The sequence below is a fragment of the Actinomycetospora sp. TBRC 11914 genome, assembly GCF_012933465.1.
GTDB lineage: Bacteria > Actinomycetota > Actinomycetes > Mycobacteriales > Pseudonocardiaceae > Actinomycetospora.
In genome coordinates this window covers 1-115,343 of sequence record NZ_JABBND010000010.1, presented here as the reverse complement: position 1 = coordinate 115,343, position 115,343 = coordinate 1, and the positions used below count along the sequence as shown (strand labels likewise).

Annotated in this window: 102 protein-coding genes, 2 tRNA genes and 1 riboswitch (1 of these 105 running past the window's edge); of the genes, 38 read left to right on the top strand and 66 right to left on the bottom strand. The window is 74.5% G+C overall.

The features are described from left to right. Together HH311_RS16810 and HH311_RS16805 are read right to left on the bottom strand one after the other, a co-directional pair. On the bottom strand, positions 1 to 1,701 hold the 5' portion of the coding sequence (locus HH311_RS16810) for a hypothetical protein (protein WP_169184917.1). 105 nt of this gene lie to the left of the window's left edge; 1,701 of the gene's 1,806 nt are visible here — the first part of the coding sequence; the start codon lies at positions 1,699 to 1,701; its stop codon lies off the left edge, out of view. Between the two features lie 50 nt (positions 1,702 to 1,751). Next, complete coding sequence (locus HH311_RS16805) at positions 1,752 to 2,291, bottom strand: hypothetical protein (protein ID WP_169184825.1); 540 nt, start codon at positions 2,289 to 2,291, stop codon at positions 1,752 to 1,754. Between the two features lie 651 nt (positions 2,292 to 2,942). On the opposite strand from HH311_RS16805, the gene HH311_RS16800 reads away from it, so the two are divergent. Then, complete coding sequence (locus tag HH311_RS16800) at positions 2,943 to 3,731, top strand: enoyl-CoA hydratase-related protein (RefSeq protein ID WP_169184824.1); 789 nt, start codon at positions 2,943 to 2,945, stop codon at positions 3,729 to 3,731. Between the two features lie 110 nt (positions 3,732 to 3,841). After that, entirely contained in the window at positions 3,842 to 4,576 is a 735-nt protein-coding gene (locus tag HH311_RS16795) for a LuxR C-terminal-related transcriptional regulator (RefSeq protein ID WP_396027449.1), read from the top strand. A gap of 106 nt (positions 4,577 to 4,682) precedes the next feature. Here the strand turns inward: HH311_RS16795 and HH311_RS16790 are convergent, their stop codons facing one another. Next, complete coding sequence (locus HH311_RS16790; RefSeq protein WP_169184822.1) at positions 4,683 to 4,883, bottom strand: hypothetical protein; 201 nt, start codon at positions 4,881 to 4,883, stop codon at positions 4,683 to 4,685. Between the two features lie 199 nt (positions 4,884 to 5,082). Here HH311_RS16790 and HH311_RS16785 point away from each other — a divergent pair, with 199 nt between their 5' ends. The 4 genes from HH311_RS16785 to HH311_RS16770 all read left to right on the top strand — a co-directional run bounded on the left by HH311_RS16785 (position 5,083) and on the right by HH311_RS16770 (position 9,080). After that, entirely contained in the window at positions 5,083 to 6,210 is a 1,128-nt protein-coding gene (locus tag HH311_RS16785) for an LLM class flavin-dependent oxidoreductase (RefSeq protein WP_169184821.1), read from the top strand. Between the two features lie 61 nt (positions 6,211 to 6,271). Continuing rightward, positions 6,272 to 7,237, top strand: a complete 966-nt coding sequence (locus HH311_RS16780; protein WP_169184820.1) for a zinc-binding dehydrogenase — start codon at positions 6,272 to 6,274, stop codon at positions 7,235 to 7,237. A 49-nt stretch (positions 7,238 to 7,286) separates the two neighbouring features. After that, a complete protein-coding gene (locus HH311_RS16775; protein WP_169184819.1) occupies positions 7,287 to 8,045 on the top strand; it encodes an SDR family NAD(P)-dependent oxidoreductase in 759 nt (252 codons plus the stop codon). 213 nt (positions 8,046 to 8,258) lie between these two features. Beyond that, positions 8,259 to 9,080, top strand: coding sequence for a SigB/SigF/SigG family RNA polymerase sigma factor (locus tag HH311_RS16770; protein WP_169184818.1), 822 nt, complete (start codon positions 8,259 to 8,261; stop codon positions 9,078 to 9,080). On the opposite strand, the gene HH311_RS16765 is transcribed toward HH311_RS16770, so the two are convergent. From HH311_RS16765 to lepA, 3 genes are all read right to left on the bottom strand, one after another. Next, positions 9,047 to 11,032, bottom strand: coding sequence for an FAD/NAD(P)-binding domain-containing protein (locus HH311_RS16765; protein WP_169184817.1), 1,986 nt, complete (start codon positions 11,030 to 11,032; stop codon positions 9,047 to 9,049). The genes HH311_RS16770 and HH311_RS16765 overlap by 34 nt on opposite strands. Positions 11,033 to 11,278: 246 nt before the next feature. Then, positions 11,279 to 13,180, bottom strand: a complete 1,902-nt coding sequence (locus HH311_RS16760; RefSeq protein ID WP_169184816.1) for a DEAD/DEAH box helicase — start codon at positions 13,178 to 13,180, stop codon at positions 11,279 to 11,281. 138 nt (positions 13,181 to 13,318) lie between these two features. After that, entirely contained in the window at positions 13,319 to 15,184 is a 1,866-nt protein-coding gene (lepA, locus tag HH311_RS16755) for a translation elongation factor 4 (RefSeq protein ID WP_169184916.1), read from the bottom strand. 247 nt (positions 15,185 to 15,431) lie between these two features. Here lepA and rpsT point away from each other — a divergent pair, with 247 nt between their 5' ends. Next, entirely contained in the window at positions 15,432 to 15,725 is a 294-nt protein-coding gene (gene rpsT, locus HH311_RS16750) for a 30S ribosomal protein S20 (RefSeq protein ID WP_169184815.1), read from the top strand. 481 nt (positions 15,726 to 16,206) lie between these two features. On the opposite strand, the gene holA is transcribed toward rpsT, so the two are convergent. Beyond that, positions 16,207 to 17,172: a DNA polymerase III subunit delta gene (gene holA, locus HH311_RS16745; protein WP_169184915.1), complete on the bottom strand. Its 966-nt coding sequence runs from the start codon at positions 17,170 to 17,172 to the stop codon at positions 16,207 to 16,209. Between the two features lie 199 nt (positions 17,173 to 17,371). After that, a riboswitch (SAM riboswitch) is annotated at positions 17,372 to 17,491 on the top strand. 10 nt (positions 17,492 to 17,501) lie between these two features. Between holA and thrC the strand changes: the two genes are divergently transcribed. Further along, a complete protein-coding gene (gene thrC, locus HH311_RS16740; protein WP_169184814.1) occupies positions 17,502 to 18,785 on the top strand; it encodes a threonine synthase in 1,284 nt (427 codons plus the stop codon). A gap of 6 nt (positions 18,786 to 18,791) precedes the next feature. Here the strand turns inward: thrC and HH311_RS16735 are convergent, their stop codons facing one another. The 5 genes from HH311_RS16735 to rsfS are packed head-to-tail and all read right to left on the bottom strand — an operon-like array spanning position 18,792 to position 24,069. Further along, on the bottom strand, positions 18,792 to 21,194 hold the full coding sequence (locus HH311_RS16735; RefSeq protein WP_169184813.1) for a ComEC/Rec2 family competence protein: 2,403 nt from the start codon (positions 21,192 to 21,194) through the stop codon (positions 18,792 to 18,794). Next, positions 21,191 to 22,195, bottom strand: a complete 1,005-nt coding sequence (locus HH311_RS16730; protein ID WP_169184812.1) for a ComEA family DNA-binding protein — start codon at positions 22,193 to 22,195, stop codon at positions 21,191 to 21,193. The genes HH311_RS16735 and HH311_RS16730 overlap by 4 nt, the downstream gene beginning before the upstream one ends. Before the next feature lie 10 nt (positions 22,196 to 22,205). Further along, on the bottom strand, positions 22,206 to 23,069 hold the full coding sequence (octT, locus tag HH311_RS16725) for a diglucosylglycerate octanoyltransferase (protein WP_312030202.1): 864 nt from the start codon (positions 23,067 to 23,069) through the stop codon (positions 22,206 to 22,208). After that, positions 23,066 to 23,677, bottom strand: a complete 612-nt coding sequence (locus HH311_RS16720; RefSeq protein WP_312030201.1) for a histidine phosphatase family protein — start codon at positions 23,675 to 23,677, stop codon at positions 23,066 to 23,068. Before HH311_RS16720 ends, octT begins: the two co-directional genes overlap by 4 nt. Before the next feature lie 5 nt (positions 23,678 to 23,682). After that, complete coding sequence (gene rsfS, locus HH311_RS16715) at positions 23,683 to 24,069, bottom strand: ribosome silencing factor (RefSeq protein WP_169184811.1); 387 nt, start codon at positions 24,067 to 24,069, stop codon at positions 23,683 to 23,685. Between the two features lie 61 nt (positions 24,070 to 24,130). On the opposite strand from rsfS, the gene HH311_RS16710 reads away from it, so the two are divergent. Next, entirely contained in the window at positions 24,131 to 25,333 is a 1,203-nt protein-coding gene (locus HH311_RS16710; RefSeq protein WP_169184810.1) for an FIST N-terminal domain-containing protein, read from the top strand. A gap of 51 nt (positions 25,334 to 25,384) precedes the next feature. Here HH311_RS16710 and HH311_RS16705 read toward each other — a convergent pair whose 3' ends face one another. Further along, positions 25,385 to 25,939, bottom strand: a complete 555-nt coding sequence (locus tag HH311_RS16705) for a TetR/AcrR family transcriptional regulator (protein ID WP_169184809.1) — start codon at positions 25,937 to 25,939, stop codon at positions 25,385 to 25,387. A 92-nt stretch (positions 25,940 to 26,031) separates the two neighbouring features. Between HH311_RS16705 and HH311_RS16700 the strand changes: the two genes are divergently transcribed. Next, complete coding sequence (locus HH311_RS16700; RefSeq protein ID WP_169184808.1) at positions 26,032 to 26,433, top strand: nuclear transport factor 2 family protein; 402 nt, start codon at positions 26,032 to 26,034, stop codon at positions 26,431 to 26,433. Between the two features lie 162 nt (positions 26,434 to 26,595). Here the strand turns inward: HH311_RS16700 and HH311_RS16695 are convergent, their stop codons facing one another. From HH311_RS16695 to HH311_RS16680, 4 genes are read right to left on the bottom strand one after another with little or no spacing between them, the layout of a single operon-like run. Beyond that, a complete protein-coding gene (locus HH311_RS16695) occupies positions 26,596 to 27,189 on the bottom strand; it encodes a YdeI family protein (protein WP_169184807.1) in 594 nt (197 codons plus the stop codon). After that, a complete protein-coding gene (gene nadD / locus HH311_RS16690; RefSeq protein WP_169184806.1) occupies positions 27,189 to 27,824 on the bottom strand; it encodes a nicotinate-nucleotide adenylyltransferase in 636 nt (211 codons plus the stop codon). Before nadD ends, HH311_RS16695 begins: the two co-directional genes overlap by 1 nt. A 13-nt stretch (positions 27,825 to 27,837) precedes the next feature. Beyond that, entirely contained in the window at positions 27,838 to 29,286 is a 1,449-nt protein-coding gene (locus tag HH311_RS16685) for a VWA domain-containing protein (RefSeq protein ID WP_169184805.1), read from the bottom strand. A 4-nt stretch (positions 29,287 to 29,290) separates the two neighbouring features. Continuing rightward, positions 29,291 to 30,202 (bottom strand): MoxR family ATPase, encoded by a 912-nt coding sequence (locus HH311_RS16680; protein ID WP_211190373.1) that lies wholly within the window; start codon positions 30,200 to 30,202, stop codon positions 29,291 to 29,293. A 108-nt stretch (positions 30,203 to 30,310) separates the two neighbouring features. Here HH311_RS16680 and HH311_RS16675 point away from each other — a divergent pair, with 108 nt between their 5' ends. Next, positions 30,311 to 30,568 (top strand): hypothetical protein, encoded by a 258-nt coding sequence (locus HH311_RS16675; protein WP_169184803.1) that lies wholly within the window; start codon positions 30,311 to 30,313, stop codon positions 30,566 to 30,568. 9 nt (positions 30,569 to 30,577) lie between these two features. Here the strand turns inward: HH311_RS16675 and HH311_RS16670 are convergent, their stop codons facing one another. After that, entirely contained in the window at positions 30,578 to 31,366 is a 789-nt protein-coding gene (locus HH311_RS16670; protein ID WP_169184802.1) for a GNAT family N-acetyltransferase, read from the bottom strand. A 106-nt stretch (positions 31,367 to 31,472) separates the two neighbouring features. Here HH311_RS16670 and HH311_RS16665 point away from each other — a divergent pair, with 106 nt between their 5' ends. The 4 genes from HH311_RS16665 to HH311_RS16650 all read left to right on the top strand — a co-directional run bounded on the left by HH311_RS16665 (position 31,473) and on the right by HH311_RS16650 (position 37,615). Then, complete coding sequence (locus HH311_RS16665; RefSeq protein WP_169184801.1) at positions 31,473 to 33,626, top strand: RecQ family ATP-dependent DNA helicase; 2,154 nt, start codon at positions 31,473 to 31,475, stop codon at positions 33,624 to 33,626. Positions 33,627 to 33,728: 102 nt separating this feature from the next. Beyond that, positions 33,729 to 35,249, top strand: a complete 1,521-nt coding sequence (locus tag HH311_RS16660; protein ID WP_169184800.1) for an acyl-CoA synthetase — start codon at positions 33,729 to 33,731, stop codon at positions 35,247 to 35,249. 2 nt (positions 35,250 to 35,251) lie between these two features. After that, positions 35,252 to 35,932 (top strand): hypothetical protein, encoded by a 681-nt coding sequence (locus HH311_RS16655; protein ID WP_169184799.1) that lies wholly within the window; start codon positions 35,252 to 35,254, stop codon positions 35,930 to 35,932. Positions 35,933 to 36,043: 111 nt separating this feature from the next. After that, the gene (locus tag HH311_RS16650) at positions 36,044 to 37,615 is read left to right on the top strand and encodes a hypothetical protein (RefSeq protein WP_169184798.1); all 1,572 of its coding nucleotides are present in this window, start codon (positions 36,044 to 36,046) and stop codon (positions 37,613 to 37,615) included. A gap of 52 nt (positions 37,616 to 37,667) precedes the next feature. Here the strand turns inward: HH311_RS16650 and HH311_RS16645 are convergent, their stop codons facing one another. The 12 genes from HH311_RS16645 to HH311_RS16590 form a co-directional block, all read right to left on the bottom strand. Then, entirely contained in the window at positions 37,668 to 38,939 is a 1,272-nt protein-coding gene (locus HH311_RS16645; RefSeq protein ID WP_169184797.1) for an aldehyde dehydrogenase family protein, read from the bottom strand. A 293-nt stretch (positions 38,940 to 39,232) separates the two neighbouring features. Then, a complete protein-coding gene (gene proB / locus HH311_RS16640; protein ID WP_169184796.1) occupies positions 39,233 to 40,399 on the bottom strand; it encodes a glutamate 5-kinase in 1,167 nt (388 codons plus the stop codon). Further along, positions 40,396 to 41,964, bottom strand: a complete 1,569-nt coding sequence (gene obgE, locus HH311_RS16635; protein WP_169184795.1) for a GTPase ObgE — start codon at positions 41,962 to 41,964, stop codon at positions 40,396 to 40,398. Before obgE ends, proB begins: the two co-directional genes overlap by 4 nt. Before the next feature lie 97 nt (positions 41,965 to 42,061). Further along, positions 42,062 to 42,319, bottom strand: coding sequence for a 50S ribosomal protein L27 (gene rpmA, locus HH311_RS16630; RefSeq protein ID WP_169184794.1), 258 nt, complete (start codon positions 42,317 to 42,319; stop codon positions 42,062 to 42,064). Between the two features lie 15 nt (positions 42,320 to 42,334). Continuing rightward, positions 42,335 to 42,634, bottom strand: coding sequence for a 50S ribosomal protein L21 (gene rplU / locus HH311_RS16625; RefSeq protein WP_169184793.1), 300 nt, complete (start codon positions 42,632 to 42,634; stop codon positions 42,335 to 42,337). A gap of 176 nt (positions 42,635 to 42,810) precedes the next feature. Continuing rightward, the gene (locus HH311_RS16620; RefSeq protein WP_169184792.1) at positions 42,811 to 46,083 is read right to left on the bottom strand and encodes an Rne/Rng family ribonuclease; all 3,273 of its coding nucleotides are present in this window, start codon (positions 46,081 to 46,083) and stop codon (positions 42,811 to 42,813) included. Positions 46,084 to 46,248: 165 nt separating this feature from the next. Continuing rightward, positions 46,249 to 47,169 (bottom strand): TIGR03936 family radical SAM-associated protein, encoded by a 921-nt coding sequence (locus tag HH311_RS16615; RefSeq protein WP_312030200.1) that lies wholly within the window; start codon positions 47,167 to 47,169, stop codon positions 46,249 to 46,251. Beyond that, positions 47,166 to 49,193 (bottom strand): TIGR03960 family B12-binding radical SAM protein, encoded by a 2,028-nt coding sequence (locus HH311_RS16610; RefSeq protein ID WP_169184791.1) that lies wholly within the window; start codon positions 49,191 to 49,193, stop codon positions 47,166 to 47,168. The genes HH311_RS16615 and HH311_RS16610 overlap by 4 nt, the downstream gene beginning before the upstream one ends. Before the next feature lie 17 nt (positions 49,194 to 49,210). Beyond that, positions 49,211 to 49,618, bottom strand: a complete 408-nt coding sequence (ndk, locus tag HH311_RS16605; RefSeq protein ID WP_169184790.1) for a nucleoside-diphosphate kinase — start codon at positions 49,616 to 49,618, stop codon at positions 49,211 to 49,213. A gap of 28 nt (positions 49,619 to 49,646) precedes the next feature. Next, positions 49,647 to 50,354, bottom strand: a complete 708-nt coding sequence (locus tag HH311_RS16600; RefSeq protein ID WP_169184741.1) for a hypothetical protein — start codon at positions 50,352 to 50,354, stop codon at positions 49,647 to 49,649. A gap of 597 nt (positions 50,355 to 50,951) precedes the next feature. After that, complete coding sequence (locus tag HH311_RS16595; RefSeq protein ID WP_169184789.1) at positions 50,952 to 51,329, bottom strand: DUF4233 domain-containing protein; 378 nt, start codon at positions 51,327 to 51,329, stop codon at positions 50,952 to 50,954. Next, positions 51,326 to 52,894: a folylpolyglutamate synthase/dihydrofolate synthase family protein gene (locus tag HH311_RS16590; protein WP_248292696.1), complete on the bottom strand. Its 1,569-nt coding sequence runs from the start codon at positions 52,892 to 52,894 to the stop codon at positions 51,326 to 51,328. The genes HH311_RS16595 and HH311_RS16590 overlap by 4 nt, the downstream gene beginning before the upstream one ends. Positions 52,895 to 52,955: 61 nt before the next feature. Here HH311_RS16590 and fdhD point away from each other — a divergent pair, with 61 nt between their 5' ends. Together fdhD and HH311_RS16580 are read left to right on the top strand one after the other, a co-directional pair. After that, a complete protein-coding gene (gene fdhD / locus HH311_RS16585; RefSeq protein ID WP_169184788.1) occupies positions 52,956 to 53,798 on the top strand; it encodes a formate dehydrogenase accessory sulfurtransferase FdhD in 843 nt (280 codons plus the stop codon). 79 nt (positions 53,799 to 53,877) lie between these two features. After that, positions 53,878 to 54,816 carry an alpha/beta hydrolase family protein gene (locus tag HH311_RS16580; protein WP_169184787.1) on the top strand — a complete coding sequence of 313 codons (939 nt, stop codon included), beginning with the start codon at positions 53,878 to 53,880 and terminating at the stop codon, positions 54,814 to 54,816. A 37-nt stretch (positions 54,817 to 54,853) separates the two neighbouring features. On the opposite strand, the gene clpX is transcribed toward HH311_RS16580, so the two are convergent. The 4 genes from clpX to tig form a co-directional block, all read right to left on the bottom strand. Further along, positions 54,854 to 56,140, bottom strand: a complete 1,287-nt coding sequence (gene clpX, locus HH311_RS16575; protein WP_169184786.1) for an ATP-dependent Clp protease ATP-binding subunit ClpX — start codon at positions 56,138 to 56,140, stop codon at positions 54,854 to 54,856. Positions 56,141 to 56,346: 206 nt separating this feature from the next. Further along, positions 56,347 to 57,000, bottom strand: coding sequence for an ATP-dependent Clp protease proteolytic subunit (locus tag HH311_RS16570; protein WP_169184785.1), 654 nt, complete (start codon positions 56,998 to 57,000; stop codon positions 56,347 to 56,349). A 10-nt stretch (positions 57,001 to 57,010) separates the two neighbouring features. Continuing rightward, a complete protein-coding gene (locus tag HH311_RS16565; RefSeq protein ID WP_169184911.1) occupies positions 57,011 to 57,613 on the bottom strand; it encodes an ATP-dependent Clp protease proteolytic subunit in 603 nt (200 codons plus the stop codon). Positions 57,614 to 57,842: 229 nt separating this feature from the next. Further along, positions 57,843 to 59,315, bottom strand: coding sequence for a trigger factor (gene tig, locus HH311_RS16560; RefSeq protein WP_169184784.1), 1,473 nt, complete (start codon positions 59,313 to 59,315; stop codon positions 57,843 to 57,845). Between the two features lie 217 nt (positions 59,316 to 59,532). On the opposite strand from tig, the gene HH311_RS16555 reads away from it, so the two are divergent. The 3 genes from HH311_RS16555 to HH311_RS16550 all read left to right on the top strand — a co-directional run bounded on the left by HH311_RS16555 (position 59,533) and on the right by HH311_RS16550 (position 63,362). After that, complete coding sequence (locus HH311_RS16555) at positions 59,533 to 60,462, top strand: aldo/keto reductase (RefSeq protein WP_169184783.1); 930 nt, start codon at positions 59,533 to 59,535, stop codon at positions 60,460 to 60,462. 128 nt (positions 60,463 to 60,590) lie between these two features. Next, positions 60,591 to 60,713, top strand: a complete 123-nt coding sequence (locus HH311_RS32720; RefSeq protein WP_282439637.1) for a hypothetical protein — start codon at positions 60,591 to 60,593, stop codon at positions 60,711 to 60,713. A gap of 552 nt (positions 60,714 to 61,265) precedes the next feature. Next, the gene (locus HH311_RS16550; protein ID WP_169184782.1) at positions 61,266 to 63,362 is read left to right on the top strand and encodes an NAD(+) synthase; all 2,097 of its coding nucleotides are present in this window, start codon (positions 61,266 to 61,268) and stop codon (positions 63,360 to 63,362) included. Between the two features lie 6 nt (positions 63,363 to 63,368). Here the strand turns inward: HH311_RS16550 and HH311_RS16545 are convergent, their stop codons facing one another. Further along, positions 63,369 to 64,274, bottom strand: a complete 906-nt coding sequence (locus HH311_RS16545) for a hypothetical protein (RefSeq protein WP_169184781.1) — start codon at positions 64,272 to 64,274, stop codon at positions 63,369 to 63,371. Positions 64,275 to 64,436: 162 nt separating this feature from the next. On the opposite strand from HH311_RS16545, the gene HH311_RS16540 reads away from it, so the two are divergent. Continuing rightward, complete coding sequence (locus HH311_RS16540) at positions 64,437 to 65,030, top strand: DinB family protein (RefSeq protein WP_169184780.1); 594 nt, start codon at positions 64,437 to 64,439, stop codon at positions 65,028 to 65,030. Between the two features lies 1 nt (position 65,031). Here the strand turns inward: HH311_RS16540 and HH311_RS16535 are convergent, their stop codons facing one another. From HH311_RS16535 to HH311_RS16525, 3 genes are all read right to left on the bottom strand, one after another. Continuing rightward, positions 65,032 to 65,517 (bottom strand): GNAT family N-acetyltransferase, encoded by a 486-nt coding sequence (locus HH311_RS16535; RefSeq protein WP_169184779.1) that lies wholly within the window; start codon positions 65,515 to 65,517, stop codon positions 65,032 to 65,034. 20 nt (positions 65,518 to 65,537) lie between these two features. Continuing rightward, on the bottom strand, positions 65,538 to 66,344 hold the full coding sequence (locus HH311_RS16530) for a GAF and ANTAR domain-containing protein (RefSeq protein ID WP_169184778.1): 807 nt from the start codon (positions 66,342 to 66,344) through the stop codon (positions 65,538 to 65,540). Between the two features lie 348 nt (positions 66,345 to 66,692). Continuing rightward, positions 66,693 to 66,766: transfer RNA gene (locus tag HH311_RS16525), tRNA-Pro, on the bottom strand. A gap of 470 nt (positions 66,767 to 67,236) precedes the next feature. Here HH311_RS16525 and HH311_RS16520 point away from each other — a divergent pair. Continuing rightward, positions 67,237 to 67,310: transfer RNA gene (locus tag HH311_RS16520), tRNA-Gly, on the top strand. 74 nt (positions 67,311 to 67,384) lie between these two features. Here the strand turns inward: HH311_RS16520 and HH311_RS16515 are convergent. Beyond that, positions 67,385 to 68,068, bottom strand: a complete 684-nt coding sequence (locus HH311_RS16515) for an MBL fold metallo-hydrolase (protein ID WP_169184777.1) — start codon at positions 68,066 to 68,068, stop codon at positions 67,385 to 67,387. A 50-nt stretch (positions 68,069 to 68,118) separates the two neighbouring features. On the opposite strand from HH311_RS16515, the gene HH311_RS16510 reads away from it, so the two are divergent. From HH311_RS16510 to HH311_RS16500, 3 genes are all read left to right on the top strand, one after another. After that, positions 68,119 to 68,631, top strand: a complete 513-nt coding sequence (locus HH311_RS16510) for a DinB family protein (protein WP_169184776.1) — start codon at positions 68,119 to 68,121, stop codon at positions 68,629 to 68,631. A gap of 145 nt (positions 68,632 to 68,776) precedes the next feature. After that, the gene (locus HH311_RS16505; protein WP_169184775.1) at positions 68,777 to 69,130 is read left to right on the top strand and encodes a hypothetical protein; all 354 of its coding nucleotides are present in this window, start codon (positions 68,777 to 68,779) and stop codon (positions 69,128 to 69,130) included. A gap of 158 nt (positions 69,131 to 69,288) precedes the next feature. Further along, positions 69,289 to 70,683, top strand: a complete 1,395-nt coding sequence (locus tag HH311_RS16500) for an FAD-binding oxidoreductase (protein WP_169184774.1) — start codon at positions 69,289 to 69,291, stop codon at positions 70,681 to 70,683. A gap of 81 nt (positions 70,684 to 70,764) precedes the next feature. On the opposite strand, the gene HH311_RS16495 is transcribed toward HH311_RS16500, so the two are convergent. Both HH311_RS16495 and HH311_RS16490 read right to left on the bottom strand, forming a co-directional pair. Next, complete coding sequence (locus HH311_RS16495) at positions 70,765 to 71,244, bottom strand: SRPBCC family protein (protein ID WP_169184773.1); 480 nt, start codon at positions 71,242 to 71,244, stop codon at positions 70,765 to 70,767. Further along, positions 71,241 to 71,630: a helix-turn-helix transcriptional regulator gene (locus HH311_RS16490; protein WP_169184772.1), complete on the bottom strand. Its 390-nt coding sequence runs from the start codon at positions 71,628 to 71,630 to the stop codon at positions 71,241 to 71,243. Before HH311_RS16490 ends, HH311_RS16495 begins: the two co-directional genes overlap by 4 nt. Before the next feature lie 203 nt (positions 71,631 to 71,833). On the opposite strand from HH311_RS16490, the gene HH311_RS16485 reads away from it, so the two are divergent. Continuing rightward, positions 71,834 to 72,469, top strand: coding sequence for a TetR/AcrR family transcriptional regulator (locus tag HH311_RS16485; RefSeq protein WP_169184771.1), 636 nt, complete (start codon positions 71,834 to 71,836; stop codon positions 72,467 to 72,469). On the opposite strand, the gene HH311_RS16480 is transcribed toward HH311_RS16485, so the two are convergent. From HH311_RS16480 to HH311_RS16455, 6 genes are all read right to left on the bottom strand, one after another. Beyond that, positions 72,423 to 73,883, bottom strand: a complete 1,461-nt coding sequence (locus HH311_RS16480) for a solute carrier family 23 protein (RefSeq protein WP_312030199.1) — start codon at positions 73,881 to 73,883, stop codon at positions 72,423 to 72,425. The genes HH311_RS16485 and HH311_RS16480 overlap by 47 nt on opposite strands. Next, the gene (locus HH311_RS16475; protein ID WP_169184770.1) at positions 73,884 to 74,576 is read right to left on the bottom strand and encodes a TetR/AcrR family transcriptional regulator; all 693 of its coding nucleotides are present in this window, start codon (positions 74,574 to 74,576) and stop codon (positions 73,884 to 73,886) included. A 135-nt stretch (positions 74,577 to 74,711) separates the two neighbouring features. After that, on the bottom strand, positions 74,712 to 74,906 hold the full coding sequence (locus HH311_RS16470; RefSeq protein WP_169184769.1) for a ferredoxin: 195 nt from the start codon (positions 74,904 to 74,906) through the stop codon (positions 74,712 to 74,714). A 44-nt stretch (positions 74,907 to 74,950) separates the two neighbouring features. Beyond that, entirely contained in the window at positions 74,951 to 76,141 is a 1,191-nt protein-coding gene (locus tag HH311_RS16465; RefSeq protein ID WP_169184768.1) for a cytochrome P450, read from the bottom strand. Positions 76,142 to 76,215: 74 nt separating this feature from the next. Then, positions 76,216 to 77,109 (bottom strand): LysR family transcriptional regulator, encoded by an 894-nt coding sequence (locus HH311_RS16460; RefSeq protein WP_169184767.1) that lies wholly within the window; start codon positions 77,107 to 77,109, stop codon positions 76,216 to 76,218. Positions 77,110 to 77,201: 92 nt separating this feature from the next. Beyond that, entirely contained in the window at positions 77,202 to 77,561 is a 360-nt protein-coding gene (locus tag HH311_RS16455) for a hypothetical protein (protein WP_169184766.1), read from the bottom strand. 183 nt (positions 77,562 to 77,744) lie between these two features. Here HH311_RS16455 and solA point away from each other — a divergent pair, with 183 nt between their 5' ends. The 4 genes from solA to HH311_RS16435 all read left to right on the top strand — a co-directional run bounded on the left by solA (position 77,745) and on the right by HH311_RS16435 (position 83,030). Then, positions 77,745 to 78,941, top strand: coding sequence for an N-methyl-L-tryptophan oxidase (solA, locus tag HH311_RS16450; protein ID WP_169184765.1), 1,197 nt, complete (start codon positions 77,745 to 77,747; stop codon positions 78,939 to 78,941). Further along, positions 78,934 to 80,127, top strand: a complete 1,194-nt coding sequence (locus HH311_RS16445) for an aromatic ring-hydroxylating dioxygenase subunit alpha (protein WP_169184764.1) — start codon at positions 78,934 to 78,936, stop codon at positions 80,125 to 80,127. Before solA ends, HH311_RS16445 begins: the two co-directional genes overlap by 8 nt. A gap of 133 nt (positions 80,128 to 80,260) precedes the next feature. Further along, positions 80,261 to 81,271 carry a GDSL-type esterase/lipase family protein gene (locus HH311_RS16440; protein ID WP_169184763.1) on the top strand — a complete coding sequence of 337 codons (1,011 nt, stop codon included), beginning with the start codon at positions 80,261 to 80,263 and terminating at the stop codon, positions 81,269 to 81,271. A gap of 115 nt (positions 81,272 to 81,386) precedes the next feature. After that, complete coding sequence (locus tag HH311_RS16435; RefSeq protein WP_169184762.1) at positions 81,387 to 83,030, top strand: APC family permease; 1,644 nt, start codon at positions 81,387 to 81,389, stop codon at positions 83,028 to 83,030. 4 nt (positions 83,031 to 83,034) lie between these two features. Here the strand turns inward: HH311_RS16435 and HH311_RS16430 are convergent, their stop codons facing one another. The 5 genes from HH311_RS16430 to HH311_RS16410 all read right to left on the bottom strand — a co-directional run bounded on the left by HH311_RS16430 (position 83,035) and on the right by HH311_RS16410 (position 86,500). Continuing rightward, positions 83,035 to 83,415, bottom strand: a complete 381-nt coding sequence (locus HH311_RS16430) for an MmcQ/YjbR family DNA-binding protein (RefSeq protein ID WP_169184761.1) — start codon at positions 83,413 to 83,415, stop codon at positions 83,035 to 83,037. 2 nt (positions 83,416 to 83,417) lie between these two features. Beyond that, complete coding sequence (locus tag HH311_RS16425) at positions 83,418 to 83,576, bottom strand: archaellin/type IV pilin N-terminal domain-containing protein (RefSeq protein WP_169184760.1); 159 nt, start codon at positions 83,574 to 83,576, stop codon at positions 83,418 to 83,420. 185 nt (positions 83,577 to 83,761) lie between these two features. After that, complete coding sequence (locus HH311_RS16420) at positions 83,762 to 85,123, bottom strand: hypothetical protein (RefSeq protein ID WP_169184759.1); 1,362 nt, start codon at positions 85,121 to 85,123, stop codon at positions 83,762 to 83,764. Between the two features lie 57 nt (positions 85,124 to 85,180). Beyond that, positions 85,181 to 86,011 carry an Fpg/Nei family DNA glycosylase gene (locus HH311_RS16415; RefSeq protein ID WP_169184758.1) on the bottom strand — a complete coding sequence of 277 codons (831 nt, stop codon included), beginning with the start codon at positions 86,009 to 86,011 and terminating at the stop codon, positions 85,181 to 85,183. 36 nt (positions 86,012 to 86,047) lie between these two features. Continuing rightward, positions 86,048 to 86,500, bottom strand: a complete 453-nt coding sequence (locus tag HH311_RS16410; protein WP_169184757.1) for a ribose-5-phosphate isomerase — start codon at positions 86,498 to 86,500, stop codon at positions 86,048 to 86,050. Positions 86,501 to 86,621: 121 nt separating this feature from the next. Between HH311_RS16410 and HH311_RS16405 the strand changes: the two genes are divergently transcribed. From HH311_RS16405 to HH311_RS33365, 3 genes are all read left to right on the top strand, one after another. After that, positions 86,622 to 89,201, top strand: coding sequence for a carboxylate--amine ligase/circularly permuted type 2 ATP-grasp protein (locus HH311_RS16405; protein ID WP_211190370.1), 2,580 nt, complete (start codon positions 86,622 to 86,624; stop codon positions 89,199 to 89,201). A gap of 68 nt (positions 89,202 to 89,269) precedes the next feature. Beyond that, positions 89,270 to 91,048 carry an N-acetylglutaminylglutamine amidotransferase gene (locus tag HH311_RS16400; protein WP_169184756.1) on the top strand — a complete coding sequence of 593 codons (1,779 nt, stop codon included), beginning with the start codon at positions 89,270 to 89,272 and terminating at the stop codon, positions 91,046 to 91,048. Between the two features lie 46 nt (positions 91,049 to 91,094). Next, complete coding sequence (locus HH311_RS33365; protein WP_169184755.1) at positions 91,095 to 92,963, top strand: prolyl oligopeptidase family serine peptidase; 1,869 nt, start codon at positions 91,095 to 91,097, stop codon at positions 92,961 to 92,963. 97 nt (positions 92,964 to 93,060) lie between these two features. On the opposite strand, the gene HH311_RS16390 is transcribed toward HH311_RS33365, so the two are convergent. The 3 genes from HH311_RS16390 to HH311_RS16380 all read right to left on the bottom strand — a co-directional run bounded on the left by HH311_RS16390 (position 93,061) and on the right by HH311_RS16380 (position 97,136). Beyond that, positions 93,061 to 94,158 carry a hypothetical protein gene (locus HH311_RS16390; RefSeq protein ID WP_169184754.1) on the bottom strand — a complete coding sequence of 366 codons (1,098 nt, stop codon included), beginning with the start codon at positions 94,156 to 94,158 and terminating at the stop codon, positions 93,061 to 93,063. Then, the gene (locus HH311_RS16385) at positions 94,155 to 95,537 is read right to left on the bottom strand and encodes a DUF1996 domain-containing protein (RefSeq protein WP_169184753.1); all 1,383 of its coding nucleotides are present in this window, start codon (positions 95,535 to 95,537) and stop codon (positions 94,155 to 94,157) included. Before HH311_RS16385 ends, HH311_RS16390 begins: the two co-directional genes overlap by 4 nt. A gap of 171 nt (positions 95,538 to 95,708) precedes the next feature. Then, on the bottom strand, positions 95,709 to 97,136 hold the full coding sequence (locus HH311_RS16380; RefSeq protein ID WP_169184752.1) for an aldehyde dehydrogenase family protein: 1,428 nt from the start codon (positions 97,134 to 97,136) through the stop codon (positions 95,709 to 95,711). A 136-nt stretch (positions 97,137 to 97,272) separates the two neighbouring features. On the opposite strand from HH311_RS16380, the gene HH311_RS16375 reads away from it, so the two are divergent. Then, a complete protein-coding gene (locus HH311_RS16375) occupies positions 97,273 to 98,826 on the top strand; it encodes a M20/M25/M40 family metallo-hydrolase (RefSeq protein ID WP_169184751.1) in 1,554 nt (517 codons plus the stop codon). 118 nt (positions 98,827 to 98,944) lie between these two features. Here HH311_RS16375 and HH311_RS16370 read toward each other — a convergent pair whose 3' ends face one another. The 4 genes from HH311_RS16370 to HH311_RS16355 all read right to left on the bottom strand — a co-directional run bounded on the left by HH311_RS16370 (position 98,945) and on the right by HH311_RS16355 (position 100,866). After that, the gene (locus HH311_RS16370) at positions 98,945 to 99,157 is read right to left on the bottom strand and encodes a DUF2273 domain-containing protein (protein ID WP_169184750.1); all 213 of its coding nucleotides are present in this window, start codon (positions 99,155 to 99,157) and stop codon (positions 98,945 to 98,947) included. Between the two features lie 71 nt (positions 99,158 to 99,228). Then, positions 99,229 to 99,549, bottom strand: coding sequence for a hypothetical protein (locus HH311_RS16365; protein ID WP_169184749.1), 321 nt, complete (start codon positions 99,547 to 99,549; stop codon positions 99,229 to 99,231). Then, positions 99,546 to 100,052, bottom strand: coding sequence for an Asp23/Gls24 family envelope stress response protein (locus HH311_RS16360; RefSeq protein ID WP_169184748.1), 507 nt, complete (start codon positions 100,050 to 100,052; stop codon positions 99,546 to 99,548). The genes HH311_RS16365 and HH311_RS16360 overlap by 4 nt, the downstream gene beginning before the upstream one ends. A gap of 196 nt (positions 100,053 to 100,248) precedes the next feature. Continuing rightward, positions 100,249 to 100,866 carry a DsbA family protein gene (locus HH311_RS16355; RefSeq protein ID WP_169184747.1) on the bottom strand — a complete coding sequence of 206 codons (618 nt, stop codon included), beginning with the start codon at positions 100,864 to 100,866 and terminating at the stop codon, positions 100,249 to 100,251. A gap of 111 nt (positions 100,867 to 100,977) precedes the next feature. Here HH311_RS16355 and pepN point away from each other — a divergent pair, with 111 nt between their 5' ends. Further along, positions 100,978 to 103,545 (top strand): aminopeptidase N, encoded by a 2,568-nt coding sequence (pepN, locus tag HH311_RS16350; protein WP_169184746.1) that lies wholly within the window; start codon positions 100,978 to 100,980, stop codon positions 103,543 to 103,545. A 53-nt stretch (positions 103,546 to 103,598) separates the two neighbouring features. Here the strand turns inward: pepN and HH311_RS16345 are convergent, their stop codons facing one another. Genes HH311_RS16345 through HH311_RS16330 form a run of 4 tightly spaced genes read right to left on the bottom strand, consistent with a single transcriptional unit; the run spans position 103,599 to position 106,588 of the window. Then, positions 103,599 to 104,132, bottom strand: coding sequence for a DUF5130 family protein (locus HH311_RS16345; RefSeq protein ID WP_312030198.1), 534 nt, complete (start codon positions 104,130 to 104,132; stop codon positions 103,599 to 103,601). Then, the gene (locus tag HH311_RS16340; protein ID WP_169184745.1) at positions 104,119 to 104,367 is read right to left on the bottom strand and encodes a hypothetical protein; all 249 of its coding nucleotides are present in this window, start codon (positions 104,365 to 104,367) and stop codon (positions 104,119 to 104,121) included. Before HH311_RS16340 ends, HH311_RS16345 begins: the two co-directional genes overlap by 14 nt. 60 nt (positions 104,368 to 104,427) lie before the next feature. Then, positions 104,428 to 105,882 (bottom strand): amidase, encoded by a 1,455-nt coding sequence (locus HH311_RS16335; protein ID WP_169184744.1) that lies wholly within the window; start codon positions 105,880 to 105,882, stop codon positions 104,428 to 104,430. 19 nt (positions 105,883 to 105,901) lie between these two features. Then, positions 105,902 to 106,588, bottom strand: coding sequence for an HNH endonuclease (locus tag HH311_RS16330; RefSeq protein ID WP_396027447.1), 687 nt, complete (start codon positions 106,586 to 106,588; stop codon positions 105,902 to 105,904). Between the two features lie 177 nt (positions 106,589 to 106,765). Between HH311_RS16330 and HH311_RS16325 the strand changes: the two genes are divergently transcribed. From HH311_RS16325 to HH311_RS16315, 3 genes are read left to right on the top strand one after another with little or no spacing between them, the layout of a single operon-like run. Next, positions 106,766 to 107,788 carry a mechanosensitive ion channel family protein gene (locus tag HH311_RS16325; protein WP_169184908.1) on the top strand — a complete coding sequence of 341 codons (1,023 nt, stop codon included), beginning with the start codon at positions 106,766 to 106,768 and terminating at the stop codon, positions 107,786 to 107,788. 36 nt (positions 107,789 to 107,824) lie between these two features. After that, positions 107,825 to 108,208, top strand: coding sequence for a globin (locus HH311_RS16320; protein ID WP_169184743.1), 384 nt, complete (start codon positions 107,825 to 107,827; stop codon positions 108,206 to 108,208). 58 nt (positions 108,209 to 108,266) lie between these two features. Beyond that, a complete protein-coding gene (locus HH311_RS16315) occupies positions 108,267 to 108,962 on the top strand; it encodes a dienelactone hydrolase family protein (RefSeq protein WP_169184742.1) in 696 nt (231 codons plus the stop codon). Positions 108,963 to 109,016: 54 nt separating this feature from the next. Here HH311_RS16315 and HH311_RS16310 read toward each other — a convergent pair whose 3' ends face one another. Genes HH311_RS16310 through HH311_RS16300 form a run of 3 tightly spaced genes read right to left on the bottom strand, consistent with a single transcriptional unit; the run spans position 109,017 to position 115,169 of the window. Then, positions 109,017 to 109,730, bottom strand: coding sequence for a hypothetical protein (locus HH311_RS16310; protein WP_312030196.1), 714 nt, complete (start codon positions 109,728 to 109,730; stop codon positions 109,017 to 109,019). Continuing rightward, complete coding sequence (locus HH311_RS16305) at positions 109,727 to 110,188, bottom strand: acyl-CoA thioesterase (RefSeq protein ID WP_312030195.1); 462 nt, start codon at positions 110,186 to 110,188, stop codon at positions 109,727 to 109,729. The genes HH311_RS16310 and HH311_RS16305 overlap by 4 nt, the downstream gene beginning before the upstream one ends. 7 nt (positions 110,189 to 110,195) lie before the next feature. Continuing rightward, a complete protein-coding gene (locus tag HH311_RS16300; RefSeq protein ID WP_211190369.1) occupies positions 110,196 to 115,169 on the bottom strand; it encodes an NAD-glutamate dehydrogenase in 4,974 nt (1,657 codons plus the stop codon). Positions 115,170 to 115,343 lie beyond the last annotated feature (174 nt).

Genomic DNA, 115,343 nt, shown 5'->3' with positions numbered 1-115,343 from the left:
GCCGGTGAGCTCGTCCTTGAAGTCGGTGTCCAGGGAGAGCTGGCCGTTCTTGGCGATGTCCTCCATGCACACCTTGTGGTCACCGTCGAGACCGGTGCGGGAGACGAAGTAGTTCGCCGTCGAGAGCCGCTGGGGCTGCTCGGTCTCGTGGTAGAAGCCGTCCTGGCCGAGGGCGAGGTTGTCCAGGGCGCCCCAGTGCGGGCCCCCGGCCTTCTCGTCCCCGTTGATCGGCAGCACGCTCTTCGCGGACGGGCAGCCCGGACCCGGGTCCGTCTCCTGCGCGGGGGTGTCGATCGAGCAGGTCGTGCCCGTGCCCGCGCCGACGAGCTTCGAGATGTCGAGCGCGATCACGCCGCCCGCGGTGCCCTTGTCGTTCTTGCCGAGCGCGCCGGGCTGGCGCCCCATCACCGCGTGGTAGAGCGTCGTGTCGTCCGGGCTGGTCTGCAGCCAGCCGCCGTTGAGTCCCGCCCCGGACGTGGCGGCCGGGTCGAGCTTCTTCACGAGGGCGGTCAGGTCGTAGACCTCACGCCAGACCGGGTCCTTCGCGGTGATGTCCGGCGTGTAGTAGATCGCGCCGCCCTGCATGGACATCGTGAAGGCGCCCTTGTGCGCGGGCTGGTTGGTGACCGTGGTCTCCATCATCGCCCGGTTCTCGTTGTGCAGCGGGTCCTCCGCGCCCGACCGCGGTCCGACCGGCATGTACTTCACCGACCTGACCACCGGGTGGTCCGGGTCGGAGATGTCCCAGGTCCGCAGGGTGGTGCGGCGCAGCTGCGGCGACGGGGCCTTGACCGGGTCGAGGATGATGTTGCGCGGCTCGGCGTAGTCGCTGGTCACCATCGTCTTGAGGTCCTCGCGGACCTGGATGCCGTGCGGGTTGGCGCACGTCGGCGACGACAGCGCCGGCATGTCGAGGCACTGCTGCGGGTCCTCGGGCGTGGTGGTCGCGGCCGGGGACTGGTCGATCAGGTCGCCGTTCGGGGCGAACTTCACGACCTCGCCCGGGGAGCCGGCGAACCCGTTGCCGGAGCGCACCTCGCCGTGGGTGTAGCGGCACGGGCCCGGGGCGACGGGGCCGCCCATGTACGTGCCGTAGGCCGTGCCGTCCTTGTTGACCCAGAAGGCGTCGGGCACCGAGCCGCACGCGGTCTGCGTCGGGAGGCTGATGCCCTTGAGGCCCACCGCGGGCAGCTTGCTCACGTCGAACATGTAGGTGGCGGCCGAGAACAGGCCGCCCGCGAAGATCGTGTTGCCCTTGTGCCACGCGTACTGCATGTGGTGCGGCTCGTTCTCCACCAGCGGCCCGACGGTCGCGGTGTTGACGACCTTCCCGTAGGCCGGCGAGCCCTTCGTGGCGTCGATGACGGCCAGGAAGTCCGGGCCGGGCGCGGCGTTGCGGACCGCGTCCAGCGGCTTGGCGAGCGAGCCCGGCAGCTTCTTGACCTGCGGGACGGCGGTGTCGGCGACGTTCTCGTCGCCGGCCCAGACCACCAGATACTCCGGCCGCTTCCCGATGCCCGCGGCGGCGTCCTCCGACGCCTGCTGCGCCCCGGGGACGACGTGGTTCTCGACCCAGTAGTCCTTGCCGTCGGACCCCTTGATCGTCTGCCGCTGGGGGACGATGTCGGCCTGCGCGGAGAACGCCGTCGGGATGACGACGCCCCCGGCGATCACCGCGAGCGCGGCGACGACGGTGGCGATCTTCGCGCGCAGCGAGAGCCGGTCCAGCAGCCGGCGGTGCCGGCCGCCGCTCACGCGTAGTCCTTCGGACCCGAGCCGGGCACGATCGCCTGGGCGCCGGCGACGGAGTTCAGGAGGCCCTCGACGGGCACCCCGCCGACCACGGTCTCGGGCTTCGCGCCGTACTGGGCGCCCTGGGGCGCCGGGGTCGGGTCGTCGGCCGACGGTGCTCCGTCGGTGCCCAGCAGGCTGGACGCCGACAGCGCGCCGCCGACGCCCTCGGCGACCGGGTCGGAACCGCCGAGCAGGGCCGCGGTGGGCAGGCCCGGGACCTTCGGCAGCGTCGGGAGGGTGGGCAGCCCGAGGCCGGGCTGGGCGGCACCGTCGGACGGGGCGGCGCCGGAGGACTGGCCCGCGCCGTAGGACTGGGCGGCGCCGTTCTGTGGGGCCGCGTCCTGCGGGGCTGCGTCGGACCGGGTGGCGCCGGTGGACGGGGTGTCGGCGAACGCGGCCCCGGCGAGGCCGGGGAGGACGGCGAGCGCGGCGAGCGAGCCGGCGAGCCCACCGAGGACGGCGCGCGTACGGCGCGCCGCTGGTGTGGAGGAGGACACTGCGGGAACCTCTCTGGTCGGGGAACGGGTCGAGCACGGGTGCTCCTCGACGCCACGCCTGCCAGGGAGGACGTCGGAGAGCACCCCGGCCCACCTCGACGGCGGTGCCCCGCGACCGCGTCGTCACACGTGGACGCGGGGCACCGCCACCCCGCCCGGGGCGGGGTTGACGAGGAGGGAGAGGTCCGGGCGGTGGGGCCGCCCGGGGAGACGGAGCGCCGGTCGTGCGACCGGGCCGTCAGCGGGCCACGAGGACCCGGCGGGAGTCGGCCGGAGGGAGTGGGGAGCTCAGCCGGCCGACCCGGCACACAGCGCGCTCGCCTGCAGACGCAGGTCGACGTGGCGTCGCATCGCGAATCGCCGGGCGGTGTGCATGGCCGAACTCGACCATGACGAAACATCGGGCGTCAAAACCCGGAGTACCCGCGTCGTCACGGAGCGCGGTCCGGTTCCCGTGACCTGCCCCACGTCACAGGCGCTTTACCTGCGAGGTCCCCTGCTGGGCCGAACGGACGCATGTCGTCCAGATCACAGAGCCGTATCCACCCGTTGGGGTGGGGACGCAGCGGCCGCCCCACCCGCCGAGTGGTCCGTGAGGGCTCCACCGGGAGCCGTGGGAGCCCACTCGACGGGACCCTAGGGTCGTCGACCATGAGCGAACTGGTGCACCTCGACGTCGGGTCCGGCCGCGCGACCATCACCCTCGACTCGCCGTCGAACCGCAACGCGCTCTCGGCCCAGCTGCGTCGCGAGCTGCGGGACCACCTCGACGCCGCGCTCGCCGACGACGCGGTCCGCGTCGTCGTCCTCACGCACACCGGGACCGTCTTCTGCTCCGGCATGGACCTGCGGGAGTCCCGGGGCGCGGGGGCCGGGGACCAGGGCGTCCAGGAGTTCCCCGGCCTCCTGCAGACGCTCTGGCACTCCCCCAAGCCGGTCATCGCCCGGCTCTCCGGCCCGGCGCGCGCCGGCGGGGTCGGCCTCGTCGCCGCCTGCGACATCGCCATCGCGTCCCGTGCCGGCGGCGACGAGAAGGGCGCCACGTTCGCGTTCAGCGAGGTCCGGATCGGGGTGGTGCCGGCCGTCATCTCGGTGACCGTCGTGCCGCGCCTGCTCCCCCGGGCCGCCGAGGAGCTGATGCTCACCGGGGAGACCTTCGACGCCGACCGGGCCGCCGAGATCGGCCTGCTCAACCGCGCCGTCGAACCGGCCGCCCTCGACACCGAGGTGGACCGCTACGCCGACATGCTCGCCCGGGGCGGCCCGCGGGCGCTGGCGGCGACCAAGGCGATGCTGCGGCGCACCCCGGCCCCCGACATGGCCGCCGACCTCGACGCCATGCTCCGCCTCTCCGCGGAGTTCTTCGCCTCCGAGGAGGGCCAGGAGGGGATGACCGCCTTCGCCGAGATGCGACCGCCGCGGTGGGTGCCGGAGAACTGATCACGGAAAAAGTCGGGTCGGGCCCTCAAGCCTGATCGGGGGTCCGCCGATGGAGTGGTGTGTTCCCGCTCATGGACCGTCAGTCGTTCGTCCGGCCGGACGCCCCGACGCTGTCGGGGCGCGGCGTCACCCGAGGGAGCGTCCCCGCCGTCCCGGCCGCGCGCTCCCCGCACCCGGAGCGCCCCGCCGGCGCGCTGTTCACCCCCGCGCACGGGCTGGACACCTCCGGCGAGCCGATCTCGGTACTGCTGGTCGACGCCGACGCGGCGCGCCGCGAGGTCGTCGCGCACTCCCTCGTCGGTGCGGGGGCCGGCCACGTGATGGAGGCCGCGTCCTCGGAGGAGGCCCGGGCCCGCGCGCTGTCCGGCCCGCCGTGCGAGCTCGCGGTCGTCGACCTCGACCTCCCCGACGGCGGCGCCCTCGCCCTGATCGGCGAGCTGCGCGGGCAGGGCTGGCGCACCGTCGTGTCCGGCGGCCCCGACGACCCCGGGGCCGCCCGTGCCGCCTTCGAGGCCGGCGCGCTGGCCTACCTGCTGACGTCGTCCTCGACGGGCATCGGCGGAGCCGCCCGCCGCTTCCTCGAGCCGGGCCCGGCCGCGGGCGGGCGCCCGTCCGGCGGCGCCCGCGTCCCCGGCGTCGACGACACCCCCTGCGAGCTCTCCACCCGCGAGGTCCAGGTGCTGCAGTCGGTGGCCGACGGGCAGTCCAACCACGAGATCGGCGAGGAGCTCGGGCTCTCCGCGCTCACCGTGAAGAGCCACCTCTCGCGCATCGGCCGCAAGCTCGGCACCGGCGACCGCGCCCGGATGGTCGTGCTCGCGATGCGCGCCGGCGTGGTCCGCTGAGCCCAGGGGCCCCGGCGCTCAGCGCAGGTTGAGCACGATCACCAGCACGATGAGCACGACGAGGGTGCCGGTCACCCAGAGCCGGGCGTAGCGGCGGTCCACCGCCTCAGTCCCCGGTGGCGCGGCGCCGCTCGAGGGCCGCGAGACGCCACGCGACGGTCCGCTCCACCACCGAGTCGACGGCCGCGGCGATCCCCCAGCACAACGGGCCGAGGACGCCGACGACGAGGATCACCTGGAGCGTGAAGTCGAGCTGGGTCAGCCACAGCTCGACCCCGTCCCACCAGGTCGCGACCGCGTGCAGCACGCGGGAGAGGGTACGCGCGGGCCCGTGACGTGCCGGTGGGAGGTTGACCGACCCCGCCGCGGGGAGCAGCGTGGGTGGACGTGGGCATCCTGGTGCGTCGGCGACACGTCGACCTCGGGCGGGTGTGGTCCGCGGGCTGTCGTCGCCCCGAGCGCGACTGACACCCCACCACCGACCGCACACCCACCCGGAGACCGCCGTGCCCGTCGAGTTCCTCGGCATCGCCGCCACCAACGACGGGTCGGAGACCCAGCCCCGTTCCGGTGGCCCCTTCGACCCCGACTACACCCTGCGCCTCGCCGCCACCCACGCCGAGAACGGCTGGGACCGCGTCCTGACCGCCTACTCCTCGGGCAGCCCGGACCCGGCGCAGGCCGCCGCCTGGATCGCCGACCACGTCGACGGGCTGCAGCTGCTGGTCGCCCACCGCCCGAACCTGTCGATCCCGACGTTCGCCGCCAAGACCTTCGCCACGCTGGACCACATGTCCGGGGGCCGGGTCACCGTGCACGTCATCACCGGCGGCAACGACCACGAGCAGCGCCGCGAGGGCGACACGCTCACCAAGGACGCCCGCTACGGCCGCACCCGCGAGTACATGCAGATCCTCAAGCAGGCCTGGACCCGCGACGAGCCGTGGGACTTCGCCGGCGAGCACTACGCCTTCGAGGACTTCCGCGCGGACATCAAGCCCCTGCAGCAGCCGCGCATCCGGCTGTCGTTCGGCGGCTCCTCCGACGCCGCCTACGCCACCGGCGGCGCCGAGGCCGACATCTACGCGCTGTGGGGCGAGCCGCTGACGGACACCGCGGGCCAGATCGCGACGGTGCACGCGGCGGCTCGGGCGGCCGGGCGCACCACGCTGCCGCGCATCCAGGTCGCGTTCCGCCCGATCCTCGGCGCGACCGAGGAGGCCGCGTGGGAGAAGGCGTACGCGACCGTCGCGCGCATCGAGGAGCGCACCGAGGGCGGCACGAAGCCGCTGACCAACCGCCACCGGCTCACCGACCCCGAGAACGCCGGGTCGCAGCGCCTGCTCGCCGTCGCCGAGCGCGGCGAGCGTTTCGACCGCGCACTCTGGACGGTGACCGCGAAGGCGACCGGGGGCGGGGGCAACTCGACGGCCCTCGTCGGGACCCCCGAGACGGTGGCGGCGGCGCTGCTGGACTACTGGGACCTCGGCGTCGACATCCTGTCGGCCCGCGGCTACGACCTGCTTTGCGACGCCGCCGAGTTCGGCCGCGAGGTGATCCCGATCGTGCGCGAGGAGGTCGCGAAGCGGGAGGCCGAGGGCCGGCCGCGCGGGCTGGCGGCCGTCGCGGCCTGAGCCCGCCCGACCGGTACCGGCTCGGTCGCCCGGTCACCGCGTCGGCGTTAGGTTCGGGCGCATGTTCGCCGTCTATGCGTCCGAGCCCAACGCCGACGACCCCCTCGCCTCGCTGGTGGTGGGTGAGCGCCCCGACCCGGAGGTCCCCGACGGGTGGGTGCGGGTCAAGGTCGAGGCCGCGAGCCTCAACATGCACGACCTGTGGACCCTGCGCGGCGTCGGGATCTCCGAGGACCAGTTCCCCATGATCCTCGGCTGTGACGGCGCCGGGACCCTCGACGACGGCACCCCGGTGGTCCTGCACTCGCTCATGGGTGACCCCGACTGGAAGGAGGACGAGACCCTCGACCCGAAGCGCAAGATGCTCACCGAGTGGGCCCAGGGCAGCTTCGCCGACTACGTCGTCGTCCCGAAGCGCAACGCCCTGCCCCGTCCGGAGGGCATGAGCGCCGTCGCGGGCGCCGTCATGGGCACCGCGTGGTTGACCGCCTACCGGATGCTCTTCACCAAGTCCGGGCTGCGCGGCGGGCAGACGATGCTGGTGCAGGGCGCGTCGGGCGGGGTGTCGACCGCGCTGATCGCGCTCGGGCGCGCCGCGGGCATGCAGGTCTGGGTCACGGGGCGCACCGACGAGAAGCGCGAGCTGGCCCTGCGCCTGGGCGCCCACCAGGTCTTCGAGTCCAACGCGAAGCTGCCGGGGAAGGTCCAGGCGGTGTTCGAGACCGTCGGCGAGGCCACCTGGAAGCACTCGGTCCGCGCCCTGGTGCCCGGCGGCACGATCGTGTGCTCCGGCGCCACCTCGGGCAACCAGCCCCCCGCCGAGCTCGCCCAGATGTTCTTCCTCCAGAAGAACCTCGTCGGCTCGACGATGGGCACGCTCTCCGAGCTGCGCGACCTGCTCGACTTCGTCGCCACCACCGGCATCAGCCCCGAGATCGGCCAGGAGCTGCCGATGACCGAGGCGACCAAGGGCTTCCAGTCGATGCTCGACGGCGAGACCGCCGGGAAGATCGTCTTTACTCGCTGACGCTCGCGTGTGCGTGCGTTCCCGTGCTCTGGCACGGGAACACACGCACATGCCGAAGGCCAACCGCGTCCTGCTCACCGGCGGCACCAGCGGGCTCGGGCTCGCCATGGCCCGCGCCCTGGTCGACGACGGGGCCCACGTCGTGCTCACCGGGCGCGACGCGGACCGGGCGGCCGCCGTCGCCGCCGGGCTCGACGGCCCGGGGACCGCGCACGGCCTGGGCGTCGACGTCCGCGACGCCGAGGCGGTGGCGGCGGGCAGCGAGCGCGCGGTCGCGCTGCTCGGCGGGCTCGACGTCGTCGTCCTCAACGCCGGCATCGGGATGCGCACGGTGAACCCGCGCTTCCTCACCGCGCCGCAGCCGTTCTGGGAGGTCGACCCGGACGCGTTCCGGGCCGTGGTGGACACCAACCTCACCGGCTACTTCCTCACCGCCCGCGCCGTGCTCCCCGCGCTGCGCGACGGCGGCGGGCGCCTCGTGGTGGTCTCGATGAACCACACGACGATGGTGCGGCGCGGCTTCGTCCCGTACGGCCCGTCCCGCGCCGGGGCGGAGGCGCTGGCCCGCATCATGGCCGCCGACCTCGCCGACAGCGGCGTCACCGTCAACCTGCTGTTGCCGGGCGGGGCGACGCGGACGGGCATGGTGCCCGACGACGCCCCCGTCGAGGGCCTCCTCGACCCGGAGGTCATGGTGCGCCCGCTGCGCTGGCTGTGCTCCCCGGCGGCGGCCGGTGTGCACGACGAGCGCCTCGTGGCCACGGAGTTCGACGACTGGCTCGCATCACGCGGAATCCCGGACGTTTGATCTTGTCCGGGGCTGGGCATGCCGATGGTCCGAGGGTTGAGCGCACAGTCCCGGTCCGGCACCAGAGACGTCCGCATCCCCTCTTCGATCTCTTCTTCCGCGGATCCCTCTCCGTCGTGCCCTGACATTCGCACGCCACCGCGATGTGGTTCATCCGGCAAGCCACCGCGGGCCACCCCTGTGCCGTGGTCTCGGCACGCCTCGGAGGTCTGCATGAGCGAGCGCACGAGCGCGTACGACCAGTACGCGCCCCTCCTCGAAGAACTGGCCGCCTGCACCGACACCGACCCGCGACGGGACCAGCTCGTCTCGGAGCTGGTGGACGCCTACCGGCCGGTGGCCCACAACATCGCCCGACGGTTCTCTCGGCGCGGCGAGGCCGTCGACGACCTGGAGCAGGTCGCCGCCATCGGTCTGCTGCACGCGCTGCGGCGGTACGACCCGACGCAGGGACGCGACTTCCTGTCCTACGCGGTGCCCACGATGATGGGCGAGGTCCGCCGGCACTTCCGCGACGCCGCGTGGACCGTCCGTACCCCGCGCGGGGTCAAGGACCGCTACCTGCAGGTCGGCACCGCGTCGACCACGCTGAGCCAGCAGCTGGGCCGCGCGCCCACGGCCACCGAGATCTCGGAGTACCTCGGGATCGACCGCGAGGAGGTCATCGAGGCCATCGCGGCGCACCACTCCTACCGGCCGGACTCGCTGGACTCGACGCTCACCGAGTCGACCGAGACGACGATGGCCGACGTCATCGGGACGACCGACCCGGACCTCGACCACGTCGAGAGCCGGGCGCTCGTCCGCGACCTCGTCGGCAGCCTGCCCGAGCGGGAGCGCCGCATCCTCGTGCTGCGCTTCGTCCACGAGCAGACGCAGTCCGAGATCGCCGGGCAGCTCGGCATCTCGCAGATGCACGTCTCCCGGCTGCTCAGCCAGACCCTCGAGCGGCTCCGGGAGCGGGCCCGCGTGCGGGACGCGACGAGCTCGTCGCACGCGCCTCAGCGGTCGCTGGCGGTGGCCAGCAGCGCCTGAGCGACCGCGTCGTTGGCGCGGAAACTCATGCTGTTGGTGCGGGGCCGGGTGAACGCACCCGGCAACCGCACCGTCGTGTGCGGGCCGGCCGCGAACAGCCGCGGGTGCGGCTGTTCGTCCGGCCCGGTCAGCACGCGGAAGTCCGAGGCCCGGACCGGCACCAGCCCGGTGGAGTGCACGACGACGGGGGCGTCACGCCCCTCCACCCGCTCGGCGACCGCGTCGAGCGAACAGGGCGTGGCGCGCTCCTCGAAGCGCAGCGTCTCCTCGTCGAGCACGCCGTGGTGCACCAGCGAGGCGAGCATCGGGTCCAGCGTGCGGCGCACGCTCGCCGACGCGAGGCGGGCGTCGACGAACGTGGTGGCCCGCACCTCTCCCTGCAGCGACGCGCCGGTGGCGACGAACTCCCGCGCCCCCTCGTCGATCTCGACCTGCAGCCCGGCCCCGAGGAACGTGACGAAGCCGGCGCGGGAGAGCGCCAGCAGCTGGCGCAGCCGCGGCCCGGGCGGGCCACTGGCCATCGACGAGAACAGGTTCTGCCACCAGGTCAGGTCGTAGGCCCGGGAGCGCTGGGTCAGACCGCCGCGGCTCGAGAGCTCCCCCGAGGTCATGTACGCCGACAGCAGCGCGGTGAACGCCCCGAGCTCGGCCGTGTGCGCCGGGTCGACGTGGCGCGCGAGGTCGTCGGCGACGTACTCCCGCAGGTGCTTCTGCAGCGTGTCGAGGTCGGCGCACACGCCGTCGAGCGGGCGGTCGAGGCGCTCGAAGTCCAGCCGGTCGGACTCCGCGGGGACCGCCTCGGCGACCAGCGCCTCGCGCTCGGCGGAGTACCAGTCCAGCGCGGCGTAGCGCTCGGCGAAGTCGTCCCACGTGGTGGTGACGCGGTCGGGGTGGCCGTGGTGGAGCTCGTGGTACCAGCCCCAGCCGACCTCCTTGGCGATCAGTGGCCACACGTCCTCGCGCAGGCTCACCTCACCGTGGCCGAGCAGCTCCTCGACCTGGTCCGGGCCGAAGAAGCGCGGCAGCGGGGGGCGCGGGCCGCGCAGCGTGTACTCGGTCTTCGCGTGGTAGGGCACGCCGCGGCCGGAGCCGACCTGCAGGTGGACCTCGCGGCCGGACGGGACGTAGTCGAGCCGGCCGCGCCCGGACCCGTCATCGTCACCGTCGGGGTCCTCGACGAAGCGGCCGCCACGACCCTCGTAGAGCAGCACCATCAGGTCGACGAACGCGAGCCCCATGCCGCGCGCGATGACGGTGCGGCCGGCGGGGATGGCGTCGAGGTCGGAGTCGGTGGTCTGCTCGGGCGGGAAGTACTGCAGGCCCAGCCGGCCGGCGGTCTCGACGATCGCGGCCTCGTCGTCGGAGGGCGTCGCGTCGAGGTGGCCGGAGGCGAGCACGACGGCGTCCGCGTCGACCACGATCGAGGTCCCGTCCGCGTCGTCGATCCGGACCCGGCGTACGTCGCCGTCGACGACGTCCGTCGCGCGCCCCCGGTGCACGTGCACCCGCAGACCCTCGGGGAGCGTGTCCAGGACGCGGCGCAGCACGAAGTCGAGGTAGTGGCTCTGCAGTTGGCGAGTGGGGAAGGTGTCGGGACGCAGCGCACGGACCTCGTCGCCGACGCGGCCCTCGGGCACCGACTCGCCGGGGAGCTCGCCGTCGCGGACCTGCTCGGCCCACTCGATGAGGCTCGGACCGGGGACGACCGGTCCGGTGCAGCGGACGGTGTCGTCGGTGTACATCGTGACGTCGGCGGCCATGGAGTTCATCCACAGCAGCTCGGACTGGGCGGTGCGCCAGATGCGGCCCGCGCCAGGCGGGTAGGGGTCGACCAAGTGCACGTCGAGGGGGTGCTCGGCGTCGACGCCGTGCTCCGGGGCGGAGGCGGCGAGGCGCTCCAGGATCCCGGTCCCGCGCGGCCCCCCACCGACGATCACGATCGAGCGCGCCATCCGCCCTCCCCTTCGCTCGTCCCTCGACGGTAGGCGCGCGACGACGCACCCGGCCACCGGGTGTGACGCGTCGGGGTGCGCCGGCATTCCCCGCGGCCCTGATCCGAGCGATGGGCGCCCTCGCTCGAGTAGATGGGCCAGGGGTGCCCACCGCCGGAACGCCGAACCCGCCCCCGCAACGAACGAAGGGCCCCCTCGCTCGGGTAGATCGAGCGAGGGGGCCCTTCGGTCAACACAGGGTGGGGCTCAGCGCGGGGCGCGCTCCCGCCGCTCCGGACGGCCACCGCGGTCGCGGCCGCGCTTGTCGGGACGCGGGCCCGACGACGGCGCCTCCGACGCCCGGCGCAGCCCCATCGGCCGCCCCGCGACGCGGGCCCGCTGCAGTCGCTTGACCACCGGGCCGGGCACGTCGGCGGGGAGCTCGACCAGCGTGTGGTCGGGCCGGATGTCGATGTGGCCGATGTGCGCGGAGTCGAGACCGGCCTCGTTGGCGATGGCGCCGACGATCGCGCCCGGCTTCACCCGCTGGTTGTGGCCGACCTCGATGCGGTAGGTGTCGGTGCCGGAGCCGACCGTCCACGACGGTGCCGCGGGCCGCTTGCCCTGGCCGCGGCCGGGCTTGTCGTCGCGGGGACGCTTCTCCCCGCGCGGCGGCGGGGCGGGCAGGTCCTCGACGAGCAGCGGCTTGCCGCCCTGGACCATCTTGGCGAGCGCCGCGGCGAGCGCGAGCGGGTCGACGTCGTGCTCGGCGACGTAGTCGTCGACGACCTTGCGGAAGACCGCCAGGGGGTCGCCGCCGTCGTCGGTGCCCTCGAGCGCCGCGGTGATGCGCTCGGCGAACCGGGCGCGGCGGCGGTCGTTGACCTCGTCGGTGCCGGGCACCGACATCTCCTCGGCCTTCTGCCGGGTGGTGTTCTCGATCGCGCGGAGCAGCCGGATCTGGCCGCGGGTGACGAACGAGATCGCGTCGCCGGAGCGGCCCGCGCGCCCGGTGCGCCCGATGCGGTGCACGTAGGACTCGGGGTCGGTGGGCAGGTCGTGGTTGACGACGAGGCTGATGCGCTCGACGTCGAGCCCGCGGGCGGCTACGTCGGTGGCGACCAGCACGTCGATCTTCCCGGACCGCAGATCGGCGATCGTCTTCTCGCGCTGGGCCTGCGAGAGGTCCCCGGAGATCGCGACGGCGGCGAACCCGCGCCGGTTGAGGGCGTCGGTGACGTCGGTGGTGTTCTGCCGGGTGCGGACGAACACCAGGGCGGCGTCGAAGTCCTCGACCTGCAGGACCCGGGCGAGGGCGTCGGCCTTGAGCCGCTCGGGGAGCACGACGTAGCGCTGGCGGGTGTTCGCCACCGTCGTCGTCTTGCCCTTGATCGAGACCTCTTCGGGGGCGTTCAGGTGCTTGCGGCTGACCTCGCGGATCGCCGCGGGCATCGTCGCCGAGAACAGCGCCACCTGACGGTCGGCCGGGAGCAGGCCGAAGATGTGCTCGACCTCGTCGAGGAAGCCCATCTGCAGCATCTCGTCGGCCTCGTCGAGCACGAAGTACCCGACGTCGGTGAGGTCGAGCGTGCCCTTCTCGAGGTGGTCGGCGACGCGCCCCGGCGTCCCGACGACGATCTGCGCGCCCCGGCGCAGCGCGGAGAGCTGCGGGCCGTAGGGCGCGCCGCCGTAGAGCTGCACCACGTGGACGTGCGAGAGGCCGGCCGAGAACGACTCGATGGCCTCGGCGACCTGGATCGCGAGCTCGCGCGTCGGCGTGAGGATCAGCGCCTGCGGGGCGCGGACGGCCGGGTCGATCCGGGAGAGCAGCGGCAGCGCGAACGCGGCGGTCTTGCCGGTGCCGGTCTGGGCCAGGCCGAGGACGTCGCGGCCGGCGAGCAGCAGCGGGATCGTCTCGGTCTGGATCGGGGTCGGGGTGTGGAAGCCCTGCTCGACCAGGGTGGCGAGCACGCGCTCGTCGAGACCCAGCGGCGCGAAGCCGTTGGTGGGCTCGTCGTCGGCCTCGTCGGGCGCGGCGTCGTCGGACGCGTCATCGTGCGCGTCGGCCTCGGGCGCCTCGGCGTCGTCCGCGGAGTCGGCCTCGGGGTCGTCGGGGAGGAACGGGTCGAGCGGGAGATCGGGATCGGACAGGACAGCAGCGTCGGTCACAGAACTCTTTCGGAGAGGGGTACGGCGGACGGTTGGAGCTGTCCGCGGACCTCCTCGCACGGGGTCCTTCCCAGGCCGACAGCTCGGCACCTGCTCGTCCAGTCTACGCGAGCCGGACGCGTGCGATCTTGCGCCGGGTCACTTCTTGCCGGACTTCGCCTTGTCCACGGCGTTCTGGTCGGTGGACAGCGCGGCGACGAAGGCCTCCTGCGGGACGTCGACCCGGCCGATCGTCTTCATCCGCTTCTTGCCCTCCTTCTGCTTCTCGAGCAGCTTGCGCTTGCGGGTGATGTCGCCGCCGTAGCACTTGGAGAGGACGTCCTTGCGGATCGCGCGGATCGTCTCGCGGGCGATGATCCGCGAGCCGATCGCGGCCTGGATCGGCACCTCGAACTGCTGGCGCGGGATCAGCTCGCGCAGCTTGCCCGCCATGGTGTTGCCGTAGGCGTAGGCGGCGTCCTTGTGCACGATCGCGGAGAACGCGTCGACCGGCTCGCCCTGCAGCAGGATGTCGACCTTCACCAGGTCGGCCGCCTGCTCGCCCGCCGGCTCGTAGTTCAGCGAGGCGTACCCGCGGGTCTTGGACTTCAGCACGTCGAAGAAGTCGAAGATGATCTCGGCGAGCGGCATCGTGTAGCGCAGCTCGACGCGGCTGTCGGACAGGTAGTCCATGCCGTCGAGCGACCCGCGCCGCGACTGGCAGAGCTCCATGATCGCGCCGACGAAGTCGGCCGGGGCGAGCACCGAGACCTTGGTGATCGGCTCGTAGATCGTCGAGACCTTGCCCTCGGGCCACTCGGCGGGGTTGGTGACCTCGACCTCCCCGCCGTCGTCGAGCTCGACCCGGTAGACGGTGTTCGGCGCCGTCGAGATCAGGTCGAGGCCGTACTCGCGCTCGAGCCGGTCGCGCGTGATCTCGAGGTGGAGCAGACCGAGGAAGCCGCAGCGGAATCCGAAGCCGAGCGCGGCCGACGTCTCGGGCTCGTAGGACAGGGCGGCGTCGTTGAGGCGCAGCTTGTCCAGCGCGTCGCGCAGCAGCGGGTAGTCGCTGCCGTCGATGGGGTAGAGCCCGGAGAACACCATGGGCTGCGGGTCCTGGTAACCGCCCAGCGCCTCCTGGGCGCCCTTCCGCTCGGTGGTCACGGTGTCGCCGACGCGGGACTGGCGCACGTCCTTCACGCCGGTCATCAGGTAGCCGACCTCACCGACGCCGAGGCCCTGCGCGGGCTTCTGGTCGGGCGAGATGATCCCGACCTCGAGCAGCTCGTGGACGGCGCCCGTCGACATCATCCGGATGCGCTCGCGCGGGGTGATCTTCCCGTCGACGACGCGGATGTAGGTCACCACGCCGCGGTAGGTGTCGTAGACCGAGTCGAAGATCATCGCGCGGGCGGGGGCGTCGGGGTCGCCGACCGGGGCCGGGACGCGCTTGACGACCTCGTCGAGCACCGCCGCCACGCCGTCGCCGGTCTTGGCGGAGATGCGCAGCACGTCCTCGGGCTCGCAGCCGATGAGGTGCGCGATCTCGCCCGCGTACTTCTCGGGCTCCGCCGCCGGCAGGTCGATCTTGTTGAGGACCGGGATGATCTCGAGGTCGTGGTCGAGCGCGAGGTAGAGGTTGGCGAGGGTCTGCGCCTCGATGCCCTGCGCGGCGTCGACCAGCAGGATCGCGCCCTCGCACGCGGCCAGCGACCGGCTGACCTCGTAGGTGAAGTCGACGTGGCCCGGGGTGTCGATGAGGTGCAGGACGTGGTCGCGCTGCTCGCCGTCGGGCCCGGCCGCGTACCAGGGCAGACGGACGTTCTGCGCCTTGATCGTGATGCCGCGCTCGCGCTCGATGTCCATGCGGTCGAGGTACTGGGCGCGGTAGGCCCGCTCCCCCAGCACGCCGGTGAGCTGCAGCATCCGGTCGGCCAGCGTCGACTTGCCGTGGTCGATGTGGGCGATGATGCAGAAGTTGCGGATCCGCTCCGGCGGCGTGAACGTCTCGTCGGCGTAGCCCACGGTGCCGGGTCGGCCAGGGGCCTGGGCCGACTGCTGCGTCGTGGTGGTCTCGGTCAACGAGGTCCTCGTTCCTGCTCGTGCGCGGGCGTGTCCTGCTCCCCCATGGTCCCACGGCCCCCGAGCGGGACCGGCGATGTGGGGCATTGGTAATCTGGCGGCCACTGCGCCGTGCGGGCCTGACGCCTGTGTCTGCTCCCGGGCGCGTCCGCACGCAGAACTCGACGACTACCAGAGGTTCGAAGGCCCCGTGGCGAACATCAAGCAGCAGGTCAAGCGCAACCGCAAGAACGAGGAGGCCCGCCAGCGGAACAAGGCGGTCAAGTCGCGGATCAAGACCGCGATCCGCCGCTACCGCGAGACCCTCGAGGCCGGCGACACCGCCGCCGCCGACGAGCGCCGCCGCGAGGCCGGCCGCCTGCTCGACAAGGCCGTGAGCAAGGGCGTCATCCACAAGAACCAGGCCGCGAACAAGAAGTCGCGCATGGCCCACCGTGCGGTGCGCTTCACGGTCGACGCCAAGGGCGGCAAGACCCCGGCCTGAGGTCGGACTCCCTCTCGTTCGTCGAAGGGCACCCCTGCTCATGGGGTGCCCTTTCGTCGTGTCCGGGGCCGGTCGGGCCGGGGTCCGGGCCGGGGCCGGGGTCGGGCCGGGTCGGCTCGGTGAGGGGCACACCGCGCAGGTCCTGGGCCCGCATTCGATGCCTGACGTGCCCGTGATCACGCCGCGCCCGGCCGGACTCCCGGCGACGAGCACCGTACGAAGCCTGCGCACGCGCTCGCGGCGCCCCACGTCGGCCGGCCCGGCGGCCACGGGCACACCAGGCAGCCCGCGCACCTGTCCGGCGTGCCTCACGTACCCGTGATCAAGCTTGGGGGACCCTGCCTGCCGGCCACGGGCACACCACGCAGCCCGCGCACCTGCCGACGTGCCTCACGTACCCGTGATCAAGCCCCGTGTCCGCCGGGCTCACCCCACGCAGCCCGCAACGCCCCACGTGCCCCCCGACCCGCGACCGGTCCCGTCACCGACGGCGGGCGTGACCCGCGAGCGCGGCCAGCTCCACCGTGGCCCGCTCCAGCGCGTAGGACGGGTCGGCCGCGGCGCCCTTCACGTCGGCGTTCACGTCGGCCACCAGCGACATGGCGCGGGTGAGCCCCGGCCCGTCCCAGCCCCGCGCCTGGCCCTGCGCCTTCTTGACCTTCCACGGCGGCATCTTCAGCTCGGAGGCCATCCGGTACGGGTCGCCCCGGCCCGCGGCGGAGACCCGGGCGATGGTGCGCACCGCGTCGGCGAGCGCGTCGGCCACCAGCACGTGCGCCACCCCGGTGTCGAGTGCCCAGCGCAGCGCCTCCAGTGCGCCCGCCCGGTCGCCGGTCACCGCGCGCTCGGCCACGGCGAACCCGGTCACCTCGGCGCGCCCGCGGTGGAAGCGCCGGACGGCCTCGGCGTCGACCTGCCCCGCCGAGTCGCTCACCAGCTGCGACGAGGCCGACGCGAGCTCGCGCAGGTCGGAACCGACCGCGTCGAGCAGCAGCCCCAGCGCCTCGCCGGTGATGCTGCCGCCCGCGAGACGGACCTCGGTGCGCACGAACTCGACCCGCTGGTCGTACTTCTGGAGCTTGGCGGCCTCGGTGACCGCGGCGCCCGCCTTCTTCAGCCCGTCGACGAGCGCCTTGCCCTTCGCGCCGCCGGCGTGGACGACGACGAGCGAGACCCCCTCGGTGGGCGCCTTCGCGTAGTCGACGAGCACCGTGGTCACCTCGGCGTTCGCGTCCTGCGCCGCCTCGAGCACCACCACGCGCGCCTCGGCGAACAGCGACGGGCTCACCAGCTCGGCCAGCAGCCCCGCGGTGATCTCCGAGGTCCGCAGCGTGCGGACCTCGAGATCGGGGTCCCGACGGCGGGCGGCGGCGACCGAGGCGGTGACCGCGCGCTCCACCAGCAGCCCCTCGTCACCGACGACGAGGCGCACCGGCGCGTCCTCCACCTCGGCGGGGGCGCCGGAGGAGCGGTTCGAGGCGGGACGGGCTCGCGGTGGCACGCGGCCATCCTCCCAGCAACCCCCGACAGCGTGGCGTGGACAACGTCCTCGCGCGGTGGCCGGGTGACCATGTGGTGCCGTAACGTGCCCGTAGCGTGCGCGCAGGGGTCGAGACCGATCCGAGTCGTCACCGACAACCGAATACGGCTCATCCAGAGGGGTAGAGGGACCGGCCCGACGACACCCCGGCAACCGGCGGCCCGCCGCACGCGGCAGGCAAGACCGGTGCCAATTCCGACCCGCGAGCCCGCGGGGAAGATGAGGAGAATCCTTTCATGACGCTGACTGCCCCCGGCCCGTCGAGCACCGCCTCCGGGTCCGCCGGCTCGTCTCTCGACCTCGGCCCCGCGGCCGCCCTGGCGTGTCGGGCGTGCGGCCACCGCCTCGACCTCGCGGCCGAGTTCGCGTGTCCCCAGTGCTTCGGCCCGCTCGAGGTCGCCTACGACTTCGGCCGCGTCACCCGCGAGCAGATCGAGCGCGGCCCGAAGTCGATCTGGCGGTACAAGGACCTGCTGCCGGTGCCGAGCACCGTCGAGGACCACCCGAACACCGAGCCCGGGTTCACCCGCCTCGTGAAGGCCGACCGGCTGGGCGCCGAGCTGGGCATCCGCAACCTGTGGGTCAAGGACGACACCGGCAACCCGACCCACTCCTTCAAGGACCGCGTGGTCGCCGTCGCCCTGGCGGCCGCCCGTGAGCTCGGCTTCACGGTGCTGGCCTGCCCCTCCACCGGGAACCTCGCCAACGCGACGGCAGCCGCCGCGGCCCGCGCCGGGTGGGACTCCGTCGTGCTCATCCCCTCGTCGCTCGAGCGGGCGAAGATCCTCATGACGGCGGTCTACGAGACCTCGCTGCTCGCCGTCGACGGCACCTACGACGACGTCAACCGCCTGGCCACCGAGCTCGCCTTCGAGCAGGAGGACTGGGCGTTCGTCAACGTCAACGTCCGGCCCTACTACGCCGAGGGCTCGAAGTCGCTGGGCTACGAGATCGCCGAGCAGCTCGGCTGGCGCATCCCGGCGCAGACGGTCATCCCGGTGGCGTCCGGCTCGCAGCTCACCAAGGTCGACAAGGCCTACGGCGAGCTGGTGTCGCTCGGGCTCGTCGACGAGGCCGGGTGGAAGGTCTTCGGCGCGCAGGCCGCCGGGTGCTCCCCGGTGTCGACGGCGTTCGCCGAGGGCACCGACGTCGTCCGGCCGCAGAAGCCGGACACCATCGCGCGCTCCCTCGCGATCGGCAACCCCGCCGACGGCCCCTACGTGCTCGACACCGTGCGCCGCTGCGGCGGTGCGGTCACCGACGTCGACGACGACGAGGTCCGCGAGGGCATGCGCCTGCTCGCCCGCACCGAGGGCATCTTCGCCGAGACCGCGGGCGGGGTCACGGTCGCGAACGCGAAGAAGCTCGTGGAGCAGGGCCGGCTCGACCCGGACGCCGACACGGTGCTGCTGATCACCGGCGACGGCCTCAAGACCCTCGACGCCATCGAGGGCCAGGTCGGCCCGACGGCGACGGTGCCCGCGTCGTCGAAGGCGGTCCGCGAGGCCCTCGGCCTGTAAGCGCCGTCACCGGCCCGTCCTCGGATCGGGGCGGGGATCGCCACGCGCGACGACCGCGGCGCCCCCGCCCGCGCCGGGGACCACGGCGAGGTCCCCGCTCTGGTCGGTGCGGCGCACCAGCGCGCCGGTGCCGGCGAGCAGGCCCATCATCGCCGGGTTCGGGTGGCCGTAGCTGTTGCCCTTCCCGACGCTGACCAGCGCGAGCCGGGCGTGCGCGGCCGTCACGAACGCCGGCAGCGACGACCGCGAGCCGTGGTGGGGCACCTTGAGCACGTCGGCGCCCAGGTCCGCCCCGGACGCCAGCAGCTCCTCCTGGGACGAGGCCTCGGCGTCGCCGGGCAGCAGGATCCGCCCGAGCGGGGTGGTCGCGCGCAGGACCAGTGACGTGTCGTTGACCTCGGTGCCGTCGTCGGGGTCGACGTGGGTGCGCGGGTGGAGCGGGCCGAGGACGTCGAGCTGGAGCGCCGGCCAGCGCAGCGTGGTGCCGGGGGCGAGCCCGACGACGGCCGCCCCCGCCCGCCGGGCCCGCCCGGTGACCTGCGCGAGAGCCCCGACCGGCTCGTGCACCGGACCGATCGCCACCGCCCCGGCCGGTCGCCCGCGCAGCGCCCCGGCGAGCCCGTCGACGTGGTCGGCGTGCAGGTGCGAGAGCACGACGAGGGCGAACGAGCGCACCCCGAGCCGGGAGAGGCAGCCGTCGATCGCGCTGCCGTCGGGTCCCGCGTCGAGCAGCACGGCCCGCCCGGGCTCGCCCGTGGCGAGGACGAGCCCGTCGCCCTGCCCGACGTCGCACACGACGAACGCCCAGCCCGGCGGCGGCCACCCGACCGGGACCACCCGGGTCGGCACCAGCACGAGCAGCAGCCCGACGACGACGGCGAGGGACAGCAGCCGGACCCGGCGCCACCGCAGGGCGACGAGGCCGAGCAGCACCAGGCCGGCGAGCAGCAGCCCGCCGGTCACCCCGCCCGGCCAGGACAGCGTCGCGCCCGGCACCGCCGCGCACCGGTGCGCGACCCACACGAGCCAGGACACCTCGGGCCCGGCCAGCCACACCGCGGCGTGGGCGCCGCCGGTCCACCACGGGGCGAGGACGGACGCGAGCACCCCGAGGACCGTCGCGGGCGCGACGACGGGCGCGGCGAGGAGGTTCGCGAGGACCGCGACGAGGCTGACCTCGCCGGACAGCCCGGCCACCACCGGGGCGGTGACCACGTGCGCGGCCAGCGGCACCGCCAGTGCCTCGGCGATCCCGGGCGGCACCCCGCGCCGGCGCAGCGCCGTGACGACCGCCGGGGCGAGCAGCACGAGCGCACCGGTGGCCAGCACCGAGAGCGCGAACCCCGCGTCCACCGCGAGCGCCGGGTCGACCAGTAGCAGGGCCACCACCGTCGCCGCGAGCGCGGGCAGCACCGAGCGGGAGCGCCCGAGGGCCAGCGCGAGGATCGCGACCACCCCCATCGCGCCCGCTCGCAGCACGCTGGGCGACGGCCGGGCGAGCACCACGAACCCGACCAGCGCGAGGAGCGCGAGCACCGCCACCGTCCGCGGTCCGAGCCGGACGGCCCGGGCGAGGAGCAGGACCGCGCCGAGAACGAACGCGACGTTCGAGCCGCTCACCGCCAGCAGGTGCGTGAGGCCCGCCGTCCGGAAGTCGCGGTCGAGGTCCGCGCCGACCGCGGACGTGTCCCCGACGACGAGCCCCGGCAGCAGCGCGGCCGGCTCCTCGCCGAGCACGGCTCGGGAGGCGTCGCGCAGCCCGGCCCGCAGGACACCGGCGGCGACCTGGACGCCCGGCGGCGGCCCGACGTCGCGGGGCGGGCCGCGGGTGCGCAGGACCGCCACGGTGAGGTCGCCGCGGGTGGACGGCCCGAGCGTGCCGCTGGCGGTGGCGTGCTGGCCCGGGAGCAGGCCCGTCCACCCCGCGGCCGGCGCGAGGAGCACCACGCTCCCGTCCCCGCGCCACCGAGCCCCCGCGGCCGACGCGGCGACGAGCTCGGCGCGGACCACCACGCGGGGCCCGCCGAGGCCGGTGGTGCGCAGCGGCGCGGGGTCGTCGGTGAGGACCACCTCGAGCGTGGCGGCCGATCCCGCCGAGGCCGCCGCCCGCAGCGGGTGCCCCGCCACCTGGTGCGCCGCGACCGTCGCGAGCCCGCCCACCGCCGCGGCGCTGATCCCGGCCGCCAGCAGCCCGGCCGCCCACCGCGGCGCCGCGCCACCCGCGCGCCGGGCCCCGAGCAGGCGCCGCCCGCCGAGGACCACCGCGACCAGCGCCAGGACCGTGAGCAGCGCCCCCGGGCCCCATCCCAGCGCGAGCGCCACGAGCGCAGCCGCCCACGCCGCCAGCGCCGGCGGGACGAGCCGGCCGTCCCAGCGGGGACGGGGCTCGTCGTCGCGGGGGGCGGTCACACCCGCACCAGGTCGCGCAGGGTGCCGAACCGGGCGTCGCCGATCCCCGGGATCTCCCGCAGCTGCTCGACCGCCGAGAACCGGCCGTTCTGCGTGCGCCAGTCCAGGATCTTCTTCGCGGTGACCGGCCCGACCCCGGGCAGGCCGTCGAGCTGCTCGAGCGTCGCGGCGTTGAGGTCGAGCTTCCCGCCCGGGGCCGCCCCGCCGGGCGCCGCACCAGCCGCAGGGGCGGCCCCCGCCGTGACGGGCGCTGCCGGCGCCGACCCGGCCGGCGCCGCGACCCCCACGAGGATCTGCTGCCCGTCCACCACCCGGGCGGCGAGGTTGAGCGGGGTGAGGTCCACCCCGGGGAGCGCCCCGCCCGCGTCCTCGAGCGCCTCGCCGACCCGCGCGCCCTCCCGGAGGGTCACCAGCCCCGGCCGGCGGACCTTCCCGGCGACGTTCACCACCACCGGCCCGCCCGGTGCCGGCGCCACCGCGGGCACCACACCGGACGGTGCCGCCGCGGGGCCCGCGGACACCGCAGGCAGGGCCGGCACCGGCTCGGCCACCGGCCGCCCCGCCCACACCCCGACCGCCGCCACCACGGCCGCCAGCGCGGCGACCACCGCCAGCCCGATCGCGCCCCACCCGCCGGGGTCCCACCGCGCCGCCAGCCACGAGGCCGGCAGCCAGCGCCCCGGACCGGTCCGCGGCTCGTCCCAGGCGCCGCGCGCGGGCACCGGCCCCGCGGCCCGGGCCGGCCACCCGCCGTCGTCGGGACCCTGCCCGCACCCGCCGTCGGGAACCTGCCCCCACCCGCCGTCGGGAACCTGCCCCCACCCGCTGTCGGAACCCTGCCCCCACCCGCCGTCGGGACCCTGGCCCCACCCGCCGTCGCCGGGACCCAGCCGCGCTCCCGGCGTGCCCGCCGGCGCCGCCGGCCATCCCCCGCCAGGAGCAGGCGGACCGGGCGGGGCGGCGAGGGTCTGCAGCCGCAGGCGGGCGTCGTCGGGGACCACGCCGCGGACGCTAGGGACGGACCGGCGTCTCCTCCGAGCGCTGCGACCGGGCCTGGGGACCACCCGGGGTCCCGCTGCCGGTGGGGATGGCCGGCTGCTCCTCCCGGACCGCCGGCCCTCCGCCGCGCGGCGCAGGCAGCTCCCCCGCGACGGCCGCGGCCACCGCCTCCCCCACCGCCCGGTGCCCCGGCCAGCCCCAGTGGATGCCGTCGGGGTTGCCGTGCCCGGTGAGCACGTGCTCGGCCACCAGCCCGGCCGCCTCGACGGTCACCACCCCGTGCCCCGCCGCCCAGGCCCGCAAGGCGGCCACGTGCCCCGACCGCCGCCGGTGCACCCCGCCGTAGAGCGGTGACCGGTGCACCGGGGGCAGCAGCAGGACGACCGGCGCGTGGGGCCGCAGCGCCGTCACCGCCACCCGGCACTGCTCCAGACAGCGCACGGTCTCGGCCGCGGAGAGCGCTGTCGGCCACCCACCGGCCCACCGCGCGCCGGCCGTCGCCGCCGCGGCGTGCCCCGCGCGGTAGCCGGCGCGCACCCGGGCCCGCAGCCCGGCGGGGCGCAGCACGGGGATCAGCTCGCGCAGGGCGGTCGGGAGGGGCGAGGGCAGCGAGTCCATGCCGCCGACGCCGAGCACGAGGACGTCGGTGTGCCGCACCGACGCCCACACCCGGGGGTCGGTCCGCACCGCCGACCACGCGTGGCGCGCGGTCCAGCCGAGACCCGCGTGCAGGTCGGCGGTCCCGCCCAGCGCCGCCGCGGCGACGTGCGGCCAGAGGCGCGGCTCGTCGGCGGGGTGGGCCGTGCGGGGGCCGTGGAAGGCCAGCGAGTCGCCGAGCACCAGCAGGTGGGGCGCGACGCGGCCGTCCGGCGTCACGCCCCGGCGTTCCACTGCACGAGCCGCCAGCGGTCGGGACGGAACTCCAGCAGCGACCACCGGCAGTTGCCGAGCGGGCCCAGCGACGGCCACTGCTCGACCGGCCAGCCGAGGAAGGCACTGGTCGTCGCCGAGATCACCGCCCCGTGCGCGACGAGGACCGCGGTGTCGCCGACGGTGCCGGGCCCGGGGGTCCCGACCAGCTCGCGCAGCACCGGGAGCGCCCGCTGCGCCGCGTCCACCCGCGACTCCCCGCCGGGGGGCGTCGCGGTGGGGTCGACGTGCCACCGGTCCAGCTGACCGGGCCAGCCCTGCTCCACCTCGGTGTCGACCAGGCCCTGCCACTGCCCGACGTCGGCCTCCCGCAGCCGCGGCTCCTTGCGCGGTTCGAGACCGGTGGCCTCGGCGACCGCGAGCGCGGTCTGCAGCGCCCGTGACTGGTCGGAGCACAGCAGCACCGTCGGCGCGAACCCGGCGACCACGGGCGCCACGGCCTGCGCATGTGCGAGACCGGTCCCGTCCAGCGGCGGGTCCAGCCGGCCCTGCATGCGGCGCTCGGCGTTCCAGGCGGTCCGGCCGTGGCGGAGCAGGACGAGTCGGGTGATCACCGCGGTCAGTCGCCGGCGCGGACGGGGCCGCTGACCTCGGCCGGCAGCTCGAGGCGCGGGCAGTCCTTCCACAGCCGCTCGAGGCCGTAGAACTCGCGCTCGTCGGTGTGCAGGACGTGCACCACGACGTCGCCGAAGTCGAGGAGCACCCAGCGGGCCTCCTGCCGGCCCTCCCGGCGCACCGCCTTGACATCCTCGGCGCGCAGCTTCTCCTCGACCTCGTCGACGACGGCCTGCACCTGCCGCTCGTTGGGCGCCGAGGCGATGACGAAGACGTCGGTGAGGGGGAGGCGCTCGGAGACGTCGATCGCGACCACGTCCTGGGCGAGCTTGTCGGCGGCGGCCAGGGCCGCGACGTCGGCCAGGCGCCGCGCACTGTCGGTGGCGGCCATCGGGGTCCAGTCTACCGGGCCGCGACGGGTCGGTCCGGGCCCCGGGCTCCATACTCGGGGGATGGCGGACTTCGGCGACGGACTGGCCCAGGGACCCGACCTCCTCGCGGCGGCGGAGACCGCGGTCGCCGCCGCCACCGCGCCGCTGCACGGGCGCCGTCCGGACCTGCTCGGCGTCTTCGTGTCCCACCCCGACCCCGACACCGCGGCGAGCGCGGGGCAGCGGGCCATGGAGGTCGCGGGGGCGACCACGGCGTTCGGGTGCCGGGCCTCCGGGGTCATCGGGGACGGCCGCGGCGTCGAGGACACCCCCGCGGTCTCGGTGTGGGCGGCGACGCTGCCCGACGTGCGCGTCACCCCGTTCCGGCTGCAGGCCGCCCGCAGCGAGGGCGGGATCTCGGTGGGCGGGATGCCGGTGCCCGCCGACGACGACGCGGTGGCGGTGCTCCTCGCGGACCCGTTCACCTTCCCGGCACAGGGCTTCGTCGAGCAGTCCGACACCGCGCTGGGCGGGCTGCCGCTGATCGGGGGTCTGGCGACCGCACCCGTCGGGAGCTCGGCGCTCGGGCCGGCCCGGCCGGCCCCGGGCGGCGCCCGGCTCTTCCTCGACGGCGAGGTCCACGAGCGCGGGGCGATCGGGGTGCTGCTCGGCGGGAACGTGGCGGTGCGGACGCTGGTCAGCCAGGGCTGCCGCCCCATCGGCCCGACGATGACGGTGACCGCGGCCGGCGGCTCCGAGCTCCACGCCCTGGCCGGGATGCCCGCCTACCGCAAGCTCGAGGAGATCCTCCGCGACCTCTCCGAGACCGACCGCCGGCTCGCCCTGCAGGGCCTGCACCTCGGGGTCGCGATCGACGAGTACGCCGACTCCCACGGCCGGGGCGACTTCCTCATCCGCGGCGTCGTCGGGGCCGACGAGGACACCGGGACGGTGACCGTGGGCGACGTCGTCGAGGTCGGCCGCACCGTGCGCTTCCACGTGCGGGACGCGACGACGGCGGGTGAGGACCTCGACGCGCTCATGGCCGCGGGCGGCGACGACGGCCCGGTCGGCGGGGCGCTGCTGTTCACCTGCACCGGCCGTGGGCGGATCATGTTCGGCGAGCCCGACTCCGTCCACGGCGGCGCGAGCCACGACGTGCGCGCGGTCCGCCGCGGGTTGGCGCCCCGGGTGGCCGGGTTCTTCGCCGACGGCGAGATCGGCCCGGTGGTCTCGAAGAACCACCTCCACGGCTTCACCGCGTCGGTGCTCGCGTTCGAATAGGTGCGCTGCGCGCACGTGAGCAGAAAAGGTCGGTATAGCGACACTTTCTGCTCACGGGGCCGGAGGCCACCTCAGGCCGTCCACCAGCACCCGCACCGCGCGGTGCCGCACCTCGGGGTCGACGGGCAGGAAGGCCTGCGCCTGCGCGACCCCGCGCACCAGGAAGTAGATCTCGTCGACGCCCACGTCGTCACGGACCCGGCCGGTCGCCCGCGCCCGCTCGAGGATCTCGGCGACGACCGCGCGGACCCGCGCCGACGCCTCGCCCACCACCTCGCCGAACCCGCCGTCGTCGAGCAGGTGCCCCGCCATCGCGAGCTTCGTCGGCGCCTGCTCGGCCATCTCGGTGACGAGTCCGCCCAGCGCGGCGACCGGGTCGTCCCCGCCGGCGGCGGCGCGGGCGCTCTCGGCCAGATCGTCGAAATGGGCGACGAGGGCGTGCTCGACGAGGTCTCGCTTGGTCGGGAAGTGCCGGAAGACGGTGCCCGCGCCGACCCCGGCCCGCCGCGCGATCTCCTCGGTCGAGGCCTCCACGCCCTGCTCGGCGAACACCTCCCGGGCGGCCGCCAGCACCCGACGACGGTTCGCGACGGCGTCCGCGCGCACGGCACCTCCCTGGAAACGGAGCGACGACTCCGCTAGTCTCGGCGGCCAACCGGAGCCATCACTCCGGTTCCGTCCACGGAACGAGGTCCGCGATGGTCGAGCCATCCTCCCCCGAAGCCGTCGTCCGGGCCGTCATGGACGGGGTGAGCCGGCTCGTCCTCGGCGACGTCTCCCAGGTCGAGCGCCTGGTCGCCCTGTACGCCGAGCCGACCCACGTCGTGCACCCCATGAACCCGGCCATCCCGCCGCTCCGGAGCCGCGATGACCTGCGGGCCCACTTCGCGGCGGCCGAGTCGCAGGTGGGACGGCCGGACGGGTTCGCGCCGGCCGACGTCGTCGTGCACCGCACCACCGACCCCGAGGTCGTCGTCGCCGATTTCCACTACGCGGTCACGCGCCACGGCACGACGTCGACCATCCCCTGCGTGTTCGTCGTCCGGGTGCGCGACGGGCTGATCGTGGACTCGCGGGACCACGCCGGGGCCCCGAGGTGACATGCGCTCCTTGGTCGCCGGCCGCGCGCTGAGTGGACTCCCACGGCTGCCGCCGGAGCCCTGAGCGCCCACTCGGTGGCCGCCAGGGCCGACCACCACCGGCGAGTGGACTCCCACGGCTGCCCCGGCAGCCATGGACGTCCACTCGGTGGCCGCCGGCTCCTACCGCTGCGGGTAGATCGTCTCCCCGCGCCCGAGCATCGCGACGTACTCCCCGATCCGGCGCTCCCGCGTCTGCGCCCGCTTGAGCTGCCCGAGCCGGTGCAGGATCGCGTACCGGTTCTGGCTGGTCAGCCGCTCGAACATCGCCGCGGCCTCGGGCGACGCGGCCAGCGCGGCCGCCAGGTCGTCGGGCACGACCGCCGTCGCCGGCCCCGCGTAGGCGGCGTCCCAGCGCCCGTCGGCCTTCGCCCGCTCCACCTCGGCCGCCCCCGCCGGCTGCATCCGCCCCTCGGCCACCAGCCGCGCGACGTGCCCGACGTTGCGGGCCGACCACGGGCTGCGCGCCCGCCGCGGGGTGTACCGCTGGAACATCGTGAGCTCGTCGCGACGGTGGGTCTGCCCGTCGATCCAGCCGTGGCACAGGGCCTCGTCGAGGGCCTCGTCGTAGGTGAGCGTGGTCGGCGGCTCCGCGAGGGCGAGCGCCGCCTTCTTCGCGAGCACCAGCCAGACGCCCGTCGGGTCGGTGTGGTTCGCCGCCAGCCAGGCCCGCCACGCGGCCGCGTCGGGCACCAGCAGCTCGGGCTGCTCGGGCATCAGCTCAGGTGCTCGAGCCGCGACGGGCTCACGCCGTCCCGGTAGAGCCCCCGCTTGGCGATGTACTGCACGACGCCGTCGGGCACCAGGTACCAGACCGGCTCCCCCTTGGCGACGCGCGCGCGGCAGTCGGTCGAGGAGATCGCCATGGCGGGGACCTCGACCAGCGAGACCGCCCCCTGCGGGAGGTGCTTGGCGTCCAGGGTGAAGCCCGGCCGGGTCACCCCCACGAAGTGCGCGACGTCGAACATCTCGGACGCCCGATGCCAGGAGAGGATCTGCTCGAGGGCGTCGGCGCCGGTGATGAAGTACAGCTCGGCGTCGGGGAAGATCGCGGCGAGGTCGTGCAGGGTGTCGACGGTGTAGGTGGGCCCGTCGCGGTCGACGTCGACCCGGCTGACCCCGAAGCGCGGGTTGGACGCCGTCGCGATCACCGTCATGAGGTAGCGGTCCTCGGCGGCGGTGACGTCGGACTTCGACTTCTGCCACGGTTGGCCGGTCGGGACGAACACCACCTCGTCGAGGGAGAACCGGCTCGCGGCCTCGCTCGCCGCGACGAGGTGCCCGTGGTGGATCGGGTCGAAGGTCCCGCCCATGACACCGATCCGCCGACTCCGCCGACGCTGTGTGGTCATCGCCAGCCTCCTCTCAGACGGGCAGCAGCCCGCCGACGACCCCCGCCAGCTGGGCCGCCGTCCGGCACTCGTGCATCGGCATCACCCGCCCGTACTCGCGGGCCGCGGAGTCGCCGGTCCCCCACTGCCGCTGCGGTTCCGGGTTGAGCCAGTGCGCGTGCCGGGCGCGCCCGACGATGCCGGAGAGCACCCCGAGCGCCGGGTCCTGGTGGTTGGTGCGGGCGTCGCCGAGCACGAGCAGCGAGCTGCGCTCGGTCACCGCGTCCGGCCAGCGCTCGGCGAAGCGCTCGAACGCCCGGCCGTAGTCGGAGTGCCCGCTCCAGGCGACCAGCCCGGGCCGGGAGTGCACCTCGGTCATCACCTGCGCGAGGTCCGCCCCCGGGGTGAACAGGTCGGTGACCTCGACGCACCCGTCGACGAAGCAGAAGATCCGGATGCGGGAGAACTGCTCGCGCAGCGCCTGGACCAGCATCATCGTGAAGTGGCTGAACCCGGCCACGGAGCCGGACACGTCGCACAGCAGCACCAGTTCCGGGCGGCCCGGCCGCGGGCGGCGGTGCACCAGCTCGACGGGCACGCCGCCGGTGGACATCGAGCGGCGCAGGGTGCGCCGCATGTCGATCGGTCCGCGGTGGGCCCGACGACGGCGGGCGGCGAGTCGCGTGGCGAGGTGGCGGCCCAGCGGGGCGACCCGCCGTCGCAGGTCGGCCAGCGTGTCGGCGCCGGCGGAGAGGAAGTCGGTCTGCTCGGCCTGGCGCCGGACCCCGGTCCGCGCCGCCGCCTCCCGACCGCGGATCTCCGAGCCGCGCCGCGCCGTCTCGGCCTGCACCATCCGGCGGAACTCCGCGATCCGCGCGCGTGTCTCGCGGCGCGCGACCTCCTCGGCGAACGGGCTCTCGGCGTCCCCCTCGCGACGTCCCCGCAGGTCGGAGAGCACCCGCGCGAGCAGCGTCTCGGGCCGCACGCTGTTGAGCGCCTGGTAGGACGAGAAGCCCGAGGGGGATCCGCCACCGCCGTCCTGCCCGGAGCCGGACCCGCCCGACCCGGCGCCCCGGCCGTTCCCGACGCCGAGCGCGCCCAGTCCGTCCACGACGGCGCGGGCGAGCTCGGAGAGCGCCGCGGTGTCGCCGTCGGCGAGGAGCTGGGCGAGCAGGTCGCGCAGCGCGTCGACGTCGACCGACCCGTCGTCGGTGTAGGGCAGCGCCACCTCCCCGAGCGCGGCGCCCTGCCCCAGGGGCCACCACAGGTCGAACAGCGCGTCGAACGTCGCCCGCTGTCCGGAGCGGCGCAGCAGCGCGGCCGCGAGGCCCTCGCGCAGCTGGTCGCGGCGCAGCAGGTCGAGCTCGGCGACGACCGCCGCGGCGTCGACCGTCTCGCCCGGTCCGACGTCGACGTGGTGGGCGCGCAGGGCCTGGACGAAGTCGACGAGGTGGGCGGGCAGGCCGCGCGTGGGGGTGCTCATCCGCTCAGTTCAGACGCAGCTCGGAGGACGCCTTGACCAGGTCGGAGCGGTGCTTGAGCACGACGCCGAGGCTGGTCCGGACGGCGTCGTCGTCGAGGGTGTCGAGGCCGAGCGCGACCAGCGTGCGCGCCCAGTCGATCGTCTCCGACACCGACGGCGCCTTGCGCAGCTCCAGCCCGCGCAGCACCCCGATGATCCGCACCAGCTCCTCGGCCAGCGCCTCGCCCAGCTGCGGGACGCGGGCCGCGACGATCCGGCGCTCCAGCTCGGCGTCGGGGAAGTCCAGGTGCAGGAACAGGCACCGGCGCTTGAGCGCCTCGGAGAGCTCGCGGGTCGCATTGGAGGTCAGCAGCGTGAACGGGCGCTGGGTGGCGGTGATCGTGCCGAGCTCGGGGACGGTGACCTGGAAGTCGCCGAGGACCTCCAGGAGCAGGCCCTCCACCTCGACGTCGGCCTTGTCGGTCTCGTCGACGAGCAGCACCGTCGGGGAGTCCCGCCGGATCGCGGTGAGCAGCGGGCGGGTGAGCAGGAACTCCTCGGAGAAGACGTCGTCGCGGGCGTCGTCCCAGGTCTCTCCCTGGCTGGCCTGGATGCGCAGCAGCTGCTTGGCGTGGTTCCACTCGTAGAGCGCGCGGGCCTCGTCGATGCCCTCGTAGCACTGCAGCCGGACCAGCCCGGCCCCGGTCGACTCCGCGACCGCGCGGGCCAGCTCGGTCTTCCCGACGCCCGCCGGGCCCTCCACGAGCAGCGGCTTCCCGAGCCGGTCGGCCAGGAACACGGTGGTCGCGACGGCGGTGGAGGCGAGGTACCCGACGTCGGCAAGCCGGGTCACGACGTCGTCGACGGAGTCGAAGAACGTCGCCCGGCCGGTCGAGTCGCTGCCCACGGAACCGCATCCTGCCCGCTGATCGTCCATCTGTCCCGGGCTGTGGGACGTCGGGCGCGTGCCGCCGCTGACAGCTCGCGTCAGGATCCCCGCGCCACCCGCGGTGTGGACGGCGCCGCGACCGCCCATCCCCACCGGATGACCACCACCGACACCCCGCCGCTTCCCGCGCACCCCGACGACCCGCCGACCACCCGCGTGCCCGTTCCCGGGCTCGGCAGCATCGAGCTGTCGCGCCCCGACCTGGTGTTCGTCGGCGGCATCGCCGCGCTGGGCGTGCTCGGGCTGCTCGAGTGGCCGATCGCGCTCGTGATGGGCGCCGGGCACCTGCTCGCCGCCGACCGCAGCAACCGGGGCGCCCGCCGGCTGGGCGAGGCGATGGAGGAGGTCGCGTAGCGGTCGGGGTCACCACGACGGCGGGTGCTCCCACATCGTCGTGCGGAACAGGTCGAGGTAGCCCAGCCGCCGGTACACCCCCTGCCCGTCGTCGCTGGCGACGAGGACCGACGGGAGCTCCGGCGCCAGGTCCACCACCGCCGACGTGACCGCGGCGCCGTAGCCGCGCCGCCGCAGGCCGGGCAGCGTCGCCACCCAGTCGACCTCGACGATCCCGTGGTGGACCACCGCGCCCGCCGTCGCCACCGGCACCCCGTCGACGTAGCCGACGCGCAGGTGCAGCAGCGACCGCGCGAGGGCGAGGTCGGCGATCGCGGGAACGCCGACGTCGGCCAGCCCGTAGGCCGCGACGAGCACCGAGCCGAAGTCCGCGAGCGTGGCCTCGTCGGTGACGGCGCGGACCTCCAGGCCGGGCGCCGGCGGCGGGACGGGGCCGGGCGGCCGGAGCATGAGCGGCGGGTGCCCGACCCGGACGAGGCCGAGGCCGGTGAGGTCCGGCGTCGCGAACACCGAGAGCACGACCCACCACCGCGACGGCGGGAAGAACGCGCCGGCCGCCTCGAGGAGGCCGGGCCACTCGGCCTCGGCGAGCGGGCGGGTCACGACGACGGCGTTGTCGTAGCCGAACGGCGAGCGCAGGTCGGCCATGCGGGCCCCGTCCACCCACTTCTGCCGGCCGCCGGTGCGGCTCGCCATGGCCGCGATCCGGTCGGCGTAGGCGAGGACGAAGCGCCGGGTGATCGTGTCGTCGGCGGGGACCCCGGGCTCCCACCCGGTGGTGAGGACCTCCGTGCTCATCCCGGCATCGTCCGTCCGCCGTGAGCGTGGTCACAAGCGGCCGGCCGGCCCCCGTCCCGTCCCGAGGCGGCCCACGGTGTCGGACCGCTGTGCCACGGTGGGACCCATGACGACGGCCGTGACCGATCCCGGCGCCTCCACCGACCCCAACGCCGAACGACTCCGCGACGACGCCGAGGCCACCCTGCGCAACCTCGCGGGCCCCGATGCGGCGCTGCGCGAGGACCAGTGGCGGGCGATCGAGGCGCTGGTCGCCCACGGTCGGCGGGCGCTCGTCGTGCAGCGCACCGGGTGGGGCAAGTCGGCGGTGTACTTCGTCGCCACCGCGCTGCTGCGCGCCCGCGGGCGGGGGCCGACGGTCATCGTCAGCCCGCTGCTCGCCCTGATGCGCAACCAGATCGAGGCGGCCGGGCGCGCCGGCATCCACGCGGTGACGGTCAACTCGGCCAACACCGACGACTGGCAGCTCGTGTACGACCAGGTGCGTGCCGGCCAGGTCGACGTCCTGCTGGTCAGCCCCGAGCGGCTGAACAACCCGGAGTTCCGCGACCAGGTGCTCCCCGAGCTCTCGCGCACCGCGGGCCTGCTGGTGGTCGACGAGGCGCACTGCATCTCCGACTGGGGGCACGACTTCCGGCCCGACTACCGCCGGCTGCGCACCCTCATCTCCGAGCTCCCCGAGGGCGTGCCGGTCCTGGCGACCACGGCGACGGCGAACGACCGCGTGACCACCGACGTGGCCGACCAGCTCGGCGTGTCCGGGCAGGGCGACGGCGCCCTGGTGCTGCGCGGCGAGCTCGACCGCGACTCCCTGCACCTCGGGGTCCTCGCCCTGCCGAAGGGCGCCGACCGGTTCGCGTGGCTCGCCCAGCACCTCGACGACCTGCCGGGCTCGGGCATCGTCTACACGCTGACGGTGTCGGCCGCCGACGAGCTCGCCGCGTTCCTGCGCGAGCGGGGGCACGCCGTGGCGGCGTACACCGGCAAGACCGACCCGGCCGAGCGCGAACGGGCGGAGGACGACCTCCTGGCCAACCGCGTCAAGGCGCTGGTGGCCACCTCGGCGCTGGGGATGGGGTTCGACAAGCCCGACCTCGGGTTCGTCGTGCACCTCGGGGCCCCGCAGTCGCCGGTGGCCTACTACCAGCAGATCGGCCGTGCGGGCCGCGGCGTGGAGCGCGCCGAGGTCCTGCTGCTCCCCGGGCCGGAGGACCGCGACATCTGGGCGTACTTCGCCTCGCTCGCCTTCCCCGCCGAGCCGCAGGTGCGGGTGGCGCTCTCGGTGCTGGGCGACGCCGGGCGCCCCCTGTCGACCGCGGCGCTCGAGCCGCGCGTGGAACTGTCGCGGGGACGCCTCGAGATGATGCTCAAGGTCCTCGACACCGACGGCGCGGTCCGCCGGGTCAAGGGCGGCTGGGAGGCGACGGGGCAGCCCTGGGAGTACGACGGTGCCCGCTACACCGGCCTCGCGAAGGCCCGGCGCGCGGAGCAGCAGGCGATGCTCGACTACATCGCCACCGACGGCTGCCGGATGGAGTTCCTGCGCCGCCAGCTCGACGACCCGGGCGCCGCCCCGTGCGGGCGCTGCGACAACTGCACCGGCCACCACCACGACCCGACGATCGGCGAGGACGTCCGGGTCCGGGCCCAGGAGGTGCTCGACCGGCCCGGCGTCCCCCTCGCGCCGCGCAAGCAGTGGCCGAGCGGGATGGACGCCCTCGACGTGCCGCTCAAGGGGAAGATCAAGCCGGAGGAGGCCGCCGAGGAGGGCCGGGCGATCGGGCGGCTGACCGACGTCGGGTGGGGCCCGCGGCTGCGTCCCCTGCTGCGCTCCGACGACCTGGCGCCCGACGCGGTGGTCGACGCCGCCGTCGAGGTCCTCAAGGCGTGGGACTGGGCGGAGCGGCCGGCCGGCGTGGTGTGGCTGCCGAGCCGGACCCGCCCGGCGCTGGTCGAGAGCTTCGCGCAGCGGATCGCCTCCATCGGGCGGCTGCCGCTGCTCGGGGCGCTGGCCGACTCCGCTCCGCCGGTGTTCACCGACCCGGAGGACGACTCCGAGCCGGAACCGCCGAACTCCGCCCAGCGCCTCGCCGAGGTGTACCGGCGGCTGTCGGTGCCGCCGGAGCTCGGCCCCACCGGCCCGGTGCTGCTCGTCGACGACGTCACCGACTCCGGCTGGACGCTCACGGTCGCCGCGCTGCTGCTCCGCCGGGCCGGCGCGTCGGCCGTCCTGCCCCTCACGCTCGCGACGACGAACTGACCGGAGCGCCGACTCCCCCATCGCACAACTGGACGCCGCCCGACCGACCGGCGAGAGTGACCCGGAGCACCCGCCCGCCCGAGCCCGAGAGTCCGGAGGACCGTGGACACCCGCGCCAACACCGTCGACGGCGTCGTGCGCCGCAGCGCCCGCCGCACGCCCGACCGCACCGCCCTCGTCTTCGCCGACCGCTCGTGGACCTACCGCGAGCTCGACGAGGCCACGAGCCGGACCGCGGGCTGGCTGCGCGGCCTCGGCGTCGCGCAGGGCGACCGGGTGGCCGCCTACGGCCAGAACTCCGACGCCTACCTCCTGGGCTTCCTCGGCGCGGCCCGGCTGGGCGCGGTCCACGTGCCGATCAACTACGCGCTCACCGGCGAGGAGCTCGCGTACCTGATCGAGCAGTCGGGCAGCAAGGTCCTCGTCGTCGACCCGAAGCTGGCCGTCCACGTCGACGCGCTGGCCACCCGGCCGAGCCAGGTCGTCCCGATGCGCGACGCCCCCGGCAGCCTCCTCGACGCCGCCCGCACCGGCGAGGTCCCCGACCTCGACGACATCACGGTGGCCGACTCCGACCTGGTCCAGCTGCTCTACACCAGCGGCACCACGTCGAAGCCCAAGGGCGCGATGATGACCCACCGCGGGCTGGTGCACGAGTACGTCTCGGGCATCCACGCGCTCGGGATGGGCCAGGACGACGAGCCGCTGCACGCCATGCCGCTGTACCACTCGGCCGGGATGCAGCTGTTCATGCTCCCCTACCTCGCGGTGGGGGCCACCAACCACCTCATGGAGGTCCCCGACGTCCCGGAGATCCTCCGGCGGATCGAGGCCGACCACATCGGGGCGCTCTTCCTCGCCCCGACCGTCTGGGTGCCGGCGGTCAACCACCCCGACTTCGCCACCCGCGACCTGACCAGCCTGCGCAAGGCCTTCTACGGCGCGTCGATCATGCCGGGCCCGATCCTCCAGCGGCTCCGCGAGCACCTGCCCGCCCTCGGGGTCTACAACTGCTTCGGCCAGTCCGAGATCGGTCCGCTGGCGACGGTGCTGCAGCCCGAGGAGCACGACGAGCGCCCGGACTCCTGCGGGCGCCCCGTCCTGTTCGTCGAGCTCCGCGTGATCGACGACCAGGGCGACGACGTCGAGCCGGGCGGGTCGGGCGAGGTCGTGTACCGCTCGCCCCAGCTCTGCGAGGGCTACTGGGACAAGCCCGAGGAGACCGCCGAGGCGTTCCGGGACGGCTGGTTCCACTCCGGGGACCTGGTGCGCCTCGACGAGGAAGGCTTCATCACCGTCGTCGACCGCATCAAGGACGTCATCAACACCGGCGGCATCCTCGTCGCCTCCCGCGAGGTGGAGGACGCGCTGTACACGCACCCGGCGGTCGCCGAGGTCGCCGTCATCGGCACCCCCGACGACCGGTGGATCGAGGCCGTGACGGCGTTCGTGGTCCTCCGCGACGGCCAGGACGCCGGCGGCTTCGACACCGCCGAGCTGATCACCCACGCCAAGGGCCGGCTCGCGAAGTACAAGGTCCCCAAATCGGTCCACCTCATCGACGAGCTGCCGCGCAACCAGTCCGGCAAGCTCCTCAAGCGCGTCCTGCGCGAGAAGGTCTGACGATGGCCGCCGCGCCCGTCCCGCCGACGCAGGGGAACTGGTTCACGCGTGGCGGCTGGTGGTTCCTGCTCCACGTGGCCAGCTTCGGGATCCTCGCGGCGGTCCCCTACACCCACGCCGCGGTCGTGTCGCGGCGCATCGGGCACGGCGTGCTGGCGGCCGCGGTCCTCGTCGCCACCCTCCTGGGGTTCGCGTTCCTCGGCGCCGGGGCGAAGGACGCGGCCGGGCAGCCCGAGGGGTTCGTCGCCGGGCTCGGGGGCGCGCTGATGGTGCTGGTCCTGCTCGGCGGGCTCGTGGGCCTCGTCGTCGTGCGCCAGCAGGTGTACGGGCCGCGGCCGGCGTCGTCGGTGCCGCACCCCGCCGTCGCCCGCGCGCTGGCCGCGCGGACCCGGCGCGACGAGGCCCGCCGGCTCGCCGCCACCGACCCGCTGCTCGCCCGCGAGCTGCGGATCGGGCGCCCCGACCTGCCTCGCGAGTACGACGACGGCGGGCTCGTCGACCTGAACTCCGCGCCCGCCCCGGTGGTCGCGGCGGTCTGCGGGCTCGAGCCCGCCCACGCGGCGGGCATCCTCGCGGCCCGGCACGCGGCCGGCCGCTTCGTCGCGGTCGACGACGTCTTCTCCTGGGCCGATCTGCCCGTCGAGGTGTGGGACCGGGTCCGCGACCACGGCGTCGTCCTCTAGCGGATCCCCACCCCGGTGGCGTGCGCCACGAACGGGGGACGCTAGCGTCGCTGGATCGATCCGCTCACTTCGCTCCCCCGTTCGCGGCGCGGCGCTGCACGACGGGACCGTGTGCTCGCCGCGGTCGCCGGCCTCCCCGGGGCCCTGACGAACGCCGCCGAGGACCTGCGTGCCCTGGCGGTCCCGCGCCGGGTCGCGGTCCCGGCCGCCGCGGGCGGGCTCGCCGCCGCCGTCACGGTGCTGGGGCTCGCGCTGCGCATCGGGCTGCTCCGGGTGCCGCTGCTCGGCGGCGGCCTCATCGGGGTGGGCGACAACGGCGACGCCTACCGGCTGTTCTGCACGGCGGGCCTCACCCCCGACACCCCGAGCCGCTTCGCGCTCTGGCGCGGCGTCGTCGTCACCGCGTTCACCACCGGCGCGAAGCCCTGCACCGCCGCGCCGTCGTCGTCGGCGACGCTGCTCGGGCTCGTCGTGCCCGGCGGACCCGGGATGTGGTCGCTCACCAGCTACGCCTGGCTCTTCGCCGGGATCGCGGCACTCGGCGTCGGGCTCGGCGCCGCGACCCTGGCGTCGGTGCGGCCCGCGCGGGCCGCCCTGGTGGCGATCCCGCTGCTGCCGCTGCTGGTCGTCTCCTGGTGGTCGCGGTTCCTCGTCTCGCTCTACGCGGAGCCGACGGCGCTGATCGGGACGGTGTGGGTGGTCACCGGCCTGCTCGTCGTCGCCGCGACACGCCCCACCCAGCGGCTGCCGCGCGTCGTCGCGCTCGGCCTGCTCTCCCTCGGCGGGCTGGTCGCCGCCACCGCCAAGCCCGGCTTCATCCCGGTCGGCGGGGTGGCGCTGGTCTGCTGCGCGCTGGTCGTGGTGCGCGCCCCGGAGTCGACCGGGCGCCGCCGCCGGGTGCTCACCCGCCTCGCCGGCCCACTCGTGGCACTCGCCCTGCTCGCCGGGGCGGCGACCCCGGTCGCCGAGGGCATCGCCGGCCAGGACCGCAGCTACGGCGCCGTGAACGCCCACAACCTGCTCTTCACCGCGCTCATGCCCGCGATCGGCCCCGACACCGTCGCGCAGGCCGTCGGGCTGCCCCCGGCCGCCGCGGCGCACTCCGGGGAGGGCTTCTACTGGGCGGGCGGGTTCGACATCCCGGGCTGGACGCCCGCGATCGGCGACCGGCCGCAGGAGGCCGCCGCCACCGCGCACACACTGCTGGCCGAGCACCCGGCCGCGCTCGCGACGATGGTCGGCCGGGGTCTGACCGCGACGATGCGCCCCCAGCTGACCTACCTGCCCTCGGCGCCCCGCGGGACAGCCCCGGAGCACTTCGAGGGCCGCACCGCCTACCCCGAGGCGGGCCCGCAGACCGCGATGCTGCTCGGCTGGCTCGCGGGCATCGGGGCCGGGTGGCTGCCCCTGGTGACGGTGCTGCTGGGCCTGACGGCGGGGACGGCGACGCTCCTGCCGCGCGTGCGCCGGGCGGATCCGCTGGCCGTCGGGCTGCTGCGGGTCGCGGCCGGCGCGGCGCTGCTCGGCCTCGGCGTCGTCACCCTGGCCGTCCTCGGCGACGGCTACTACGAGCTGTCCAAGCACGTGTGGCTGGGCTCGTACTGCTTCGCGGTCACCGGCCTGGCCGGTGCGGCCGCCGCGGTGGTCGGGGCGACGGCCCGCTTCCGGCGTCCGTTGGCCTGACGGCTCGTGCGTGCGTTCCCGTGTCCTGGCACGGGAACGCACGCACGAGCCGCTAGGCCAACCCGACCGCCGTCGAGGCCGGCACCACCACGAACTGGCGCAGGCACAGGTCGGTGAACACCACGGGTCCGCGGGGCCCGGGGACGTGGTCGACGTTGATCCCGGTCTCGGGCACGCGGCGCAGCTTGAACCCGTCGAGGAGACGGGTCGTGGCGTTCCAGAACGCGCCCGTGCCCGCGTAGGTGTCGAGGAAGATCCGGGCGGACGCCTCGTCGGCGGTCACCACGGTCGCGGCGAGCCCCGAGGTCTCCCGGTTGGCGATCGCCGCCGCGTCGGCCGGGCCGTCGGCCGGCGCGACCGTCACCGTCGCCTCGTGGCCGTCGTCGAGCGCCCACTCGTGGCCGAGCGGGTGCTCGTGGGGCGGCAGCGAGGCCCGGACGCCGGCGTCGCGCAGCAGCTCGACCAGGATCGGCGTGACGGTGTCCCACTGCGGCCGGTCGACCAGCAGCAGGTTGAGGCGGTTGCAGACCCCGAGCCGGTCGAGCGAGGACGTCACGAGGGTGGTGGTCAGCGCCGGGTCGGCGGCGCGGTCGACGTAGAGCACCCCGCCGCCGTCGGCGTGCGCGAGCGTCCGCACCCCGTGCTGGGCGGCCTCGAGCCCCAGCGACCGGGTGGTCTCCCCCGACCCGCGCAGGATCACCAGCCCGATCAGCCCCGGCCGGCGGACCAGCTCGACCGCGCACTCCCGCCGCGGGTCCCCGACCAGCGTCACCGCGTCCGCCGGCAGCCCCGCCGCCTCGAGGGCCGGGGAGACGACGTCGGCCATCAGCGCGGTCGCCGAGGACAGCGCGGCGCCGCCCGTCCGCAGCACCCCGGCGTTGCGCGACTTCACCAGCTGCGACGCGACGTCCACGACCACGTTCGGGCGCGCCTCGAAGTTCGCGCCGATCACGCCGACCGGACGCCTGCGCTCGACCAGCCGCAGCCCGTCGGGACGCTCCTCGAGCACCGTGTCGCGCGGGGGCGAGGACACCTCGGCGAGCTCGCGCAGCGACTGCGCCATCGTCGCGAGCCGGTCCTCCCCCAGGCGCAGGCGGTCGACCAGCGCCGTCGTCATGCCCGCGTCCAGCGCCGCCGCGACGTCGGCCTCGTTCGCCGTCGCGAGGCTCGGGGCCTTCGCGAGGAGCAGGTCGGCCATCCCGCGCAGCGCCGCCGCGATCCGGTCGTCCGTCGCGGCCGCCATCGCCGGGGCCGCGGCCGCCGCCCGCTCGCCGCACTCGGTCACGATCTCGGCCGGGGTCGTCCGGGTCGCCGCGCTGGTCATCGGCCCAGTATGCCGACCACACGCACGCGGGTTCCCGACGGCGGGTGCGGTGCGGTGGGGTGGGCGGGTCCCCCCGCCGAGGGGCACACCGCGCAGCTCCTAGCGGCCCGCGCCCTGTCCCACGTGCCCCTCACCGGCGGCGCCGCCGGCCGGCGCCGGGTCCCCCTCCACGAGGGGCACACCGCGCAGCTCCGAGCCGACCGCGCCCTGCCCCACGTGCCTCTGATCAACGACACGAGCACACCCGGTGCCCTCGGCATGATCATCTACCCAGGGGAGCCCCACCCCGGTGCTCAGCCGGACGAGGTGACCGTCGCGGCACCCTCGGCGGACGGAGCGACGCCCCGCACCGGGACGAGGTCGTCGGCGTGCACGACCTCCCGGCGCAGTTCCGGCGCCAGGTCACGGGTCTTGCGCCCGACGAGCTCCGGCATCTCCTCGGCGTCGAACGCCACCACGCCCCGCGCCACCGTCTCCCCGCGCGGCCCGACCAGCTCGACGACGTCCCCGGCCTCGAAGTCGCCGTCCGACCCGGTGATCCCGGCCGCGAGGAGCGACCGCCGCTTCGTCGCGGGGCCCGACGTCACGGCGCGCACCGCCCCGTCGTCGAGGTGCAGCCGGCCGCGGGAGCCCGCCATGTGCCGCAGCCAGAACCGGCGGGCCGAGAGCCGCGGGCCGGTCGGCGCGAACACGGTCCCGACGGCGGCCCCGTCGAGCGCGGTGGAGGCCGCCGACGCCGCCGCGACGAGGACCGGGACCCCGGCACCCGAGGCGAGGTCGGCGGCGGCGAGCTTGGAGGCCATCCCGCCGGTCCCGACGCTGCCCGCGCCGGGCCGTACGACCCGCACCTGCTCGAGGTCGGCGACCCCGTGCACCTCGTCGAGCATGGACGCGCCCGGATGGCGCGGGTCGTCGTCGTACACGCCGTCGACGTCGGAGAGCAGCACCAGGGCGTCCGCGCCGACGATGTGGGCGACGAGGGCCGCGAGCCGGTCGTTGTCGCCGAAGCGGATCTCGTCGGTGGCCGTGGTGTCGTTCTCGTTGACCACCGGCACGACGCCGAGGCCGAGCAGGCGCTCGAAGGTCCGCTGGGCGTTCCGGTACGGCGCGCGGCGCACCACGTCGTGGCTGGTCAGCAGCACCTGCCCGACGACGCGGTCGTGACGGGCGAACGCGTCGGCGTAGGCCCGGATGAGGTGGAGCTGCCCGACCGACGCCGCCGCCTGCTGGGTCGCCAGGTCCCGCGGGCGGCGCGCCAGCCCGAGCGGGGCGAGGCCCGCGGCGATCGCGCCGGAGGACACCAGCACCACCTGCGTGCCCGCCGCCACGCGGGCGGCGACCGCGTCGACCAGCGCGTCCAGCCGCGTGACGTCGAGCCCGCCCGACACGCTGGACAGCGACGACGACCCGACCTTCACCACGAGGCGCCGCGCGCCCGCGACGGTCTCGCGCGCGGTCACCCGTCGTCCCCGAGGTCGTCGTCGGCGAGCTCGTAGGAGTCCCCGCCGTCGACCCAGCTCGGGACGCCCAGCTCGGCGTCGTCGCGGTGGCGGCGCCGCTCCTTCCTGGCGGCCTTGCGCTCGGCGGCGCTGATCCGCTCGGCGTAGCCGGCGGCCTCGACTCGCGCGTCGGTCCCGCGGTTGCCCTGCGTCACCCCGCCTCCCAGGGCGGCGACGCCGGCCGGCGTCGAGGGCTCCCAGTCGAAGGTGTGCACCCCGATGGTGACCATGTCGCCGGGCTGCGCCCCCGCCTCGGCCAGGGCCTCCTCGACGCCGAGACGCGCGAGCCGGTCCGCGAGGTAGCCGACGGCCTCGTCGTTGCCGAAGTCGGTCTGGCGGACCCACCGCTCCGGCTTCTCGCCGCGGACGCGCCAGGCGGGCCCGTCGGCCGGGTCGATGTCGTCGGCGGTGTCCGCCTCGACGGTGAAGCCGGAGTCGTCGACCGCGGTCGGGCGCAGCACGATCCGCTGCGCCGCGGCCGTGCTCACCGCGCTCGCCCGAGCCTCCTCGACGGCACCCGCCATGAGGAACGTCAGCTCGCGCAGCCCGGTGTGGGCCGCCGTCGAGATCTCCACGACCGGCCAGCCGAACGCCTCGACGTCGGGGCGCACCAGCTCGGCGAGCTCGGCGGCGTCGGGCACGTCGACCTTGTTCAGCGCGACGATCCGGGGGCGCGAGCCGAGGTCGGCGCCGACGCCCGAGCTGCGCAGCGCCGGGGTGTACTCGGCCAGCTCGTGCTCGAGCGCCCGGATGTCGGAGACCGGGTCGCGGTCGCTCTCGAACGTCGCGCAGTCGACGACGTGCACGAGCACCGAGCACCGCTCGATGTGGCGCAGGAAGTCCAGGCCGAGGCCCTTGCCGTCGGAGGCCCCGGGGATGAGCCCCGGGACGTCGGCGACGGTGAACGTGGTGTCGCCCGCGCTGACCACCCCGAGGTGCGGGGTGAGGGTGGTGAACGGGTAGTCCGCCACCTTCGGCTTCGCGGCGGACAACGCGCTGACCAGCGAGGACTTGCCCGCGCTGGGGAACCCGAGCAGCCCGACGTCGGCCATGGAGCGCAGCTCGAGGACGAGGTCGAGGGTCTCGCCCGGCTCACCGAGCAGCGCGAAGCCGGGCGCCTTGCGGCTGGGGCTCGCGAGGGCGGCGTTGCCCAGCCCGCCGCGGCCGCCGCGGGCGGCGACGAAGCGGGCTCCGGGGCCGGTGAGGTCGCCGAGCAGCTCCCCGTCGGTGTCGAGGACGACGGTGCCCTCGGGGACGGCGAGCTCGACGTCCTCGGCGTTCGCCCCGTTGCGGAAGCTGCCCATCCCGGGGCGGCCGTTGCCGGCGACGGCGTGCGGGCGGTGGTGGAAGTCGAGCAGCGTGTGGACGCCCGGGTCGACGACGAGCACGACGTCTCCCCCGCGCCCGCCGTTGCCGCCGTCCGGGCCGCCGAGGGGCACGAACTTCTCCCGCCGCACGGAGGTGCAGCCGTGGCCGCCCGCCCCGGCGGTGACGTGCAGCGTCACGCGGTCGACGAACCGCGCCATGAGGCCCTTCCTTCCCGCGCCACGAGCTGTCCTGAAAGACGACGAGGGGCGGACCCGATCGGGCCCGCCCCTCGCCGGTGGTTCTGCTGGTGGAGGCTCAGGCCTCGACCGGCACGATGTTGACGTTCTTGCGCCCGGCCTTGTGGCCGAACTGCACGGCGCCCGCGACCAGCGCGAACAGCGTGTCGTCCCCGCCGCGGCCGACGCCGACGCCCGGGTGGAACTTGGTGCCACGCTGGCGGACCAGGATCTCGCCGGCCTTGACGACCTGGCCGCCGTAGCGCTTGACCCCGAGCCGCTGGGCGTTCGAGTCGCGACCGTTGCGGGAGCTGGACGCACCCTTCTTGTGAGCCATGGTGTGTCGCTCCCCTTACTTCGAGATGCCGGTGATCTCGACCTGGCTGTAGCGCTGACGGTGGCCGACGCGCCGCTTGTAGCCGGTCTTGTTCTTGTACTTCAGGATCTTGATCTTCGGGCCCTTGGCCTCACCGACGATGTTGCCGGTGATCGAGACCTTCGCGAGGTCGTCGGCCGAGGAGAGAACGGTCGAGCCGTCGACGACGAGGATCGGCTGGAGGTCGACCGAGTCGCCGTCCAGGAGCTCCACGTCGACGACGTCGCCGACCGCGACCTTGTACTGCTTGCCGCCGGTCTTCACGATCGCGTACATCTCGGACGCAGGCTCCTGTCGTGCTGGACGTCTGTCTGGTTCACGGGAGGGCCCACGCTCACCGCGGAGCGGGCGCCTCACCGCGCGCAGGGGCTCGACACCCCTGCGCTGCTGGGGACCACGATACCCGCCGCCGCGGCCACCCCGGGCGCCGGGGTGGCCGCGGCCGAACGGGCTCAGCTCCCGCCGACCCCCACGGGCGGCCCGGCGGGCCGGGAGGCGGCCCGGCGCCGGCGCCGGCCCGGCGTCGTCGGGGACGTGCCGTCGTCGTCGGCCGGGGCCGGCGTCTCGGGCTGGTCGGGCTCCTCGCTCACGGGCGCCGCCGGGCCGACCGCGGGTGCGGACGCCGCGTCGGTGGCCGTGGAGGTCCCGACGGCGGGTGTGGGCTCGGCGGTGACGGGCGTGACGCCGGGCAGGTCCGGCTGGTCGGGCTCCTCCCCGGCCGGCGCGACGGGGCCGGGCGACCCCGGGGCCGCGGCCGTCGTCGTCCCCTGCGGCTCGTCGGCGGTCTCCTCGGGGGCCTCGGCCACCGTCTCCTCGGCCTGCTCCCCCGCGTCCTCGACGGGCTCCGGGGACCCGGTGCTCTCCTCGGCCTGCTCGGCCTCGAGCGCGACCTCGGGCTCCGCGGCCTCGTCGGCCGTCTCGTCGACGGCGTCCTCGGCCCCGGACGCGTGCCGGCGGGTGTGCGCGAAGGCGGCCGGGCTCGGGACCGGACCGCCGGTCCCGTTCGACGTCGCGTCGGCGTCCGCCGAGGCCGCGACCGTGGTCGGTGAGCCGCCCTCGGAGGACGCCCCGCGCCGGCCCCGGCCGCGACGGCGCCCGGAACCGGACGAGCCGTTCTGGCCCGACCCGTTCTGCCCGGAACCGTTCGGGTCCGCGCTCCCGCCGGCCGACTCGCCGGCGGCCGAGGACGAGCCCGAGGACCCGGACGAGCCCGACGACGCCGCGGACCCGGACGAGCCGTTCTGGCCGCCGCCCTGGCCGTTCTGGCCCCCGCGCCCGTGGTCGTGCGTGCCCATCACCGGCTCGGTGTGGACGATGACGCCGCGGCCCTTGCAGTGCTCGCAGGGCGTGGAGAACTCGTCGAGCAGCCCCTGTCCCACCCGCTTGCGGGTCATCTGGACGAGCCCGAGCGAGGTGACCTCGGCGACCTGGTGGCGCGTGCGGTCGCGGCCGAGGCACTCGGTGAGCCGGCGCAGCACGAGGTCGCGGTTGGACTCCAGGACCATGTCGATGAAGTCGATGACGATCATGCCGCCGATGTCGCGCAGCCGGAGCTGGCGCACGACCTCCTCGGCGGCCTCGAGGTTGTTCCGGGTCACCGTCTCCTCGAGGTTGCCCCCGGAGCCGGTGAACTTCCCGGTGTTGACGTCGACCACCGTCATCGCCTCGGTGCGGTCGATGACCAGCGTGCCGCCGGAGGGCAGCCAGACCTTGCGGTCGAGCGCCTTCACCAGCTGCTCGTCGATGCGGTGGGCACTGAACACGTCCTCGGGACCGATGTGGCGCTCCAGGCGGGCGACCAGCTCCGGCGCGACGTGGGAGATGTAGCCCTCGAGGGTCTCCCACGCCTGCTCGCCGGAGATGACGAGCTTCGAGAAGTCCTCGTTGAACATGTCGCGCACGACCCGGATGAGCAGGTCGGGCTCCTCGTGCACCAGCGTCGGTGCCTTGGCCGCGCCCTTGCCCTTGCCCTTGCCGCCGCCCTCGGCGCCCTTGTTCTCGGCGGCCTCGCGCCCGGTCTTCTCGATGACCTCCCACTGGGCGGCCAGCCGGCGCACGTCGCGCTCGAGCTCGGCCTCCTCGACGCCCTCGGCGGCCGTCCGGATGATCACGCCGGCCTCGGACGGGACGATCCGCTTGAGGATCTCCTTGAGCCGCTTGCGCTCGGTCTCGGGCAGCTTGCGGCTGATGCCGGTGGCGCCGCCGCCGGGCACATAGACGAGGAACCGGCCGGGCAGGCTGATCTGGGTGGTGAGCCGGGCGCCCTTGTGGCCGACCGGGTCCTTGGTGACCTGCACCAGGACGCTGTCGCCGGAGGAGAGCGCCTGCTCGATCTTGCGCTGCTTGCCCTCGAGGCCCGACGCGTCCCAGTTGACCTCGCCGGCGTAGAGGACCGCGTTGCGGCCACGCCCGATGTCGACGAACGCCGCCTCCATCGAGGGCAGCACGTTCTGCACGCGACCGAGGTAGACGTTGCCGACCATCGAGTTCTGGCCGCTGCCGGCGACGAAGTGCTCGACGAGCACGCCGTCCTCGAGCACGCCGATCTGGTTGCGGTCGGCCTGCTGGCGCACGACCATCGTCCGCTCGACGGCCTCGCGGCGCGCCAGGAACTCCGACTCGGAGAGGATCGCCGGACGACGACGGCCGGCCTCGCGCCCGTCGCGGCGGCGCTGGCGCTTCGCCTCGAGGCGCGTGGAGCCCTTGACGCCCTTGACCTCGTCGTCGCTCGAGCGCTTCCTGGCCTCGCCCTCGGTCTTCTCGCGGACGTGGGTGACCGTGTTGGGCGGGTCGTCGTTCGTGGAGCCGTCGCCGTTGTCGTCCGAGCTGCGCCGGCGCCGCCGCCGGCGGCGGCGGGAGGACCCGGACGAGCCGCCCTCGGCCGTGTCGCCGTCCTCGGCGCCCTCGGCGGAGTCGCCCTCGGCCGTGTCGTCGTTCGCCTCGTCGTCGTCCGAGGAGTCCTCGGCGGAGCCCGACGCGTCCTCGGCGTCGTTGTCGTCGGAGCCCTCGGGCGAGTCGTCGCCGGACTCGTCGTCCGCGCCGCCCCGGCCCCGGCCGCGGCCCCGGCGCCCGCGACGACGACGCCGCCGGCCCGACTCCTCGTCGCCGTCCGCGTCGGCGCCGCCCGCCGCCTCGCTGCCCGACACGTCGTCGGACTCGTCCTGGTCGTCGGCCTCGCCGGACCCGGCCGGGGCCTGCTCGGGCGCGGTCTCGGTGCTCTCGGCGGTCTCGTCGGGGGTCACGACCCCCGCGGACCGGCTGCCCCGACGCCGACGGCGCCCGCCCGACTCCCCGTCGGGCGTGCTGGTGTCCGGCGCGAGGAAGAGCGCGGCGGGCGCGGAGGGCGCGGCGCTGATCGCCCCGGTGACCTCGCCGTCCCCGGCCGCCGCCGGCTCGGGGGCCGGGGCGTCGGGGAGGACCACCGGGTCGGCCGCGGGGGCCTCGGCGACGGGGGTCGGCGTGTCGGCGGGGGTCCCGGATCCGAAGAGCTCGTCGACCACGCGGGACACCGTGGTGCGGTCGACGCTGGACTGGGCGCTGCGCGCGGCCACGTCGAGCCGCGCGAGGACGGCGAGCACCTCGCGGCTCGAGGAGCCCACCAGTCGGGCGAGTGCGTGCACCCGCAGCTTGTCGGGCAGCGCCGCGAGCGTCGAGTCGTCCGGGCGACCCGACGGCGGCGCCGTGGAGGAGGGTGAGGCGGGGAGCTGGGCCTCGTTCTCGGTCATGCAACTCCTTCGGCCCCCGGGCGCGACCTCCCGGTCGCGGCCACACGAGGGCATCGCGTGGTCTCGCCTGACGGCCTCCGGTACTCGGGGTACCGGGTTCCGCCGGAAATCGTCGGGCGTCCGGTGCTGGGGGCGGCGGCGGCCCGGTCGGGCCCCGCGCCGTCCTCAGACCGGGCGGTCCTCGCCGACGTGCCTCTCGGGGTGGGGCTCGCGACCGGTCGTCGCGCGGTCCTCCTCGAGCGGATCGAGCAACTCTGCGCTCGCGCCGAGCCGGCCCTGCGCCGTCCTCGTCGCCAGGACGGGGACGGGCGGCTCCAGCCCGGCGACGGTGCGCAGCGCACTCACCACGTCGTCGGGTCGCACGGCCGGCGTGGTGTGCCGTACGACCGCCGACAGTGTCCCACACGCCGAACCGTGTGGCCGGTCACGGAGGTCGGAGACCTCGGGCGCGCCGTCGGAGGCGCCCCCGAGCAGGTCACCTGCCGGCCGTCCGTCGTCTCCCGACGCGTCATCTGCCGATCGTGCATCGTTCGGGTGACGGTCGTCGAGGGGCGGCATGACGTCGACGCGCACGAGCGCCGCGCGGACGTCGAGGGTGCGTGGCCCGTTCTTGGTCATCCGCTCGACCTCGACGACGGGCGCCGCCTCGAGGGCCGCGACCGCCTCGACGAGCGCCTGCGGCTCCACCCCGGGCATCGCGATCCGCCAGACGGAGGTGTCGATGCGGTCGGCGAGGGCGCCGGGTCCGGCCCGCACGACGTCGAGGACCGACAGGCCCTCCGGCAGCACCGCGTCCACCTCGCGGGCCAGCGTCGAGGGCTCCAGATCCCTGGTGAGCCCGATCTCGACGAACTCGGCCTCGCTGGCGGCCCCCGTCGGCGCGGCGCCGATCCACGAGAGCCGCGGGTGCGGGCTGAAGCCGTGCGAGAGCGAGACCGGCACCCCGGCGCGGCGCAGCGCCCACTCCATCGCCCGCGCGACGTCCCGGTGCGAGCTGAACCGCGCCCGGCCGCGCTTGGCGAACCGCATGCGCACCTTCGCCACCGTGGGCGCCGACGGGTGCGCGGCCGCGCCGCCCCGGCTCACGGGTCGGACCCCGCGGCCCCGCCGGAGAGCGCGGGGTTGCGCACCGGCGTCGACGTCCGGCTCTCGACCGGGGTCAGCGGGAGCATCCGGCCGGCCGCGACCATGTCCTCGCCGGTCGGGCCGATCTGGATCTCGGTGCCCATCTGCGGGCAGACGCCGCAGTCGAAGCACGGCGTCCAGCGGCAGTCGTCCTGCTCCCGCGAGTCCAGCGCGTCCTGCCAGTCGTCCCAGAGCCACCCGCGGTCGAGCCCGGAGTCGAGGTGGTCCCAGGGCAGGACCTCGTGCTCGTCGCGCTCGCGCGTGGTGAACCAGGCGAGGTCGACCCCGTACGCCGGGAGCTCGCGCGCTGCGGCCTGCTCCCACCGCTCGAACGAGAAGTACTCGCTCCAGCCGTCGAAGTGCCCGCCGTCGCGCCACACCGCCTCGATCACCCGGCCGACCCGGCGGTCGCCCCGGGAGAGCAGTCCCTCGATCAGCGACGGCTGCCCGTCGTGGTAGCGCAGGCCCACGTTGCGCCCCAGCGAGCGGTCCGAGTTGATCGCCTCGCGCAGCTTGCGGAGCCGGGTGTCGACGACGTCGGGCGCCGCCTGCGCCGCCCACTGGAACGGGGTGTGGGGCTTGGGGACGAACGCCCCGATCGACACCGTGGCCCGCACGTCGCCCCGCCCGGCGGCCTTGCGCCCGGCACGGACGACCTCGTGGGCCATCGTCGCGATCTGCAGCACGTCCTCGTCGGTCTCGGTCGGCAGACCGCACATGAAGTACAGCTTCACCTGCCGCCACCCGTGCTCGTAGGCGGTCGACACGGTCGCGATGAGCTCCTCCTCGGAGACCATCTTGTTGATCACGCGCCGCAGCCGCTCCGAGCCGCCCTCCGGGGCGAACGTCAGCCCCGACCGGCGCCCGGAGCGGGTCAGCTCCTCGGCGAGGTCGACGTTGAAGGCGTCCACCCGCGTCGAGGGCAGCGAGAGCCCGGTCCCGGTGCCCTCGTAGCGGTCGGCGAGGCCCTTGGCGATCTCGCCGATCTCGGAGTGGTCCGCCGAGGAGAGCGAGAGCAGCCCGACCTCGGAGTAGCCCGAGGCGGCGAGTCCCTGCTCGACCATCTCGCTGACGCCGCGCTTCGACCGCTCCCGCACCGGGCGGGTGATCATGCCGGCCTGGCAGAAGCGGCAGCCCCGCGTGCACCCACGGAAGATCTCGACGCTCATCCGCTCGTGGACGGTCTCGGCCATCGGGACCAGCGGCTGCTTCGGGTAGGGCCAGTCGTCCAGGTCGGACGTCGTGCGCTTGTGGACGCGGGCCGGGGCGGCGTCCGTCGTCGGGCGCACCGCGGCGATCGCGCCGTCCTCGGCGTAGTCGACCGCGTAGAGGCCCGGCACGTAGACCCCGGGCACCCCGGCGAGCCGCTCGAGCGTCGCCCGGCGGTCCAGCCCCTCGGCCTTGGCGGCCGCCACGACGTCGGTGATGTCCCCGACGACCTCCTCGCCGTCGCCGAGCGCCACGAGGTCGACGAAGTCGGCGATCGGCTCCGGGTTGAACGCCGCGTGGCCGCCGGCGAGCACCAGCGGGTGCGCGGTCGTGCGGTCCGCCGCGTGCAACGGCACCCCGGCGAGGTCGAGGATCTCGAGGAGGTTCGTGTAGCCGAGCTCGGTGGCGAACGAGACGCCGAGGACGTCGAACGCCGCGACCGGCCGGTGGGCGTCGACGGTGAACTGCGGGACCCCGTGCTCGCGCATCAGCGCAGCGAGGTCCGGCCAGACGGCGTAGGTGCGCTCGGCGAGCGCGTCGGGCCGCTCGTTGAGGACCTCGTAGAGGATCATGAGGCCCTGGTTGGGCAGTCCGACCTCGTAGGCGTCGGGGTAGCAGAGCGCCCAGTGGACCTGCGCGTCCTCCCAGGGCGTCACCGTCGCGTTGCGCTCGCCACCCACGTACTGCACGGGCTTGCGGACCCGCGGCAACAGCGGCTCGAGCCGGTCCCAGACCGGCTCGGGCACGCCGCCACGGGTCGGGGCATCGAGGGACATGCGGCCCAGGGTAGGCGTCAGCCGAACCAGAGCTTGATCTCGCGCTCGGCCGACTCCGGGGAGTCCGAGCCGTGCACGATGTTCGACCCCGTCTCCAGGGCGAGATCGCCCCGCAGCGAGCCCGGCGCGGCCTTCTCGACCGGGTCGGTGCCGCCGGCGATCTGCCGGAACGCCGCGATCGCCCGCGGCCCCTCGACGACCGCCGCCACGACCTGCCCGGACGTAATGAACTCGATCAGCTCGCCGAAGAACGGGCGCTCGGCGTGCTCGGCGTAGTGCTGCTCGGCCAGCGAGCGCTCCACGGTCTTGAGCTCCAGCGACGCCAGGCGCAGGCCCTTGCGCTCGATGCGCGAGATCACCTCGCCCACCAGGCCACGCTGCACGCCGTCGGGCTTCACCAGCACCAGGGTGCGCTCGTCGGACACGGCGCTCCTCTCCCCTCGATTCCACTGTTCAGGCGGGCACGAGCCTACTGAGACCGCCGTCGCACTCCCCGTCCGGCCCCGGTGGGCGCGGCAGCCGCGCCGGGTTGCGGCCCCCGAGGCGGGGCGCCGGGTGCCACCGGTCCGCCGCCCGCCGGAGCTCCCGGGCGAGGACGTCGATCGGGGCCGGCGCGTTCCGCGTGCCCCACACCTCCGCGACGTCCGCGCGCACCTCGAGCACCTCCCAGCCGAGCGCCGCGGCCGCGCCCCGGACACCCTGCTGGTGCGCCACCCCCGTGCGCACCCCGGGCCACGCCAGCGCGAGCTCCGCGACCGGCCGCCCGTCCCCGTCCAGCAGCCGCTGCGCCACCAGGGGCGTCTCCAGCCCCCGCGCGAGCAGCCCGACCCGCACCCGCGACACCCGCGCCGTCGGACTCCGCGGGTCCACCCAGGCGAGCGCCTCCGCCGCGCGCCGCACGTCCCGCTCCCCCGCGTGGGCATCCGCGACCGCCCGCACCGCGTCCAGCTCCGTGCCCGTCACCCGGAGCAGGGCGTCGACCACGACGACGGCCTCCCCGCGCGGCAACCACCGCGCCAGGTCCAGCGCCGTGCGCGCGGGGGTCGTGACCCGGGTGCGGTCGACCACGGCCGTCTCACCGTCCCGGAGGCCGGCCCGGCGCAACCGGACGCCGGGGCACGCCCGCACGCCGCCCTCGTCGACCAGGAGGTCCACCGTCACGTCCGCCGGAGCGACGTTCGACGCCCCACACCCCCGCCGCGGCGACACTCGCGACGACGCCCCGCGGACGGGCCTGCTGAGCCCCCTCGGCGCGCAGCGCCATCGTGACGACGGCCCCGGCGCCCGCCGAGACGCCGGGGAACAGCGGCAGGTACTCCCCGGTGCCGAGGTGGTGCCTCGTGAGGGCGCCGGAGGCGATGGCGTCGGTGTGCCGGAAGGGGCGTCGCAGGTCCACAGGGCTTCGACGGCGCGCGATGCCCGGCCGTTCCCACCGACTCCGACTCCATCGCGTCGTCTCCGCCGGCGGCGCTGGAGTGCGAGCCGACCGCTCCCCGATGTCAGGGAGCCGTGCCGACCGCCGAGGGCCGGGTCCACGCCGGCCGGCCGGAGCCCGACTCCATGTCGGCGCCGGACGCGGGCTCCGTGCCGCGCACCCTAGGCACTTGATCATGGAAACCGGCGCGCCGCTCGTGCCGGTTCACATGATCAACTGTCTAGGGGCGCCGCACCGGGATCGTCCGGCGCGACCACACCGCCGCGTGGGGCTCGGCTCGCCGAGGCAACAGCCGGCCCCTCCACCCAAGGCCCCTCCGGCGGTCAGTCCGTCGGCCACTCCGCCTGGCGGCGGATCACCTCGCGGCGCATCCAGAGCATGAGCCCCCAGACGAGGCAGAAGATCAGCCCCATCAGGCCCAGGGACGCCGAGAGCACGAAGCCCACGAGCATGAGCACCTGGAGGCCGACGGCGAAGGCCAGTCCCCAGGGCCGCAGGATCACGACGCAGCCGACGATCATCCCGACCGTCAGCACGAGGACCAGTGTCAGCTTGGCCGGGGTGATCCCGCCCTCCACCCGCGCCATCACCGGCAGCACCAGCGGCACCGCGATCGCCTCGAGGACGAGACAGGCGCTGGCGGGCCCGCGGAAGGCGCGCCGGGCGTCGGGCGGGCGGGCGACGTCCTGCTGCTCGCTCACGACGGCTCCCGCCCGAGCAGCGTCCGGGCCTCGCCGGCCGCGACGACCGAGCCGATGACGAGCACCCCGCCGCCGGCGACGGGCTCGTCGTCGTCGGAAGTCTCCTCGGCCATGCTGATCGCGGTCTCGAGCGCCGCGTCCGTGCGGGTCTCGACGACGACCCGCTCGGCGCCGAAGCGGCCGACGGCGAGGCCGCCGAGCTCGTCGGGGTCGAGGGCCCGGGGCGAGGACATGCCGGTCACGACGATCTCGTCGAGCACGGGCTCGAGGGCCGCGAGGATCCCGTCGGCGTCCTTGTCGCCCATGACCGCGACGACGCCGACGAGCTTGCGGAAGGAGAACTCCTCGCGGACCGCGTTGGCCGCGGCGGCGGCGCCGTGCGGGTTGTGGGCGGCGTCGACCACGACCGTGGGCGCGGAGCGCAGCCGCTCGAGCCGGCCCGGGACGCGGACCGCGGCGAAGGCGTCGCGGACGGCGTCGATGTCGAGCCGCCGCGACGCGCCGGCCCCGAAGAACGCCTCGACCGCCGCGAGGGCGAGCGCGGCGTTGCCGGCCTGGTGCTCGCCGAAGAGCGGGAGGTAGATGTCGTCGTACTCGCCGGCGAGCCCCTGCAGGCGCAGCGACTGCCCGCCGACGGCGACCGAGCGCTCCAGCACCCCGAACTCGGCGCCGGCGCGGGCCACCTCGGCGTCGACCTCGACCGCGCGCTCGAGCAGCACCTGCGCGACCTCGGGGGTCTGCTGGGCGAGCAGGGCGACCGAGCCGGGCTTGATGATGCCCGCCTTCTCCCGGGCGATCCCGGTGATGTCCGAGCCCAGGTAGTTCATGTGGTCCATGCCGATCGGCGTGATCGCCGCGACCGCACCGTCGGCGACGTTCGTGGCGTCCCACGAGCCGCCCAGCCCGGTCTCGACGACGGCCACGTCGACCGGGGCGTCGGCGAAGGCCGCGAACGCCATCGCCGTCAGGACCTCGAACTTCGAGCAGTGGACGCCGTCGACGGCGTCGCGGGCCTTGTCGACCACCCCGACGTAGGGCGCGATCTCCCGCCAGGTCTCCACGTAGCGCCGCGCGGAGATCGGCCGCCCGTCCAGCGCGATGCGCTCGGTGACCCGCTGCAGGTGCGGGCTGGTGTAGCGCCCGGTGCGCGGTCCGATGCGGGTCAGCAGAGCGTCGATCATGCGGGTGACGGACGACTTGCCGTTGGTCCCCGCGATGTGGATCACCGGGTAGGCCCGCTGCGGCTCGCCGAGCACGTCACACAGCGCACGGATGCGCTCCAGCGACGGCTCGATCCGGGTCTCCGGCCAGCGCTGGTCGAGCTCGGCCTCCACCTCGCGCAGCGCGGCGAGGTCGTCGGGGCCGTCGTGCTCGGCGTCCGGGACCGCGTCCGGGTCCGGGCCGGTCCGCACCAGGGCGTCGGCCATCGCCGCGCCGCCCGGCGTCGTGTCACCGCCCGCCGCGGCCAGGAGCTGGGCGATCTCGTCGGGGTCGGTGTCGCCGGCGGCGTCGGTCTCCGGGGAGGAGGAGATGCCGTCGGGGACGGCCCAGGGCTCGTACCGCATCACCGGCCGATCCTACGGGTGGGTGAGACGATGGAGGCCGAGCCGTGAGGTGGAGGCCGACATGGGACGAGTCACCGTGCGCCGCCCGGTGGTGCGCGTGCGCGAACAGGGCGTGGGCCGCCGCCCGGACGCGCTGGCCGCCGAGGAACCGCTGGAGATCCGCGTGGACGGCCGCGCGCTCGCCGTCACGATGCGCACGCCGGGGCACGACGTCGAGCTCGCCCACGGCTTCCTGCTGACCGAGGGCGTGATCACGTCGGCCGAGGACATCGAGACGGCCCGCTACTGCGACTCGGTCGACGACACCGGACGCAACACCTACAACGTGCTCGACCTCGCCCTCGCGCCCGGCGTCGCCCCGCCCGACGACTCGGTCGAGCGCCGCTTCTACACGACGTCGTCGTGCGGCGTCTGCGGGAAGGCGTCGCTCGACGCCGTCCGTACCCGCACCGCGTTCTCCCCGGAGTCCGACGAGGTCGAACTGTCCGCCGAGGTGCTCTTCGGGCTCCCGGACGCCCTGCGCGCCGCCCAGAAGGTCTTCGACTCCACCGGCGGGCTGCACGGGGCGGGGCTGTTCACCGCGGACGGCACCCTCCTCGCGGCCCGCGAGGACGTCGGCCGGCACAACGCCGTCGACAAGGTCCTCGGCCACGCCCTGCTCACCGGCGGCGTCCCGGCCGTCGGTACGGTGCTCATGGTCTCGGGCCGGGCGTCGTTCGAGCTGACCCAGAAGGCCGTGATGGCGGGCGTGCCCGCCCTGGCCGCGGTGTCGGCGCCGTCGTCGCTCGCGGTCGAGATGGCCGACGACGCGGGCATGACGCTGGTCGGGTTCCTGCGCGGCCGCTCGATGAACATCTACGCGGTCGCGTCCCGCGTCGTCGGCATCGAGGACGGTGCACGATGAGGGGGTCGCACACGACGCCCCCCACGTGAGGGCGACCGGGAGGGGCACAGGTGGGACAGCGGGCGCGGTGCCGGGGCGCATGCCTCGACTGACGCGTCGACAGCTCCTCGTCGGCGGCGCCGCGGCCGCGGGTGCCGGTGCCCTGGCCCTCGGGGGCGCCAGCCTGGCCGGGTCGGTCGAGACGCCGGCGCCGATCCCGCAGCGCGTGCCCGCCCCCGCCCGGCTCCCGCGCGCCGCGCAGGCCGACACCACGGTGGAGTGGGTGCGCTCGGCGGCCCGCAACCGCTCGGTGCGCCTGGTGATCAGCTCCCCGGCGGGCCGCGACCGGAGGACGCTGCCGGTCTGCGTCGGGCTGCACGGCCTCGGGGGCAACGCGCTGTGGTGGGGCGACCCGGGGATGCGCCGGGCCCTGGGCGCCGCCTGGGCCTCGGGCGTCCCGGGGTTCACCGTGGCCGCCCTCGACGGCGGCGACAACTACTGGCACGCGTTCCGGCCGGGCGACGACCCGATGCAGATGCTGCTCGACGAGCTCCCGGTGTGGATGACCGAGCGCGGCCTGGCCCGGGACACCCGCGGCGTGCCGGTGCTCGCCGCGGGCGTGTCGATGGGCGGGGCCGGGGCCCTCATGTACGCCCGGGAGCGGGTGCACCGTCGCGACCCGGTGCGGGCGGTCGCCGCCATGTCCCCCGGCCTGTTCACCGACTGGCGGGTGGCGTCCAGGCGACCCTTCGCGGGGTTCGCCGACTGGGCCGCCAACGACCCGCTGCGCTTCTACCCGGAGCTGACCGGGATCCCGACGGCGATGTGGTGCGGGGACAAGGACGCGTTCGCCGACCCGGTGCGACGCTACGTCGCGCTCGCGCACCCCGAGTTCTCGCGGATCAGCCCCGGGCGCCACGACGGCACCTACATCGGGTCGATCCTGCCGCAGGTGCTCGCGTTCCTCGGCGCACACGTCGCGCCGCCGGCGCTGCCGCTGGCCCAGCCGGCGCGCCAGACCGTCTACCCGCACCTGTGAGCGCCGGCCCGCCGCACCCGGCGGGCCGGGGCGCGGATCAGGCGGACTTGTCGCGGCGCTCCCGACGGGCCGGCTGGCGCGGCACGATGGTCGGGTTCACGTTGTCCTTGACCGTCTGCTCGGTGACGACGACCTTCGCGACGTCGTCGCGGCTCGGGATGTCGTACATGACGGGGTTGAGGACCTCTTCCATGATCGCCCGCAGGCCGCGGGCGCCGGTGCCGCGCAGGATGGCCTGGTCGGCGATCGCGCCGAGGGCGTCCTGGTCGAACTCGAGCTCGACCCCGTCCATCTCGAAGAGCTTCTGGTACTGCTTCACCAGCGCGTTGCGCGGCTCGGTGAGGATCTGGACGAGGCTCGGCTTGTCGAGGTTCGACACCGAGGCCATCACCGGCACGCGGCCGATGAACTCGGGGATCAGGCCGAACTTGATGAGGTCCTCGGGCATGGTGTCGCCGAAGGACTCCGCCGACTCCATCTCGGCCTTGGAGCGGATGTCCGCGCCGAAGCCGAGGCCGCCGCGGCCGACCCGCTCCGCGATGATCTTCTCGAGGCCGGCGAACGCCCCGGCCACGATGAACAGCACGTTCGTCGTGTCGATCTGGATGAACTCCTGGTGCGGGTGCTTGCGCCCGCCCTGCGGGGGCACGCTCGCCGTCGTGCCCTCGAGGATCTTCAGGAGGGCCTGCTGCACGCCCTCGCCGGAGACGTCGCGCGTGATCGACGGGTTCTCCGACTTCCGCGCGATCTTGTCGACCTCGTCGATGTAGATGATGCCGGTCTCGGCGCGCTTGACGTCGTAGTCCGCGGCCTGGATCAGCTTCAGCAGGATGTTCTCGACGTCCTCGCCGACGTAGCCGGCCTCGGTGAGCGCCGTGGCGTCGGCGATCGCGAACGGCACGTTGAGCAGCTTCGCGAGGGTCTGGGCGAGGTAGGTCTTGCCGCAGCCGGTGGGGCCGAGCATGAGGATGTTGGACTTCGCGAGCTCGACCGTGTCGTCGTTCCGGGAGCTCTCGCGGTTCTTCTCGCCCGCCTGCACGCGCTTGTAGTGGTTGTAGACCGCGACCGAGAGCGTCTTCTTGGTGTCGTCCTGACCGATGACGTACTGGTCGAGGAACTCGTGGATCTCGGTGGGCTTCGGGAGCTCGTCGAGCTTGACCTCACCGGCCTCGGCGAGCTCCTCCTCGATGATCTCGTTGCAGAGGTCGATGCACTCGTCGCAGATGTACACGCCGGGGCCGGCGATGAGCTTCTTGACCTGCTTCTGGCTCTTCCCGCAGAACGAGCACTTCAGCAGGTCCCCGCCGTCACCGATGCGTGCCATCGCAGCAGACCTCGTGTCCCATCCGGCGCACCCGGACGGTGCGCGCTGTCGTGATTGACCGTACCCGCCGACCCCGTCAGGACGGGAGGTTCCGCGGGCCCGGCGATCCTGCTGGTCGGGTGCCCGGCGGGGTCGGCGACGCGCCGTCCCGGCCGGGCGACGCGGTGGGCGGTCGGTGTGCACCGCCCACCGCATCGGGGCGCCGTCTAGCGGTTGGCCGAGAGCTTCCGGCTGGCCACGACGTCGTCGATGAGGCCGTAGTCCTTGGCCTCCTCCGCCGTGAGGATCTTGTCGCGCTCGATGTCCTGGCGGACCTGCTCGGCCGTGCGGTTCGAGTGGGTCGCCAGGGTGGACTCGAGCAGGCGCCGCATCCGGGTGATCTCGGCGGCCTGGATCTCCAGGTCGGAGGCCTGGCCGTAGAAACCCTCGGTGGCGGGCTGGTGGATCATCACGCGGGCGTTCGGCACCGCGAGGCGCTTGCCGGGGGCACCGGCGGCGAGCACGACGGCGGCGGCCGACGCGGCCTGCCCGAGGCAGACCGTCGCGATGTCCGGCCGGACGTACTGCATCGTGTCGTAGATCGCCATGAGCGCGGTGAACGACCCGCCCGGCGAGTTGATGTACATGGTGATGTCGCGATCCGGGTCGTTGGACTCCAGGAACAGCAACTGCGCCATGACGTCGTTCGCCGACGCGTCGTCGATCTGCACCCCGAGGAAGATGATGCGTTCCTCGAAGAGCTTGTTGTAGGGGTTGGACTCCTTGACGCCGTAGCTCGTCCGCTCGACGAACGACGGCAGGATGTAGCGCGACTCCGGGGAGGCCGGTGCACGGCCGCCCGGGACGTGAAGCTCACTCATCGGCGTCTCCTCAGGCGCTCGTGCCGTTGCCGTTGCTGCTCCCGACACCGGAAGCGCGGCTGATGACGCGGTCGATCAGGCCGTACTCGACGGCCTCGTCGGGGTCGAACCAGCGGTCGCGGTCCGAGTCCTCGGTGATCTTCTCGACCGTCTGGCCGCTGCGCTCCGCGATCAGCTCGGCGAGCTGGCGCTTGAGCTTGCGCATCGACTCGGCGCGGATCGTGATGTCGGTTTCGGTACCGCCCAGGCCGCCGAGGGGCTGGTGCATCATGATCTGCGAGTGCGGCAGCGCGTAGCGCTTGCCGGGCGCGCCGGCGGTGGCGAGGAACTGCCCCATCGACGCGGCGAGGCCCATGACGACCGTCGACACGTCGGGCTTGATCAGCTCCATCGTGTCGAAGATGGCCATGCCCGCCGACACCGAGCCGCCGGGCGAGTTGATGTACAGCGTGATGTCGGAGCTGTCGTCCTCCGCGGCCAGGAGGAGCAGCTGCGCGGAGATCTGGTTGGCGATCGCGTCGTCGACCTGCTGGCCGAGGACGATGATGCGCTCCCGCAGGAGTCGCTCGTAGACCGAGTCGTTGAGCGTCATCGACCCGCCGGCGGAACGCATGACCGCCCCGGACGGGTCGGAGAGGTGCTGACTCACCTGTCCCTGCTTTCCTCGAGTGGGGTTGCTGACGTGGGGGTCGGACGCCGGGCCCGCCGCGACCCGGTCGTCCCGGGTCCGGGCGGTGCCCGCGTCGCTCGACGTCGACACTAACGACCACGGGCCTCCCGGACGTCCCTCGCGGGGCCGTGTTCGCTCACGGCTCACCGGATCCCGCGAGGGGCCGCCGGGATCAGGCCTGCGGGGCGGTGGAGGCGCCCGCGGGCGCCTCCTCGTCGGTGGTGGCCGGGGCGTCGGCCGTGTCGGTGTCGGCCTCGTCCTCGCCCGACGCGACGGTGGCGGTCTCGTCGACGACCTCGGCCGCCGCCTCCGCGTCCTCCGGAGTGGCGGGGCCGAACAGCTCGGAGAGGTCGACCTCCGCGCCGTCGGGACCGGTGATCGTGGCCGCCTGGACGACCGTGGCGAGCGCCTTGCCGCGCCGCACGTCCGCGAAGATCGCGCCGAGCTGGTTGGCCTGCTGGGCCTGCTGGATGTACTCCTCGGGGCTGATCCCGAAGCGCTGCGCCTGCATGAAGATGCGCTCCATCAGCTCCTGCTGGTCGACCTGGACCTCGCCCTTCTCGGCGACCTCGTCCAGGAGCAGCTGGGTCTTCACGGCCCGCTCCGCGCTGGTGCGCAGCTCGGCGTCGAACTCCTCGCGGGTCTGCCCCTGGGACTCGACGTACGTCGTGAGGGCGTCCTCGTCGTGGTCGAACTCGTGCACGGCCTCGTGGGCGCGCACCTCGACCTCCTGCGCGACGACCGACTCGGGCACCGGGATGTCGGCGGCCTCGAGCAGCGCGTCGAGCACCTTGTCGCGGGCCTGCCCGGCCTGCTCCATCTTCTTGACGCGGCCCTGGCGCTCGCGCAGGTCGGCCTTGAGCTCGTCGAGCGTGTCGAACTCGCTGGCGAGCTGGGCGAACTCGTCGTCGGCCTCGGGGAGCTGGCGCTCCTTGACCGTCTGCACCGAGACGGTCACCTCGGCCTCCTGGCCGGCGTGCTCGCCGGCCACGAGCTTCGTCGTGAAGGTCTTGGTCTCGCCGGCGGACATGCCCACGAGCGCCTCGTCGAGACCCTCGATGAGCTGGCCCGAGCCGACCTGGTGGCTCATGCCGCTGGTCTGGGCCTCCTCGACCGGCTCGCCGCCGACCGTGGCGGACAGGTCGATCACCACGAAGTCGTCCGTCGCGGCCGGGCGCTGGACGCCGGTGAGCGTGCCGAAGCGGGCCTGGAGGCCGGTGAGCTGGTCCTCGACGTCGGAGTCGGTGACCTCGGCGGAGTCGACCTCCACCGAGATGGACGAGTAGTCGGGCAGCTCGATCTCGGGCCGGACGTCGACCTCGGCGGTGAAGGCGATCTTGTCGCCGTCGTCGATCGAGGTCACCTCGATCTCGGGCTGCCCCAGCGGGGTCACCTGGGCCTCGCCGACCGCCTCGCCGTACTTCTCCGGGACCGCGGTGTTGACGACCTCCTCGAGGACGACACCGCGCCCGAGCCGCTGGTCGAGGATGCGGGCGGGAGCCTTCCCGGGCCGGAAGCCGGGGATGCGGACCTGCTGGGCGATCTTCTTGTACGCCTGGTCGAAGGTCGGCTTGAGCTCGTCGAACGGCACCTCGATCGCGAGACGGACGCGCGTCGGCGACAGGTGCTCGACGGTGGACTTCACAGCTCGTTCTCCTCCAGGGCGGGACTGCCAACGCGGCCCGGAGGCGGGGACGACAGGTGCTGCACACCCGGATCCCCTCGGGACCGCAGTGGTGCCGTCGGCACGTCGGCGCGCCCGCCCGGGCGTGGCGGCGAGTCTAGACGTGCGCCCGGACATCGTGCCGTGGCGGCCCTGAGCTGGGAGGACACCCGCACTTCCGGCCGTAGGCTGGGCACCCGTGACCCGCTTGGGACTGGGCCTGGCGGCGCTCGGGCGCCCCTCCTACATCAACCTCGGCCGCGACGGCGTGCACCGCTCCCCCGACGAGCTCCGCGCCCTCGCCCACGCCACCCTCGACGTGGCCTGGGAGGCCGGCGTGCGCCGGTTCGACGCCGCCCGCTCCTACGGGCGCGCCGAGGAGTTCCTCGGCTCCTGGTTCGCCGCCCACCCGGGCCACCGCGAGGCGTCGACGGTGTCCAGCAAGTGGGGCTACCGCTACACCGCGGGCTGGGACCGCGACGCCGAGGTCCACGAGGTCAAGGAGCACACGCTCGCGCACTTTCGCACCCAGTGGGCGGAGACCCTCGACGCCCTCGGGGGCCCGCCGGACCTCTACCAGGTCCACTCGCTGACGACCGGTTCCCCGCTGTTCGACGACCCGGCCCTCCTCGAGGCGCTCGCCGCGACCCGCGCCGAGCACGGCGTCCGGCTCGGCTTCTCCACCTCCGGCGCCGACCAGGCCGACGCGGTCCGCCGCGGGCTCGCCCTGTCCGTCGGCGGCGAGCGGCTGTTCACCGCGGTCCAGTCGACGTGGAACCTGCTCGAGCCCTCGGTCGGCGGGGCGCTGCGCGCGGCCCACGACGACGGGGCGCTCGTGCTGGTCAAGGAGGGCGTCGCGAACGGCCGGCTGGTCGTCGAGCCCCCGGCCGCCCTCGCGGACGCGGCGCGCCGGCACGGCGTCGGGCCCGACGCGGTGGCGCTGGCCGGGATCCTCGCGCAGCCCTGGGCCGACGTCGTGCTCTGCGGCGCCGCCGGGCCCGGGCAGCTGCGCGCCAACCTCGCCGCGGCCGACGTCGTGCTGAGCGCCGAGGAGCGCACGGCCCTGGACGGGCTCGCCGAGGCCCCGGGCGACTACTGGGCCCACCGGGCCGACCTGCCCTGGGTGTAACCGGATGGGCTGCCCGGCGCAGCGTCCGTCCACACCCCCCGGTGACCTCACACCGATGTCGTTTGCGACCGTGGGCCCGTTCCCCAGCGGCGAGTCGGTTTCGAGAGGAAGGGCAGATCCTCATGGGCATGGTGCGCAAGGCCGGACGGGCGTTCGAGCGGGTCCTCGGGGTCTTCGACGTGATGGCGGGCTATGGCACGAAGCGCAGCCGCCGTCCGGTGACGAAGGCGGTCGTCGGCCGCAAGCGCTGACGCCGGGCCCGGCACGTCCGGGGACCGGGGGCGGGCCCCTCGGTTCCCGGCGCACCGGCGCGCCGCGCACACACTCCCGCGGCCCGGACCTGCGAGCTCCGACGGACCAGCGCGCCACGCACACACTCCCGCGGCCCGGACCACGTGTCGTGTCGGTTGGCGTGCCCCGACCGCGTGCGGGCGGGCCAGGCGCGGCCGCCCGAGGAGATCAAGGAGTCCCTCCGCGTCGAGCGGATCTCCGAAGAGAGCGCAGTGACTCCCTGATCTTGCTCGTGGGCGCTCCGCGAGGGGGGTGCGGGCACACCCGCCCGTGAGACGGCTCCCGCTACGTGCGCGCCGCGCGCAGGTCCGTGCAGAACCCTCACCGCCACGCGCCCCAGTGTGTGCGCCGCGCGCAGGTCCGCGCAGAACCCTCACCGCCACGCGCCCGAATGTGTGCGCCGCGCGCAGGCCCGACCGGAACCGTCCTCGTGTCTCGGCCGGACCACGGGTACGGAGAGCCCGGCCCGGGCACACTGCGGGTCAGTCCGTGATCACCGGAGGGAACCCGCCGTGCCCGCCGCGCCCGCGCGCAACGACTTCACCAACGCCTACCGCCACGGCTTCGTGCGCGTCGCCGCCGCGACGCTGCGCACGACGATCGCCGACCCGCCCGCCAACGCGGAGTCGCTGCTGGCGGTCGCCCGCGAGTGCCACGACGAGGCGGTGGGCCTGGTGGTCTTCCCCGAGCTGACGCTCTCGGGCTACTCGATCGAGGACCTGCTGATGCAGGACACCCTGCTCGAGTCGACGCTGTCGGCCCTCGCCGACGTGGTGGCCGCCTCGGCCGACCTCCTCCCGGTGCTCGTCGTCGGCGCCCCGCTGCGCCACCGGCACCGGATGTACAACTGCGCGGTCGTCGTCCACCGCGGGCGGATCCTCGGGGTCGCGCCGAAGTCGTACCTCCCCACCTACCGGGAGTTCTACGAGCGGCGGCAGGCCGCCGCCGGCGACGACCAGGGCGGCACGATCCGACTGCTGGGCGCCGACGTCCCGTTCGGCCCGGACCTGCTCTTCGCCGCCGACGACGTGCCGGGGTTCGTCCTGCACGCCGAGATCTGCGAGGACATGTTCGTGCCCGTGCCGCCGAGCGCGGAGGCCGCCCTGGCCGGGGCGACGGTGCTCGCGAACCTCTCGGGCAGCCCGATCACCGTGGGCCGCGCCGACGACCGCCAGCTGCTGTGCCGCTCGGCGTCGGCCCGGTGCACGGCCGCCTACGTCTACGCCGCCGCGGGCGAGGGCGAGTCGACCACCGACCTCGCCTGGGACGGCCAGACGAGCATCCACGAGAACGGCTCGCTGCTGGCCGAGACACAGCGGTTCCCCGCGGGCGAGCAGCACAGCGTCGCCGACGTCGACCTCGACCTGCTCCGGGCCGAGCGGCTGCGGATGGGCACGTTCGACGACAACCGGCGTCACCTCGCCGACCGCCTCGACGGGTGGCGCACGGTGTCGTTCACCCTCGACCCGCCGTCGGGCGATCTGGGCCTGCGGCGCGAGGTCGAGCGCTTCCCGTTCGTCCCCGCCGATCCCGAGCGGCTCGAGCAGGACTGCTATGAGGCGTACTCGATCCAGGTCAGCGGGCTCGAGCAGCGGATGCGGGCGCTGGACCAGCCGAAGATCGTCATCGGGGTGTCCGGCGGGCTGGACTCCACCCACGCGCTGATCGTCGCCGCCCGCGCCCTCGACCGCGCCGGCCGCCCGCGCAGCGACATCCTCGCGTTCACCCTGCCCGGCTTCGCCACCGGCGAGCACACCAAGGGCAACGCACAGCGCCTGTGCGAGGCGCTCGGGACGAGCTTCACCGAGATCGACATCACCGAGACGGCGCGGCTCATGCTGCGCAACCTCGACCACCCGTTCTCGCAGGGCGAGCCGGTCTACGACGTCACCTTCGAGAACGTCCAGGCCGGGCTGCGCACCGACCACCTCTTCCGCGCGGCGAACCAGCGCGGCGGCATCGTGCTCGGCACCGGCGACCTCTCGGAGATCGCGCTGGGCTGGTCGACCTACGGCGTCGGCGACCAGATGAGCCACTACAACGTCAACGGCGGCGTGCCGAAGACGCTGATCCAGCACCTGATCCGCTGGGTGATCTCCTCGGAGCAGTTCGACGAGGCCGTGGGCGAGGTCCTGCAGTCGGTGCTGGACACCGAGATCACCCCGGAGCTCGTCCCCGCCACCGAGGACGCCCCGGTGCAGTCGAGCGAGGAGAAGATCGGGCCGTACAACCTGCAGGACTTCAGCCTCTACCAGGTGCTGCGGCACGGGTCGCGGCCCTCGAAGATCGCGTTCCTGGCCTGGCACGCGTGGCACGACGCGGCCGAGGGCCCGTGGCCCCCGAACTTCCCCGAGCACGACCGGGTGGCCTACCAGCTGCCGGAGATCCGGCACTGGCTCGAGGTGTTCGTCCAGCGCTTCTTCCAGTTCGCCCAGTTCAAGCGCTCGGCGCTCCCGAACGGGCCGAAGGTGTCCGCGGGCGGCTCGCTGTCCCCCCGCGGCGACTGGCGGGCGCCGTCCGACTCCTCGGCGACCATCTGGCTGGACGAGATCGCCCGCGAGGTCCCCGAGGAGTGGCCGGCACCCGCCAAGCGCCGCTGGCGGCGCTGAGACGCCCTACTGCTGCTGGCGCTGGGCGAGGCCCTTCAGGCACCAGTCGCCCTTGGTCTCGCCGAGGACGAGCTCGGACGGCAGCGTCTGGGTCTGGCCCTGGACCGAGAGGGTCAGGTCGACCGGGGTGCGCGCCTCGGTCTCGATGAGCGTCGTCGTCGGGCCCGCGGGCGCCACCTTGGTGATGAACTGCAGCACCTGCGGCGAGAGCTGGGTGACCGGCTGGCCGTTGGGGCCCTTGCAGGAGAGCCCGTCGAGCGCCCCGGCGTCCTTCGTCGACAGGGCCTGGGTGACCTGGTTCGCGGTGTCCTGCGGGTCGCCCGGGCCGAGCAGATAGCCGGGCCACACGAGCGCACCGAGGAGCAGGGCGACGATCGCGCCGATGACGATGCCGCCGGCCGCGCCGAACGCGAAGCCCTTGCGGAGCTCCTTCTTGTAGGCCTTGTCCTCGGCCTCGGCCCACTCCTCGTCGCCGTCCGCCGCGGCGGTGGCGGCCGCCGGCGCGGCCGTCGACGACGACGGCGCCCCGGCATCGTCCCCGGGCAGCGTCGCCGCGGGCACCGTCGCGGCGGACGGCGGCTCGTCCGCGGCGTCGCTGCCGGCCTTCGCCGTCGCGTCGCTGCTGTCGGTCCTCGCCGTCGCGTCGCCGCTGTCGGCCTTCGTCGCGTCGCCGCTGTCCTCCGACGCGGGGCTGTCCTTCGACGCGGGGCTGTCCTTCGACGCGTCGCTGCTGGAGGCGTCGCCGATGGTCCCGGCGCCGCTGGTCGTCGTCTCGTCGGCGCCGTGGCCGTTGGTGCCGCCGGACCCGGAGACGTCGCCCGCCCCGGTCGTCCCGGTCGACGCCGGCGCGTCGGCCGGGCGGTCCTCGCCCTCGACGTCCGCCTGCGCGGCGCTCGTGCGTCCCTCGCTCATCGCGGGTCCTGCTCCCTTCCGGGCACGTGGCGTGCCGGTTCCTCGGGTGAACGGCCCCCACCGTGCCTCATCCTCCTCGTCGCCCGACCGGCGGGGACCCGTCGGACGGACGGCGGCACCGTCGTCGTCGCCGGTGGGGGCCGGTCGTGGCAGGGTGCCCGCGTGAGCGCGCCCGGCCTGAAGGACGTCCTGCACCACTACCTGCGCCAGGGCCGCGAGGTGGTGCGCTGGAAGCTCGAGGGCCTCGGCGAGTACGACGTCCGCCGGCCCATGACGCCGACCGGAACCAACCTGCTCGGGCTGGTGAAGCACCTGGCGATCATCGACTCGGAGTACTTCGGCCTGGTCTTCGGCCGTCCCTTCGCCGAGACCGTCGACTGGTTCGCCGCCCACCCCGAACCGGACGCGGACATGTGGGCGACCGCCGAGGAGTCCCGCGCCGACGTCCTCGACCTCTACGCCCGCGCCGCGGAGCACTCCGACGCCACGATCGACGAGCTCGACCTCGAGTCCCCCGGGCGGGTCCCCCACTGGCCCGACGAGCGCGCCGAGGTGACCCTGGGCCAGATCCTGGTGCACGTCGCGACCGAGACCCACCGGCACGCGGGCCACGCGGACATCTGCCGCGAGCTCGCCGACGGCGCGGTCGGGCTGCGGGAGGACAACCCGAACATGGGCGGCAACGAGGCCGCCCGGCTGCTCGGCCACCGCGCCCGGCTCGAGCGCGAGGCCCGACGGGCGGCGGGCACCGTCTGACCTACAGCTCGCGGTGCATCACGTGCAGCCCGACGCGGCCGTGGCGCGGGTGGCGGAAGGCGCCGGGGACGGTCCCGACGATGCGAAACCCCAGCGCCTGCCACAGCGCGACGGCGTGGACGTTGGTCTCCACGACGGCGTTGAACTGCATGGCCGCGTAGCCCATCGACCTCGCCCTCGCGAGGATCTCCTCGGCGAGACGGCGGCCCACCCCCCGGCCCGCGCACGCCGGGTCGACGACGAAGCCCGCGTTGGCGACGTGGTCCCCGGCGCCGGGCAGGTTGGGCCGCAGTTTCGCGAGCCCGACGACGCGCTCCCCGTCCACCGCGACGAACGTCCGGCTCGGCGGCGGCGCGAGCCACTCCGCGCGCGCCTGGTCGGACGTGATGTCCCGGGGGCTGGTGTACGTCTCCCCCGCCGCCAGGACCACCCCGAGGAACGACCAGATCTGTCCCCAGTCGTCGTCCTCGGCCGGTCGTACCTGCACCGGCCGGATCGTAGGCGCCCTCAGTGCTCCGCGGCGCGCCCTTCCGCGCCGGAGGAGGCGCGGGCCGGGAGGTCCACGCCGTCGATGCGATCCACGGCCTCGGCGCCGTCCGTGCACGACCGGTGCCGCCGGTTGGTCTCCTCCCGGAGCCAGCGCGCGACGTCGACGAGCTTCATGTTCGTGTCCTGCGACGATCTCACCAGCATCTGGAACGCGGCGTCGTCGTCGAGGTGGAAGCGCTCCATGAGGATGCCCTTGGCCTGGCCGATGAGGTCGCGGCTGTCGACGGCGCGCTGCAGGTACTGGGCCTGCTCGCTGCCGTAGAGCAGCATCGCGGCCTGGACGCCGAACAGGCCCGCGGTGAGGCGGGCGTCGGCGTCGAAGGCCTCCGGCGGCCGGGCGTAGAGGTTGAGCGCGGCGCGCACCCGGCGACCGGTCGAGAGCTCGCACGACAGCATCGAGCGGTAGCCCGCCTCCACCGCGCGCGGCGCGAACCGCGGCCAGCGCGAGGAGTCGTCACCCGCGAGGTCGTGGACCACGACGGTGCCGTCCTCCGGCGGTTCGGCGAGGGCGGTGATGCAGGGGCCTTCGAGCAGCTCGTTCTGCAGCCGGTCGAGCGCGCTGACCGCGTCGGACGTGGGATGACGGGAGACGACCTCGTCGCCCTCGCTCATGGAGATGCCGCCCATGTCCGCGGCGGGCACCGTGTGCACCGCCGTGGTGACGATCTCGGCGAGCGTCCGCTCCAGGTCCCGGATGTTGCGCGTCGCGGTGAGGTCGCGTGCGGCACGGCGGAGCGCGATCGCCAGCTCCTGGTTCGTCGACACGGACTCGCCCCCTTCGCCTCGGGTCAGGTGCAGTGCCCTGTCGGCCCGTGGGGTGGACCGCGCGCCGGGTCCGACCCGTTCACGCGTCCAGTGGACTACCCGTTCGCTCCGTGGCCAACACGAGAAGGAGGGGCGAGCCGCTCGCCGCAGCAACCACCAGCGGCCCCGCCTCGGAAGAGCCACCTGCCAGGACGGGGCCGCTGGTACACGGCTGCCGCGGTGAACCGTGGCGCGCATCGTCCCGCAGTGCTGCGCCGTTCGGCCCACCGGGTCAGGTCTCGGCCGGCTCTTCACGACGACGGCGCCGCGCGCGGCCCTCGAAGACGGTGCCCGTGGTGGTTGGACCAGTCGGGGTGGCGGGATTCGAACCCACGGCCCCTCGCTCCCAAAGCGAGTGCGCTACCAAGCTGCGCCACACCCCGTTGACGACGAGTGTAGGCGCGCCCGTCCGTGGAGATCACAGGATGTCGACGGGCATGCGGACGGCGTCGTCCGCACCCGTCCTCGATGCGTCAGTCCAGACCGCGGACGATGTGGTCTTCGTCCGTGTCCACCATGGTGTCGCGCTCCGTGTCCATCCTGGGCTCCCTTCCGGCTGCTGCTTCGGCCCGATCCCATCGTCGACGCCTCGACGGCCCTACCGTGAAGTACCAGGTGAGGGTCACAGGACGAGTTCTCCGGGAACTCCCGGCGGCGAGCGATCCTGAGTGTGTACCCGTTCACAAGAGCGCGGTCGAGAGCTGGACCGTGACAGAGCGTCTACTGAACGATCCAGTAACTCACCAGGGCACCGGCGGGCGGCTGCCCGGATGGAGCAGCGGGTCGGCGGGGCGCCCGCCGCGACGCCCTCGACGGGGCATCGGATACGGTTGAGCAGGCCCGGAAGGGCCACGCGGGCGTAGCTCAATGGTAGAGCCCCAGTCTTCCAAACTGGCTACGCGGGTTCGATTCCCGTCGCCCGCTCCACCCCTCCCTGGCGCGCGGTGCGGCGGCCCTCGAACGGCCGGCCCGCGATCCCGGGACGACCTCGGCCGTGGACCTCAGCGGCCCGCCGCGCCCACTCCCGCCGCCCAGCGATCGAGGCCGCGCACCGGGTGTCCGTGCGTGGAGACGACGAGGTCGGGCTCGAGTTCCTGCAGGCGCCGACGCGACGCGACGGCCGCGGCCGGGTCGTGGTGCAGCGCGTCGGGCACGCGCAGCCAGTGCGGGTCGGTCGGATCGGTCGAGAGGTTGATCGGGCCGTCGCCGACGATGAGCGTGCGGTCCGCCGCGCGCCAGAACGCGAGGAGACCGGGGCTGTGGCCGGGCTGCGCCACGACCTCGAAGCCACCGACGGTGTCGCCCTCTGCGAGGCGCCGGTCGACGACGCGGCGCCGGTGGGCCAGAGGCGCGATCCCGTACCTGGCGGCAACCCCGGCGTGCCACGCGACGCTCCCGTGCTCGAAGTCGTCGGCCTCGACGTCGCTCATCGCCAACGGGGCGCCGGTGTGGGCGCACAGCCAGGCGGTGGAACCGACGTGGTCGCCGTGGGCGTGGGTGACGGCGTGCTCGACGACGGTGCGGTCCTTGGTGAACCGCGCGAGCCGCCGGCCCGACCAGGGGAAGCCCGCGTCGATCACGACGTCGCCCTCGGGGCCCTCCACGACGACCGTGTTGAACAGGTGGCGGGGGAACAGGGCTCCGACATGCACTCCGTCGGTGACCTCCAGCAGCGCGGGCGGCATGGTCGAGGACTCTGACAGGTCCTGTCGGACCCTCGTGCGAACCTCGCGGGGTGTCGACCACCGAGCGCGCCGTGCCCCCGATGTCCGCCGACGAACGCGACACCCTCGCCGGCTGGCTCGACTTCTACCGGGACACCGTCGCCGCCAAGTGCCACGGCCTCGACGAGGAGCAGCTCCGGACCGCCTCGGTGCCGCCGTCGCCGCTCACCCCGCTCGGCCTGCTGCAGCACCTGGCCGAGGTCGAGCGGAACTGGTTCCGGCGGGTCCTGCTCGGTGAGGACGTCCCTCCGCTCTACGACTCCCCCTCGAGCACCGGCGAGCACAGCGGCGGGTTCGACCTCACCGCCGACGTCACGGGCGAGCAGGCCCTGGCCACCTGGCAGCAGGAGGTCGAGCGGGCGGTCGAGGCGTGCGCCGGGCGGGACCCGGGGTCCCGTGTCCCGTTCGGCGACGGCGAGGTGACGCTGCGGTGGATCTGTGTGCACATGATCGGCGAGTACGCCCGCCACGCCGGGCACGCCGACCTGCTCCGCGAACGGATCGACGGTGCCACCGGGGTGTGATCGATACGGCCTGCCTCGGGGACACCACGCGTCATGGAGTGCCGGTTCGCGCAACGGAGTCGCCTCGGCCCGGGATCCGATTCCGTGATTCTCGTGCCCTGGTTCCACACTCAGCCGGATCGTCCGGTGATGAGTGGAGCATCCGATGTCGATGATCGTGATCGCCATGCCGATCCCAGCCGACAAGTACACGGAATGGCGCACCGCCATGAGCGAGTTCGCGGGTCCACGCAGGGAGGAGTACACCGCCGCGCGAACTCGGCAGGGCGTGACCCGCCAAGGCGTCTTCGTGCACCACACCCCGCAGGGCCCGATGGAGATCATGGTGATGGAGGCCGACGATCCCGCGAGGGCGCTCGAGCTCATCGGTTCGTCCGGAGAGCCGTTCGACGTCGAGTTCCGCGCGTACCTCAAGAGCGTCTTCGATCTGGACCTGTCCGAACCGCCTCCCGGCCCGCTGCCCGAGCAGGTCCTCGGCTGGAGAGCCCCGAGACCCTGAGAGATCCGTGGAATTCTTCGCCTCACTACCTATGACTCCTCGATCGGACCAGAGCTCGATCACGCAGAGTCGCAGTATCGTGGTCAGTCCCTCGGGGCGAGGGACGCCCCGAGCCGCATCACCGTGAGAGCGCGCGGCCGCGGGAACGGAGCGAAGCCATGACACAGGTCATCTCTCGAGTCGACGATCTCCGTGCAGCCCTGACCGGGTCGGTCGTCACTCCGGACGACCCGGGCTACGACGAGGCCCGGCAGGTGTGGAACGGCGACATCGACCGGAGACCGGCCGTCATCGCCTACTGCGCGACCGCCGAGGACGTCGCAGCGGCCGTGACGTTCGCCCGTGACGCGTCGCTCGAGATCTCGGTGCGCAGCGGAGGCGCCCACTCCACGGCGGGCTTGAGCGTGGGGGACGCCGGCATCGTCATCGATCTGGGCCGGCTGAGCGAGATCACGGTGGACCCGGCCCGTCGCCGTGCCACCGTGGGCGGTGGCGCCCTGCAACGTGACATCGACGCGGCGACCCAGGCCCACGGGCTGGCCGTTCCGCTCGGCGAGATCGGGCACACCGGGGTCGGCGGGATCGCCACCGGCGGGGGCATGGGCTGGCTCACCCGTCAGCACGGGCTGACCTGCGACAACGTGCTCTCCGCCCAGGTCGTCCTCGCCGACGGCCGGATCGTGCGCGCGGCACCGGACGAGAACCCCGACCTGTACTGGGCGATCCGCGGGGGCGGGGGGAACTTCGGTGTCGTCACCTCCTTCGAGTTCGCCCTGCACGAGGTGGGACCCGAGGTCGACGTGGGCATGTTCTTCTACGGCATGGACCGGGCCGCCGATGCCCTGCGGCTCGCCCGGGAGGTCATTCCCGACCTGCCGCCCGACGTCAGCTTCGAAGTGGTCGGCCTGTCCGCGCCGCCGGCGCCGTTCGTGCCCGAGGAGCACCACTCCCGACTGGTGCTCGCGTTGGCCGCGGTGGGTTTCGGCGCCGAGCCACACCATCGAGAGTTGCTCGAACGCCTGCGCGCCGCGCTGCCCCCGCTGTTCGAGATGGTCTCCCCGATGCCGTACGCGGCACTCCAGCAGATGTTCGACGACGCGTTCCCGCGGGGCACCCACTGCTACGAGAAGGCCCTCTACCTCGAGGAGTTCACCGACGCGGCCATCGACGTGGCCGTCGAGCGGATCACCGCCACGGTGTCGCCGATGTCGTGCACGTTCTTCTACGTGCTCTCGGGGGCCTACGGCGCGTCGGCCGAGGAGGACACGGCCTTCGGCGGCGGGCGTACGCCGCGGATGCAGGTGTTCATCCTCGGGATGACACCCGAGGCCGACGGACTCACCGCCGAGCGAGCCTGGGTGCGCGGTTTCTACGACGCGCTCGCGCCCCACGCCATGGGCAAGGGCGGGTACGTCAACGGGATCCTGCCCGACGACGTCCACCGCCTACCGGCGACCTACGGCACGAAGTACCCGCGGCTGGCACGCATCAAGGCCGCGTACGACCCGGACAACCTCTTCCACCGCAACGCCAACATCCCGCCCGCGCCCTGACGACGTCGGCCATCCGCCGGCCAGGACCGATCGTGGCGGGGACACCACACCGAGCCCTGGCCGGCGGAGGCCTCGCGCGACTCAGCGTGCCAGCACCTCGTCGAGGCGCTCGTAGCCCTCGACGACGCCCTCCTCCATCCCGCTCTGCAGCATCGCGTCGCGGGCCTCGAAGGACGGGCCGATCGAGAAGCCCTCGAGGCGGGTCCGGCCACCGGGGAGTTCGACGAAGGTCATCGTCTCCAGCGCCACCATGTCCGGGACCCCCTCGTAGGTGAAGGTCTGCACGAGCCGCTCGCCCTCGCGGACCTCGTGGAACGAGCCGAAGAAGTGGTGCTCGGTGCGGTCCTCCCCGACGTGGGTGTACCGGTAGCCGCCCCCGGTCTGCGGGGCCCAGCGCTGGATCGTCATCGTCAGCCGGCGCGGGCCGAGCCAGCGGACGACGAGGTCGGGGTCGACGTGGGCGCGGAAGACGGCCGCGGGCGGGGCGTCGAACTCCCGGGTGATGCGGATTGCGGGGACGGTCGGGTCGGCGCTGATGGTGGTGGCGAGGGCGGTGTTCACGGGTCGCTCCTGGTCTCGGTGGTCTCGGTGGTCTCGGTCGTCTCGGTGGTCTCGGCGGTCCGCTTGTTCTCGGACATCTCTGCGAGCACGGCGTCGAGGCGCTGGTAGCGCAGCTCGGCGCGGCGCCGGTGGCCCTCGATCCAGCCGGTGAGCAGGTCGAACACGTCGACCTCCAGGTGCGCCCAGCGCTGCTGGCCGTCCCGGCGCCGGCTGATCAGGCCGGCCGCCTCGAGCACCGTGAGGTGCTTCGAGACGGCCTGGAGGCTCACGTCGTAGGGCGCCGCGAGCTCCGTCACGGTGGCGTCGTCCGCCGTCAGGCGAGCGACGATGTCGCGCCGGATCGGGTCGGCGAGCGCGGCGAACGCCCGGGACAGCGAGTCGTCCACCGCGACCACCTCCCCGTATTCAACTCCCCGGTTGAGTACGAATGTAGGACCGGAGAGGAGGAGAAGTCAACGATCAACTCGACGAGGTGGAGGGACGGGGTGGGGAGCGGACGCCACCCGTCACCCACCCGCCCGAGCGTCCGGCCCGAAGGTCACCGGCCCGGGCGGAGCGTCACGGGGTTCCCGACCGCGACAATGTCTGCATGTCCGCGCCCGAGGCCGAGCCGTCGCGCCGCGCCGGATCGCGCGCCGAGGCCAAGGCCCGGACGCACGAGAACCTCCTCGACGCCGGCCTCGCGGTGTTCGCCGACCGCGGCTACGGCGCGGCGTCGGTCGAGGAGATCGCGCGGCGGGCCGGTGTCTCGGTCGGCTCGGTCTACGCGCACTTCACCAGCAAGGAGAAACTCTTCCTCGCCCTCCTCGAGCGCCGCGCGGACCGCGAGACCGCCCTCGCCCAGACCGAGCTCGCCGCCGGCTTCGACGCCCTGCTGCCCGCGCTCGACCGCCGGCTGTGCGAGGAGGCCGACGCGGACCACCTCGCGCTGCTCGGCGCCGAGGCCTGGCTCTACGCGGTGCGCTCCCCCGAGTTCGGCAAGGAGCTCGCGGAGCACCAGGCCCGCGTCCAGCAGGTGGTCACCGGGCTCGTCGCGGCCGAGCGCGAGCGCCGCGGCGTGCGCTGGTCGCTCGACGACGCCGAGGTGGCCGCCGTCGTGTCGGCGCTGCACCAGGGCCTCGTCCAGCAGCGCCGGCTGCGCCGCGGGAGCGTGCCCGACGACCTGTTCGGCCGGACCCTCACCGCTCTGCTGCGGGGCCTGGAGGATCGGATTCCCCCGGCCTGACGTCCTCGCCGGTGACGGCGGGCGTGGGGTCGGACGCCGCCGGACCGGACCCGTCGTCGGGACCCCGCCGTGGCGCGAGCCGCCGCAGGCCGTGGTAGCCGAGCACGACGACGACGGTGCCCAGCGCGATCCCGCCGAACTCCCCGCCGGAGAACGTGTAGGTGACGCCGCCGATCCCGATGACGATGCCCGCGGCGAGCGGGACGAGGACCTCGGGCCGGGAGAAGTCGACGCGGTTCTCCACCCAGATCCGGGCGCCGAGCAGGCCGATCATCCCGTAGAGGACCACCGTGATCCCGCCGAGCACCCCGCCCGGCGTCGCCGCCACGACCGCCCCGAACTTCGGGCAGAACCCGATGAGGACCGCCACGACGGCGGCCACCCAGTACGCCGCGGTGGAGTACACCCGGGTGGCGGCCATGACGCCGATGTTCTCGGCGTAGGTGGTGGTCGGGGAGCCGCCGACCGCGCCGGCGACGGCGGTGGCGATGCCGTCGGCGGCGAGGGCGCGGCCCAGGTAGGGGTCGAGGTCCTCGCGCGTCATCGACGCCACCGCCTTGACGTGCCCGGTGTTCTCGGCGATGAGCGCCACGACCACCGGGACGACGAGGACGATCGCCGAGGCGCTGAAGGCGGGCAGGTGCAGGCCGGGGGCGCCGGGGGTGCCGAGCGGCAGGCCGATCCAGGGGGCGTCGGCGACCTTGGACAGGTCCACGCGCGGGTGGGTGGAGACGACGCCGGACGCGTTCGCGGCCGTGATCGGCCCCGCGAGCGCGTCGAGGACGGCCGAGAGCACGTAGCCGACGACGAGGCCCACCAGCACCGACAGCCGGCCGAGCATCCCCCGGCCGGCCACCGCCACGACCATGACGACGAGCATCGTCACCAGGGCGACGCCCTGGTCCTGGGGCCAGTAGGTGCCGGCCACCACCGGCGCCAGGTTGAGCCCGATGAGCAGGACGACGGCGCCGGTCACCGCGGGCGGGAGGATCGCCGAGATCACGCGGGCACCGCCGAGGTGCACGGCGAGTCCGACGAGGGCGAGCACGACGCCGGTCAGCGCGATGGCCCCGGTGACCTCCGCGCTCGTCCCGCCGGCGGCCCGTACGGCGGCGACCGCGCCGACGAACGAGGCGCTGGTCCCGAGGTAGCTCGGCACCCGCCCCCGGGTCATCAGCAGGAAGAGCATCGTCGCGAGCCCGGAGAGCAGGATCGCGAGGTTCGGGTCGAGGCCCATGAGCACGGGGAAGACGAACGTCGCCCCGAACATCGCGAGGACGTGCTGGGCGCCGAGCCCGACGGTGCGACCCCAGCTCATCCGCTCCTCGGGCCGCACCACCTCGCCCGGCCCGGGCGCACGGCCGTCGCCGTGCACCGTCCATCGCAGCGGGGACGGGGGTGCCGGGTCGGTCACTCAGCTCTCCGTGGTCGGGGCGCTCGGGCCGGTGTCGGCCGTGGCCAGGACGCCGGCGAGACGCTCGGCGACCTCGCTGGTCGGCGGGGGGTCGAGCGGGGGCAGCGTGGAGCGGTGGCCCTCGGCGGCGAGGGCGTCGAGCACGAAGGTGCGGTAGCGCTCCCACCGGTCGGGCCGGACGTCCTCGCCGAACGGCGCGGCGGTGGCGACGACCATGACGGCCGCGGCGGGGATGTCGCGCGCCTCGGCGTCGGGACGCAGCACGCCGGCCGCGCGGGCCCGGGTGACGAGGTCCGAGAGCGGGCCGATGAAGCGCAGCGCCACCTCGGTGGTGAACGCGCCGGAGTCCTTGGCGGCCCGCAGGATCCCGCGCCGGTGCAGCAGCGCCCGGGCGATCTCCTCGATCACCCGGACCACCGCGCCCCACGGGTCGTCATCGGCGGCGGCACCCGCCAGGAGCGGTTCGACGGCCTCCTCGAAGTACTCCGCGAAGACCGCGGCGACGAGCTCGTCGCGCCCGGCGAAGCGGCGGTACAGGGTGGAGGGCCCGACGCCGGCGCGCCGGGCCACCTCCTCGAGGGGCACCTCGGGTCCGACCTGCTCGAACGCCTCGCGCGCCGCCGCGACGATGGCGCGGTGGTTGCGCAGCGCGTCCGCACGCAGCGGCCGCGACGAGAGGCCCGACCCGGTCACGGCCCGTGACGCTAGCAGCGTCGGGCCCCTGACCGGGGATTCCTCACGCCCACCTCACCCCTGGATCGATCGTCGTAGCCGATGACGACGTCTCCCGTCGCCGTGGTCGAGCTGCGCCGCGCCCCGTCCGCTCCGCTACGTCTCCTCGATGCTCAGCGCCCCGGACGGGCACGACCCGACGGCGTTGCGCGCGGACTCCGCGTCCTCGTCCTGCGGGCTCTCCTCGAGGACCACGACGATCGCGTCGTCGTCCTGGTCGAAGACGTTCTCGGCGGCGAGGACGCAGTTGCCCGCGCCGATACAGACGTCGCGGTCGGCCTTGATCTTCATCGGTGGTTCTCCTCCGGTGGTGGTCGGAAGGACGGTCGGCGATCTCACCACGTCACGGGCAGGCTCCGCAGGCCGTGGACGACCGACGCCGAGCGGAAGTCGACGTCCTCGAACGGGATCGCGGGGGCCAGCGTCGGGAAGCGGCGCAGCAGGGCGGGGAACGCGGTGGCCATCTCCATGCGGGCCAGCGGGGCGCCGAGGCAGTGGTGCACGCCGTGGCCGAACGCGACGTGGTGGCTCGCGGCGCGCCCGACGTCGAGCCGGTCCGGGTCCTCGACGAGCGCGCGGTCGCGGTCCGCGGCGGGCAGCGAGACGACGAGCACGTCCCCCGCCCCGACGGCCTGCCCCGCGACCTCGGTGTCCGCGGTCGCCACGCGCGGCACCCCGGTGTGCACGACGGAGAGGAAGCGCATGAGCTCCTCGACGGCGGGCGCGGTCGCCTCGGGGTCGTCGCGCACGACGGCAGCCTGCTCGGGGTGGCGCAGCAGCGCGAGGGTGCCGATGGCCAGCATGTTCGCCGTCGTCTCGTGGCCGGCGATGAGCAGCAGCGAGGAGATGCCGATGAGCTCGGTGCGGGTGAGGTCGTCACCGTGCTCGCGGACGAGCATCCCGAGCATGTCGTCCCCGGGCTCGGCGAACGCGCGGTCGACCAGCTCCCCCATGTAGGCCCGCGACTCCATCGCGACCTGACCGCGCTCCTCCAGCGGGCGGGTGAGGTCCAGCTGCTTCGCCGCCCGACTGTGGAACTCGGCCCGGTCGGCGTACGGCACCCCGAGGAGCTCGCAGATGACGAGGCTCGGGACCGGGAGCGCGAAGTCCGGGACGAGGTCGGCGGGCGGGCCCGCCTGCTCCATCGCGTCGAGCTGGGCGTCGACGATCTCGGCGATCCGGGGCTGCAACCGCCGGATCCGCTTGACGGTGAACTCGCCCGTGAGCAGGCGGCGCAACCGGGTGTGCTCGGGCGGGTCGAGCATGAGCAGGTTGCCGGACCGCTGCTCGCCGGGCGCCGCCCCGGGCACCGGGATCACGGGCAGGCCGGCGCTGGAGAACCGCGTGGCGTCGCCGAGCACCTCCCGCGCGTCCTCGTAGCGCGTCACCAGCCAGGCCGGGCGGCCGATCGGCGTCGTGACCCGGCCCAGGCCCGGCTGCTCGCGGATCGCGGCGATCTCGGCGGGCGGATCGAAGCGATCGCGGCGCATGTGCAGGGGTAGCACCGGTGCCTGCGCGGTGGCCATGGGGACTCCTCGGCGGTCGGGGGCGACCACCTCGACGGTAACACCGGAAACGGTAGTTCGCTGTCAGATACCCGTCACGCTGGCTGCGCGCACTCCTTGGCCGCCTCGACGAAGTGCGCCACCGCGGGCGAGCGGTCGGTGCGTCGCCACGCGACCTGCAGCGCGACCTCCGGCACCTCGCCGGTCAGGGGCAGGAACACGACGCCGGGCGGACGGAGGTTGGCGTAGTAGGACGGTTGCAGCGACACCCCGAGACCGGCCGCGACCAGCCCGAGCTGGGTCTCGATGTCGGCGCCCTCGGCGACGATGCGCGGGCTGAAGCCGTGCTCGAGGCAGTAGCCGACGATGATGTCGAAGAACGCCCGTCCGAGCGGGCGCGGCCAGAGCACGAACGGCTCGTCGGCGAGGTCCTCCGGGACGACCTCGGTGCCGCCGGCCAGCCGGTGGTCGGCGGGCACCGCCGCGAGCAGGGGCTCGGCGACCAGGTGCTCGACCGCCACCGCCTCGGTGGGCGCCGCGGCGCGCACGAGCCCGACGTCGAGCCGCCCGTCGGCGAGCGCCACGAGCTGGGCCGCGGTGTCCTGCTGGCTGACCTCGAGCTGGAGGTCGGGGAACCGGGCCCGGATCGAACGGAGGATGCGCGGGGTGATCGAGGCGAGCGCGGTGCCGACCGAGCCGACGGCCAGCAGCCCGACGGCGCCGTTCGCCGCCTGGGTGACGAGCGTCTGCGCCCGCTCGGCCTCGTAGAGAACCCGGGGGGCGGCGTCGAGCAGCACCCGCCCGGCGGGCGTGAGCTCGGTGGCGCGGCTCGAGCGGTCGAACAGGGCCGCGCCGAGGGTGCGCTCCAGCGCGCGGATCTGCTGGGAGAGCGCGGGCTGGCTGACGTGCAACCGGCGCGCGGCCCGGCTGAAGTGCAGCTCGGCAGCGACGGCGAGGAACGTCCGCAGCTGTCGGAGCTCCAGGTCCATGACCACGATCGTGCCCTGTCCCGGCGAGGCGTGACCCGACGACGCGCGAGCAGCACCGGACCGTGACCGACGACCGCGTCGGGATCACCGGGTCAGAAGTCGGGGTCGGTGTCGTAGCGGGTGGGCGGGTCGCCGCGGAGGCGTCGGGCGCGGTCGGCGAGGTGTCCGGCGGCGTCGCGGGCCTCGGCGGTGATCCGGCCGTCGCGACCACGGCGTGGCCGGAAGGGCTCGACGGCATCCTGGGGCATGGACAGGAAGGCTTCGACCGGGAGACGGTCGGGTTCCTCCTCGACCGGCGGGCAGGGCTCGGGCAACGGGTCGACCACCCGGCTGACGGTGCGGTGCTCGGTGCCGGTGGGGTCGGTGATCACGAAGTGCCCGGGTCGGGGTTGACGCAGCCGCCAGGTGCGGTGCTTGCGGGTGTGGTGGGCCCGGCACCTCAGATCGGCCAACCCGGGTCCGGCGCCGGGCGCACTCCTCGGCAACGACCCCCCGGGCCGACGACGACCGCGGTGATAAGGCCCGGCTTCTCACACCAGTGAGACCGCCGATCAGGGATCCGCACCGCGGGCGCACGTCACCGATCAGGGTGAACGGACCGAAGAGATCCCCGATCAGGGAGCGCGTCCGCCCAGATGAATCGCGACCACCGCTACGTCGTCGTCGGGTGCGGCGGCCTCGGGTCCGCCGCCCTCTACTGGCTCGCGCGCGCCGCGGGCAGCCGGGACGGCGCCGTCCTCGGCCTCGAGGCCCACCACCTCGGCCACGACCGCGGCGCCAGCCAGGACCACAGCCGCATCATCCGCTACGCCCAGCACCAGGACGCCTACGCCGCCCTGGCCCCCGCGGCCTACGACACGTGGCACGACGTCGAGCGGGTGTCCGGCCAGCGCCTGGTCACCGAGACCGGCGGGCTCGTCATCGAGGACGTCGACGCGCGATCCGCGACGGACACCGGCACGCGCAACATGGACGGCTACCGCGCGGTCGCGGCCCGACACGGCGTGCCGATCGAGGAGCTGGACGCGAAGGCGGTGACGGCCCGCTGGCCCCAGTTCCGGCTCACCGGCACCGAGCAGGCCATCTACCAGCAGCGCTCCGGCATCGTCGACGCCCGTCGCGCGAACGCCACCCACGTCGCCCTCGCCCGCGGCCACGGCGCCGTCGTCGAGCAGGACACCCCGGTCCGCGCGCTGCACCCCACCCGCGACGGCGTCGAGGTCGTCACCGACGACGAGGTCTACCGCGCCGAGCAGGTCGTCGTCACCGCCGACGCGCGGACCAACGAGGTCCTCGAGGGCGTCGGGCGCGAGCTGCCGCTCACGGTGCTCCAGGAGCAGGTCACCTACTACGCCACCCCGAACCTGCTCGACTTCTCCCCCGAGAACTTCCCGGTGTTCATGTGGCACGGCACCGAGAACTTCTACGGCTTCCCGGTCTACGGCGAGGTCGCGACGAAGCTCGGGCAGCACATGGGCGGGCACGAGGTCACCGCCGACTCGCGGACCTTCGAGGCCGACCCGCTGCGCCGCAAGCGCCAGGAGGAGTTCCTGGCCGACCACGTCCCCGGCTTCGGCGGCCCCGAGCTCTACACCAAGACCTGCCTCTACACGATCCCGCCGGACCAGCACTTCGTCATCGACACCGTGCCCGAGGCGCCGAACGTGCACGTGGCGGTCGGGGCGGGCCACGCCTACAAGTTCGCCTCGCTGATCGGCCGGATCCTCGCCGAGCTCGCGACGGCCGGCCGGTCACGGCACCCCATCGACACCTTCACCCTCGACCGTCCGGCGCTGCTCGACCCCGAGTTCGAGCGCCGGTTCCATGTCTGAGCTCCGCTGGACGCTCCCCCAGGGCGCCTACACCGACCCGGGTGTGTTCGCCGACGACCTCGAGCACGTCTTCGCCCGCGGCTGGACGTTCGCGGGACACTCCTGCGAGCTCGGACCGGGCGACTGGTTCCGCGTCGCCCTCGGGCGCGACCAGGTGATCGTCGTGCGCGACGTCGACGGCACGCTGCAGGCCCACCACGACGTCTGCGCCCACCGCGGATCGCGGGTGACGACGACGGAGCGGGGCACCGCGAAAGCGTTCGTCTGCCCCTATCACCAGTGGGTCTACGGGCTGGACGGCTGCCTGCGCTCGGCGCGGCTGATGGGCGACACGTTCTGGGATGAGCAGAGTACGACGGCGGGCGTGCGGCTCGCCCCGGCTGCGGTTCGGGAGATCGCCGGGCTGGTGTTCGTCTGCCTCGCCGCGACGCCCGACGACGCTCCCGAGTTCGACGGGTTCGCCGACGCGGCGGCGCGCCACCTCGGCCCGCACGGGCTGGACGACGCGGTGATCGTCGCCCGCGACCACTACCGGGTGGCCGCGAACTGGAAGACGCTCGTCGAGAACAACCGCGAGTGCTACCACTGCCGCGGGAGCCACCCCGAGTTCTCGCTGTCGAACTTCGAGCACGGCACCCACGGCGACGTGCGGCCGAACCCGCGCTACGACACCGCCGTCGCCCAGGCCCGCGCCCGGTGGCGGGCCCGCGGGCTGGCCACCGACGACGTCAGCTTCCCGGGCGGGTCCTGGTACCGCTTCACGCGGCTGCCGCTGCGCGAGGGCTTCACGACGGAGACCCTCGACGGCCGGCTCGTCGGGCGCGTGATGGGGACGCTGCCCGACCCCGACGTCGGGTCGCTGCGGGTGGTGGGCCTGCCCAACCTCTGGGCGCACGCCAACGCCGACTACGCGATGACGACCCGGCTCACCCCGGTCGACGCCGGGACCACCGACGTCGAGGTCTGCTTCCTCGTCCACGCCGACGCCCGGCTCGACGACGCGCGCGTGGACGCGCTCACGGCGGTGTGGCGGGCGACCTCGGAGCAGGACTGGGCGCTCTGCGAGGCGACCTACGCCGGGGTGGCGTCGCGCGGCTACCGACCGGGCCCGCTCTCACCGGTGGTCGAGGGCTCGGTGGCGTCGTTCCTGGACTGGTACCTCGGCCGGTGGCCTGCGGCCTCGTGAGCAGGAAGTGCCGGTGTGGCGGCACTTTCCGCTCACCGGCGCGGAGCGCACCCGATCGAAGGACGGATCTTCTGCGGGGCTCCCCGGACGACAACACTCGACGTCCCATCGAGCGATCGTCCGAGGAGTCATCGTGCGACGGTCCCGCCGCGCCGCCGTGGTCGCGCTGTGCCTGACGGTCACGGCCGTCACCCTCACGGCCCTCACGGTCACCGCCGTCAGCCGGACGGCGGATGCGGCGCCGCGGGCCGACGGACCGGTGACGTTCGTGGCGCTCGGCGACTCCTGGGCCGCCGGGACCGCGGCGGGCGGCGACCCCCTCGTCGACCCGACCGGCGCCGACGGGACGTCCTGCCGGCGCACGACCACGTCGTACCCGGCCCGGGTCGGTCCGCGCCTCGCCCCGCAGGCCTGGACCAGCCGCGCGTGCGCCTCGACCACCGGCGGGGCGAACACCCAGTTCGCCGCGCTGGCCCCAGGCGTCACGCGCGTGGCGATCACCGTCGGCGCCGACGCCACCGGGCTCGGCCAGCTCGTCGGGGCGTGCGCCACGGGCAGCACTCCCGCCGCGTGCGAGGCCGCGGCCGCCCGCACCGGCCACGCCCTCGACAGCCTGGGCGGCGCCCTCGACGCCTCGCTGGCCGACATCCACCGTCGGGCCCCGGCCGCCCGCCTCGTCGTGACGACCTACCCGCGCCTCTCCGAGGGCCTCCCCTGCGCCGCGGGTGCCGCCGACGCCACGGCCGCCCGCCGGGTCGACGCCGCGGTCGCCCGCCTCGACGGGATCCTCACCGACCGCGGCCGGGCCGCCGGGGCCGTCGTCGTGGACGCCCGCCCGGCCTTCGTCGCCCACAGCGCCTGCGCCCGGCAGCCCTGGATCACGCCGTTCGCCGGGCCCGACCCGCTGCGGGCGGGCGCGCCGAACGCCGACGGCCAGGCCGCCCTCGCCCGGCTCGTCGCCGCCGCGCTGGAGCCGGCCCCGGCACCGGCCGCCCACCAGGCCGCGACCCGGTCCGCGCCCACTCCGTCCGCGCCCACCCCGTCCACGCCGGGCCCGTCCACGCCGGGCCAGTCCACACCAGGCCCGTCCGCGGCCCAGCGCTCCGCCCTCGGCCGGCTGCTCGCCCCGCTCTTCGGGGCCTGACGCGCGCGGCGCACGTCACGATGCGTCGACGACTCGTCAGCTCGGCGTGAACCCCGGTCCCCGAGCGGGTAGTGAGATCCGAAGTATCCGTGAGCACACCGTGGCGAGGAGCAGCATGACGGACACGAGCGCCGCGCCGGCATCGGCCACCGGTGACCGGCGGCCCGACGCCGGGCTGCACAAGGCCCTCGGCTTCTGGTCGCTGCTCGCGGCGGGGCTGGGCAGCGTCATCGGGTCGGGCTGGCTGTTCTCCTCGATGTACGCCGCCCAGGACGCCGGGCCCGCGGCCATGCTGGCCTGGGTCATCGGTGGGGCGCTGATGCTGCTCGTGGCGCTGGTGTTCGCCGAGCTCGGGATGGCGAAGCCGGAGTCGGGCGGCCTCGTGCGCTACCCGATGTACTCCCACGGCGGGCTGACCGCGGGCATCGTCGGTTGGGCGATGTGGATCAGCTACGTCGGCAACCCGCCCACCGAGGCCGCCGGCGTCGTCCAGTACGCGGCGAGCTACCTGCCCGGCGTGTACGACGGGGCCTCGCTGACCGGCCTCGGCATCCTCATCGCGGTCGCCCTCATGGCCGTCTTCGTGGCCCTGAACTGGTTCGGCGTGCTGCTGTTCGCCCGCTCGAACACGGTCGTCACCGCCATCAAGGTCCTGATCCCGACAGCGACCGTGGTGCTGCTGATCGCGTCCGGCTTCGACTCGTCGAACCTCACCGACCACGGCGGGTACGCCCCGTACGGCTGGGAGGCGGCGCTCTCGACGATCGCGACGGCCGGGATGGTGTTCGCCTACACCGGCTTCCGCAACGTCATCGAGCTCTCCGGCGAGGCCCGCGATCCCCGCCACACCGTGCCGCGGGCCCTCATCGCCACCATCGTCATCACGATCGTGCTCTACCTCGCGCTGCAGCTCGCGTTCCTCGGCGCGGTGCCCGCCTCGCTGCTCGGGAACGGGTGGCACGGGGTCAACTTCGACTCGCCGTTCGCGAACCTCGCGATGGTCCTCGGCCTGTCCTGGCTCTCGTGGACGCTCATCGCCGACTCGATGCTCTCGCCGTCGGGGTCGGGCATCGTCTACACCGCCTCGAACTCGCGCAACGTGTTCGGGCTGGCCAAGAACGGCTTCTTCCCGAGGTCGCTGACGGCGCTGAACAGGCGCGGCATCCCGGCGCGCGCGCTGGTGCTGAACTTCGTCGTCGGGCTCGCGTACCTGCTGCCGCTGCCGAGCTGGCACTCGATCATCTCGGTGACCGGCTCGATCGCGGCCTTCACCTTCCAGATCGGCGCGGTCTCGCTGATCGCGTTCCGCGCCTCCGGGCTGACCCGCACCGACACCCGGCTGCGCGGCATGACGGTGATCGCGCCGGTGGCGTTCGTCGTCTCCTCGCTGGTGGTGTTCTGGACGTCCTGGTCGAAGCTGTCGATCGCGATGGCGATCATCGCGGTCGGGATCGTCTGGTACGCGGTGGTGTGGCTCCGGTCGGGGCGGGCCGTCTCGGAGCTCGTCGGCGGGACGTGGCTCGTCGTCTACCTGATCGGGCTGACGGTCCTCTCCGCGCTGGGCAGCTTCGGCGGGGCGCACGTGCTCGGGGCGCCGTGGGACTCGGTCGTCGTCGCCGCCTTCTCGCTCGCGATCTACGTGTGGGGCGCGCGCAGCGGGACGGCCTACATGACGGCCCGCCCCGAGATGGTCCGCCGGCTGCGCGCCGAGGCCGACGAGGACCGCGGTGACCTCCCGGAGGAGGCGGCGGCGCGCTGAACCGTCAGGCGTCGAGGAGCCGGAGGAGCGTCGTGGGGGCCACCGTCCGCCAGGCGTCCACGGCGATCCCGCGCAGCTCGGTCCCGTCGAGCGCGTCCTCGCCCGCGAGGTCCAGGCGCAGGCCCAGCCACCCGCGGTGCCCGACGTAGGGCGGGACGAAGAACCGTGCGGGCTCCGCCGCGACCAGCTCGGCGGCGACCCCGGGCGGGGCGGCGGCCCAGATCGCGGTGTGCGGGTCGCCGTGGTGGTGGTCGGCGAACACGACGAACGTCTTCTTCCCGCGCACGAACCACGCCGGCGACCCGTGGCTCGGGCGCTCGACCACCTCGGGCAGCGCCAGGCACGCCGCCCGCACGGCGGCGAGGATCTGCTCGGCGTCGGGCACGGTCAGTAGAGGAGGGCGAGCGCCAGGAGCGACAGCACGAACGCGACCAGCACCACGACGGTGATCGCGGGGGTCACGCCACGGCTCCACCACGGGGCCTTGCCGGGGATCGGTGGCGAGTCGAACGTCCGGTCCAGGATCCGCCGTTCCGGGTCCGCCATGGTCGCCCCCGCCCTGGCCGCTTCGTGTCCGCTTCGTCCGGAGCTACCGTAACGGCGCTGTCCACCGAGATCCATCGCGCCGCAGGGGATACGGTCCGCCGACCCTAGGCAGTCGATCATGGGAACCGGCACATCACCGTGTGCCGGTATTCGTGATCAACTGCCTGGCGACGACGACCGCGGGCTCACCGGGCGGCGTGCCGGGCCCGGGGTTCGGCGGGGTCGGGCAGGGCCGGCCGCTCGGGAGCCCCGGCCTTGGCGTGGCGACCGGTGTCGGCGGGGCGGGCCGCGGCGGGGCGGAGCGCGGCGGGGCGGCCGTCCGACGACGGGTCGCGCGGCTCCGGCGCCCACGGCTCGGCACGACGACGGGTGGCCGCGGGCCGTCGCTCGGGCTCCGGGGAGCGGCCGAAGCTCAGCCGGCTGCCGGTCGGCGGGGTCGCCGGCTCGGACGGCTCGGTCGCCCGCACCGGGGTCCCGCTCCGGGGCGGGCGGTGACCGGTCGGGCGCTCGTCGACGGGGCGACGGGAGCCCCGACCGCGGTCGCTGTCCCGCGACGGCGGTAGCGGACCGACGTCCGCGCGGACCGCGCGCCGCGGCGGCTCCACCGCGCCACGCGGGGTCGGGACCGCACCGTCCGGCGCGGCCGGGGTCGACGCGGTCCCGGTCGAGACGGCCCGGGGCGGAGCAGCCGGAGTCGACGCGGCCGAGCTCTTGCCGCGGCGCCGACCCCGGTGGGCACCGCGATCGCGGACCCGACCATCGCGCAGGGGTGCCCGGTCTTCTGCGGCGGGCGGGCGCTCGGCGGCGGCGCGCTCCGCCTCCTCGCGGAGCTCCCGGGCGGCGAGCTCCACGGACTGCACCGCCCGCACCGCGTACCGCCCGCGGCTCCCCGTCCCGGTGTCGGGGCCGGTGTCCCGGACCGTGTCGCGCGGCAGCTGCGTCGTCGGCTCCCCGGAGGCGGCCGGCGCCGGGGTGGCCCGGGGCCGCGGGACCGCCGCGGCCAGGACGCGAGGGGGCTCCGCCGGACGGGCCGGGGTGGCCAGACGGGCCGCCAGCGACGAGCCGCCCGCGGGGGCGATCACCTCGGTCACCACCGGGTTCACGGCGGTGCGGACGGCGTCCTCGAGGTCGTCGGTGGGCTCCCCCGTCTCCGGCTCCGGGGTCGCCTCGTCCGGCGGCCCCGACGCCTCCGACGCCTCCGACACCTCCGACACCTCCGACGGCTCCTCCCGCCGCCGCGGGCGCGCCGGCCGGACCGGCACGGGCACGAACGGCATCTCCGTGACGGGCACCCGGGCGCGGGCCCGGGCCGCCCGCCGTCGTCGCACCCGGGTCCCCAGCGCCGAGCCGAGGAAGGCGAGCCCGACCAGCGCCCAGAAGCCCGCCACCGCGAGCTGGTACCAGGGCGTCGGCGAGGAGGAGAACAGGACCTGCGCCTCGGCCGCTACGAGCGACGCCAGGCCGAGCACGGCCGCCGTCGTCGGGCGGGTGGTCAGTTGCCACCAGGGTCGACCCGGGCGCGAACGCAGCAGGATCACGGAGCGCACCGGCCGCCTCCCTCACTCGTCACCCGGACGAGTGACCTGCTCGTTATAGCACCTCGATCAGGTCGCGCTCTGGCACACCGGGCACCAGAAGAGGTTGCGGGCCGCGTGGGTGCGGCGCGCGATCTCGGTGCCGCACAGCAGGCACGGCAGTCCGGCCCGCCGGTAGACGTAGACGGGCCGTCCGCAGGTGCGGTCGTGCCGTCGGGCGGGGTGGTGGCAGCGCAGGTCGGCGTGCTCCGGACGCAGGGTGTCGATCGAGCCGCGGCGCACGCCGTCGGCGAGCAGGTCGACCAGGTCGTCCCACACCGCGTCGAACCGCGCCCGCCCCAGGTCGCGGCCCGCGACCAGCGGGTCGATGCCGTGCCGGAAGAGCACCTCGGCGCGGTAGACGTTGCCGACGCCGGCGATCACCGACTGGTCCATGAGCAGCGTCGCGATGGGCGAGCGGGACCGGGAGAGGCGCCGCCAGGCCTGCTCGGGGTCGGCGTCGGGACGCAACGGATCGGCGCCCAGACGCTCGTGGACGGCCGCCACCTCGCCCTCGGTGAGCACCTCGCAGGCGGTGGCACCGCGCAGGTCGGCGTAGTGGGTGCTCCCCACCATCCGCATCCGCACCTGACCGACCGGCTCCGGGACGGCGCCGTCCCCGGGGATCGCGGTGAGCGAGAACTTCCCGTAGAGGCCGAGGTGGACGTGCACGACGAGGTCGTCCTCGTAGACGTGGAACAGGTGCTTGCCGTGGGCGTCGACGGACCGCAGCACCCGGCCGTCGACGAGCTCGGCGCCCGCGGCGAACCGCCCCTGCGGTGAGCTCACCGCGACCTCGTGGCCGCGGAAGCGACGGACGTGCGACCGCGCGAGGCGGCGGATCGTGTGGCCCTCAGGCATGTGAACGGATGTGGTCGTCGGGACGACGAAAACCGTTCACATGGGCTCGCCCTTCTCGTACCGGTCGAGCATGTCGATGCGGCGCTGGTGGCGGCCGCCCTCGAACTCCGTCGCGAGGAACGCCCGCACGAACGTCGTCGCCTCCTCCGGGGTGTGCATGCGCGCGCCGACCGCCACGATCTGCGCGTTGTTGTGCCGGCGGGCGAGCTGCGCGGTCTCGATGCTCCAGGCCAGCGCCGCCCGGCAGCCGCGCACCTTGTTGGCGGCGATCTGCTCGCCGTTGCCCGAGCCGCCGATGACGACGCCGAGGCTGCCCGGGTCGGCGACGGTGCGCTCGCCGGTGGCGGTGCAGTACGGCGGGTAGTCGTCGTCGGCGTCGTAGACCTCCGGGCCCACGTCGACGACCTCGTGGCCGTCGGCTCGCAGCTCGCTGCACAGGTGGGCCTTCAGCTCGAAGCCCGCGTGGTCGGAACCGAGGTAGACGCGCACGGGCAGCACTATCGCAGGCGGCTACCCACTCGTCGCGCACGGATAGTCGCGATCGCCGTCCTGGTCACGGAACCCGGGCCGGGAAACATGCCCGTGACACGGTGGCCCTAGCGTGCACGTCATGTCGGCGGAGCGGATCGCGGCGGCCCGGGACGTCGTCCTCGGGGTGGAGGAGGAGTTCCACCTGGTGGACCTCGGGACGCGCAGCGCCGTGCCGCGCGTGCCCGAGCTGCTCGACGAGCTCGCCGACCTGGACGCCGACGCGTTCGCGGCCGAGCTCAAGCCGTCGATCATCGAGACGAACTCCGACCCGACGGCGAGCCTCACCGACCTGCGCGCCGACCTGCTGCGGCTGCGCCGCATGCTGTCGTCGATGGCGCAGGAGCGCGGCCTCGGCGTCGTCGGCGCCGGCAGCGTGCCGCTGGTGGACAGCTCCGCGCAGGGCATCACCGCCTCCCCGCGCTACGAGCGGATGCGCGACGAGTACCAGATGCTCGCCTTCGAGCAGCAGATCTGCGGCACCCAGGTGCACGTCGACGTGCCCGACCGCGACGCCGCCGTCGCCGTCATGCAGCACTCCGCGCCGTGGCTGCCGGTCCTGCTCGCGCTGTCCGGCTCGAGCCCGTTCTGGCAGAGCGAGGACACCGGGTACGCGAGCTCGCGCACGCTGGCCTGGCACCGCTGGCCCACGGCCGGCCCGCCCGCCCCGCTGCGCGACGCCGCCGACTACGACGCCCTCATCGACGACCTGCTCCGGTCCGGGACGATGTCCGACCCGGGGATGGTCTACTTCGACATGCGTCCCTCGGCGCACCAGAAGACCGTCGAGGTGCGGATCTGCGACGCCTCCCCCACCGTCGACGGCGTCGTGCTCGTCGCCGGGCTCGCGCGGGCGCTCGTCGTGCACGGCGTGCGGGCCCACCTCGAGGGCCGACCCCAGCCGCGCTACCGCCCCGAGCTGCTCCGCGCGGCGTCGTGGCGCGCCGCGCGCTCCGGGCTGGAGGGCGACCTCGTCGACGTCACCGGCCGGGAGCTGGTGCCGCCGTCGCGGGCGATCCGGCTGATGCTCGACCACCTGCGCGACGACCTCACCGACGCCGGCGACTGGGACGAGATCTCCGAGCTCGCGCTCGACGCCCTGGCCCGGGGCAGCTCCGCGGCCCGCCAGCGCCAGCGCGCCAACCGCGGTGGCGGGCTCGAGGGCGTCGTCGACATGCTCGTCGCCGAGACCCGCGGGGAGCCCGACGAGCCCGCCGTCGAGCAGCTGCCGACGCCGGCGACGGCCGCGCCCGTCCTGCTCGGCGACTACCACCCGCCGTCGTACGACGAGGCCGTGGACGAGACCGGGCACGTGAGGCCCCCCTACGCCTGGCTCGTCACGAACCTGGAGCGGATCGGCCCCGCGGGGCTGCTCGCCCACGAGAAGAGCCGCGACGCCGAGCAGCGCGCCCGGTCGATGTTCTTCCCCCAGCCCGATGACCCTGAGCGGCTCTTCCCCCTCGACCTCATCCCCCGGCTGATCACTCGCACCGACTGGGAGCAGCTCTCCGACGGCCTGGTGCAGCGCGCCCGCACCCTCGAGGCGCTGCTGCAGGACCTCCACGGCGAGCGGGCCGCCCTGCGCGACGGCATCCTGCCGCGCGAGGCGCTGCGCTGGCTGCCCGCCGAGGGCGAGGCCTCGACGATGGTCCCCGAGAAGACCACGCGGGCGCTGGTCTCGGGCCTGGACCTGGTGTGCGACGGCGAGGGGCGCTGGAAGGTCCTCGAGGACAACCTGCGCATCCCCTCGGGCATCGCCTACGCGATGGCCGACCGCCGGGTGGTGCGCAGCGTGCTGCCCGAGCTGCAGGCGCCCGAGGGCGTCGTCGACTCCGACGAGGGCCCGGCGATGCTGCGCGCGGCGCTGCTCTCCTGCGCGCCGCCCGCGGCGGGCGACGACCCGAGCCTCGTCGTGCTCACCGAGGGGCCCCAGGACTCGGCGTACTTCGAGCACGCGATGCTCGCCGAGGAGATGGGCGTCCCGCTGCTCGAACCTTCCGGGCTGCGGGTGACCGACGACGGGTCGATCGCGGTGGCGGTGTCCGGCCGGCGGATCGACGTCGCGTACCGGCGCATCGACGAGGAGAAGCTCTTCGCCTCGCCCGACGCGGACGGCCGCACGCTGCGCGAGCCGCTGCAGGCCGCGACTCGTGAGGGGCGGCTCGCGCTCGCCAACACCCCGGGCAACGGGCTGGTCGACGACAAGGCCGTCTACCCCTACATCCGGGCGCTCACCGAGTACTACTTCGGCGAGAAGCCGCTGCTCGACGACGTCACCACCTACTTCTGCGCCGACGACGACCAGCGCGCCCACGTGCTCGACCACCTCGACGAGCTGGTGCTCAAGCCGGTCGACGGGTACGGCGGGGCCGGCATCGTCATCGGCCCGCACGCCGACGCCGACGAGCTGGCGGCGGCGGCGCGCGACCTGCGGGCCAACCCGGCGAGCTACGTCGCCCAGGAGACGATCCGCATCTCCACGCACCCGACGTTCACCGGCACCCGGCTGGCCCCGCGGGTGGTGGACCTGCGGGCCTTCGTCGTCCTCGGCCCGCATCCCGGGGTGCTGCCGACCCCGCTCACCCGTGTCGCGCCCGCCGACAGTCTCGTGGTCAACTCGTCGCGGGGCGGCGGCTCGAAGGACACCTGGATTTTGCGCTAACGCGCTTGTGCGTGCGTTCCCGTGCCGGGGCACGGGAACGCACGCACACGTCGACGAAGGAGACCAACGTGTGCGGCATCGCCGGCGAGTTCCGCTACGACGGGAACGCGGCCCACGTGGGCGCGGTCCTCGCGATGGCGCAGGTGCTCGAGCCGCGCGGCCCGGACGGGTGGGGCGTCGTCGGGCACGGCCCGCTCGCGCTGGCCCACCAGCGCCTGAAGATCATCGACCTCTCCGAGACCGGCGCCCAGCCGATGGTCGACGCCGAGCTCGGCCTGACCGCGGTCTTCAACGGGATCATCTACAACTACCAGGACCTGCGCGCCGAGCTCGGCCGCGAGGGCTACCGGTTCTTCTCCACCTCGGACACCGAGGTGATCATCAAGGCGTTCCACCGCTGGGGCCAGCACTGCGTGGAGCGCTTCAAGGGCATGTTCGCGTTCGCGATCGCCGACCGGAGCACCGGCCGCCTGACGCTCGCCCGGGACCGGCTGGGCATCAAGCCGCTCTACGTCGCACCGGTGGCCGGCGCGCTGCGCTTCGCCTCGTCGCTGCCCGCCCTGCTCGCGCCGGGCGGCGTCGACACCGACATCGACCGCGTGGCGCTGCACCACTACATGAGCTTCCACGCCGTGGTGCCCGCCCCCCACACGATCCTGTCGGGGGTCCGCAAGCTGCCGCCCGCCGTCGTGCGGACCGTGGAGCCGGACGGCTCGTCGAGCGACTGGACCTACTGGACGCCGGAGTTCGTGCGCGGCGACCAGCAGCACTCCGACGAGGAGTGGGCCGAGATCGCGCTGGAGTCGCTGCGCACCGCGGTCGAGCGGCGCATGGTCTCCGACGTGCCGGTCGGCGTGCTGCTCTCCGGTGGCATCGACTCGTCGATCGTGGTGGCGCTGCTCGCCGAGATGGGCCAGAAGGACCTCAAGACCTACTCGATCGGCTTCGAGTCCGAGGGCGGCGAGCAGGGCGACGAGTTCGACTACTCCGACCTGGTCGCGAAGACCTACGGCACCGACCACACCCGCTTCCGCGTGCCGAAGCACGAGACCGACGAGGCCCTGCCCGGCGCGATCGCGGCGATGTCGGAGCCGATGACCAGCCACGACGTCGTCGCCTTCTACCTGCTCTCCCGCGAAGTCTCGAAGTCGATCAAGGTGGTGCAGTCCGGCCAGGGCGCCGACGAGGTGCTCGGCGGCTACGACTGGTACCCGCCGATCGCCCGCGTCGGCCGCGAGGGCGCCGTGGACGCCTACCACCAGGCGTTCTTCGACCGCCCGCACGACGAGATCGGCGAGCTGGTGGCGCCGGAGTTCCTGCTCTCGTCCGACCCGTCGCTGGACCTGGTGCGGGAGCACTTCGCCCGCCGGGGCGCGCAGGACGCCGTCGACGCGGCGCTGCGCCTCGACACCACGGTGATGCTCGTCGACGACCCGGTGAAGCGCGTCGACAACATGACGATGGCGTGGGGCCTCGAGGCGCGGGTGCCGTTCCTCGACCACGACTTCGTCGAGACGATGGGCGCCTGCCCGCCGGAGCTGAAGATGGCCGACGGCGGCAAGGGGGTGCTCAAGGCGGCCAGCCGGGGCGTGCTCCCCGACGAGATCATCGACCGCAAGAAGGGCTACTTCCCGGTCCCGGCGATCCGGCAGCTCTCCGGGCCCGTCCTCGAGCGCGTGTCGGCCGCGCTCACCGACCCGGCCGCCAAGCGACGCGGGATCTTCCGGTCCGACGCTGTGGCCACCATGCTCGACGACCCGAACTCCGGGCGGACCAACCTCGGCGCGAACGCACTGTGGCAGGTCGCACTCCTGGAGATGTGGCTGCAGGCCCACGAGATCGGCTGACGTAGGTTCCCGGCTGCGGACTTGGTCGGAGGAGGTCGGGGAGCCGGTGGACGAGTGGATCAGCGCGACCCGGTGCTGGTCGCCCAGCCCGTCCCCCGACGGCACGGCGATCGCGTTCGTCTGGGACGGCGACGGCCGGCCCCGGGTGCGGCTGCACCGGCGCGCCACCGGCGAGGAGTGGTCGATCGACACCGGGCCCGACCTGGTCTCGACGGTGCGGTGGTCCCCCGACGGCGCCTGGCTCGCCGTGCAGGCCGCCCCCGAGGGCGGCGAGCGCTCGACGGTGCTGGTGGTGCGCCCCGACGGGACCGGCCTGCACCCGATCCGCGGCGTCGGTGACGGCGACCGTGGTGCCGTCTCGCTCGACCGCTGGGCCCACACCGGCTCCGTCGTCGCGATCACCGAGTCCGACAGCGAGACGACGACGGCCTGGCTCGTCGACGTCGAGTCCGCCCAGCGGCAGCGGCTCGGCTCCGGGCACGCGCTGCAGATCCTCGACGTGTCCCCGGACCGGCGGCGGGTCCTGCTGCGCCGGGGCCGGCGGGGCTCGCGGCACGTCGGGATCGTCGACCTCGACGGCACCGAGGGCTGGCACGAGATCGACTCGGGGCGCGGACCCGGCGGCCCGCCCGGCGCGGTGGAGCACCCCGTCGCGATCACCCGCGACTCGTCGGTGGTGGCCGGCCGGTTCGTCGAGGACGGCACCCGGATGCTCGTGCTCACCGACGGCGGGCGCGAGCGGGCGGCGCTGGTGGCCGTCGACGTCGCCACCGACGCCAGCCCGATGTACCCCGAGGTGCTGGCCGAGCGCGACGACGCCGAGCTCGAGCGGTTCGCGCTCACCGAGGACGGCGGGCTCGCCGCGCTGGTCTGGAACGTCACCGGGCGCAGCGAGGTCGAGCTGCTCGACCTCGCCTCCGGCAAGCCCGCGCCCTACAGCCCGCCCGGCGACGTCGTCACCTCCGCGGTGTTCAGCCACGACGGCGACTCGCTGGTGCTGGGCATCCAGTCGCCGGACGTGCCGGCCGCGGTGTGGTGCCACGAGCTGTCCTCGCAGACCACGGCGCTGATCTGCCCGCAGGAGGACCCGGTGTGGTCGCCGGGCTCGCTGGTGCACCCGACGCTGGAGACGGTGACGACGCCGGACGGCCTCGCCCTGCCCGGCTGGCTCTACCGCCCGCCGGGGGTGGTCGGCCCGCTCCCGACCGTGATCTACCTGCACGGCGGGCCCGAGGCCCAGGAGCGGCCGGTGTTCACCCCGCTCTACCAGACGCTGCTGGAGCGGGGCGTCGCCGTGTACGCCGCGAACGTCCGCGGGTCCTCGGGGTTCGGGCGCTCCTTCGTCAACGCCGACAACGGCGCGGGCCGGTTCGCCGCGATCCGCGACGTCGCGACGTGCGCCGAGCACCTGGTCGGGTCCGGGATCTCCGACCCGGAGCGGCTCGGCGTCATGGGCCGCTCGTACGGGGGCTACCTGACGCTCGCGGCGCTGGTGAACCACCCCGAGCTCTTCGCGGTGGGCGTCGACGTGTGCGGGATGGCCGACTTCGAGACGTTCTTCGCGCGGACCGAGCCGTGGATCGCCGACGCGGCGGTGGGCGAGTACGGCCACCCGATCCACGACCGCAACCTGCTCCGCGAGCTCTCCCCGGTGCACCGCATGGACCGGCTGCGCGCCCCGCTGATGGTGGTGCACGGGCGCTACGACACGAACGTCCCGGTCCACGAGGCCGAGCTCGCGGTGCACGGCGCGAAGGCGGCCGGGGTCGAGATGCGCTACCTGCTCTTCGACGACGAGGGCCACGAGATCCAGCGCCTCGAGAACCGCCGGACGTTCATCCACGCCGTCACCGACTGGGTCACCACGCACCTCGGCCTCGAGACTCCAGGGCGAGGGGAACCCTCGGTCGGCTAGAGCGGCCGGATGCTCCCCTCGCGGTGGGACCGGCCCCGCGTGCGAGGGGCACACCCTGCATCTCCGGAGCCCGCGCGGGCTGCCTGATGAGCCCTGATCAGCGGCGGGCGGACCGGAGGCCGAAGTCGGCCGCCTCGAGCGCGGGCGTCCCGGGGCGGCGGCCGGGGCCCCCCGAGCCCGACGACGGCGGCCGGGCGCCCCACGGCACCGGGGTCGACCCACGGCGAGGGTCCGCGGGCACGGGCGCCATGCCGGCGACGACCGTGGCGTCCACGACGGTGACCTCGAACGCCCCGGAGTCCGTCCGCGGAGCCGGCACGACCGGCCGCAGCCAGGGCCCGCGGGCCGGCGTCGGGAGGACGGACGAACCCGGAGCCGGGCGCCCCGCGGGCAACCGGGGGGCGGAGCGGCCGGGAAGTGCCGCGCGCCGGGACCCGCCCGGGAGCGCCGACGGCGGGATGTCGGCCAGCGCCGGGACCGGCACCGGGTCCGGCAGCTCGCCCCAGCGCGCGAGCTTCTCCAGGTCCACCACGCGCGGGCCGGCCCAGTGCGCCTCGAGGTCGCGGCAGCGCAGCGCGCCGAGGCCCAGCACGACCCCGAAGATCACGTGCCCGATGAACGACAGCGTCACGGTCACGGGGGTCAGGGGGAACATCAGCTGCTGGCCCCGCGGCAGGAGCACCGTCACCATCAGCCCGCCCCACGTCGGGCCCACGGCGAAGAGGACCGCCGCCGCGACCGTCACCCTCGGGCCCAGCCGGCGCAGCCCCGTCGCCGCCGCCAGGACGAGGAACACCACGCCCAGGCCGCCGCCGTCGCCGGCGTAGCGCCACACGTAGCCGGCGATGCCGCCGAGCACCCGCGAGGACGGGTCGACGTCGATGAGCCACGTGCCCATCGTCGGGATGAAGTCGCCCCACCAACCCAGGAAGGCCACGGTGTCGAGGCGGAAGACGTCGTAGACCGCCGTCGCGAGGATCCCCCAGCGCAGTCCCTCGAGCACCAGGCGGTCCTCGGGCATCGGGACGAAGATCCCGAGCACGAGGAGCACCAGCGCCGTCGGGATGACGACGAGCCCCGCCGAGACGTGCATCGGCACCAGCCCGGCCACGTGCGCGGTGATCGAGAGCAGCGGCAGCGCGGCCAGCACGAGGTGCACGGCCACCCGCGGCGGCACCGCGGCCAGGGCCCTCACCGCGACCCGCCCATCGGCATGCCGCGCATGGGCATGCCACCCATCGGCATCCCGCCGCCCTGCGCGCGTGCGTGCGTCGCCATGAGGTTGGCGAAGTTCTTCGAGGTGGTCACCTGGTCACTGGCTCCCGTCGGCCCGGCCCGCGAGGCGTCGTCGGTGCTGCCCTGCGTGCACCGGCGGGCGGAGTTGATGCACTCGGCGCCGGCCTGGGCGCGGCTCCTGGTGGACAGGTACTCGAGCAGGGCGTGGTCGGTGATCGGGTCGTGCTGCTGCTCCGGGAAGCTGTCGATCGCGAACGACCGGCCCTCGGGCGCGTCGTAGTCGACCGTGATCCGCAGGGCGGGCACCGGGACCTGGTCGTCCTCGCACTCCCCCGACTCGTCGGGGTACGTCAGGTGCTCGGTGTGGTCCTCCGAGTCGAGGTCCTTGCCGTTCCAGCAGCTCGGGAAGTCGAAGACGCGCTGCAGCTGCGAGCCCTGCGGGCAGATCGGGTACTGGTCGGTCATCCGGTTGCCGAAACCGGAGCAGGTGTACTTCGCGTTGGCGCCCTTGCCGTCGGCCGTCCCGGCCTTCGCGGAGCCGGTCACCATCGTCATGTTCACCGGCATCGCCTGCATCGCCCGGGTGCCGTGCCCGTGGAAGGTGTAGTCGACCGCCGTCGGCTCGACGTACGACCCGACGTTGCCGTCGAGGCTGCCCCCGTCCTGCCCGACGTCGGGCCCCACGCCCCGCAGGTCGCGCAGCACCGGCCAGAAGATCGGCGACTGGTCGCCGTTGGTGCAGGTGGTGCTCGACTCCTTGAGCACCTGGAGGTTCGACGCGGCGTTGGTGCTGTCGTTGCCCGCGTAGTCGTGCACGTGCTGGGCGCCGTTGCGCTTCCCCGGGGCGATGATCGGGTTGTCGGAGTTCTTGTGGTCGGACAGCGAGCAGGTGAAGGAGTAGCTGCCGCCGGAGAAGTCACCGCCCGCGAGGATGTTGCCCTTCGCCGGGACGTCGCCGATGTCGACGTACTCGTCGGCCGACGCCTCGCCGATCTGGTCGCGACCCTCGAACCCGCCGTCGTCGGCCTTGCCCGCGTCCTTCTTCGCGCCGTCCTTCTTCGCGCCGTCCTTCTTCGCGCCGTCCTTCTTCGCGGCGTCCTTCTCGGCGCCGTCCTTCGTGCCCGACGAGTCCTTCCCCGACGAGTCCCCGTCCTTCCCGCCGGAGTCGTCGGTCTCGTTCTTCACCAGCAGCACGGCACCGACGGCGGACGCCGCCCGCGCCGCCGCGACGCGCACCACCCCGGCCGCCCCGAGCGGCAGCGCCACGCCCAGCACGAGCACCACGACGGCGAACAGCGCGACGTAGAGCGCCCGCCGCCGCGCCGCCGCCCGCCTCATGCGCACTCCCCACTCGCGCGGGGCCCGGGGATCGGGACCACCGACGCGAGCGGACGCTAGACGCGGCCTTCACGCCGTGGGTGCGGTTTCGGAGAAGAGGTGCGGCTTCGCCGCCCGTGAGCACAAAGTGTCGCTATACCGACAGTTAGTGCTCACGAGGCCGGAGGCCACCTACAGCTGGATGGACTTGACCTCGAGGAACTCCTCGAGCCCGTAGCGCCCCAGCTCCCGGCCGGTGCCGGACTGCTTGTAGCCCCCGAACGGCGCCAGCGGGTTGAACGCGCCGCCGTTGACGTCGACCTGTCCGGTCCGCATCCGGCGCGCCACCTCGATGCCGCGCTCCTGCGACCCCGCGAACACCGCGCCCGCGAGCCCGTAGATCGTGTTGTTGGCGATCGCCACCGCCTCGTCGACGTCGGAGTACGGCATCACCGACAGCACCGGCCCGAAGATCTCTTCCTGCGCGATCACCATGTCGGGCCGCACCCCGGAGAAGATCGTCGGGCGCACGTAGGCGCCCTCGGCCGACACGCCCTCCGGCGCGCCCGGCCCGCCCACGGCCAGCTCGGCGCCCTCCTCCACACCGCGGGTGATGTAGGACTCCACCCGGTCGCGCTGCGTCGCCGACGACATCGGGCCGATCCGCGTCGCCTCGTCGGTCGGGTCGCCGACGCCGTACTTCGCCGACGCCGTGACCGCCCTCTCGACGACCTCGTCGTGCAGCGACTCCGGCACGAGCAGCCGCGTCCACGCCGTGCACGTCTGACCGCCGTTGATGAAGCAGTTGCCGAGGCCGACCTTGACCGCCTGGGTGAGGTCGGCGTCGTCGAGCACGATGTTCGCGGACTTCCCGCCGAGCTCGAGCGCGACCCGCTTGACGGTGCCCGCGGCGACCTCCTGCACGCGACGCCCCGCCGCGACCGAGCCCGTGAACGACACCATGTCCACGCCCGGGTGCGCCGCCAGCGCCTCGCCGGCCTCGGGCCCGGTGCCGTGCACGACGTTGAACACCCCGGCGGGCAGCCCGGCCTCGGCGCTGATCGTCGCGAGCGCGCCCGCCGTCAGCGGCGCCACCTCGGAGGGCTTGAGCACGACGGTGCACCCCGCGACGAGGGCCGGTGCGAGCTTCGCGACGACCTGGTGGAGCGGGTAGTTCCACGGCGTGATCGCGCCGACGACGCCGACCGGCTCGCGCACCACCAGCGAGTTCCCGATCTCCTCGCTCCACGCGAACCCGTCGGCGAGCCCGGCCACGCCCTTCGACGTCGCCATCGGCATCCCGAGCTGCACGCTGCGCGCGAAGCTGATCGGCGACCCCATCTCGGCGGTGATCGACTGCGCGAGCTCCTCGTGGCGGGCCTTGAGCCCGTCCCGGATGCGCAGCACCGCCGCCGCCCGGTCGGCCACCGGGGTCGACGACCACGCCGGGAACGCCTGCCGGGCCGCCAGGACCGCCGCGTCGACCTCGGCCCGGCCGCCGCGCGGCACCTCGGCGATCGTCGCGCCCGTCGCGGGGTTGACGACCGCGATCGACCCCGAGCCGGCCACCGCCTCGCCGTCGATCCAGTGCTGGGTCAGCGTGTCCGTGCTGGTCGCCATCCGAGCGCCTCCGGTCGTCGTCGGTCCTCGCCCCCACTCTGCCGGACACGGCCGGGTCGCGCGGCGGTCGGCCGGGGCGCGCCGGGCCCGACCGACCCGCCGGCGGCAGACTGGCGCGGAGCCCCGGGAGGTCGCCGTGCCCGCACGCCTCGTCGCGCTCCTGCTGCTCGCCGTCGTCGCGGGCGGGGCGCTCTGGTCGGACCGGCCACCCGCGCCGGTCCCGGCGAGCGCCCCGGCCACGGAGTTCAGCGCGGAGCGCGCGCTCCCGATCGTCGCCGACCTCGCCCGCGCGCCGCACCCGGTCGGCAGCCCCGCCGCCGCCCGGGTCCGCGACGACGTCGTCGGGCGGCTCCGGGCCCTGGGTCTGGCGCCACGCACGGAGACCTCCGTCGTCGGCGGGACGGCCGTGACGAACCTCGTCGCCACCCTGCCCGGCAGCGCGCCCACCGGCACGGTCGTGCTCGCCGCGCACACCGACTCCGTGCCCGCGGGGCCGGGCGCGGCCGACGACACCGCGTCGGTGGCGGCGATCCTCGAGACCGTGCGCGCCCTGCGGGCCGGCCCGCCGCTGCGCGACGACGTCGAGGTGCTGCTGACCGACGGCGAGGAGGCCGGTCTGCTCGGGGCGCGCGCCTGGGTCCGCGACGGCCTGCCCGCCGCCCGGCCGACGGTCGTGCTCAACCACGAGGCCCGCGGGGTCGCCGGGCCGTCCCTGGTCTTCCGGACCTCCCCCGGCAACGCCGGCCTCCTCCGGGCGATCGCCGCGGTCCCGCATCCCCGCGGGGACTCCTCGCTGGACGCGGTCTTCCGGCTGCTGCCCCACGACACCGATCTCTCCGCGGTCCTCGCGGCCGGGCGCCCCGGCATCGACTCCGCGTTCATCGAGCGCCCGAGCGAGTACCACACCGCGGGCGACACCCCGGCGGCACTGAGCGCGGCGAGCGTCCAGAGCCAGGGCTCGACGATGCTGGCCCTGGCCCGCACGCTCGGCGACGCCGACCTGCGTCCCCTCGACCCGGCCGCGAGCGGCCTGCCGGCCCAGCCCGACGAGGTGTGGTTCCGGTTACTCGGCGTCCTGGTCACCTACCCGCAGGCGTGGGCCCTCCCGATCGCGGTCGCCGCGGCGCTCGTGCTCGTCGGCGCGGTCGTGCTCGCCCGACGCCGAGGCCTGCTGCGCCTCCGCGACGTGGTCACCGCGACGGCGACGGCCACGGGGGCGCTGCTCGCCGCGGCCGGTCTCGGCGCGGCGCTCGGCGCCGCGGCGGGACCCGACGCCGGGCCGTTCTCGCGGGGGCTCCTGCCCTACGAGGTCGCCGACGTCGCGCTGGCGGTCGTCGTGGTGCTGGCCTGGGCCCTGGCGCTGCGACGGCGGCCCGGAGCGACGACGACGGCGGGCGCGGCGGCGCTGCTCGCGGCGATCGGGGTCGCGACCGCGGTCGTCGTGCCGGGGGCGTCGTTCCTGTTCGCGCTCCCGGCGCTCGGGCTGGGTCTCGGGCTCACCGTCGCGGTCCTGCGCCCGCGCGCCGCGCTCACCGCCCTCGCCGTCGGGACGGTCCCGGTGGCGGCGCTGCTGCTGCCGTACGCGCCGCGGGTCTTCCTCGTCGACGGGGCCGCGCACGGGCTCGCCGCCGCGGCGTTCGCGCTGGCCGGTCTGCCGCTGGTCGCGGTGGCGGCCGGCGGGAGGGTGTGACGGCGGGAGGGTGTGACGGCCGGGAACGACGAACGGGCACCTGGCGGGGTCGGCGACGGTGCGCCACCCCTCCAGGTGCCCGGTGATCCCGCGGACCCGGCCGCGCGGACCGAGGCGCTCACCGGCCGCCTCGATCACGGTCGGAGCCGACGCCACGGACGCGCTCGGTGAGCTCGGTGAGGTCGAGCCGGCCGTCGAGGAAGCGGCCCACGAGGAGCCCGACGACGCCGAGGACCAGCACGAGGACGAAGGCGTTCGCGCCCCCGAAGGCGGCCGCGAAGCCCAGGGCCACTCCGAAGGCCAGGCCCAGGACGGTGTTGGTGGTGATCACGAAGAACCTCCGGGGAGGGATGGGCGACCCGCTCCGGCCCCTCGGGTCGACGCGGGGCGCGGTGGTCGGGTTCAGGCGACGTCGGCGCAGGTGACGTCGACCGGGTGGCCCGGGGCGCGGACGGCCACCGCCGACCGGACCTGTTCGACGACCCGCCGCAGCGGGGCACCGAAGCAGGCGGTGACGGTGACGGCGATGCGCGCCGGGCCGGGGCCGTCGTCGGTGACGACGACCCCGTCGACGCGACGCCGGGGCAGCAGGGTCGCCGCGGTGCCGTGCGGGCCGGGGTGCAGCCCGACGACGAGCGGGCAGGCCGCCGCCGCGACGCGGTCGACGTCGATCCCCGCCACGAGGGCGGGGGCCTCGGGCCGACCGGCTCCCGCGCGGGTCACCGCACCCGGGCCGGCGCCGCGGCCGGGGCGTCGGCCGTGTCGTCGTCGGGCAGGTGCAGGTCGACCACGTCGACGTTCACCTCGACGACCTGGAGGCCGGTCATCTGCTCGACCGCGCCGATGACGTTGCGGCGGATCGCCCGGGCCAGCTCGGTGATCGCGACGCCGTACTCGACGACGACGGTCACGTCGACCGCGGCCTGGCGCTCGCCGACCTCCACCGACACCCCCTGCGTCGAGGAGGACCGGGCGCCCGGGATCCGCTCGGTCAGGGCCCCGAAGGCGCGGGCCGCGCTGCCGCCGAAACCGTGGACGCCGTGGACCTCACGCGCGGCGAGACCGGCGATCTTGGCCACCACGCCGTCGGAGATCACGGTCTTGCCCTGGGCGCTCTCCAGCGGCGACCCGGCGGCCGGCGCGACCGCCGCGGCGGGCGAGGTCGGCTTCGGCGCGGCCGGCGTCGGGGCAGCCGTCGTGGGGGTGCTCGAGGTGGGCGTGCTCATCGTGTCCTCCTGGTGTCCGACGGCGACCGGGCGCCCCTCCGGCTGAAGGACGCCGTCCGTGGAACTCCTCAGTTGGACGCAACTCGATTGCGGATCCTCACGCGGTCCGTGATGTGACGGCGACGACCCGCGGTCCGGGCGCGACGGTCGACTCGCCCGCCGTCGCGCCCGGGGACCCGGCCGCCCGTACGTCGTCCTAGTCGAACTTGAGCTCGGTGTCGCGCGTGCGCTTGAGCTCGTAGAAGTACTCGTAGCCCGCGAGCAGCTTCGCGCCGTCGAAGATCGTGCCGGCCTGCTCACCGCGCGGGATGCGCGTCATGACTGGGCCGAAGTAGGCCGAGCCGTCGACGTGGATGGTCGGCGTGCCCACGTCCATGCCCACCGGGTCCATGCCCTCGTGGTGGGACTTCTTCAGGGCGTCGTCGTAGTCGGTCGAGGTCGCGGCCTTGGCGAGCTCGGGCTCGAGACCGACCTCCTCGAGCGACTTGGCGATGACGTCGTCGAAGTCCTTGTTCTGCTCGTTGTGGATCTTCGTGCCCATCGCGGTGTACAGCGGGGCGAGGATCTCGTCGCCGTGCTTCTGCGCGGCGGCGATGCAGACGCGGACCGGCTTCCAGCCCTCGTCCATCATCGACTGGTACTTCTCGTCGAGGTCCCGGCCGGAGTTGAGCACCGAGAGGCTCATCACGTGCCAGGCGAGGTCGATGTCGCGGACCTTCTCGACCTCGAGGATCCACCGCGAGGTGATCCAGGCGAAGGGGCACAGCGGGTCGAACCAGAAGTCGACGCGGGTCTTGTCACCAGCAGCGGTCATGGCACCAGGCTTCCCTCGAACTACGGGTCTGTACCCAGGCGAACAGTCGAAGCGGCAACCGTGTTCCCGCGCGAGGGGGCCGGGCGCCGCCGGGTGGATAGGGTGAGCCGCGTGGCTGCTCCGAACCTCACCCGGGCCGACGCACGCACGCGCGCCGAGATGCTCGACGTCGACTCCTACACGGTCGCGCTGGACCTCACCGACGGCGCCGCGGGCCCGGGTGAGACGACGTTCCGCTCGACGACCACGGTGCGGTTCCGCTGTCACTCCCCCGGCGCCGCGAGCTGGATCGACATCGTCGCCGCGGGCGTCCGCTCGGCGACCCTCAACGGCGTCGCGCTCGACGTCACCGGCTACGACGAGGAGAAGGGCATCGCGCTGCCCGACCTCGCAGGCGAGAACGAGCTCGTCGTCGACGCCGACTGCCGGTACATGAACACCGGCGAGGGCCTGCACCGCTTCGTCGACCCGGTCGACGGCGGGGTCTACCTCTACAGCCAGTTCGAGACGGCCGACGCCAAGCGGATGTTCGCCTGCTTCGACCAGCCCGACCTCAAGGCGACGATCACCCTCACGGCGCTCGCCGCGCCGGGCTGGGAGGTCATCTCGAACGGGGCGCAGGACACCGCGACGACGCTGGAGTCCGGCGCCGTGCACCACGCCTTCGAGACCACCGTCCGGATCTCGACCTACCTCGTCGCCCTCGTCGCCGGCCCCTACGCGAAGTGGACCGACGAGTACGCCGACGAGCACGGCACGATCCCGCTGGGCATCTACTGCCGGGCGAGCCTCGCCGAGCACATGGACGCCGAGCGGCTGTTCACCGAGACCAAGCAGGGTTTCGGCTTCTACCACCGCAACTTCGGGGTGCCCTACCCCTTCACCAAGTACGACCAGCTCTTCGTGCCCGAGTTCAACGCGGGCGCGATGGAGAACGTCGGGGCGGTCACCTTCCTCGAGGACTACGTCTTCCGCAGCCGCGTCACCCGCTACCTCTACGAGCGCCGCGCCGAGACCGTGCTGCACGAGATGGCGCACATGTGGTTCGGCGACCTCGTGACGATGCGCTGGTGGGACGACCTGTGGCTCAACGAGTCGTTCGCGACGTGGGCCAGCGTCGTCAGCCAGTCCGAGGCCACCGAGTACCGCAACGCGTGGACGACGTTCGCGAACGTCGAGAAGTCCTGGGCCTACCGGCAGGACCAGCTGCCCTCGACCCACCCGATCGCCGCGGACATCCCCGACCTGCAGGCCGTCGAGGTCAACTTCGACGGCATCACCTACGCCAAGGGCGCGTCGGTGCTCAAGCAGCTCGTGTCGTACGTCGGGCAGGAGGAGTTCCTGGCCGGGCTCCGGCTCTACTTCTCCCGCCACGCGTACGGCAACGCCACGTTCGACGACCTGCTCGGCGCCCTCACCGAGGCCTCCGGCCGCGACCTGTCGGGCTGGTCGGCGCAGTGGCTGCGCACCACCGGGCTGAACTCGCTCTCGCCGTCGTTCGCCGTCGGCCCCGACGGGCACTACGGGCGCTTCGAGATCACCCAGGGCGGCGCGCGCCCGGGCGCCGGCGAGACGCGCACGCACCGGATCGCCGTCGGGATCTACGACGACGACGGGTCCGGCAAGCTGGTCCGCCGCCACCGGACCGAGCTGGACGTCGCCGGCGAGCGCACCGAGGTGCCGGAGCTGGTCGGCGTCGAGGCCGGGGCGCTGGTGCTGGTCAACGACGACGACCTGACCTACTGCACGATGCGCCTCGACGAGCGCTCGCTGACCACGCTGATCGACCGCATCGGCGACATCGCCGAGCCGCTGCCGCGGACGCTGTGCTGGTCGGCCGCGTGGGAGATGACCCGCGAGGCCGAGCTGCGCGCCCGCGACTTCGTCACCCTGGTGCTGAACGGGCTGGCGGCCGAGAGCGAGGTCGGCGTCGTGCAGCGGCTGCTGCTGCAGGCCCAGACCGCGCTCGCGTCCTACGCCGACCCGTCGTGGGCCGTCGAGCAGGGGTGGCCCTCGTTCGTCGCGACGCTGCTCGACCTCGCCCGGCGCGCCGAGCCCGGCTCGGACCACCAGCTCGCCCTCGTCAACTCCCTGGCCGGCTCGGTGCTGACCCCGGAGGCCCTCGAGGCCATCAGCGGGTGGCGGGAGGGCACCGCCCCGCTGGAGGGGCTCGTCGTCGACACCGACCTGCGGTGGCGGCTGCTGCACGCGCTCGTCGCCCACGGCGCCGCGGGCGCGGTGGAGGTCGAGGCCGAGCTCTCGCGGGACAACACCGCGACCGGGCTCCGGATGGCCGAGCGGGCGCGGGCGCTGGTGCCGACGCCCGAGGCCAAGGCGACGGCGTGGGACCGCGCGGTCAACGACGACGCACTGCCCAACGCGATCAACGCCGCGATCATCATGGGGTTCTCGCACCCGTCGCAGGGCGCGCTGCTGGCGCCCTACACCGAGAAGTACTTCGCGGCGGTCGACGAGGTGTGGGGCCGGCGCTCGTCGGAGCAGGCGCAGCCCATGGTGCAGGGGCTCTTCCCGTCCTGGGCGGTGGAGCAGGCCACGGTCGAGCTGGCCGACCGCTGGCTGGCCGACGAGCACCCGGCCGCGTTGCGGCGCCTCGTCACCGAGGGGCGCGCGGGGATCGTCCGGGCGCTCGCGGCGCGGGACTTCGACAAGGGGGCGTAGCCCCATGTGAACGGATTTGGTCGTCCAGACGACCAAATCCGTTCACATGCACGCTAGTGCTTGCTGCCGGCGTGGTCGCCGAGCACGCGCAGGCCCTCGACGATCCCGCCGACCAGGTCGCTCTCGGTGAACCGGGAGACCATCGAGCCGACGGCGATCTTGGCGCCCTGGTCGTCCACCCGGCGGTGCGACTCCTCGCCGGTCACGACCTCGACGACCCGCTCCCCCGGCGACACCGCGACGAGCACCGCGTCGGCCGCCGAGTCGCCGAGCGTGGCGTGCAGCTCCTCGGCCCGCTCGCGGGAGCGGCCGCCGAGCGCGCCGACCCACACCGTGAACAGCAGCCCGGTCTCGGCAGAGGTCCGCGTCAGGGCCTCGTCGATGCGGGAGAGCTGCGAGGGCGAGAAGGGGACGTGCTCGTCCTCGGAGTGGACGTCGGTCGCCTCGGAGATCCGCCCGGAGGCGGTGGGGATGCGGGAGTGACCGGCGACCGGCTCCTCCGCGAGGCCCCCGCCGGTCACCACCGGCGTCTCGCCCGGCCCCGCCTGGGGACGGTCGATCTGCCCCGTTCCCTCACCAGGTGCCACGTGCGCCTCCTCGGGCCGTGCGGGTCGTGGTGGTGCCGACGGCGTCGACGGTCGGCTCGGGGAGGTGGGTGCCCTTGGGGTTGCCGATCCACCACACCGGGTCGTGCGGCCAGTCGTCCCCGACGCGGTAGCGCGCCGCGCGTCCGGAGCGACGCAGCGTCGTGGCCGCGAGCAGGAGCAGCAGGACGACGACCGGGATCACCACGTAGATCAGGATCGTGTCGATCGGTCTCACGGGAGCGAACCGTAGTGGAAACCCCGCTGCGACGTCGTGTCGTAGGACGCCCCGGCCTGGTCACCACACCGGCGGGCGGCGCCCCGACCACGGCCGGGCGGCCTCCAGTTCCGCGCCGAGCGCGACCAGCAGGGCCTCCTCGCCGCGCCGCCCGCGCAGCGTCACCCCGACCGGCAGCGTCGTGCCGTCCACCTTGGGCCACCCGAGGGGCAGCCCGATCGCGGGCTCCCCGGTCAGGTTCGCGATCGCCGTCCAGGGCGTGAACGCGACCTGGCGCGCGAAGTCGGTCTCCGGCCCGTCGGCCGAGAACCAGCCCACCGGCCGCGGCGGCAGCGCCACCGACGGCGTGAGCACCGCGTCCAGCTCCGCCCGCGCCGCCGTGAGGCGCCGCGTCTCGACCTGCGCGACGTGCAGGGCCCCCAGCCCCGCCGCCGGCCCGACCTCCCGTCCCCGGGCCCGGAGCAGGCGGGTGAGCGGCTGCAGGCGCTCCTCGTCCGCCGGGGCCACCGGCTCGGCGAGCGCGAGCACGGCCCACAGCGTCAGGAACGCGGCGATCGCCTCGTCGGACAGCCGCAGGTCGACCGGCTCCACCGTGTGCCCGAGCGCCTCCAGCGCCGCGGCGGTGTCCTCGGCCGCCGCCGCGCAGACCGGGTCGACGACGACGGGTGCCCACGCGCGTCCGAGCAGGTCGGCGAGGTCCCCGAAGGGCGGGATGGTGCTGAGCCCGATCCGGCGGCGCGGCCCGGGCGCGCCGCGGGCCACGCCGAGGTAGCCCTCCGCAGGCGGGGCGGCCGGCACGAACGGCTCCCCCGGCCAGGTGCGCCCGCCGCACAGCGCGTCGAGCAGGGCGGCGGCGTCGGCCACCGTGCGGGCCAGCGGCCCCGCGACGGACAGGCCCGCCGGGTCGCCGCCCGCCGGCCCCGCGGGCACCCGGCCCCGCGTCGTCTTGATCCCGACAAGCCCGCACACCGAGGCCGGGATGCGGATCGACCCGCCGCCGTCCGAGCCCTGGGCGACGGGCAGCACCCCGGCGGCGACGGCGGCCGCCGCCCCGCCCGAGGAGCCCCCGGCCGAGCGCGACGGGTCCCAGGGCGTCACCGCGGGCGGCGCCCCGGCGGGCTCGGTGTAGCAGGGCAGGCCGAACTCCGGCACCGCCGTCTTCCCCAGGCTCACCGTGCCCGCCGCGCGCAGCAGGCCGACCAGGTCGTCGTCGTACCCGGGCACCCAGCCGCGGGTGACCACCGAGCCGCGCCCGGTCGGCACGCCCGCCGTCGCGGTCAGGTCCTTGACGGCGGTGGGCACCCCGACGAGCGGGCCGGACACCTCGGCTCCCGCGTCGAGGGCCCGCGCGGCCTCGCGCGCCCGCTCGGGGGTGAGCACCGCGAACGCGCCGAGCCGGGCGCCGAGGGTCTCCGCGCGTCCCAGCGCGTGGTCGACGACGTCGAGGACCGCCACCTCCCGCCGGCGGACCGCCTCGGCGGTCTCGAGCGCGGTCAGCTCGTGCAGATCACCCACGGGCCGCGATCATGCCGCGTCAGGCGGCCGTCTCGCCCAGGTAGGGCAGCCACTGCGGGTCGGCGTCGACGAGGCCCGCCAGGAGGCGCCAGTGCCGGCCGCGCGGTGCGGTCGGCATGGTGCGCAGCGGCCAGCCCAGCTCGGCGAGCAGCTTGTCGGCCTTCTTGTGGTTGCACCGCGCGCAGCACGCCACGCAGTTCTCCCAGGTGTGCGTCCCGCCGCGGCTGCGGGGCACGACGTGGTCGATGGTCTCGGCCTTGCCCGCGCAGTAGGCGCACCGGAACCGGTCGCGGTGCATCAGGGCCGCGCGGGTGAGCGGGACGCGGGCCCGGTAGGGCACCCGGACGTAGACCCGCAGCCGGATCACCGACGGCACCTCGACGGAGCCGGCGGCGGAGTGCAGCACCAGCCCGGAGGGGTCGCCGTGCACGACGTCGGCCTTGCCGCAGACGAGCAGGACGATCGCCCGGCGCAACGGGAGCGCGGTGAGGGGTTCGTAGGTCGCGTTGAGGAGCAGGACCCGCCGGCGGCCCCAGGCGGGCGCGGGAGGCTCGGCCCGGACGGTGACCGTGACGTCGTCGCCCGCCGCGGGGGCGGGCGGGGTGAGCGGGACAGGGGCGGGGGCGGCGATGGGGATCGCGTCGACCGGACCGGCGACGGGCTCCACACCCGGACCCGTTCCGACCCCGCCGACCAGCGGCGTCACGGTCCTGGGTTGTCGTTCGGGCACACGACCACCTCCCACCGAGAGTGGCCACAGTCGACCACATCACGGCCCGTTGTGCACCCGTGATACGACAGGGTTCACCTCCCCGTCTCCGGCGACCTCCCGCCGCGGGGCGCCGAGGGACCCTCGTAGGGTCGGGTCGTGCTCGCCGTCGGCATGGACGTCCCCTCCCAGACCCCGACACCCACGCCCGTGCTGCCGTCGGTCCCCGTCGGCGCGCCCGCGTGCGCGAGCGACAGCGGGTCGTTGTGCGCCCGGGTCTTCCAGTACACCCACGCGGGCTGGCTCTCGAAGTCCTCCGACGCGATCGTCTCCCACGCGGCGACCGTCGCGGTCATCGTCGTCGTCGCGGTCCTGCTGCGGCTCGCCGTGCACCGCGCGATCCGGCGGCTCACCGTCGGCGCGAGCAGCGGCCGCGTGCCCCGCATCCTGCGCCCGCTGCGCGACCGCGCCGCCGCCAGCCTGCGCGAGGCCGCCCCGCAGATCGTGGAACGGCGCACGCAGCGGGCGCAGACCATCGGGTCGGTCCTGCGGTCGTTCACCACGCTGCTGGTCTACGGCGTGGCGTTCGTGCTGGTCCTGGGCGAGTTCGGGGTGAACCTGGCGCCGATCATCGCCTCGGCGGGCGTCGTCGGGGTCGCGATCGGCTTCGGCGCCCAGAACCTCGTCCGGGACTTCCTGTCGGGGATCTTCATGATGCTCGAGGACCAGTACGGCGTCGGCGACGTCGTCGACCTCGGCGAGGCCAGCGGCACCGTCGAGGCCGTCGGGCTGCGGGTGACCACGCTGCGGGACATCGCCGGGACCGTCTGGTACGTCCGCAACGGCGAGGTGCTGCGCGTCGGGAACTCCAGCCAGGGCTGGTCGGTCGCCGTGGTCGACATCCCGGTGGGGCACTCGGCCGACGTCGAGGAGACCTCGGAGCTCGCCCTCCGCGCCGCCACCGAGGAGTGCGCCGAGGCGAAGGTCGCGGCCAAGGTCCTCGCCCCGCCGGACATGCTCGGCGTCCAGTCGGTGACCGCGGAGGGCATCCTGCTGCGGCTGACGGTGCGTACCCGCCCCGGCGAGCAGTGGGCGGTCCAGCGCGCCGTGGCGGGCGCGGTGAAGTCCGCGCTCGACGAGGCCGGGGTCCCGGCGCCCACCCCGTTCGGCGCGCCGGCACCGTCGGGCGGGCGATGACGGCGGGCCCGACGCGGATTTGAGACGGTGGTGGGCGTGAGCAGTCCCCAGACCTTCTACGACGCGGTCGGCGGCCACGAGACCTTCGACCGCATCGTCCACCGGTTCTACGAGCAGGTCGCCGAGGACCCGGTCCTGCGCCCGCTCTACCCCGAGGACGACCTCGCCGGCGCCGAGGACCGGCTGCGGATGTTCCTCGAGCAGTACTGGGGCGGCCCGCAGACCTACTCCCAGCAGCGCGGGCACCCGCGGCTGCGGATGCGCCACGCGCCCTTCCCGATCGGCCCGCTCGAGCGCGACGCCTGGCTGCGCTGCATGCGTGTGGCGATCGACGAGGTCGAGCTGGACCCCGAGCGCCACCGCCAGATCTGGGAGTACATGGAGATGGCGGCGATGAGCATGATGAACAAGTCGTTCTGACGCGGCGTCACGTCGTCCCCGCGCGCGGGGCCCGCTCGTCCCTGATGGGATGTCGACCATGGCCGAGAACCCCCTGCAGAACGTGACCTTCCCGAGCAACGGGCGCACGGCCCACGGCTACCTCGCGCTGCCGGAGTCCGGCGAGGGACCCGGCGTCGTCGTCATCCAGGAGTGGTGGGGCCTGACGTCGCACATCGCCGACGTCACCAACCGCCTCGCCGCCGAGGGCTTCGTCGCGCTCGCCCCGGACCTCTACGGCGGCACCACCACCCACGACGCCGACGAGGCCGGCCGGCTCATGCAGGAGCTGCCGGTCGACCGGGCCGCCACCGACCTCGGCGGGGCGGTGGACTACCTGCTGGACCACGAGGCCGTCGTCGGGCGGAAGGTGGGCGCCGTCGGGTTCTGCATGGGCGGCGGGTTCGTCCTGGTCCTGGCCGCGCAGCAGGGCGACAAGATCGGTGCCGCGGTACCGTTCTACGGGGTGCTCGGCGAGGACTACCCGAGCTTCGCGAACCTCTCCGCGCCGATGCTCGGGCACTTCGGCGAGCAGGACACGATGGCCCCGCCGGACGCGGTGAAGGCGCTCGCCGACCGCATCGAGTCCGAGTCCGGCCGCCGGCCCGACTTCCGGATCTACCCGGCGGGGCACGCCTTCTTCAACGACGAGGACCACATGGGCACCTACGACCCGGAGCAGGCCTCCATCGCCTGGAACGAGACGCTGAACTTCCTGCGGTCGACGTTGCGCTGACGCGCTTGTGCGTGCGTTCCCGTGTCCAGACACGGGAACGCACGCACGAGGCCGTCAGGCCCACGGCAGCTGGGCGCGGCGGCGGCGCACGACGGCGCCGCCGTGCGCGTCGAGCCGCAGCCACCCGCCGTCGGTGGAGACCCGCACCGTCGCGTCCGGGTCGCCGGCGCCCGCGCCGACGAAGCCCATCCCCGACAGCGCGAACACGCACCGCATCGGGACGCGGACCTCGGTGCCGGTGCCGTCGCCGGTCACCGTGAGCACGACCTGGTCGAGCAGCGCCGCGCTCGGGCGCCCGCCCGGGTCCCCGGCCCGCGCCGCCGCGACCCCGCGCTCGGCCAGCCCGCCGAGCTCGGCGGCGGGCACCTCGCCCACGACCTCCCAGCGCCGGTCGGGCCGCAGCGGGGGCAGCGGGCCGCGCCACCGGTCGTCGACGGGCGCCCCGGGCTCCACGGTCTCGCCCGGGCTCACGGCGAGGGCGGCGAGGAGGTCGGAGCCGACGACGGTCACGTCACCGGGTACGACGGTGCCCGGCGCGGCCCGCGTGACCAGCGCGTCGAACGGGGTCGGGGCCCACGCCTCGACGGTGCCCGCGCCGTCGGGGTCGGTGCGCGCCCGCAGCCGCACCACGACGCCGCCGTCGAGGCGCACCGCGCGGCCGACGAACCCGGCGAGGTCCTCGCGCTGCGCCCGGTCGGGCACCGTGAGCCGGCCGCCGGCGGGCCGCACGCCCGACACCGCCGCTCCCACCCCGTCCGGCCCGGTCACGACGCCACGTAGCGGTCCAGGAAGGACCGCTCCTCGGCCGTGAGCCGCCGCGGCCGCTCGGCGGCCAGGTCGTAGGGCACGAGCTGGGTGTCGGCGGTGACCGCCGGCTTCGCCGCCTCCCAGCCCTCGGCACCGGGACCGTCGGGCCCGGCGCCGTTCGTGCCGGTGGGGAGCAGCAGCTCGTAGGCGACGGTGAACGACGCCGCGCGCACCTCCCGGCACCACATCCGCGCCCGGACCCCGCGCGGGTGCCACGGGATGGGCCGGCGGTAGGCGACCTGGACCGTCGCGACCAGCAGCCCGGCCTCGAAGGCGGCGACGCCCTCGCGGACGGCGGCGTCGAAGAGCAGCACCGCCCGGGCGTCCTCGAGCAGGGTGACGACCTTGGCGTGGTTGACGTGCCGGTACGGGTCCTGGTCGGACCAGCGCAGGGGCACGTCCACGTCGTACGTGGGCACGGGGCTCCTATCGGACCATGCTGCGGATCTGGCGGGCGGCGACCGAGACCGTCGCGAGGTCGCTGCGCCCGGAGCGCGCGATCTCGCCGAGCGCGCTGCGGGCACGGGTCAGCCGCGAGGCGTTGGCCTGCTCCCAGTGCGCGATCTTCTCGTCCGCGGTCTCGGTGTCGTCGGTCTGGGCCAGGACGTCGAGGGTGACCGCCCGCAGCGAGGAGTACAGCTCGTCGCGCAGCGTCAGTCGGGCGAGCGCGTCCCACCGGTCGCGGCGGGACAGGCCCGCGACGGCGGTCAGCAGCCCGTGCAGCCCGAGGTGGTCGGACAACGCGTAGTAGAGCGCCGCCACCTCGGCGACGTCCTCCGGGTCACCCCCGTGGTCGGCCTCGGCGAGCTCGGCGATCTCGGTGACGTCGAGCAGCCCGAAGCTGTAGAGGCCGCCGACGGCCCGGTCGGCGAGCTCCATCGGCGCGCCGAGCTCGGCCATCTCCTGCACCCGCTCGGCGAGGCCCTCGGCCTCCACCCCGCGCAGCATCATCGGTACCTGCGGGTCGAGGGCCGCGACGGTGGCCGAGAACCGCTGCGTCTCGGCGCCCACGGCCAGCGGCTGCGGGCGGTGGGTGAGCAGCCAGCGCGACGCCCGGTCGAGCGTGCGCCGGGCCGCGAGGGTGAGCCGGTCCGCCACCGCGGTCGGCAGCCCGTCGGCGGTCGCCCGCGCGATGTCGGCGGCCAGGGTGTCGAGCCCGAACACCCGCGTCGCCACCTGGTAGGCGCGCACGGCGTCGGACGGGGTCGCGGCCACCTCGGCCATCAGCCGGTGGACGTAGGAGATCCCGCCGCCGTCGACGACCTCGTTGGCGAGCATCGTCGTGACGATGCGCCGACGCAGCGGGTGCGCGGCGACGGCGTCGGGGTAGGTGCCCGAGAGCACCGTCGGGAAGTACGACGGGAGCCGGCGGGCGAACACCTCGGCGTCCGGCAGCTCGCTCTGGGCGAGCGACTCGGTGAGGTCGAGCTTCACGTGGGCCATGACCGTCGCGAGCTCCGGGCGGGAGAGGCCCTCACCGGCCACCCGGCGGGCCTCGAAGCCCTCGGCGTCGGGCAGCACGTCGAGCTCGCGGTCGAGCTCGCCGCGGGCCTCGAGGTCGCGGACGAGCGCCTCGTGGACGTTGAGCATGTCCGCGGCGTGGGCGCGGGCGACGCCGAGCAGCTCGTTCTGGGCGACGTTGTCGGCGAGCACGAGCGCGGCGACGTCGTCGGTGGTGGCGGCGATCTGGGAGTCGCGGCGCTCCTCGGCGAGCTCGCCCCGCTCGACCAGCGAGTCCAGCAGGATCTTGATGTTGACCTCGTGGTCGGAGCAGTCGACGCCGGCCGAGTTGTCGACGGCGTCGGTGTTCACCCGGCCGCCGCCGCGGGCGTACTCGATGCGGCCGCGCTGGGTGAGGCCGAGGTTGCCGCCCTCCCCGACGACCGCGACGCGCAGCTCGTCGCCGTCCACGCGCACCGCGTCGTTGCCCTTGTCGCCGGCGTCGGCGTGGGTCTCGTCGGACGCCTTGACGTACGTGCCGATGCCGCCGTTCCACAGCAGGTCCACCGGGGCCCGCAGGACGGCGCGCACCAGCGTGGCCGGGTCGACCCCGACCGGGTCGGGGTCGACGCCCAGGACGGCGGCGACCTCGTCGGAGACCGGGATCCGCTTGAGCGTGCGGGGGTACACCCCGCCGCCCTTGCTGATCAGGGACTCGTCGTAGTCGGCCCACGACGACCGCGCGAGCCCGAAGAGCCGGCGCCGCTCCGCGAACGAGGCGGCCGGGTCGGGGTCCGGGTCGAGGAAGACGTGGCGGTGGTCGAACGCGGCGACGATGCGCAGGTGCTCGGAGAGCAGCATGCCGTTGCCGAACACGTCACCGGACATGTCCCCGACGCCGACGACGGTGATCTCGTCGGTCGCCACGTCGCGGCCGAGCTCGCGGAAGTGCCGGCGCACCGACTCCCAGGCGCCGCGGGCGGTGATGCCCATGGCCTTGTGGTCGTAGCCCACCGACCCGCCCGAGGCGAACGCGTCGCCGAGCCAGAAGCCGTAGTCCTTCGCGACCCCGTTGGCGATGTCGGAGAACGTGGCCGTGCCCTTGTCGGCCGCGACGACGAGGTAGGTGTCGTCGCCGTCGTAGCGGACCACGCGCTCCGGGGTGACCGTGGAGGCGTGGGCTCCGTGGTCGCTGCGGTCGTCGACGAGGTCGAGCATCCCCGAGACGAACATCCGGTAGCAGGCGACGCCCTCGGCGCGCTGGGCGTCGCGGTCCGCGGCCGCGTCCCCGGTGGCGGCCGGCGGGTGCTTGACAACGAAGCCGCCCTTGGCCCCGACCGGCACGATCACGGCGTTCTTGACCGCCTGCGCCTTGACCAGGCCCAGGATCTCGGTGCGGTAGTCCTGGAGCCGGTCCGACCAGCGCAGCCCGCCACGCGCGATCGGGCCGAAGCGCAGGTGCACGCCCTCCACCCGGTGGGAGTGCACGAACGTCTCGATCGCCGGGTGCGGCTCGGGCATCCCGGGCACCCGTGCCGGGTCGATCTTGAACGCGAGGTACTCGCGGGGGGCGCCGTCGGCGTCGCGCAGGAAGAACGTGGTGCGCAGCGTGGCCCGGACCAGCCCGAGGATCGCCCGGAGGATCCGGTCGGCGTCGAGACCCGTCACCGCGTCGATGGCCGCCTCGGCCTGCGCGTCGAGCTCGGCGACGAGCTCGTCCCGCCCGCCGGGGTAGCGCTCCGGGTCGGGGGCGAGGTCGGGGTCGAAGCGGGCCTCGAAGAGCCGCACGAGCCCGACGGCGACCTCGGCGTGGGCGCCGACGACGTCGGTGATGTAGCTCTGGCCGTAGGGGCTGCCGAGCTGGCGCTGGTAGCGGGCCAGGGCCCGCAGCAGGGCGGTCTGGCGCCACGTGAGCCCGGCGGAGATCACCAGCTCGTTGAAGCCGTCGGTGCCGACGAGCCCGCGCCACGCCGCGGTGAACGCGTCGGCGAAGCGCCGGGTGAGGTCGTCCTCCGGGCCCGCGCCGCCGGCGGGGAGGGTCAGGCGCAGGCCGAAGTCGTTCACCCACCCGGACTGGCCGTCGCTGCGGCGCACCTCGTAGGGCCGCTCGTCGATGACCTCGATGCCGAGCGAGCGCAGCACCGGGAGGACCGAGGACAGCGTGATCCGCCGTCCGACGAGGAAGAGCTTGAGCCGGTGGTCCCCGGCGCCGTCGTCGGCCGGGACCTCGGTGGGCCGGTAGAGGCGCACGGCGACGTCGTCGGGACCGGTCAGGCCGTCGAGCACCAGCAGGTCCTCGAGGCCCTGCTCCGGCGGGAAGTCCTCCTGGTAGGCCTGGCTGAAGGGCTCGACGTCGGCGGCCGCGAGGGCCGCCCGCGCCGTCGGGCCGGCCGCGGCGCGGAGGCGGTCGTTCCAGGTGAGGGCGGCCTCGGCGAGCTCGGCGGTGAGCGCGGGGACGTCGGGGCGCACCGGTTCGTGCTGCCCGGTGTGCACGGTCACGTGCAGGAGCGCGAGCTGGTCCTCGGTCACCCGGGCCGTGTACTCGATGTCGGTGCCCTCGAGGCGCTCGAGGAGCAGCTGCTGCATCCGCAGGCGGGTGGCCGTGGTGTAGCGGTCGCGGGGCAGGTACACCATCGCCGAGAAGTAGCGGCCCCAGCGGTCGCGGCGCAGGAACAGCCGGACCTTGCGGCGCTCGGCGAGCGCGAGCACGCCGGTCACGGTCTCGAGCAGCGAGGCGCGGTCGGTGCAGAGCAGCTCGGCCCGCGGGTAGGTCTGGAGCACCTCGAGCATCCGCTGCCCGGACCAGGACTCGACCGGCAGCTCGGTCTGGCGGATCACCTCGCGGACCCGGCGCGACACCACCGGGATGCGGGTGACGTCGGTGCTGCGGGCCGCGACGGTGAGCACGCCGAGGAAGCGGTGCTCCCCCACGACGCGGCCCCCCGCGCCGAACTCGCGCACGCCGACGTAGAGCGGGTGGACCGGCTCGTGGACCGTGGAGCGGGCGCTGGCGCGCGTCAGCACCAGCAGCGCGGAGTCGTCGGCGCCGGTCCGGTCGGGGGCCGACGCCTCGGCGAGGACCTCGGGGGCGAGCGCCTCCCGCTCGGCCAGGTCGGGTCCGGCGGTGAGGGCCCGCGCGGCCGCGCTGTCGCGGCGCAGGATGCCCAGCCCGGGCCGCCCGCCGGTCGTGCCGGCCGCCCCGCCGAGGTCGCCGACCGCCTCGTAGCGGTACCCGAGGAAGGTCAGGTTCCCGTCGGCGAACCACCGCAGCAGGGCGACGGTGTCGTCGGTGCGGTGCTCGGGGACCGGGGGCGGCGACGACTCCAGCTCGTCGGCGAGCGCCTTGGCCTTCGTCAGCATGGCGTCGGCGTCCTCGACGACGTCGCGCACGTCCGCCAGGACCGACGAGAGCCGTTCGTGCAGGTCCGCCGCGAGCTCGCGCACGGACTCCGAGCCGGCGTCGGCCTCGAGCTCGAGGTTCATCCACGACTCGACGACCGCGCCCGCGGGCGGCGCGGCGGGGTCTGTTCCCGCGAGGACCTCCTGCAGGGCGCCCTGGGCGTCGCGGCGCACGACGACGAGCGGGTGCACCACCCGGTGCACGACGGTGCCGGTCCGCGCCAGCTCCGCCATCACCGAGTCGATGAGGTAGGGCATGTCCTCGGTGACGACGAGGACGAAGACCCGGTCCGGGTCGGGCATCGTGCCGTCCGGCCCGGGCTCCGCGCCGGCGCCGAGCACCGCGGTGACGGGCTGGCCGGGCACGTGGAGGCGGGCGAGGCTGCGGTGGGCGCGGACGATCGCCAGCGCCTCGGACGGGTCGTCGACCTGCTCCTCGGGCGGGACGCGCTCGAAGTAGTGGACGGCGAGCGCCGCCAGCTCGGGGTCATCGGCCTGGTCCATCGCCGTCCGCCGGAGGGCCTCGATGGCGGAGTGCGCCCGCGCCTCGGTGCTGGTCATCTACTCACTCCCGGCAGGAGCGGCGTGGACCAGGGGACAGCGCACCACACGGACACGGCGGCCACTGTAACGAGCCGACGACGGGCCATCGGGCTCCGCCGACCAGGGGAATGCCGCTCATTCGATTCCGAACACACGAAAACCCCCGATCCAGGAGTGGATCAGGGGTTCGTG

Coding starts and splice junctions, on each gene's coding strand:
- HH311_RS16800 (WP_169184824.1), top strand. CDS start 2,943: ATGAGCGAACTGGTGCACCTCGACGTCGGGTCCGGCCGCGCGACCATC.
- HH311_RS16780 (WP_169184820.1), top strand. CDS start 6,272: ATGTTCGCCGTCTATGCGTCCGAGCCCAACGCCGACGACCCCCTCGCC.
- HH311_RS16775 (WP_169184819.1), top strand. CDS start 7,287: ATGCCGAAGGCCAACCGCGTCCTGCTCACCGGCGGCACCAGCGGGCTC.
- HH311_RS16770 (WP_169184818.1), top strand. CDS start 8,259: ATGAGCGAGCGCACGAGCGCGTACGACCAGTACGCGCCCCTCCTCGAA.
- HH311_RS16765 (WP_169184817.1), bottom strand. CDS start 11,032: ATGGCGCGCTCGATCGTGATCGTCGGTGGGGGGCCGCGCGGGACCGGG.
- thrC (WP_169184814.1), top strand. CDS start 17,502: ATGACGCTGACTGCCCCCGGCCCGTCGAGCACCGCCTCCGGGTCCGCC.
- rsfS (WP_169184811.1), bottom strand. CDS start 24,069: ATGGCCGCCACCGACAGTGCGCGGCGCCTGGCCGACGTCGCGGCCCTG.
- HH311_RS16710 (WP_169184810.1), top strand. CDS start 24,131: ATGGCGGACTTCGGCGACGGACTGGCCCAGGGACCCGACCTCCTCGCG.
- HH311_RS16700 (WP_169184808.1), top strand. CDS start 26,032: ATGGTCGAGCCATCCTCCCCCGAAGCCGTCGTCCGGGCCGTCATGGAC.
- HH311_RS16695 (WP_169184807.1), bottom strand. CDS start 27,189: ATGCCCGAGCAGCCCGAGCTGCTGGTGCCCGACGCGGCCGCGTGGCGG.
- nadD (WP_169184806.1), bottom strand. CDS start 27,824: ATGACCACACAGCGTCGGCGGAGTCGGCGGATCGGTGTCATGGGCGGG.
- HH311_RS16685 (WP_169184805.1), bottom strand. CDS start 29,286: ATGAGCACCCCCACGCGCGGCCTGCCCGCCCACCTCGTCGACTTCGTC.
- HH311_RS16680 (WP_211190373.1), bottom strand. CDS start 30,202: ATGGACGATCAGCGGGCAGGATGCGGTTCCGTGGGCAGCGACTCGACC.
- HH311_RS16675 (WP_169184803.1), top strand. CDS start 30,311: ATGACCACCACCGACACCCCGCCGCTTCCCGCGCACCCCGACGACCCG.
- HH311_RS16670 (WP_169184802.1), bottom strand. CDS start 31,366: ATGAGCACGGAGGTCCTCACCACCGGGTGGGAGCCCGGGGTCCCCGCC.
- HH311_RS16665 (WP_169184801.1), top strand. CDS start 31,473: ATGACGACGGCCGTGACCGATCCCGGCGCCTCCACCGACCCCAACGCC.
- HH311_RS16655 (WP_169184799.1), top strand. CDS start 35,252: ATGGCCGCCGCGCCCGTCCCGCCGACGCAGGGGAACTGGTTCACGCGT.
- HH311_RS16645 (WP_169184797.1), bottom strand. CDS start 38,939: ATGACCAGCGCGGCGACCCGGACGACCCCGGCCGAGATCGTGACCGAG.
- obgE (WP_169184795.1), bottom strand. CDS start 41,964: ATGGCGCGGTTCGTCGACCGCGTGACGCTGCACGTCACCGCCGGGGCG.
- rpmA (WP_169184794.1), bottom strand. CDS start 42,319: ATGGCTCACAAGAAGGGTGCGTCCAGCTCCCGCAACGGTCGCGACTCG.
- rplU (WP_169184793.1), bottom strand. CDS start 42,634: ATGTACGCGATCGTGAAGACCGGCGGCAAGCAGTACAAGGTCGCGGTC.
- HH311_RS16620 (WP_169184792.1), bottom strand. CDS start 46,083: ATGACCGAGAACGAGGCCCAGCTCCCCGCCTCACCCTCCTCCACGGCG.
- HH311_RS16610 (WP_169184791.1), bottom strand. CDS start 49,193: ATGTCCCTCGATGCCCCGACCCGTGGCGGCGTGCCCGAGCCGGTCTGG.
- HH311_RS16590 (WP_248292696.1), bottom strand. CDS start 52,894: ATGCGGTACGAGCCCTGGGCCGTCCCCGACGGCATCTCCTCCTCCCCG.
- fdhD (WP_169184788.1), top strand. CDS start 52,956: ATGGGACGAGTCACCGTGCGCCGCCCGGTGGTGCGCGTGCGCGAACAG.
- HH311_RS16580 (WP_169184787.1), top strand. CDS start 53,878: ATGCCTCGACTGACGCGTCGACAGCTCCTCGTCGGCGGCGCCGCGGCC.
- clpX (WP_169184786.1), bottom strand. CDS start 56,140: ATGGCACGCATCGGTGACGGCGGGGACCTGCTGAAGTGCTCGTTCTGC.
- HH311_RS16570 (WP_169184785.1), bottom strand. CDS start 57,000: ATGAGTGAGCTTCACGTCCCGGGCGGCCGTGCACCGGCCTCCCCGGAG.
- HH311_RS16565 (WP_169184911.1), bottom strand. CDS start 57,613: ATGCGTTCCGCCGGCGGGTCGATGACGCTCAACGACTCGGTCTACGAG.
- HH311_RS32720 (WP_282439637.1), top strand. CDS start 60,591: ATGGTGCGCAAGGCCGGACGGGCGTTCGAGCGGGTCCTCGGGGTCTTC.
- HH311_RS16545 (WP_169184781.1), bottom strand. CDS start 64,274: ATGAGCGAGGGACGCACGAGCGCCGCGCAGGCGGACGTCGAGGGCGAG.
- HH311_RS16515 (WP_169184777.1), bottom strand. CDS start 68,068: ATGCCGCCCGCGCTGCTGGAGGTCACCGACGGAGTGCATGTCGGAGCC.
- HH311_RS16505 (WP_169184775.1), top strand. CDS start 68,777: ATGTCGATGATCGTGATCGCCATGCCGATCCCAGCCGACAAGTACACG.
- HH311_RS16500 (WP_169184774.1), top strand. CDS start 69,289: ATGACACAGGTCATCTCTCGAGTCGACGATCTCCGTGCAGCCCTGACC.
- HH311_RS16485 (WP_169184771.1), top strand. CDS start 71,834: ATGTCCGCGCCCGAGGCCGAGCCGTCGCGCCGCGCCGGATCGCGCGCC.
- HH311_RS16470 (WP_169184769.1), bottom strand. CDS start 74,906: ATGAAGATCAAGGCCGACCGCGACGTCTGTATCGGCGCGGGCAACTGC.
- HH311_RS16465 (WP_169184768.1), bottom strand. CDS start 76,141: ATGGCCACCGCGCAGGCACCGGTGCTACCCCTGCACATGCGCCGCGAT.
- HH311_RS16460 (WP_169184767.1), bottom strand. CDS start 77,109: ATGGACCTGGAGCTCCGACAGCTGCGGACGTTCCTCGCCGTCGCTGCC.
- solA (WP_169184765.1), top strand. CDS start 77,745: ATGAATCGCGACCACCGCTACGTCGTCGTCGGGTGCGGCGGCCTCGGG.
- HH311_RS16445 (WP_169184764.1), top strand. CDS start 78,934: ATGTCTGAGCTCCGCTGGACGCTCCCCCAGGGCGCCTACACCGACCCG.
- HH311_RS16435 (WP_169184762.1), top strand. CDS start 81,387: ATGACGGACACGAGCGCCGCGCCGGCATCGGCCACCGGTGACCGGCGG.
- HH311_RS16425 (WP_169184760.1), bottom strand. CDS start 83,576: ATGGCGGACCCGGAACGGCGGATCCTGGACCGGACGTTCGACTCGCCA.
- HH311_RS16415 (WP_169184758.1), bottom strand. CDS start 86,011: ATGCCTGAGGGCCACACGATCCGCCGCCTCGCGCGGTCGCACGTCCGT.
- HH311_RS16405 (WP_211190370.1), top strand. CDS start 86,622: ATGTCGGCGGAGCGGATCGCGGCGGCCCGGGACGTCGTCCTCGGGGTG.
- HH311_RS16385 (WP_169184753.1), bottom strand. CDS start 95,537: ATGAGGCGGGCGGCGGCGCGGCGGCGGGCGCTCTACGTCGCGCTGTTC.
- HH311_RS16380 (WP_169184752.1), bottom strand. CDS start 97,136: ATGGCGACCAGCACGGACACGCTGACCCAGCACTGGATCGACGGCGAG.
- HH311_RS16360 (WP_169184748.1), bottom strand. CDS start 100,052: ATGAGCACGCCCACCTCGAGCACCCCCACGACGGCTGCCCCGACGCCG.
- HH311_RS16355 (WP_169184747.1), bottom strand. CDS start 100,866: ATGACCGCTGCTGGTGACAAGACCCGCGTCGACTTCTGGTTCGACCCG.
- HH311_RS16325 (WP_169184908.1), top strand. CDS start 106,766: ATGGACGTCCCCTCCCAGACCCCGACACCCACGCCCGTGCTGCCGTCG.
- HH311_RS16315 (WP_169184742.1), top strand. CDS start 108,267: ATGGCCGAGAACCCCCTGCAGAACGTGACCTTCCCGAGCAACGGGCGC.
- HH311_RS16300 (WP_211190369.1), bottom strand. CDS start 115,169: ATGACCAGCACCGAGGCGCGGGCGCACTCCGCCATCGAGGCCCTCCGG.